A 102,198-nucleotide genomic window follows, 5' to 3' on the forward strand; every position below is an offset into this window, starting at 1 on the left:
CTGCTCAATGGTCCGGTCGATCGTCCATGGGGCCGCCGCACGGCAGCCTTTGCGGATCCGTCGGGCCATGTCTGGGAGGTCGCGGAGGAATTACGCTAAGCTGGTGTCGCCGGGTTCTGAGGTCGCCTCCAGATTTTGCGATCGTGACGCGCCTCGGCAAGCCGTTTCGTCCATGCGATAAATGGATTCGGCGGTCATCGCCACGATGATGACCAATTTCCGTGGTGTTCGGAGCCCTCTTCATGCAATTGGGGACGGGCGCATCGGCATGGACTGGATCAATCGCTATATCGATCAGCCGCTGCTGCATGGCGCGGCGGGCTTGCTGCGGGGCTGGCACATCCGCACGCGGCAACCGCCGGAGCTGCTGGAGCCGACATGGAATCTCGTCGTGCTCTCCTTTCTGTTGATCTTGAGCGGGCAGGTCATGGCCGACAAGCCTTTCGCGCTCAGTATTACCGCGCTGGTCATGCTGGCGCTGCCGTCAGCACGAAAGCTGCTTTCAGCGGTAAAGGCGGGGGGAGGCGGTTACGGCGCACGGGAATACAAGTCGCTGAGAGCGCGCGCCATGGCCAAACGTGAGGCGGAGTGGTCGGTGCGGATCATCGTCCTGTTCGCCTCCGCCTGCCTTCCCTTCATCGCCCGCATCGACGATCCGGTCGGAGCCTATTTCATGCTGGGAGCAAGCATCTGGTTCGTATTGACCGGGCCGCTCAAGGCCTATCTCGATGCGGCCGAACCTCCTGAGCCGAATGAAGGCGACCAGATGTATAACGGCGTCTTGCACTTCGGCTGAATGGAACCGATGCGATGTTGCATGCGCCTGCCGTCAGGCCGGCGGAACCAAATGGGGCGGCCTCCGTTATCTCCGCAGCAACGTAAAAGGAGATTGCGATGCTTTATTACGCTCTGGTGTTTCTCGTTGTGGCCTTGATTGCCGGTGTCCTCGGATTTGGCGGCATCGCAGGGGCTTCAGCTTCCATCGCCCAGGTTCTGTTCTTCATTTTCCTGGTGCTGTTCGTCGTGTCGCTCGTCATGAGACTGATGCGAAAAGTATAGTTCGGACAGATCGAGTATAAGCCCGGCGAAATACATCGCCGGGTTTTTCTTTGCTGGATATCAGGCAAAGCGCCATTACCGGCGGCTAAACTCACTCCGGATAATGCGGTCGATCGAGATCAATGTGCCTTTCTGGCAACCATTCCGGATAAGATCATGAAATAATCGAATGCCGCGAAAAGGTGCCTTCGAAATGTCCCAATAGAGGCTGAACCGTAGGCTTGTTTGTCGCGTGCGCCCTCCCCTGCGCTTTGACATGCGATGCGTAAATGATGCCGGTTCGGGATCGTTTTGCGGTTCCGTCCGTTATCTGTAGCCGAATCAGGTGGCGAGTAGCCGGGTATTTTGCTCCCGTCACGATTTGAGAAGGAGACACTTATGAATAAGACTTTTGCGACCGCATTTGCCGCGGTATCGTTGAGCCTCATCGGCGCGGGGGCGGTCAATGCCGCCGACCCCGTCACCAGGACATATGAAGAGCCGGACCTGCGCAATGGCGTGAAGATCGGCTACCTCACCTGCGATATCGGCGGCGGCACGGGTTACGTGCTCGGTTCCTCCAAAGAGGCCGACTGCATCTTCCAGTCGACCGTCGGCAACGAACTTTCGGATCGTTATACGGGCGAAGTGAGAAAGCTCGGCATCGACCTTGGCTTCACCACGCGCAGCCGGCTGATCTGGGCGGTGTTCGCGCCGACCGCTGGCTATCACCGCGGCTCGCTCGCCGGTCTCTATGTCGGCGCTACCGCTGAAGCGACGCTCGGCGCCGGTGTCGGCGCCAATCTCCTGGTTGGCGGCACCTCCGGCTCGATCCATCTGCAGACGGTCAGCCTGACCGGTCAACTCGGCCTCAACGTTGCGGCCGGTAGCGCCTCGATGACGCTCACGGCAGCGAATTGATATGACCTTTTGGTGGTTCCCTGCCGCGTCGAGGCAGGGGACGCCACCTCGTCTGAGGAGCGATTTCGCGCCCTCGTATGCCCAAGCCGGATCACGACATGATGGATATTCGAATGGCAACGCCCAGCGAGGACGAGATCCTGGTTGGGCACTATCTGAAAATCTGGGACAGCTACGGCACACCACCGGGACACTACAGGCCTGATGCGGCGGCGCAGATCTTGTCTTTCATCAGAAGCGGTCGCGAAGAGCGCCGCTTGGCTTCGTTCCTTGCCATCGTCGACGGGGACATCGCCGGTTCCGCATCCTGCCAACTGCACCAATCGCCGTTTCCGGAGGTCATCCAGCCGGAACAGCGGCTGCACGGTTACATCTGGTCCGTCTATGTTGCCGACGCCTTCCGCCGGCGCGGCATCGCACTGAAGTTGACCAACAAGGCTGTCGACTATCTGAAATCAATCGGCTGTACGACTGCTGTCATTCATGCCTCCGATGCCGGCGAACACGTCTATCTGGCCGCTGGTTTCGAACTGGCGAAGGAAATGCGCCTGAAGTTTTCGGCGGAGTAGCGACCGGCGATCGCCGGAGCCGCCGCCAGCTTTCCACTACGCTTTCGCTCGGCCGGGTGCTATAAAAGTAGCGATCGTCGCCTCGTCATGGCCGGCTTCGCGCAGGAAGCGGCTGGCGAATTCGATGGCAGGGCTTCTGAGGGCCTCGTCCGGTCTAATCAGGTGAAAGGCCACATGGTAATCGAGCGTCCGCTCCGATACAGCGACAACGCGTCCGGTGGCCATCGCGGCATCCGATAGCGGCGGTCGCGCAAGTGCGATCCCAAGGCCCTGGGCGCAGGCATCGATCACCAGATTGTAGTCTTCGAAGCGCCGATCGTGGCCGCGCGGTATATAGTCGACGCCCTCACCGGAGAGCCAGCGCCGCCAGCCTTCAATATTCGAATCGTGCAGGATCGGCAGATCGAGCAGCGACAAGGCATCGGAACGCTGCCCGAGCCGCTCCGCCAGCGCAGGGGCGGCGATCGGAAACGACTTCTCCTGCCAGAGCGGCAGGGCGCGCACGCCGGCCCATGGTCCCTTGCCGCAGCGAATGGCAAGATCCGTGCCTTCGCCGAAATCCGCCAGCCGGTGTTCGAGCGTCAGCTCGACATGCAGCTCGTTTCCTTCGAGCTTCGGCAGGCGTTGAAACAGCCATAGAGAGGCGACAGAGGGCGTCACCGAAAGGCGCACCACCGCCTTGTTGCGGCGAGGCAGCCAGCGTTCGCCGCTATTGCCGAGCAGCGTAAGTGCTTCTTCCGCCCGCGCGAAAAACCGCATGCCTTCCGGCGTCAGGCGCACGCCTCGGGCTTCGCGCGCAAACAGGCGCACGCCCATCCAGCGCTCCAAGCGCGAGACCTGCCGCGACACTGCGCCGTGGGTGATGCCGCTTTCCTCGGCCGCGGCGGAAAATGATCCCAGCCGGGCGGCGCGGGCAAAGGTCTCGAGCGTATCGAGCGGCGGAAGAACTGGCGAGCTGTGAACCATACGCACATTTGATCATCGATTGCGATGCTTTTCAAGCACGCATCGAAGGCCTAATCACTGTCGCAGGAACATATGGAGGCGAAAATGAGCATGGCGGCAAGCGTACCGGTTTCGAGGAAACAGCAAGGCGGGTTCGATTTGGTGGCCTTTGGGGCGATCGTCGTCACCATCCTCTCCTGGGCTTCCTCCTTCGTGGTGATCCGCATCTGTCTCGGACCACTGACGCCGATCGAGTTGGCGACGGCGCGCTATGTGGCAGCCGGCGCCATCGCCCTCGTCTATCTCGTCATCTATCGGCCGATGCCGGAAAAACGCGATTTTTTCCGCCTCTCCGTTGCCGCCGTGCTCTTCATCGCCGCCTATGCGGTTCTGCTGAACACCGGCGAGCAGACCGTAGCGGCAGGACCGGCGAGCTTCATCATCAACACCATGCCCGTCTTCACCGCCCTCATTGCCACATTCGCGCTCGGCGAGCGCTTCGGCCGCTGGGGCTGGGTGGGCACCGCGGTTTCCTTCGGCGGCGTGGCGCTGATTGCGGTCGCCTCCGACGGCGGCTTCAAGCTCGATCCGAATGCCGTCCTCATCCTTGGCGCAGCGCTCTGCTCGGCGATCGCCAGCGTGCTGCAGAAGCCGCTGCTCGGACGGTTGCCGGCGCTTGCCGTCACTGCCTGGATCCTGCTCATCGGTTCCGTGCCACTGTTTCCGGCCGTCCCGGCGACGATTCAGGCGCTGGCCGCCGCACCGGCGGAGGTCAACTGGGGCGTTGCCTATCTCGTTATCTTCCCGACCGCGATCGGCTACCTCACCTGGGCGATCGCCCTGAAGCGGCTGACGGCCGCCCGCGCCTCGAATTTCCTCTATGGCGTTCCGCCGGTCGCTACGCTGATCGGGTTCGTCTGGCTGGGCGAAACGCCGACGGCGCTCGGCGCAATCGGTGGCGTCATGGCAATCCTCGGCGTGCTGTTCGTCAACGTCATGCGGAATCGGTAGCGTCAAATTCGGGCCGTGAAGGCGGCCTGGCAACAGTTAGGCATTGCGCCGCCGTTCGCTTTCTTTAAAACGAAAGTAGATCGAAAGGCGCCCCATGTTCTTGACCGACCGGCAAATTGAAATCGTCGCGATTGCGAAATCGAGCGGCAGGGTTCTGGTCGAGGAGCTCGCCTCCCGCTTTTCGGTGACGCCGCAGACAATCCGCAAGGACCTGAACGATCTCTGCGATGCGCAGGTACTGACACGCATCCATGGCGGCGCAACATTTCCGAGCGGGACGGAGAACGTCAAATACGAGGCGCGCCGCCAGATCGCCGCTTCCGAGAAACAGGCAATCGGCATTGCGGCCGTCGAGCTCATCCCGAGCGGTGCCTCGCTCTTCATCAATATCGGAACGACGACCGAGGCGGTGGGCGAGGCGCTCGCCAACCATCACGAGCTGATGGTGATTACCAACAATATAAATGTTGCCAATAGGTTGCGTCTTTTTCCGGCAATCGAGGTCGTCATTGCCGGCGGCGTCGTGCGCGGTTCGGACGGCGGGATCGTCGGCGAGGCGGCCGTCGATTTCATCCGCCAGTTCAAGGTCGATTACGCTGTGATCGGCGCTTCGGCTATCGACATCGACGGCGCGCTTCTCGATTATGATTTTCGCGAAGTGAAGGTCGCTCAAGCAATCATCGCCAATGCGCGACATGTCATTCTCGTTGCCGATTCGACAAAGTTCGAACGTACCGCACCGGTCAGGATCGGCCAGCTTTCCCAGGTTCATACCTTCATCACCGACCACTGTCCGGTGTCGTCGATCCGCAATCTCTGCCTCGAAAACAATGTGAAACTGATCGAAACGAATGGCCGATCCCGTTAGATGGCGATCTGCGGAAACATTCGTTTGACATTCGGATCTCTTTCGTTTTAACTGATGCTACTTTCGCAATTGCGCAAGTTTTGTGCGATGCGAAATCGACAGTGGGCTCGGAGGGGATATTGGGCCGGGAGATTCACGACATATTCGTCATCGGCGGCGGCATCAACGGCTGCGGCATTGCGCGCGATGCCGTTGGGCGCGGTTATTCCGTCGCGCTGGCGGAGATGAACGATTTTGCCTCGGGCACCTCGTCGGGCGCCACCAAGCTGATCCATGGCGGCCTGCGTTATCTCGAGCATTACGAGTTCCGCCTGGTGCGTGAATCGCTGATGGAGCGCGAGATCCTCTGGGCGATGGCGCCGCACATCATCTGGCCGCTGCGCTTCGTGCTGCCTTACCATAAGGGCGGCATCCGCCCGGCCTGGCTGATCCGGCTCGGCCTCTTCCTCTACGACCATCTCGGCGGCCGCAAGCTGCTGCCGGCGACATCGGTGCTCGACATGCGCCGCGATCCGGCCGGAAAGCCGCTAAAGGCGCTGTTTGCCAAGGCTTTCGAATATTCCGACGGCTGGGTCGACGATGCGCGCATGGTGGTGCTGAACGCCCGCGACGCTGCCGACAAGGGGGCGACCATCCTGCCGCGCACCAAGGTGGTAGCGGCACGGCGCGAGAATGGTCTGTGGCATATCGAAACCACCGATACGGTCACCGGCCGCAATGACAGCCATCAGGCCCGCATGCTGGTGAATGCCGCCGGCCCCTGGGTCGACCATGTCATCCGTTCCGCTTTCGGCCAGAACGAAGCCCACCATGTCCGCCTCGTCCAGGGCAGCCATATCGTCGTCAAGAAGAAGTTCGACGATCCCAGAGCTTATTTCTTCCAGAATCCCGACAATCGCATCATCTTCGCCATCCCCTATGAGAGCGACTTCACCCTGATCGGCACCACCGACCGCGACTACACCGCCGATCCCAAGGATGTCCGGATTTCCGAGGAGGAGACCGTCTATCTCTGCAATGCGGCGTCGGAATATTTCAAGGAGCCGGTCAAGCCGGAAGATATCGTCTGGACCTATTCGGCGGTCAGGCCGCTTTATGACGACGGCGCCTCCAAGGCGCAGGAAGCGACGCGCGATTACGTGCTGAAGCTGGAAGGCGAGGGTGAGGCGGCACCGCTGCTCAACGTCTTCGGCGGCAAGCTCACGACCTATCGCCGGCTTTCCGAACATGCGCTGGAAAAGATCGGCGCTGCGATCGGCGTCAAGGGCGCGCCGTGGACGGCAAAGAGCCACCTGCCGGGCGGCGATTTTCCGGTCAAGGGTTATGAGGCCGAGGTCGCCAAACTGAAACGGCGCTATCCGTTCCTGACCGATCCGCACGCCCGCAGGCTGGTGCGCCGCTATGGCACGAAGGCCGAGGTGCTGCTTGGCGATGCTCGCGGGATCGACGATCTCGGACGGCTGTTCGGCGGCGATCTCTACGAGGCAGAAGTCAAATACCTCGCCGAACATGAATGGGCCCGGCACGGCGAAGACGTGCTGTGGAGGAGAACAAAGGATGGCCTGCGCCTTTCCAAGGAGCAGGCTCAGTCACTGGAGGAGTACATGGCTGCCATACCGGCAATGGCCGGATAAAGGCGGCGTGTGGTCCCCGCTGCGTGGAGGCACGGGAATCGGAATGCTGGAACTGCGAAACGCCGCCAAGATGGTGGGGGCGGACTATCATATCTATCCGACCGATCTGGTTCTCGAGCGCGGCACGCTGAACGTCCTGCTCGGGCCGACGCTGTCTGGCAAGACGTCGCTGATGCGGCTGATGGCCGGCCTTGATCGTCCCACAGGCGGCTCCGTTCATTTCGACGGCGCCGATGTCACCGGCATGCCGGTGCAGAAGCGCAACGTCGCCATGGTCTACCAGCAGTTCATCAATTATCCGGCGCTGACCGTGTATGAGAACATCGCCTCGCCGATGCGCATATCGGGCAAGGATGCCGCGACGATCGACCGTGACGTGCGCAAGGCGGCCGAGCTTCTGAAGCTCACGCCCTATCTCGACCGCACGCCGCTCAATCTGTCCGGCGGCCAGCAGCAGCGCACGGCACTGGCCCGCGCCCTCGTCAAGAATGCCAGCCTGGTGCTGATGGACGAGCCGCTCGCCAATCTCGACTACAAGCTGCGCGAGGAACTGCGGCAGGAATTGCCGCGCATCTTCGCCCAGTCCGGCGCGATCTTCGTCTATGCCACGACGGAACCCTCCGAAGCCTTGTTGCTGGGCGGCAATACGGCGACGCTCAACGAGGGCCGGATCACGCAGTTCGGCCCGACGATCGAGGTCTATCGCAAACCGCTCGATCTGACGACGGCGAAAACCTTTGCCGATCCGCCGCTGAATTTTATTGATCTCATCAAATCGGCAGGCAATTTCCTGCGCGACGGCGCTTTGATTTTTGCCGTGCCGCCGCATCTTCAGAACGTGCCGGACGGGCCGGCAACGATCGCGTTTCACCCGCATCATCTTGCACCAACCCCCCAGACGGCTGATTCGGCGCGGCTGACAGCTCGGACACAGATTTCGGAGATCACGGGGTCGGAAAGTTTCGTGCATCTGCAATTTGCCGACACCCGCTGGGTGATGCTTGCGCACGGCATCCACAATATCGACCCGGACACGGATCTCTCCGTTTTCATCGATACGCGCCACCTGATGGCGTTCGGCGCGGACGGCCGGGCGATCACCACTGCCAGGCAGAGGGGCTAGGAGAAGATCATGGCACGTATCACCCTCGATCATATCAGACATGCCTATGGACCGAACCCGAAGAGCGAGAAGGACTACGCTCTCAAGGAAGTGCACCACGAGTGGAACGATGGCGGCGCCTATGCGCTGCTCGGGCCTTCAGGCTGCGGAAAGACCTCGCTGCTCAATATCATTTCCGGCCTTATTCAGCCGTCCGAAGGGCGAATTCTCTTCGACGGACAGGATGTTACGCACCTGCCGACGCAGCAGCGAAATATTGCGCAGGTATTCCAGTTTCCGGTGATCTACGACACGATGACCGTCTATGACAATCTGGCTTTCCCCTTGCGCAACCGCGGAGTCGCGGAGCCTGATGTTGATCGTCGTGTCCGCGAAATATTGGAGATGATCGATCTTGCAGACTGGGCTAAGCGTCGCGCGCGCGGTTTGACGGCGGACCAAAAGCAGAAGATTTCGCTTGGCCGCGGCCTCGTGCGCTCGGATGTGAACGCGATTCTCTTCGACGAGCCGCTCACCGTTATCGACCCGCATATGAAATGGGTGCTGCGATCGCAGCTGAAGCGGCTGCATAAGCAGTTCGGTTTTACGATGGTCTATGTCACGCATGACCAGACGGAGGCGCTGACCTTCGCCGACAAAGTCGTGGTGATGTACGATGGCGAGATCGTGCAGATCGGCACGCCGGCCGAGCTCTTCGAGCGTCCGAGCCATACCTTCGTCGGCTACTTCATCGGGTCTCCAGGCATGAACTTCATGCCAGCCAAGGTGGAAGGCCGCACGGTTCGGGTCGGCGAGCACGCTCTGACGCTCGACTATGCGCCAAAGACTTCGGCAGCGGCCAAGGTAGAGCTAGGAATCCGGCCCGAGTTTATCCGGGTCGGCCGCGAGGGCATGCCTGTGACCGTCAGCAAGGTGGAAGATATCGGCCGGCAGAAGATCGTCCGCGCGCAGTTTGCCGGCCAGCCGATCGCGATCGTCGTCCCTGAAGACGGGGACATTCCGGCTGATCCCCGGGTGACCTTCGAGCCATCGGGTATCAGTATCTATGCCGACTCTTGGCGCGCCGGACCGGAGGCTTGATCATGGAAAAAACCTGGAACAACAAAGCGTGGTTTCTGGTCCTGCCGGTCCTCGTGCTGGTGGCATTCTCGGCCGTCATTCCCTTGATGACGGTTGTGAACTATTCCGTTCAGGACACTTTCGGAAACAACCAGTTCTTCTGGAACGGAACGGACTGGTTTACCGAAATCCTGCATTCCGACCGTTTCTGGGCCGCCCTGCAGCGAAATCTAATTTTTTCGTTGATCATTCTCGCTCTTGAGATCCCGCTCGGTATCTTCATTGCGCTCAACATGCCGAAATCGGGCATCGGCGTGCCGGTGTGCCTGGTTCTGATGGCGCTACCACTGCTGATCCCGTGGAACGTTGTCGGCACGATCTGGCAGGTGTTCGGCCGCAACGACATTGGTTTGTTCGGCTACTCCCTCAATGCCATCGGCATCGATTACAACTATGTGCAGGATCCGCTCGACGCCTGGGTGACGATCATCATCATGGACGTTTGGCACTGGACGAGCCTAGTCGTCTTGCTCTGCTATGCAGGCCTCGTTTCCATTCCGGATGCTTTCTATCAGGCAGCCAAGATCGACGGTGCGTCTCGTTGGGCCGTATTCCGCTATATCCAGCTGCCAAAGATGAAACGCGTTCTGCTGATCGCCGTGCTGCTGCGTTTCATGGATAGTTTCATGATCTACACCGAACCGTTTGTCGTCACGGGCGGCGGTCCCGGCAACGCGACCACCTTCCTGTCGATCGATCTGGTCAAGACCGCCCTCGGACAGTTTGACCTCGGTCCGGCCGCTGCCATGTCGCTGATCTATTTCCTGATCATCCTGCTGCTTTCGTGGGTGTTCTACACCGTCATGACAAGCCACGACGCGGAGAATTGAAATGAGCGCCTCCAACGAAACGACAGCGAGCCGAAAAATCTCAGCCGTTACCAGTGTCGCAAGCGGTCTCTCCTCCGATGAAGTCAGCCATCTGATGCGCCGGCGCGGCGAGGAATCGCGCTGGTGGTGGCTGGTTCCGACGATCTATATCATCGTGCTCCTGCTGCCGATCTACTGGCTCGTCAATATGAGCTTCAAGACCAATGCGGAAATCGTCAATTCTCTGACGCTTTATCCTCATAACCCGACGATCGCCAATTACGTGACGATCTTCACGGAGAAGGCCTGGTATTCCGGCTACATCAATTCAATCACCTATGTCGTGATCAACATGGTGATCTCGGTGGCAGCCGCGCTGCCGGCGGCCTATGCCTTTTCTCGTTATCGGTTCCTTGGTGACAAGCATCTTTTCTTCTGGTTGCTGACGAACCGGATGGCGCCGCCGGCGGTTTTTGCCCTGCCGTTCTTCCAGCTCTACTCAGCCTTTGGACTGATCGATACGCACATCGCCGTGGCATTGGCGCATTGCCTCTTCAACGTGCCGCTTGCGGTCTGGATCCTTGAAGGCTTCATGTCCGGCGTGCCGAAGGAAATCGACGAAACGGCCTATATCGATGGCTATTCGTTCCCACGATTTTTCCTGAAGATCTTCACGCCGCTGATTGCGAGCGGCATAGGCGTCGCCTGCTTCTTCTGCTTCATGTTCTCTTGGGTCGAGTTGCTGATCGCACGAACGCTGACGACGACCGACGCGAAGCCGATCGCTGCCACCATGACCCGTACCGTCTCCGCATCCGGCATGGATTGGGGCTTGCTCGCCGCCGCGGGTGTTCTGACCTTGATCCCAGGGGCGCTGGTGATCTGGTTTGTGCGCAATTACATCGCCAAGGGCTTCGCCCTGGGGAGGGTTTGATGGGCTTTTCGCTTCCCGATTTTTCATGGATGGCATGGACCTGGCCGACGGCCGCGTTCTTCATCGTTATCGCATTGCTGCTGATCGGCATGGGGGTCTGGGAGTATGCCGTGCCGGGCGGCAACCCGCGGATCGGAATCCTGCGCTTCGAGACGACGCGCGGTGATCGGCTTTTCCTTTCGCTGCTCGGCAGCGCCTTTATCCATCTTGCCTGGCTTGGTCTCGCTGGATCAAGCCTCTGGTGGGCTCTCGCTCTCTCCGTTGTCTACGCCGTCGGCGTATTCCGTTACGTGTGAGGCAAGTTGATGCAGACGGCCGGGTTTTTTCTGGTCGCCTGAGACGTGAAGACTGCAATCGCAAACCCTGGGAGGATATCATGCGAAGGCATTTATTGACGACGACAGCAGCGGTGCTGCTGGCCATGACCGGGTCGGCCTATGCCGGCATGGACGAGGCAAAGACTTTTCTGGACAAAGAGATCGGCGGCGTGTCGACGCTCTCTCGCGCCGACCAGGAAAAGGAAATGCAATGGTTCGTCGATGCGGCGAAGCCTTTCCAGGGTATGGACATCAAGGTTGTTTCGGAAACCTTGACCACTCACAAGTATGAGTCCGAGGTTCTGGCTCCGGCTTTTACTGCGATCACCGGCATCAAGGTCACGCACGACGTCATTCAAGAGGGTGACGTTGTCGAGAAGATCCAGACACAGATGCAGACCGGGCAGAACCTTTATGACGGCTGGGTCAACGACTCCGATTTGATCGGTACCCACTGGCGCTATCAGCAGGTGCGCAACCTGACCGACTGGATGGCCGGCGAAGGCAAGGACGTTACCAACCCCGGCCTCGATATCGACGACTTCATCGGCACCAAGTTCACGACCGCGCCTGACAAGAAGCTCTACCAGCTTCCCGACCAGCAGTTCGCCAACCTCTACTGGTTCCGCTACGACTGGTTCAATGACGAGAAGAACAAGGCCGATTTCAAGGCGAAATACGGCTACGATCTCGGCGTTCCGGTCAACTGGTCGGCCTACGAGGACATTGCCGAATTCTTTACCGGCCGTGACGTGAACGGCAAGAAGGTCTTCGGCCACATGGACTACGGCAAGAAGGACCCGTCGCTCGGCTGGCGCTTCACCGATGCCTGGCTGTCGATGGCCGGCAACGGCGACAAGGGCCTGCCGAACGGTCTTCCGGTCGACGAATGGGGTATCAAGGTCGACGAGAAGTCGCGTCCCGTCGGTTCGTGCACCGCGCGTGGCGGCGATACCAACGGCCCGGCATCGGTCTATTCGATCCAGAAGTATCTCGATTGGTTGAAGGCGTACGCCCCGCCGGAAGCTCAGGGCATGACCTTCTCGGAATCCGGTCCGGTGCCGGCACAGGGGAATGTCGCGCAGCAGATCTTCTGGTACACGGCGTTTACCGCAGACATGGTTAAGCCTGGCCTGCCTGTTATGAATGAGGACGGCACGCCGAAATGGCGCATGGCACCGAGCCCGCATGGCGTTTACTGGAAAGACGGCATGAAGCTTGGTTATCAGGACGTCGGCTCGTGGACGCTGATGAAATCGACCCCGACGGACCGTGCGAAAGCTGCCTGGCTCTATGCACAGTTCGTGACCTCCAAGACGGTCGATGTGAAGAAGAGCCAGCTCGGTCTCACCTTCATCCGCGAATCCACCATTCGCGACAAGAGCTTTACGGAGCGTGCTCCGAAGCTCGGCGGTCTGATCGAGTTCTATCGTTCGCCGGCCCGCGTTCAGTGGTCGCCAACCGGCACCAACGTTCCCGACTATCCGAAGCTGGCTCAGCTTTGGTGGCAGGCTATCGGTGACGCTGCTGCTGGCGCCAAGACACCGCAGGAAGCCATGGATTCTCTTTGCGGCGAGCAGGAGAAGGTCATGGGGCGTATCGAGAAATCGGGCGTCCAGGGCGATATCGGCCCGAAACTGGCCGAAGAGCATGATCTCGCTTATTGGAACGCCGATGCGGTGAAGAAGGGCAACCTTGCGCCGCAGCTGAAGATCGAGAACGAGAAGGAAAAGCCGGTCACGGTCAACTACGACGAACTCGTCAAGAGCTGGCAGTCGAAGTAAGGCGGACCCGGCCGGAAGCCCACACGGGCTTCCGGCCGTCACTTCCTGCCACCGGCAGTAAGCCGGTGGCACCCACAATCTTTCTTTCATGAAACGTCCGCGCCCTGCCGTCCGGCGACAGGGGCCGGTTTCGTGCGAGCCGGAGACCGGACATGAGCGGCTACATTCTTTCGATCGACCAGGGCACGACGTCGTCGCGCGCGATCATCTTCGATGGCGACATGAAGATGGTCGCCTCGGCGCAGCAGGAGATCACCCAATATTATCCGCAGCCCGGATGGGTGGAGCATGATGCCACTGAGATCTGGCAGTCTGTCGTCGACACGGTGCGTAAGGCGATTGCCGATGCCGGTCTCGATGCCACCGACATCACCGCCATCGGCATCACCAACCAGCGGGAGACGGTGGTCGTTTGGGATCGCAAGTCCGGCACACCGCTTCACCGCGCGATCGTCTGGCAGGACAGGCGCACCGCGGAAATGTGCGAGAGCCTGAAGGCGGACGGCTATGAGAAGCTGTTCAGCGCCAAGACCGGGCTGTTGCTCGACCCCTATTTCTCCGGAACCAAGCTGCGCTGGCTGCTCGACAATGTCGATGGCCTGCGTGAGAAGGCGGAGGCGGGCGGCGTCTGCTTCGGCACGATCGACAGCTGGGTGATCTACAATCTGACGGGCGGGCGCGTGCATGCCACCGACGCGACCAATGCGTCGCGAACGCTGCTCTACAATATCGATGATGGTGCGTGGGACGAGGAGCTTCTCGGCATTCTCGGCATTCCCTCTGCGATGCTTCCCGAGGTCAGGGAGTGCGCCGATGATTTCGGCCGCGTCGACAAAGCGCTGTTCGGTGAGGAGCTTCCGATCCTCGGCGTTGCCGGCGATCAGCAGGCGGCGGCGATGGGCAATGCCTGCTTCGAGCCCGGCATGATGAAATCCACTTACGGCACCGGCTGCTTTGCCCTGCTGAACACCGGCAGGGATCGTGTTTCCTCCTCCAACCGGATGCTGACGACGATTGCCTACCGGCTCGACGGCGAGACGACCTATGCGCTCGAAGGCTCGATCTTCATCGCCGGTGCCGCCGTGCAATGGCTGCGCGACGGCCTCGGTATTATCGGCCAGGCGTCGGAGGCGGGGATGCTTGCGGCCAAGGCCGATCCCGGACAACAGGTCTATATCGTTCCGGCTTTCACCGGCCTCGGCGCGCCCTATTGGGATCCGGCCGCGCGCGGCGCGATCTTCGGTCTGACGCGAAACAGCGGGCCGGCGGAATTCGCCCGCGCGGTGCTCGAATCCGTCGCCTACCAGACGCTCGACCTTCTGGTGGCGATGAAGAAGGATTGGGGCGCCAACCAGCTGGAAACGGTGCTGCGGGTCGATGGCGGCATGGCGTCATCGGATTGGACGATGCAGTGCCTAGCCGACATAACGGATGCGCCCGTCGATCGCTCAGCAATACGCGAGACGACGGCGCTCGGCGCGGCATGGCTTGCCGGCTCGAAAGCCGGCATCTGGCGAGGCAGGAAGGATTTCGCGCAAGCCTGGACCTGCGACCGCCGCTTCAGCCCTTCGATGGAGGAGACTGAGCGGCAGTCCAAGATCATCGGCTGGAAGAATGCCGTATCCCGGATGATTTCGGACGCCTCGGCGGGGTAAGCAGCTTCGCCGAGTACGGCGGCAATGGCGGTTTCCCTCATGCGCCGGCGGCGGCTTTTCTGTTGATGAAGCTCAATGCCAGGACGGCGAAGATCAGCGTTCCCGTGCCGACCTGCTGCCAGTAGAAGTTCAGATCGGTCAGCAGCAGCCCGTTGGCAACGATGCTGAGCAGCAGTACGCCGAGAGCGGTTCCGCCGACATTCGGCCGGCCGAGCGGGCTCAGCGTCGTGCCGATGAAGGTTGCGCCGATGGCATTCAGCAGGAAGGCATTGCCGGAGGAGGGGATGTAGGTGGTGACGGTCGCGGTCAGGATCAGGCCGGCGGCGGCCGCGATCAACCCGACCAGGATGAAGGTCGCCGCAATATGCGTGCGCGAGGCGATACCGGAATAGCGCACGACGCCCGGCTGGATGCCGATCGACAGAATGACGCGGCCGAAACGCGTACGGGCAAAAACAACGGTGGCGGCCGCGATGACGATGATGGCAACGGCCAGCGGTACCGGAAAGCCGGCGATCGTGCCGTGGCCGAGAAAACGGAAGGCTTCCGGCACGCCGTTCGGCGGCAGATAGACCGGATTACCGCCATTGGTCAAAAGTTGCTGGATGCTGCGGCCGATGAACAGCGTGCCGAGCGTCGCAAGAAACGGGGAGACGCCGATCCCAGAGATCAGCAGGGCGTTGAAGGCGCCGACCAGCGCGCCGGCGGCGAGACCGGCAAGTGCTGCGAGTGCCACCGGCTGCCCGGCAAGGACGAGCGAAACGAAGGCGAAGCTGGCAAAATCCACCGCCGTTCCCACAGAAAGATCGATACCGCCCGACGCGACGGCGAAGGTCATGGCGATGGAGACGATGGCAAGCAGCGTGAAATTATTGACGAGAATGCTCTGCAGGTTTGCCAGCGTCAGGAATGTCGGCGTGACAGCGGAAAAGATCGCGAACACTGCAATCAGTGCCAGCATCAGCCCGTAGCGCACCAGGCTGCCGGCGATAAGGCGCGGCAAGCGGATGGTGACGGAGGAGGGGGTCTGGAGCGACATGGTCAGGCCTCCTGCCGGCGCAATAGCGTGGTCGCGGAAACGACGATGAGGATGAGCACACCCTGGACGCCGCTGACCAGCGTGCTCGAAATGTTCAGAAGCTGGAAGCCGTTGGTGAGGAAGCCGACCAGAAGAGCCGAAAGCAGTGTGCCGGTGACAGTCGGAACCAGCCGGCGCGAAAAGACCGAGCCGAGCAGGGCCGTCACGACGACGGGCAGCAGCATCTCGCCGGAACCGGTCGTGCTGCCGCTCAGATAGGAAACGGAGAGGATACCGGCAATGCCGCCGGAGAGGCCGCTGGCGATGAAGGCGCCAGCCAGCAGGCGGCGAAGCGGCAGGCCGGCGGCGCGCGCCGCATCCGGAAACTCGCCGACCGCATAAAGGCGCAGGCCGAGCGGCGTGTACTGGACGATCGCCGCTGCAATCGCCGTGAAGCCGAGGAGCACGTAGGCAAGAACAGGAATGCCGAAAGGATCGGAGGCCGAAAGGGCCGAGAGGAAAGGTGTGGATGCCGGCAGGACGGTATTGCCGGTCAGCACCAGTTCCAGGCCGGCAACGACGTTCATGACGGCAAGCGTGGCGAGCAGTGGAACGATGCCGGCAAACACCACGGCAACGGCATTGACCATGCCGATCAGCGCGCCGGTCAGGATCGCCGCTGCGATTGCCGTCGCATCGCCGTAGCCGAGTTGCGTCAGGCTCGCATAGACGGCGGCGCTGAGGCCCATATTGGCCGCGAGCGATAGGTCGATGCCGCCGGTGACGACATTGGAGCCGCCGGCGATCAGCACGACCGTCAGTCCGATGGCAAGCACGCCTGAGATCGCCGATTGGCCGAGCACGTTGCCGATATTGCCGATGTTGAGGAAATAGGGTGCGGTCAGCGAGAAGATGATCAGGATCGCGGCAAATGCGATCAGCGATCCGAAGCGCAATGCCCTAGCCGCAATATTGCCGGTTGGTCGCGGAGGCGGTTCCGCAGAGGAAAAACCGGAAGGGGCGAATTCTACCTCAGCCGACATGGCGCTGTCCCTCGGATGATCCTGTCGATTGAGCCAGCACGGCATCGGCCGTGGTCTCCGGCGATAAGAATTCCCGCACCACATGGCCGCGGAAGAGCACCAGGATGCGATCGGTGATGCCAATGAGTTCGGGCAGATCCGACGACAGCACGATGACGCCGGCGCCACGCTCCGCCAGTTCGCCGATCAGCGTATAGATCTCGACCTTGGAGCCGATATCGACCCCGACCGTCGGCTCGTCGAGGAGATAAATCTCGGAATGACGGCTGAGCCATTTGGCGATCGCCACTTTCTGCTGATTGCCGCCCGAAAGCGTGCGCAGCAACGCATCCCGCCCGTTGGTTTTCACCTGAAGTCGCTTAATCAGCGCATCGACTTCGCTTTGTTCGCGTTTGCGATTGAGAAAGCCGAAACGCGTGAAACGGCTCAAGCTCGAAAGGCTGATATTTTCCGCGACGCTGAGTTCAAGCGCAACGCCGTGGCGTCGCCGATCTTCCGGCACCAGCGCGATCTCGCGCCCAGTCGCCTGCGTCGGATTGGTGAAACGGGCAGTCTTGCCGCCGATCTCGATACGGCCGGACGCCGGGGTCTCAAGCCCGAAGAGAGTGCGGACCAGCTCCTTGGCACCGGAGCCGAGCAGGCCGGTGAGGCCGAGCACCTCGCCGCGGCGAAGCGTGAAACTGATGTCGCTGTATTTCCCCGGCGCCGACAGCTGCTCGACCTTAAGGATTTCCTCGCCCGGCGTCACCTGCGGCTTCGGAAACATCTCCTTGATGTCGCGTTCGACCATCAGCCGCGCAATCGCACCGGCCGACGTCTCCCTGATCGGCAGAGATGCCACGTCGAGCCCATTGCGCAGCACGGTGACGTGGTCGCAGAGCTCTTCGATTTCGTTCAGGTAATGCGAGATATAAATAATGGTGACGCCCTCGTCGCGCAGGCGGCGGATCAACCGGAAGAGGATATCGGCCTCGCGGCGCACCAAGGCGGCGGTCGGCTCGTCGAAGACGAGCACTTTCGGCTGGTTGAGGAGGGCGCGGGTGATTTGCACGATCTGCTTTTCGGCGGTCGACAATTCGCCGATCAACGCGCTGTTCGGCAAGCGGATACCAAAATAGTCGTTGAGAATGTCGGATGCGCGCCGCTGCATCAGCCGCCGGTCCAGGAACGGCGTGCCCGATATCCGCGGTTCACGGCCGAGGAACAGGGCTTCGCCGACGGTGAAGGTCGGCACCAGCAGCCGGTCCTGGTGAATGAAGTGGATGCCGAGCTCTTCGGCAAGATGCGGTGTCAGCCTGTCGAAAGTTTGCCCTTCGATCTCGATCCGGCCGGCATCCGGCTGGTGAAGACCGGCGAGCAGCTTGATCAGCGTCGACTTGCCGGCGCCGTTCTGGCCGACGAGACCGTGGACGGTGCCGCGCTTGACGAGCAGCGACGCACCAGCAAGCGCCTGCGCCCCGCCGAAATGCTTGACGATGCCTTCGAAGCGGACGATGTCGTTGCCTGTCGTCACCGCCTGCTTCAACGAAATGGCCGTCATGTCGATCTCTCCGGGTATATTCCGAGCGATCCGGTCAGGGCCGGATCGCTCGTGTTCCGTGTCAGCCGATGCCGAGTTTCTTGGTGACTTCGCCGACATTGGTCTTGTTGGCGAGCAGGGCCGAAACATAGGTCTCGCGCGGCAGTATCTGGCCGGCGAGCAGCTTGGCGACGTTGCGAATGGCGGTGCGGCCGATTTCCGCCGGCTGCTGCGCGACATCGGCGCCGGCCGGCGAATTCGGATCGGCGATGAGCTGCAATACTTCCGGGCTGCCGTCGACGCCGTAAGTGCGGATCTCGGTCCGTCCGGCAGCCGTCAGCGCCTGGGTCGCGCCGAGCTGCGGAATGTCCCAGGCCGACCAGATTGCCTTGATCGAACCCTTTTCCGGATATTTGTTGAGGATGGCCGTGATCTGCGTGAAGGCGTCCTGCACGGTGTTCGGGATGACGTCGCGCAGTTCCGGCTGGAGGATCTTCACCTTCGGGAAATATTTGACGACATTGACCAGCTGGTCGTAGCGGATCGCGCAGGGGGTCACGCCGTAGAAGCCGTTGAAGACGACGATATTGCCTTCGCCGCCGATATCGGAGACGAGCTGCAGCGCCAGATCCTTGCCGATCCCCCAATTGTCGGAGGTGGTGTTGTTGATCGAGTTGGTCGAGCCGACGTCGACAGTGAGAACGGGAATCCCGGCATCGCGCGCTTTCTTCAGCCACGGATCGATGACGCTGAGCGTGCCGAGGATCTGAACGATCGCATCCGGCTTCTGGGCGATCAGCGTCTGCAATTGTGAAACGAGCTTGCCGTCATTGCGGCCGGCATCGACGGCGATCGGCTCGCCGCCGAGGCGTTTTACCTCTTCGATCTGGGCATTATAGGCCTGCAGGTCGAAGAAGTGATCGGTGCCGGTGGCGCTGATGGCGATGCGCTTGCCTTTCAGCGACAGCTCTTCGGCTGCAAAAACCGGCTTCTGCCCGATGAGCGAAGCACCGGCGACGGCGACCCCGGCCGCTGCGGACAATTTCAGCAGATCTCGTCTTCCGAGACCGTTTTCGGACTTTTCGATGCTCATTACCGCTCTCCAAATTGATGTATATCTATAAATTAGGTAGACTAATAAGAATGGGGAGAAACGAATTTCCAAAAAGACGATCTCCAGTGAAAAAGAGTGAGCGGAGCTCATTCGCTGCATAATTCTTGCGCATGATGCCGCCTGCTCGGCGTGGTGTCGTTCGGCACGGCAGCAGCGGTATAACGCGATTTGATATTGCGCTGTCGGGTTTTATCCCACGACACTGATATCTAGCGCGAAGTTCGGTTTCCACTTGGCGCGCAACTTGCTTCTCCCTGCCAGGGAGAATGAACAATGCCCGATATCGACCCGCAGATTTTCTCAATAAGCCGGCCATCCCTCGGGGGCTACAAGGCCTTCGTCCAACGCGACATGATCGTCGAGACCTATCGCAGCGCCTCGGGGCAAATGGTTTCGAGGGGCTCCCTTCATAGAATTTCGATCAACCGCACGGCGCACGGCAAATACGCCTATCGGCTTGGAAGCGGGGCGTTCCGTAGAGTTGAGAGGCCGCCGTTCACCCTGGGATTTCAACCGGCCGCCACCGTCCTTGAAGTCGATGGCGATGCGGCGGATTATATCTCGATCTTCCAGTCGCCTGCGCTCTACAGCGGCATTGGCGGCTCTCGCTTCGATCCCGAGCATTGGGATAGCGACGCGCTCAGCGCGACGACTGATCCAACAACGCTGCAGGTCGCGCTCTCCCTTGCATTTGCCGCCGAGAAGACCGGGCGCGACGACCCGCTTTTGATGCAGCATCTGGGGATGGCGCTTGCCTGTTGCGTTGTAAAACTGCTGGGCGCCAAACCTGAAGTCAGCGATCGTCCGCTGACATCGGACAATCTCCGGCGTGTGATCGATTACATCGAGAACCTGCTTGGCAAATCCGATCTGAATATCGAGGAACTGGCCGGGGTGGCCCATATGAGCCCCTTTCACTTCAGCCGGGAATTCAAACGGGCGGCCGGCATGGCGCCGCATCGCTTCGTTCTCGAACGCAGGATCGAGCGGGCGCGACTTTACCTCGCCGATGGCAAGGAGACGCTTGCAAACATCGCTTATGCCACAGGCTTTTCCAGCCAGGCGCATTTCTCCAGCGTCTTTCGCCGTCTGATGGGGGCGACACCGAAGGAATACCAGCGTTCGGTCCGTCTTTGAGCCGGTTCTTGCCGATGACAGATCAGCAGCTTTGCGAAAGACAACCGCACGAATTTGAAATCTCTTGAGGCTGCGGTCTGCGAGGCTTTTCCCATCAGGAGGCCGATATGACCGCTTTTGCCCAAACCAATCCCATTACCGACATTTGCTTTTTGGTCGAGGATATCGACAAAGCATCGGCCTTCTATGTCGAGCGGCTTGGGTTCAAGCCGCGCCGCCGGGCTCCCGGCTTTGCCGATTTCAAAGGGGCGGGCGTGACGCTGGCGCTGTGGGAGATCGAGCATATCGCCGAGAATACCGGTGTCTCAAGCCGCCGTGCGCCTCCAGGTGCGCACAAGGTCTGCGCCGCCATCGAGCTCGCCTCGCCAGAGCAGGTCGATGCTGCCTATGCGGAGCTGAAAGCTGCGGGCGTGCTCTTCCACGCGCCGCCGCAGGACTATGTCTGGAACGCGCGATGCGTCTATTTCGCCGATCCTGACGACAATCTCTGGGAAATCTATGCGTGGTCCGCAGGCGGCCCGATCGGTGACATCGGCCCGCAATAGCGAGCGCACCGGCGGTCCTCCAACAATCCAACAAGGGGAAAGACAAGCAAATGAACGGGGATGACAAACAAATCGTGGTCGGCAGGCGTACCGTCCTGAAGGGCGGAGCCTTTGCCCTTGCTGCAGCGACGGCAGGGATCAGCGTCTTCGTGCCGCGTCACTCGAATGCCGCCGCATCCAAGGTCGTCATCAAATACGACTGGTTGATGAGCAACGGACAGATCGGCGATATCGTCGCAGTCAAACAAGGCCTGTTCGAGGCCGAGGGTCTCGACGTCGAGTTTTCCCCTGGCGGTCCCAATTCGGCAACGGTGCCGCCCGTGATCACGGGTGATGCGCAGCTCGGCCAGTTCTCGGATTCGGCACAGCTTCTTCTTGCCCGCGCATCCGGCGTGCCGATCAAGATCTTCGCCTGCGGTTTCCGCATGGCGCCCTTCGCCTTCTATTCGCTGCCCAAGGCGCCGATCCGCACCGTCAAGGACATGGTCGGCAAGCGCATCGGCATCCAGCCGACGGCCCGTTACGTGCTCGATGCCATCCTGTTGAAGAACGATATCGATCCGTCGAGCCTGACCATCACCAATATCGGCTTCGACATGACGCCGCTGATGACAGGCCAGGTCGATGCCGTGACCGGATGGATCACCAACACCCAGGCTCTTTCCATCATCGGCCCCGATCGCATCGATCTGATGATGAAGGACACGGGTCTGCCGTCCTACGCCAACGTCTACTTTGCCACCGACGATGCCGTGACCGGCCATGCCGAGACGCTGGCAAAGGTGCTGCGTGCCGTCGCCAAGGGCTGGGCCTGGACGCATGAACATCCAGAAGAGGCAGTCAAATTGACGGTGGAGGCCTATCCGCAGCTCGATCTTGCCGTGGAGCTGAAGACGGTGCCGCGCATCCTGTCGCTGAGCTTTGACGCGGCGACCGGTAAGGATGGCTGGGGCAGCTTCGATCCGGTCGCTCTTGCCGAGCAGATTTCCGTCTACGACAAGATCGGCCAATTCAAGAGCGGTGCGCCGAAGCTGGAGGATTGCTATACGACTGAAATACTCGACATGACGGCGGGCGACCGTCCGAAGATTGCGTGAGAGCGGATTTGCCTGAAGCAGCGGCCATCGAAACCAAGGATCTGGCTATCGGCTATGCCGGCGCTGTCGAGACGACCCGCATTCTGTCCGGCGTCGACCTCAGCGTCGGCAGGGGCGAATTTCTGACCATTCTCGGTCCTTCCGGCTGCGGCAAGTCGACCTTGCTGCGTGCGGTGGCGGACCTTCTTCCGCCGCTTGACGGGCGGTTGTCGGTGCTCGGCAGGACAGCCTCGGAGGCGCGCCGGCGGCGCGAAGTCGCCTTCGTCTTCCAGGACGCAACGCTGCTGCCCTGGCGGACCGTGAGGGAGAATGTCGCGCTGCCGCTGCAGGTGGGGAAGAAGAGCGTCACGCGATCGGTCGATCCGCGGCCCGACCACTGGATCGAGCTGGTCGGCCTGTCGCATCTGGCCGACCGCTATCCGCATCAATTGTCCGGGGGCCAGCGCCAGCGCGTCGCCATTGCGCGTGCGCTTCAATGCGAGCCGGATATCCTGCTCATGGACGAGCCCTTCGGTGCGCTCGACGAGATCACCCGCGAACGTCTGAACGACGAGCTTCTGGACGTCTGGCGCCGAACCGGCACGACCATCCTGTTCGTGACCCACAGCGTCATCGAGGCGATCTATCTCGGCGAACGTGTGCTGGTCCTCGCGGCCAATCCGGGCCGCGTTCAGGCACTGATCGACCTTGCACCGCTGAAAGACGAGCGCGGCCTCTGTCGGCGCGAGAGCCTCGATGTTCAGGAGACCGCAGCCCATCTGCGCCAATTGCTGCAGCAGGGGAGTTCGGCTGCATGACGCATCGTCCGTTGTCACTCTCCGAGGCGGTCGGCCTTCCCGTTATCGGCGCCCTTTCGCTGCTCCTTGCCTGGCAATGGCTGGTGCCGGCTCTCGGTATTCCCAGTTATATCGTTCCAACGCCGCTGGCGATCCTGCGCACGCTTGGCATCGAATGGCGCTTCCTGCTGTCGAACGCCGCCCCGACATGGGCTGAGGCGGGCCTCGGCTTCCTCCTGGGCAACAGTCTCGCCGTGATCCTGGCGGTTGCCTTTGTCTATAATCCGCGGTTCCAGGCCGCCTATTTTCCCGTTGTCCTGCTCTTCAACACCATCCCCGTGCTGGCGCTTGCGCCGATCATCATCCTCATCTTCGGCCTCGGCATGCTGCCAAAGGTCATCATCGCCGCTCTCATCTGCTTTTTCCCAACCCTCGTGAATACGGCCCGGGGCCTTAATCTGGCGACTGCAAGCGAGCTTGACCTGATGCATGTGCTTTCGGCGAGCGGGTGGGAGACGTTCTGGCGCCTGCGCGCCCCACGATCCGCCCCCTTGCTCTTTGCATCGCTTCGCATTTCGGCAACCACCTGTGTGATTGGCGCGATCGTCGGGGAGTGGATCGGCTCGAACCAGGGGCTGGGCGCTGTCATCATCCAGTCGACCTTCAACTATCAGGCGGAAAGGCTCTTTGCCGCCGTCGTGCTCGCCTCTTTCTCCGGCATCGTCTTTTTTGCCGCTGTCGCCCAGATCGAGCGGATCTTCCGTCGGCTGCAGCCGGCGCGCAACTGAAAGCGTTCAATGCGGGCAGCACATGTGTGCCTTTGGAAAATCTAGAGGTCTCCGGCGCCCGGGGCAATCGCTGCTACCGAAGAGAACCGCAAGCGCTATTGAACATCGGCTCACTTGAGGCTAAATATAACCTCAAGTGAAAAGGATCCATGACCATGATGGGATTTGCTGTCATCGCCGATGTTCTCGGGCTGCCCGCCAGGGAGCCGGCGTCACGCTCGGCCTTCGGCCTGCTCTCCAGCATCGAGGAAGGCCTGCCGGTCAAGGCGCTTGACCGCATGGCGCTGCTGCTGGCGCCTAGCGACGCCCAGTTCAAATACCGCCTCGTTCCGAAGGCCACCTATGAGCGGCGTAAGTCCAAGCATCGGCTCTCTTCCGACGAGGGCATAAAGCTCGCCCGTCTTGCACGCGTCTGGGGCTTGGCGCTCGATGTCTGGCAGAGCGAGGCCGAGGCACGCGATTTCCTGTTTCGCCCGCATGCGATGCTGGAGGACCGGCGGCCGATCGATGTGGTCATCCAGAGCGAGATCGGCGGCGAGTTGGTGCTCGATATCCTTGGAAGCCTGAAATACGGCAGCGCTGCGTGAGCGCACAGCATCTCGACCGTACGCTGACATCCGTCCGCATCGGCGATCCCCAGGGAAACTATCCGATCTTCGACGCCACCGGCTCGACCATCGCGCCGGGACGGTGGAACACATCGGGCAGCCCGATGATCTATACGAGCGAGCACTATTCGACGGCGCTGCTGGAAAAGCTCGTCCATGGCAGCGGGCGGCTGCCGCCCAACCAGCACTATGTCACGATCACCATACCGCATGGGCTAAGTTACGAGGTGTTCTCCGAGCCCGCGCTGCCCGGCTGGGACAGCATGCCGGCTGTTGTCAGCAAGGCCTTCGGCGAACGCTGGTGCCAGGAGAAGCGCAGCGCCATCCTGCTGGTGCCAAGCGTCGTCGCCCGCGTCGACAACAACATATTGATCAACCCGGCCCACCCGGAATTCCCCTCGATCGCGGTCAGCCTTCACCAACCCGTCTTCTGGGATCGCCGTCTGTTCGGCGTCTGACGAGCTCAATTTCCCGCGGATAATGCAGGCCAGCTCCCGGCGGCTGACTTCGCCGCCAGCCAGGCACGACGAGCTTGTCATGCTTCTGCGCTTCCTCCGAATGCTGCAATCGCCCGGAGCCGGCAAGGCCCGAACCTCGCCATCATCATTTACGTTAAAAACTAGGGTAAATTTGGTGCGTAGCTATGACGCACGGCAGTCCAATTGACTTCTAAAACTTGGACATGTAATTGCTAATCTAATTTTGAAAATGCAAGTAGAATATATGTATCATCTGGGCGAAGTTGTAATACGGCGACAGCAAGAAAAGTTGATTAGATCGGTAAGGAAATTTGTTAGTAGAGGGCAGCCATACATTATAATGGATTTTCCATCCACTAAAGATCCCGGTCACCACGCAAGTTGGTTGGGGTTGGTTAATGTATTGTACGGTATAACAGGGCGCCTGCCCGTGCTTGCCGGCAGCTCTCCCGAAAGTATTGACGAAGTAAAATCCACTCCGGGCGACGCTCCAATATTCATTTGCGGGTGGTCAACCTTCGGAGACGGCCGGACCGGCAGAGATGATATTCGCTATCGTCTGGCCTGCAGATATCCGGATCGAACTATAATTCAGATGCCTCAAACCATCGATTTCGCCAATGAGTCACTTAAGGAGTACGCGAAGCGCACGATTGGAAGGCATCGCAAATATTTCTTGATGACGCGCGACGAGCAGAGTTACGAGCTGGCAAAAGCCAACTTCGATTGCGATATCGAGGGTGGCCCGGACACGGCATTCGGCATTGAGCTGCCTAAACCATTCGAAGCCGATCCTCTCAGGGTACTATACGTCATGCAGCCTTCTGGAGAGGACGACGTTGATATCGCCGAAGCGCGAGCGATCGTTGACGGCCCCCTCACCAATTGGACTAACGGTCCGGATGGCTTGTCGCGCATGCGCAAGTCGAGTGTTGTCAAGGCCGCAATGCGGCGTGGCTTCAGCCGCGCCGAAATGGTGGCCCAACATCGCGAGGATGTCGCCGCCCGATATGTCGACTATGGCGTGAAGATGCTGTCCGGCGCGCAGCGGATCATCACCAACCGTCTGCATGGTCATATCCTCTGTCTTTTGCTCAACAAGCCACATGTCGCGGTTGCGAGAAACGGAAGTAAGCTGCACGACATCGTCAGCAGCTGGGCTGGCGACACCCCTCTGGTGGAGAAAGCAACGAATGCCAGTGAGCTTTTAGCGGCAATGTCCCGCCTTCCGTATGAGATGAACGGAACTTGGTACAGGTCAAGTATACCCATGGATCTAAGCCACAGCCTACCTGCTAGAGATCTCGTACCTCATCCCTCGATAGTTTGATTCGCAGTAGGAGCTCAGTTTTGTCGGTTGCACGAGACGATGATATTCTATTCAGCCATGTCAACAAGAACCGATCCGCGGCAGCTGTAACCGGTGCCTTCTGGTCGGCGATGAGTACGCTTATTCCGACGGTCCTCACCTTCGCAGTTTTCGTGGTGACGTCTCGAGTCCTCCAGCCTCAGGATTTCGGTCTCGTCGCGCTGTCATTCAGCATCGTGTCGTTTGCCGGCAGTTTTGGACCGACTGCATTTGGCGAAGCAATCATACAACGATCCGAAATAAGGCGAAGCCATCTGGATACGATATTCCTGTTGTCGCTTGCTTTCTCATTTTTGGTCTACGGAGTCTTGTGTATCGCCGCCTCGCCAATCGCCGCATATGTGGGGCACAAGGAAGTCACGTCCCTTATCTACATCATGGGACTGAAGGTGTTCTTCGACTTCACCGCTATCGTTCCGAACGCGATCGTTAACAGGAAGATGTCATTCCATCTGGTCGCTGTCCGGACTGTTATCGCCACGATCACATCGGGTTGCATTTGCCTTGTTTTGGTTCTCGCAGGCTTCGGCCTGTGGGCGCTTGCGATTGCACAGATCGCGGCCACGGCGGCATCATGCGGCGCTGCTTTCTGGGGTGCAGGGTGGTCGCCCGGACTTCACGTGAAGAGAGAAAGCCTGAAGGACCTCCTGCACTACGGCTTTTTTGCATCCGGCACTCGGTTTTTGCAGACGATGAGCTTGGACAACTTGATCATCGGTGTGCTCCTAAGCCCGTCGGCACTCGGTATTTATAATTTCTCGAAGCGTTTGTTTGATATGATCAACAACGTCATCGCCGGGGGCTTAACATCTGTCACCCACGTCTTGCTGTCCTCATTGCGGTCCGATCCGAAGAAAGTTCGAGAAGCCTTTCTGATGGCAACGTTTGGTTGCGCTCTGGTTTCCTACCCCGTATTCATTGGCCTTGCCGCAGTTGCCGATGATGCGATCACGACCATTTTCGGTGCGCACTGGATCGAGGCCGTCTGGCCGGTCCGGTTCTACTGCGTTATCGGGTTGATGGCTGGGATCGGCTACGTGCAGGCATCCTTGATCAAGAGCCAGGGGGAGATGGATTGGTGGTTTTACTACCAGCTGGCCCGAAATCTCCTGACGCTGGTGACGATCGCAGTGCTTTATCCCTATGGCGTCACAACAGTTGTTTTCGCAATTATGATCGAAGTTCTGCTGTTTTGGCCGATCACCAGCTGGAAGGTGTCGCGACATATAGAGCTGAGTGTCGGAGCCTATCTCAGGCAGTTTCTTCGGCCCAGCCTGGCTTGTGCAGGAATGGTCGCTGTGGTTTTGCTCCTGCATGAAACGCTCATTCATTGGTCGCCTTATCCACGTTTGGCTGTGGAAATCGTTGCAGGCGGAATTGCATATTGCTGCCTGATCTTTGTTCTGTGCAGGTCGCGTCTCAATGTCTTGATCGGCAGCATAAAGCAGGTGCGGCAGCGCAAAACCAATAGGGACGCGCCTGTCGAACCTGTGACACAACAATCGTGATATCGGTGCTCCTCCGCAGCGACCTGCGTTGCGGTCGAGCCGATTGATACTTAAAGCAGTAAGTCGGCACGGCGTCACTTTCCCCACCGCGTCTAAACGCCACTCAGACGCAAGCGAAAGAGGATAATCCATCAGATGACCAGTCTCGACCGCGGTTATTCGCCATCGACGATTGACGACGCTGGCGTCTCGATTCCCGACCGCAGCCGTTACTATTCTCTGGATGCAATGCGTGGGTTTGCCGCTATCTGTGTCGTCGCTACCCATTTCCAGGAACGATATGCTCCATCGGCCTATCTGGCAGTCGATTTTTTCTTCGTTCTCAGCGGGTTCATTATCGCGGAGATTTATGGAAAACGGCTTTCGCGTGGTCTGCCATTCCAGGGGTTTATGACGGCTCGAATCAAGCGTCTCTATCCGCTCTATTTGATCGGAATTTTGGTCGGCCTCGTTCAGATCATATTGTTAACAGGCTGGGGTCTGAGAGATCAAAGTGCCATCGACTTGCTGGTGTCGACCGTGGTCAACGGGGTTTTTCTGCCCAGCCCGATGTATTTCCTGCAGACGAAGCCGATGCAGGGGATGTTTCCAATCAATGGCCCGGCATGGTCGATGTTCTGGGAATTGTTGGTGAATATTGTCTTCGCGCTATGGCTTTTCCGGCTCTCCATCCGCGCCCTTTGCGGAGTTGCGTTGGTTTCGGCTGCGCTTTTGGTTTTTGTGGGTCTTCACTACGGTATGTTGAATATCGGCTGGGAGTGGCCTTCAGCGGTGGGTGGTCTCCCAAGGGTGATGTTTTCATTCACTGCAGGGGTCGTGATCAGCCGTCTATTCGGTGGCATGCCCGCCTGGAGGAAGGGTTGGGCGGCCATCGTGCCGTGCCTTCTTCTGATGATTTGTATTGCCGCGCCGGTTCCTCTCCTGCTGCGGCCTTACTATGATTTGATGTTCGCGACGGCCCTGGCGCCGCTCATCGTGATGCTTGGCCTCTTTCTGGAGATGCCGGCAAAGGCAGAGGCGTGGGCAACGTGGGTCGGGTATATCTCCTACCCCGTCTACATCCTGCACCGAGGTGTGATCGGTGTTTTCAAGCCAGTCGCGGGGTGGATTGGATTGAATGGCCCTCTCGCCTTCTTCGTGCTTCTGAGTGCCGTCGTATGTTTCGCTTATGTAACGGCTCGTCTCCTCGACAGAACCATGGCCATGCAGACTCGGCCAGCTCGATAATGCGCAAACTCCGCCCCACATCAAATGATGGGGGTGCAATGATTGTCGTACCGTCACACCCTCTGCCGCGGCGAGCGGGCCATCAGCCGGGCATAGGCGATGGCCGACAGCATGTTGACGTGGTTGGCCTTGCCGGTGCCGGCGATGTCGAAGGCGGTGCCGTGATCGACCGAGACACGGTCGATCGGCAGGCCGAGCGAGACGTTGACCGCGGTCTCGAAGGCGACGAGCTTGATCGGGATATGGCCCTGGTCGTGATATTGGGCGATGACGAGATCGAAGGAGCCGTTATAGGCGCGGGCAAACACCGTATCGGCCGAGATCGGTCCGACAACGTCGATGCCTTTTGCCTGCGCTTGCTCGACGGCGGGCGCCAGGAATTCCATGTCCTCGGTGCCGAACAGGCCGTTTTCGCCGCAATGCGGATTGAGGCCGGCGACGGCGATGCGCGCCTTGCGGCCGAGCCGCAGGAAGTGCCCGTGGCCGGCTTCGATGGTGGCAAGCACCCGCTCGGTCTTGGCGCGCTCGATCGCGCCCTTCAGCGAAATATGGGTGGAGACGTGGATGGTGTTCAGCCGCTCGGAGGCGAGCAGCATGAAGGAGCTCTTCGAGCCGGTGAGATGGGCGAGCAGCCCGGTGTGGCCGTCATGGTGATGGCCGGCGAGGTTCATCGCTTCCTTGTTGATCGGCGCGGTGACGATGACATCGGCTTCATGAGACATGGCGAGATCGACGGCGCGGGTGATATAGCGCACCGAGGCATCGCCGGCGACGGGGCTGACCTTGCCGATTTCCGGCAGCGCCGCGCCGAGCGCGACTTCGTCGACGGCGATCCTGTCGTCACTGGGTGCATCGGCAGGGCCGAACCGCAGCCCGGCGCCGGTGACGCGGTTGGCGCGCTCCAGCGCTTCGACATTGCCGACGATGACGAAATCGCGGCGCTCTTCCCTTGGAAGGGCTGCCAAGGCCTTGACGATCACTTCGGGGCCGACGCCAGAGGGATCACCGAGCGTCACGGCGACTATCGCATTCCTGTCCATCATCAAAGTCCCTTCTGAAAACCGCGTCGCCTAAAAGGCGGCTGCATAAATCGAGCGAATGTCGGCGCGCGAGAGGTCCCGCGGATTGTTGTCGAGCAGACGGCGGATAGCAAAGGCGTCGTCGGCCATGGCGTCGAGATCGCTTTCCGGCACACCGAGGCCGGACAGTTTCATCTCGATGCCGAGTTCGGCGCAGAAAGCGTAAGCCGCATCGAAAACCGATGCGGTGTTTTCCGAGGTCCCATAACCGAGCGCTTCCATCACCGCCTTCGTTTTTTCGGGGGCAGCCGGCGTGTTGAAGGCGAGCACATGCGGGAAGATCAGCGCATTCGCCGCGCCATGCGCCACGTGCCAGCGCGTGCCGAGGGGATAGGCGAGCGCATGGCCGCCGGCGGTATTGACCGGGCCGAGGCAGAAGCCGCCGTAGAGCGAGGCGAGCGAGAGACCGGCGCGTGCCTCGGCGTCGTTGCCGTCCTTGACGGCGCGGGCGAGATATTTGCCGACGAGGCGCGTTCCCTCGATCGCATAGATGTCGACCATCGGATGGGCCCTGCGGTTGGTGAAGGCCTCGACGCAATGGGCCATCGCGTCGACGCCGGTTGCCGCCGTCGTGCGGGCCGGCACGCTGAAGGTCAGGGCCGGATCGATGACGGCGATATCGGCGAGCATATGCAGGCTTTCCACCGCAAGTTTTGCCATCGTGGCGGGATCGGTCACCAGCGCGCGGATGCCGGCTTCGCTGCCGGTGCCCGATGTCGTCGGCACCTGGGCCAGCCCCACCTTGCGCGGTCCATGCACCTTGTTCGGGCCGACGACCTCGTGCAGCGTCTGCGCGGAGCCGGCAAGCACGGCGGCCAGTTTTGCCAGATCCATGGCGCTGCCGCCGCCGAAGCCGACGACCAGCTCGGCATCGGCGCCGTTTGCCGCCGCCAGGACTTTTTCTAGGTTGGCCGTATCCGGTTCAGGCGTCACCTCGGAAAAAACAGTGATCTCGCCTTTCAGTTCCAGCACGTCGATGCGCGAAGCGTTGAAGGCATCGGAGATGACAAGTGTGCGCCGATAGCCCTTTTCGGCGGCCCATTTGCCGAGCTTTCCCGCCGTGCCGACGCCGAATTCGATCAGATGCGGCCGAATTATCGTGATTGGCGAACCCAAGCTGGCCATGAACCAGTCCTCCCTGCAATATCGTCGCTCTCTTTAATGTAAAGTTGTAAGATCAATGTCAAGCCGGCATTCCAAAGGGCGGAGATTTTTATCGGCCGGTATGTGGTCCGGCCACGCTTCAAGGCAGGTTGCTGCGTGAATATCCATAGAAATATCAGTATCTTATGGAATTTGCCATCGATGACGGCTGCATTTCAGCGCAACGGACAAGCCGCCACCCCGATGACGGCGGACGCATCCGAACCTGTTGTCAACTGCCATCCTGCCGCCGCTCGGCAGCCGTTGTATCTCGCATCCTTTAGCAGCCGATCCTATGCAGGTTTACAATTTTCCGGCTGTCGTTTTGCTCACGGCAGCGATTGCGGGGCGAGGCCGATATATTTGATGGCGCGCCGGTAGTAGGTGTAGGCGATATGGAGCGTGCCGTCGCTGCCCTGGATCGCCGAGGGATAGGAGAATTCGCGGTTCAGCGAATCCTTCGAATTGTTGCTGAGGCAGAAGCCGTCGCCGGTATCGAGATCGACGCGGTGCGGAAAGCTCTTGCCGCCATCCCTCGATATCGCCAGGCTCAGCGGCGCACGCGGAACACCCCAGACCGCCTTGCGGCCGTTATCGGCGACAATGGCGGTCTCTCCCGCGTCGCTGCCCTCGATTTCGTCATAGAGCGACTGGCGCCGCGCATCCGACATGCCGGCATTCGAATGGTTGTAAACCATTGCGATCGCTCCATCATTGAGGATGGTCGCCTGGATCGATGAGTTGTTGTTCGGCAGGTCGGTGGGCGCGGGCGCGCTCCAGGTCTCGCCGCCATCGGATGATCGGCTGGACAGGATATTTTCGGCGAACCGGTTGCGGTAGAAGGCGATCATCTCGTCGCCGCCGAGCGGCAGGATGTTCATGTGCACGGCGCCGATGCTGTCCTCGACATCGTGCATCTGCCAGCTCGCACCGCCGTCACGTGATATCAGCACGGCAGCCGTGTCGGCATCGCCGCTCCAGCGCTGGCCGTTCAGGCCGACACAGCGGAAGATCGGAAGCAGCCAGTCGCCCCTGCCGTTGACGACGATCTGCTGGCGAACGAAGGTGCCGGGGCTGCCGCAGAGGATCCGGACAGGGCCGAAGCTCCGGCCGCCATCATTTGAAATCCGGCATTTGACAATGGAGCCGTCCTGATTGCCCGAGGTTTGAGAGGTATAGAGGAGCCAGATCTTTCCGTCAGGGGCATTGAAAATCAAAGGATTCTGCTCGGATTTCTGCGGATCGTCGCTCATCTTTTCCGGTTCGGACCAGCGCTCGGAGCCGGGCGCCAGCCGCGACATGTAAATCGAGATGTCGCCCATGCCCTCCATCGTGCCGCCGAACCAGACGCAGGTCAGCGTGCCGTCGGACAGAAAGGCAAGATTGGCGGCATGGTTCTGGATGCAGGGCGAGGGCAGATAGGCTTCCGTACGACCCTCGATCGTGGGGTGAGGGGCGGTGGCCCCGGTCATCAGGGCCGGAACGGCTTCCGGAGGCAGGCCGGTAAAACGCATGGCGGATCTCCTCAAGGCAGCTTGGCATAGCTTTCGGTGAGTGCGGCATAATCGGCATCGCCGAGCGGCATCAGCGGCGCACGCGTGCGCCTCCAGGCGGGATTGCCGGTCTTCAGCCCCACCATCGCCTTGATGGTCGGGATCTGGACGTAAGAATTGGATAGCGTGCGGTAGGCGTTGATGCGGGCCTGCGCCGCCTCGACATCGGCGGCGTGCGCCTCGTCATGGACATGGTCGTAGACGGTGCGCAGCGAATTCGCCACGAGATTGGAGGTTGCGGTGATGCAGCCGGCACCGCCAGCCTTCAGCAGCGGCAGTAGCAGCGGATCGGCGCCCGCCAGCACCGAAAAACCGGGATACGCGGCGATGATCGCCTGCATGTTATTGAAATCACCGGCAGATTCCTTGATGCCGACGACCGTTTCCGGGAAGGCCGCAATCAGCCGCCCGATCAGCGGAATGGATAGGGGAACGCCTGAGACCTGTGGAATATGATAGAGGATGACCTGCAAGCGGGTGTCGGCGACCTTTTCCAGCACCTGCGAATAGGCGGCAAAGAGGCCGTCGTCGGAGACGCCCTTGTAATAAAAGGGCGGCAGCATCACCACCTTGGTGACGCCAAGCGACAGCGCGTGCCGGGTGAGTTCGACGGTCTCGGGAATGGCGACGACGCCGGTGCCCGGCAAAAGTCTGTCGGCAGGAATGCCGGCCTTCAGTGCGGCTTCCAGAATGGCGCGGCGCTCAGCGCCGGAGAAGGAGTTGGCCTCGCCCGTCGTGCCGAGCAGCGCCACGCCATGGCATCCCTCGGCCAGCAGCTGCCGGCAATGATCGGTGAAAAGGGCGAAATCCGGCGTATTCTCGGCGGTCAGCGGCGTCGCAGATGCGCTAAAAACGCCTGTAATCCTGTGATGGCTCATTTCGCCCTCCTCGGCGCGTCCTGTCTGGGGATCCGTGTTCGAACCGCCCGGCTGCGCATTCCAGTTGTCATTCGTCTGTCGCGATGGAGTGCAAAGAACTTTTCCATTGCCGATCTTTTGTCAAGAAGACAAAATGCCGTGAAGCCGCCGCGAAAAGTTATCTATCTGTTATAACTTATATATTTTCAGAAGAAAATTTTGTTCGAATTGAAATTGCGATTTTTTGTTGACATATTTACAATAACGAGAGAACGATACGGAACGGATTGTGCTGCGCCTGGCAGGTGCAGGGAGAGCGCTGCCGAATTCACTCTGGGAGGAATGCCATGTCTGATCAATCGGATAAAACCAACATATCACGTCGTAACGCGCTGAAGCTCGGCCTTGCAGCCGGCGTCGGCCTGACCGTATTCGGGATGAATGCCCGCATCGTTATGGCCGATGAAGGCCAGGTCCTGAAGGTCGCAAATCCGGCCTTCGACCAGGACTGGTCACCGCTGCGCGGCGGCGGCAGGACGTTCCGCTGGAATTCGATCTGGTGGGCATCGCCGATGTATTTCGACAGCCAAGGCAATATCAAGCCCTACGTCTTCACCAGCTGGGAATCGGCCGACAACACCGTTTGGACCTTCAAGCTCGACCCGAAGGCCGTCTTTTCCGACGGCAGCAAGATCACCTCGGCGGATGTCAAAGGATCGTGGGAAGTGTCCTCGATGCCCAACACCAAGAACCAGCGCGCCGACCAGGTGCTGAGCAGGGTCAAGGGTTACGCCGAAATCGCCGCCGGCTCCGGCAAGGAGTTGACTGGTGTCGCGACACCCGACGAGGGGACGGTCGTGGTGACGCTTGGTGCCGCAGACCCGATCTTCTTCATGCGCCTGGCAAACCACATCGCGCCGATCACCAAGGCATCTCAGTCGCGCGGCAGCGACGGTGAGGAGATCATCGATTGGTATAAGCCCGACAGCAAGCCGGTCTTTTCCGGCCCATTCAAGCTGACGAGCATCGACATCGACGCCGGCAAACTCTCTTTCGAGCCGAATGAGAACTTCTTCGGACCGAAGCCGAAGCTTGCGCGCATTGATATCACCTCGATCGAGGACAATGTCACGGCAACGTCGCTGATCAAATCGGGTGAGTTCAATGCCCACACAGAACTTGTCACCTCGACCATCATCCAGGATCTTGGTCCGGAATTCTCGGCCGGCCCGCTGATCCCGACCAGTCAGCATTTCTGGTTCAACATCTCCCGCGCGCCGATGGACGATCCGAAGGTCCGCCAGGCGCTGATCATGGCCGTCGATCGAGACGGCCTCTTCAAGGCGTCCTATCCCGATGGGCCGCACAAGAAAGCCGACCAGATCCTCAACTCGGTTCCGGGTGCGGAGAATTCCGGTTTCGAGCCTTATCCCTATGATCCGGCGGCTGCTAAGAAACTGCTTGCGGAATCGACCTACGGCGGTCCGGAGCGCCTGCCGAAGATCCTGTTCGTCGGCATCTCGGCGCCGGCCATTCAGGCCGCCGCCCAGTTCATCGCCGAGCAGTGGCGTCAGAATCTCGGGATCACCGCCGTCGATATGAAGCCGCAGCAGGATTCCTATGCGGGTCCGGATCAGAACTCGGTCCAGATCTTCCGCGATGACGTCGGCACCCGCGTACCGGATGCCGTCTCCTATCTGGCAGGCAGCATCGCCTCGACCTCGTCGAACGCGCAAAACAAGCTCGGCGGATACAAGAACGACAAGGTCGACAGTGCCCTTGCCGAAGCCACGACCAAGGCTGCGGATGATCCGCAGCGTATCACTCTCGCCCAGGAAGCGCAGAAGGCGTTCCGCGAGGATTGGGCCTTCATTCCATGGTATTCTCAGGCGATGTCGCGCTGGGCCACCAAAGAGGTCAAGGGCCTGGAAAAGAACCTTGACTGGCAGGTCGTCGAACCCTGGAACATTTCCATCGGTTGATCGGCGGAAACCGTCCCTGTCGGCAATAAACCGCGCGAAGGCCGCTAGGCCTTCGCGCAAGTTTCAAGAAGAAGAGATGCGATCGCAGCCAAAAGCGGGAACGCATCGAACAACCGGTGGGAGGTGGCCTTGCTGCGCTACGTGCTAACCCGATTTGCCATCTGGATTCCGTCCGTTCTGGTGGTGATGCTGGCCGTTTACGCGCTGGCCTTCTATGGCGCCGGTGATCCGATCAAGCTGATCTTCCTGCGCGCGCCGGGCGATGTCGCCTATAATCCGCAGCGCATCGAAGCCATTCGCGAAAGTGCCGGCCTCAACAAGCCCTTCATCGTCCAGTTCGGCCTTTACATCTGGAACCTGCTGCACGGCCAGTTCGGCAATTCGCTGACATCAGGCCGCTCCGTCTGGGCAATGGTCTCGGCTGCCGCACCCGTCTCCTTCCAGCTTGCCCTCTGTTCCATCATCCTGACCGCCGTCGTTGCGATCCCGCTCGGCATGATCGCCGCGCTCAACCAGAATTCGCGCATCGACTATGCCATTCTGGGCTCCGCACTCTTCCTCTGGGCGATCCCGGCCTATGTCGCCGGTCCACTGCTGATGGTCGGCCTCATCGTGCTGCTGCCGGGTGCGAGCGTGCCCTACGGCTGGGGCGGCATATTCGATGTCCGTATCCTGCTGCCGCTGCTTGTGCTTTCCTTCCAGCCGATCGCGCTGATCGTGCGTCAGACGCGTGCCGCCGTCATCGAGGTCCTGTCGGAGGATTTCGTCCGGACCGCCCGCGCCAAGGGTGTGCCCGAGATCATCGTGGCGCTCCGCCATATCCTGCGGCCGGTGCTGACTCCCGTGGTCACGCAGCTCGGCCTGATCATGATCACCATCGTCAACGGCGCGATCTTCGTCGAACTCGTCTTCGGCCTGCCGGGTCTCGGCCGGTTGACCGTGCAGGCGCTGATCAATTCCGATTATCCCGTCATTCTGGCGATCACACTGATCGGGTCGTTCCTGGTGATGGTGTCGAACCTCCTGGTGGATGTGCTCTATCCGCTGCTCGATCCGCGCGCCAATGATTCAAGAAGGAGCCGCTGACCATGTCCGCCATCCCTCTTTCCACCCTCGAAACCGTTGAAGAACCGGTCAGCCTGTGGCGCGACGCCTGGTATCGGCTGAAGCGCAATCGGCTCGCCATCTTCGGCCTCGTCGTCGTCGTGATCCTCGCCTTCACGGCGATCTTCGGGCCTTACCTCACGCCCTATGATTATCTGAGCCAGGATCTCAACGCCCGCAACGTCCTGCCGTCGATGAGCCACCTCTTCGGAACCGACGATCTCGGCCGCGACGTCTTCAGCCGTGTGGTCTTCGGCACGCGCACCGCTTTCCTCGTCGCCGTCATCGTCACCGTCTTTGCCGTGCTGATCGGTCTCGTGCTCGGTGCCGTCGCCGGTTTCTTCGGCAATCCGTTCGATCGGGCCATCATGTGGCTGACCGACGTGACGATGTCGGTTCCCAACCTGCTGCTCGTCGTCGTCATCAACGCCTCGCTGAAGTCGCCGATCAGCAAATGGATGGAGGCGCGTTACCTCGCGACCCTCAATCCCTTCTACCGCGAAACCATGTGGGTGGATTTCATCCTTGTCTTCGGCTCGATGGCGCTGATCTCCTGGCCGCCTTACGCCCGTCTCGTCCGCGCCCAGGTGCTGTCAATCCGCAGCCGGCCCTATATCACCGCGGCCCAGGCGCTCGGCCTGTCGAACTGGATCATCATCAAGCGTTATGTCATTCCGAATGCGCTGGGGCCGTTGATCGTCTCGGTCAGCGCCGGTCTCGGCACGGCGATGGTGCTGGAAAGCGCTTTCAGTTTCCTTGGCGTCGGGGTCAATCCGCCGACGCCGAGCTGGGGCAACATGATCTCGGACGGCCTGCGTGTCTGGCAGCATTATCCGCATCTTCTCGCCGCTCCGGCGGCCGTGCTTGGCCTTGCCTCGGTTGCCTTCAGCTTCCTTGGCGACGGTCTCAACGACGCGCTCAATCCGCGGGGCAGCAAATGATGGATACGAAAAGCACCAACCGCCTGCTCGATGTCAGGGGCCTCACCGTCGAAATCGATGGCCGCAACGGCCCCGCCGTGGTGGTCGACGGCATCGATCTGCATGTCGACAGAGGCGAGACCCTCGGCGTCGTCGGCGAATCCGGCTGCGGCAAGAGCCTGACGATGCTGAGCCTGATGCGGCTACTGCCAAACAAGATCAAGGTCACCAGGGGATCGGCGACGTTCGACGGCCGCGACCTGCAGACGATGTCGAATAGAGAGCTGCGCAAGGTGCGCGGCGGCGATATCGGCTTCGTCTTCCAGGATCCGATGACCTCGCTCAATCCGGTGATGCGCGTCGGCGACCAGATCTGCGAACCGCTGATCTATCACCGCGGAATGAAAAAGGCGGAGGCCCGCAGACGTGCCGTCGAGCTTCTGCGGCTGGTCGGCATTCCCGGCCCGGAAGAACGGCTGCAGGCCTATCCGCACGAACTTTCCGGCGGCATGCGCCAGCGCGTGATGATCGCAATCGGCCTTGCCTGCAATCCGAAGCTTTTGATTGCCGACGAGCCGACAACGGCGCTCGACGTCACCATTCAGGCCCAGATCGTCGATCTGATGAAGGATCTCAGGGCCAAGCTCGGCATGTCGGTCGTCTGGATCACCCACGACCTGGCGCTGATCGCCGGCCTCGTCGATCGCGTCGCCGTCCTTTATGCCGGCACGGTGGTCGAAGATGCGCCGGTCGACGAGCTCTATGCCCGCCCGAGCCATCCCTATACGCGCGGCCTGCTGTCATCGATCCCGAAGCTCTCGGACCCGCCGGCAAGCCGGCTGAGCTCGATCGGCGGCACGCCGCCGGAGCCCGGCCGCCGGCCGAAGGGATGCCCGTTTGCGCCACGCTGCCCGCTTGCCGAAAACATCTGCCACGAAAAGGTGCCGCAGCTCGAACCGCTGAGCGGCAGCAGCAATCACCGCGCCGCCTGTTTCGTCGTCCAGAGAATGCAGGAAGCCGCATGATGGGTGCTCAACCGCTGCTCAAGATCGAAAACCTGGTTAAGCATTTCCACGTCAAGCTCGGCGCCTTCGGTGAGCGTTCGGCAACGGTCTATGCGCTCGACAATGTCAATCTCGACATCATGGAAGGCGAGACGCTGAGCCTCGTCGGCGAATCCGGCTGCGGCAAGTCGACGACCGGTTTCACCATTCTCAACCTCTACAAGGCGACCAGCGGCAAGGTCGTCTACAAGGGCCAGGATCTGGCGACGCTCGACGAAAAACAGATGCGGCCCTTCCGCCGCGACCTGCAGATCGTCTTCCAGGATCCGTATTCGACACTCAATCCGCGCATGACGGTGGGCGAGGCGATCGGCGAGCCGATCCTCTTCCACAAGCTCTGCACCAAGGCGGAACTGAAGGAGAGGGTGGCGACGCTGCTCACCGATGTCGGCCTGTCCACGCGGTTTGCCCAGCGTTACCCGCACGAGCTGTCCGGCGGCCAGCGCCAGCGCGTCGTCATCGCCCGCGCGCTCGCCTGCCAGCCGAAATTCATCGTCTGCGACGAGGCGATTTCGGCGCTCGACGTGTCGATCCAGGCACAGATCATCAACCTGCTGCTCGATCTGCAGGAAAAATACGGGCTGACCTATCTGTTCATCGCCCATGATCTCGCGGTCGTGCGCCATATCAGCACCCGTGTCGGCGTCATGTATCTCGGGCGGCTCGCCGAACTTGCCACCCGCGAAGAACTCTTCGACAATCCGCTGCACCCCTATACCAGGGCGCTGCTGTCGGCGGTTCCGGAGACCGATCCGGAGCATGAGCGCACTCGCCAGCGCCAGATCCTACAAGGCGACGTGCCGAGCCCGCTGAACCCGCCGTCGGGCTGCCGTTTCCACACGCGTTGCCCGATCGCCATGGATGTATGCAGCAAGCTCATTCCCGCTTGGAAGGAGGCCACGGCCGGCCATCTCGTCGCCTGCCACGCCGTCAATACCGGACAGGTTGCATGACGCTGAAAGCCGCCATCATTGCCGACGATCTGACGGGCGCGCTCGATACCGGCACGCCCTTCGTCGCGGCCGGCCTTTCCGTTGCGGTCGCCGTCGATGTCGAGGCGGCGCAGCAGGCCTTTGCCACCGGCTGCGATGTCGTCGTCGTCAACACTGCCTCGCGCGCGCTCGGCGAGCGTGAGGCCGCCGAAAGGGTCCGGTCAGCGACGAAGGTGTTTCGTGAGGTGAAGCCCGGCGTCATCATGAAGAAGATCGACTCCCGCCTGAAGGGCAATGTCGCGGCGGAAAGCCTGGCGCTCGCGGATGCGCTCGGCCTGAAGAATATTCTTGTGGCGCCTGCCATTCCCGATCAAGAGCGCCTGACTTACCGAGGCTGTGTCGTCGGACGTGGCGTCAACAAACCGCTGCCCATCGCCAAGTTGTTCGAGGGCAGCGCAGACAATGTTGTCGTTGCGGATGCTGAGGACGATACTGATCTCGACCGGATCGTCGAAGGTCATGACTGGCTGAAGACGCTTGCGGTCGGTGCGCGCGGCCTCGGCGCGGCGCTCGCCCGCTGGCTCGGCGAAGCGGGGCGGCCGGTGACGGAATTTGCGGCGACCCAGCGCACGCTGTTTGCCTTTGGCTCGCGCGATCCAATTACGACTGCCCAGATGAACCGGCTCGAAGCCTCGGGCGCCTTGCGTATGGTAGTGGACGCACCGATGGGCGAGATCGAATGCGGCGAGGGCCTGGCACTGCCGGCGCTGCTGCGCTGCAACGGCGATCTGGCGGCCGATGCGGGGCTTGTCGCCAGCCGCTTTGCGACAGGGGTCAAAACGGTGATCGACGACACCAAGCCCGATATGCTGATGGTTGGCGGCGGCGATACGGCGCTTGCCGTTTTTCAAGCGCTTGGTGTCAGGGTGCTGACGCCGAAGGGCGAGATCGAGGCCGGCGTTCCGTGGTTTGACGTCACGGCCGCCGACGGGCGGCATTTTCGGTGCGCCGTCAAGTCGGGGGGCTTCGGCAGACCCGATAGTTTGCTAAAACTGGTTCTTCGGAATCAGGCGGCATAGAACAGGATGATTTTAGGCCGAGCCGGTAATCATCCTGTTCTAAATTCTATAGTTGGAGCATGATGCCGAAAACCGCTCACACTTTTCGGCATCATGCTCTAGTAAGATACCGTCGGGGAGAATGACGTGGTTGAAGTGAATGGCGAATCTTTGAACGCGGAAGCCGGCCCGCCGGGCAAGCCGGAACGCGGCAAGGCCGTCAAACTGGTCGATCGCGTCTTCGACCAATTGCTTGAGCGTATCCGCGGCGGAAACTATCCGCCGGATTCCCGTCTTCCCGGCGAACATGAACTTGCCTCGATGCTGGGTGTTTCCAGGCCCATCGTTCGCGATGCGCTGGCCCGCCTGCGCGATCAGGGCATGGTCTATGCCCGGCAGGGCGCCGGCACCTTCGTCAGCGCGCATGGGTCGCCGACGACGCAGCTTGCCTATTCGCCGGTCAAGACGATCGCCGACATTCAGCGCTGCTACGAATTTCGCCTGACCATTGAGCCGGCCGCCGCCTATTTCGCCGCCAAACGCCGCAACGAGCAGGCGATCCAGAAGATTGCCAGCGCGCTTGCCGATCTGCGCGAGGCGACCAGCCATCAGCTTCATCGCACCGACGCCGATTTCATCTTCCATCGCGCGGTGACCGAGGCTGCTAATAATCACTATTACACGGCCTCGATCGATGCGCTGAAAGCCCATATCGCCGTTGGTATGCATCTCCACGGCCTCTCGCTGCTTGGTCCCCGCCAGGGGCTGGAGCAGGTCTATGAAGAGCATAACGCCATCTACAAGGCGATCGCCGATGGCCGGCCTGACGACGCGCAAAGACTGATGAAGGCGCATCTCGAAGGTTCCCGCGATCGTCTGTTCGAAGGCAGGGCGCTCGACCTGTCCTTCTGAAGCACGTCCGCGGGCAGACAAGCGCACCTTCGCTCAAGCTGCCCGGATCGTCGGGATGCCGGAGACGTCCACCTCCCGTTCGGCGTGCCAAGCATCATAGGCAGCCTGCATTCGTAGCCATATTGCGGGACCATCACCGAACAATTTCCCAAGCCGAGCAGCGACATTGGGCGACACTGGCTTCTTCTCATTCAGAATATCGTAGAGTTGCTGACGCGAGATTCCGAGCAGATTGGAGATTTCCACCTTGGTTTTTCCCGTTGCGGGGATGATGTCCTCAAGCAGTGCTCCAGGATGGGAAGGGCAGCGCGTCGTCGGCCTCGTCGTTTCATATACGGGCATTAAGTCATTCCCCAGTCCGAGCCGCCTCAGTGATATTGCTCGAAATCGACGCGGGCGGCATCGTTGCCGTCGAACTCGAATGTAATGCACCAGGGTCCGTTGACATGAACGGTGTACCGGGTGGGATGATGACCCTTCAGGCCATGGAAGTCGAACCCCGGGAGGTTCATGTCATCAGGCTTTTCGGCCTGTTCCAGGCGGTCGAGCCGGATCAGAATGCGCTTTTGCAGCTTGGCATCGATCTTTGCAGTTTTGCCTGTCTCAAAAAGATCTGCCAGAGCTTTGTTTCTGAACGACTTGATCATGATCGATTTGTAAACTTTTAGCTGACATGTGTCAATATTTAGCTTACAAGCAGAATGATAGGATCACATCGACCTTTTGGTGCCAGAGATCGATTGTCAGCCGGATTTCTGCTTCTTAATGATGCTGATGTTGCCGCTCACTTCGAGGATTGCGAATTTGATCTCCGTCACGCTCTCGATGCCTTCCTGGCTTCGCGCTGCTTGCATGACATCTTCCTTCTGCAGGCGGGCTCCTTTGAGCGCGCGTTCGTCGTAGACGCCATCCGTCACGAGAACGGTTGGAACACCATCGACGATATGCGCCGCGCGAGGCCACCACCTCTTGACGTAGGAAAGGCCGATGTCGGTCGTAAACAGCGTCAGGATCAAGACGACGGCGTTGGTGATCGAGAAGTCATCGCCCAGCATCGCCTGCTGCGTGGTTTCGGAGATAACCAGCACGATGACCAGATCGAACGGCGTCATCTGGGCCAGTGTCCGTCTTCCCGACAAACGGATGATCACGAGCAGCGTGAAATAAATTGCCAGTCCGCGTAATACCGCATCCACCGTGCTGCCCTCATGGAAAGATGAAAGTGGATTGGGCGCGAGTCTCCCCACCCATGCCGACGGTGGCGCGACGAGCGCCGGGGAGCTGTGTCTTCAGCCGGAACACGATCTGCGTCGACCCTGCCGGATCGGCGGGGAAGACATAACCTATCCGTCCCTCACGCGCGAAAGTCGCTTTTTGGGGCGGGTCGATGCCTTGGATCGAGAACGTTTGAAGAAAGGCGGCATCGATCGTGAACACCCTGTCTTCGGATGACGGAATGAATTTCACCGTCATATCCTCGGGCGCATTCCATCGGGAGATCACGGGAAAATCCACGGAGCCATCGGGCAATAGGAGTGTTTGCCGTGAAAATGGACCGCCCCTTCCGAGCAAGCCCAGCAAGCTGGTCGCCAGAAGAAGCGTAAACACCACCCAGGAAATGCGTTGAACGGCCCAGAACCGTTGCTGGAATTCGCTATGATCAATCACGCCTTCCGGCAGTGCGGGCGATTTATGCATTTTTCCCATGCCCGCTCCTTCAGCGTTTCGCGGAGAACTTTGCGCGGAGGCAAAAGTTCCCGATGATGACGGGGCGGGTGCCGTGTACATCGGATGTGCAGCAGTCCAGGCGTCTTCGCCGATCAAGGGAACGAAGCGCACACCGCCGAGATCTTCGTCCTCGAACGCGGTTGCCCCAGTGCGCGTGATGCGTTTCAGCCGCTGTTCTTCACCGCGGCCGACCGGGATGATGAGCCTGCCTCCGAGGCCCAGCTGTTCTTTCAACGCGGTCGGCACCTGGGGGGCGCTCGCAGAAACGATAATGGCATTGAACGGGGCGGCGTCCGGCCAGCCTTTGCTGCCATCGCCCACGCGAACGTCTATGTTGCGGTATCCGAGTTTCTCGAACCGTTCGCTGGCCTGAAGTGCCAGGCTTTCATGTCGCTCGATTGAATAGACCTGCCTTGCTATCCGGCTGATGAGGGCTGAAGCGTAGCCGGAGCCCGTTCCGACCTCGAGCACTTTGTCGCCGGCATCCAGCTTGGCCTTTTCGAGCATCAGGGCCACAATGAATGGTTGCGAGATTGTCTGGCCCTCGCCGATCGACAGCGGTGCATCTTCATAGGCGAATTCCTCGCAGCCGGGAGCGACGAATTTTTCGCGTGGCACCGTGCGCATCGCCGCGGTGACGTTTTGATCGCGAATGCCACGACGCGTAACGTGGTGCTCCACCATGTGATCTCGGATGCGCGTCATATCCATGGATCAGTTCCACTGTCCCGATCGCATCTTGGCAAACTTCCGGGCGGTGCAGAATGTAAAACAAATCGGCGACCGGGGAGTTCCTTGGATCGGCAGGTTTTGGCACGCGGCGAGGCTGTCAAATTCGATGCCCGATACGTTGGGGAACGCTTCTCCGATCCGATTCAAGGGTGCTCAACAGGTCTTTTCTTCCGAGACCCGTCATTGCGGTGCTTTTGCTCGGTCCATGTTGGTAACTTAGTGTGAAGAGCGAAGTTCGACAGGCATGTGCAAATCAGGAAGCCTGGCATGAACATCTTCTTCGAGAGATGGGGGCATCGGCGCCCGAAGCCGTTCTTTAAGGATCAGTGCGAGGAACTGGTTGGCAGCCGACATCGGCGCCATCGTGTGGGGCTCGAGGCCTGAGAAATACCGAATTTTCCTTTCTAAGGGGAAGCTCCCACAGACTCCGTGAGACAGCTCCCTGGTACTTACGACACCGCCTAACTCGGCAAGGCGTCATGCCCGCCGGCGGCTCTTTGAACCAAGCGCGCAACCACCTCGGTGCGGTTCTGCGCCTGCAACTTGCGCATTATATGTTGCAAATGCATCTTCACCGTATGCCCCGACAAATTGAGTTTTCCCGCAATGACCTTGTTTGAGCAGCCGCATTGCAACTCTGCGAGGATATCCGTCTCCCGGGGAGTGAAATCGGCAATCGCCAAGTACTGCGTCCTATCATCCAAGCTTTTTTCGGCCTCATTTCTCGGCGGGCTATGCTCGCTCGAGCCTGCTGTAACAGCGCCCAATAGCTGTGGGAAAAATGTTCCTCCTGCCAGGACGAGACGAAGACCGGCAAGGGCAATGTCAACGGGCAGTGAAGTCGAGAAAAAGCCGCGGATGCCCATCTTGAGCGCCTGACGGGCTATGATGGCGTCATCCGTATCTGAGAGCAAAGTGATCGGAACCTCAGGAAAACGCGCGGCAATTGCCGCGAGATCATCACGCAGGCTGGCGCTCTCGACACCTCTGCCGGCCAGATCCAATGCAATCAAACGCACCTCAGCTCCAAGAGCTCGATCGAGACTCTCGATAGAGATCAAATCTATAAAGTTCCACCCAGCAAATTCACCCTGAAGAAGCTTCACCACGGTCGTGCGCGCCAAGGTAGAGTGCTCAATGATGATCACAGTTGGTGCATTGCGCCCCATACGGCGCTTAGGTCTAGCAATATCGGACACTTGCGTGCTCCCCAGAATTTGCAACGCAACAGTTGTTCATATTATTCCTCTTCTCACTACATGTCATGATAAAAAGCGAGTGTATTATTGATATCAATAGTCTGATCTCTCATGATAATTCTTATAGTCTATAAGATTTCATCGATAGATAACTGGGCTTGCGGAGAACATTGAAGAGCTTGTTCATGAGGGCCTGCTGGTTCGACTTGTCGCTGCAGATTTTCCAGCCTTCGCTGAATTCACGTATGGCAAGCGGGTCAACAAAGCTTTCAAAGGCACTGAAAAGGCAACCGATCTGCCGCAGAACCATTGAGGAAAGAGCCATTGGATATAACAAGCTGGCGATCGGCTCGGCTTTGTTTCCATATCTCAATGCAAAGCGGTCGCAGATCCCGACAGCAAAACGACAAAGGCGAAAAGCAACAAAATTACAAGTTTACCGATTACCCGTTATGATTAGTGAAACTACGCTCTAATGACGCATTAATACCAGTTGCCATCGTTCTCACTCAGGCAACACCGCCCTCCGGCACAGTCAGACGCCGGCCAGAGGCAACGGCGTCTGGCGGCATAAATCGGCGACGATGCGGATGAGGGCAGGGTGGGATGTTCGGTGTCTCGGTCCGTTCCGTGCCATATCGGCCCAAGAGACGAAAGCCGGGCGGAGGACGCGCTTCAACATATGGCTTGAAAAATGACACGAAGCACAGGCTCGTGCAGTTGGACCTTTGCAATGCAAGAGAGTCTGTCCGCTAGCTATGCATGAAGCTCAGAATGTCGTCGACGAGAGCCGAATGGGCGTCGGTGAGGTTGCCCTCTCCGCCGTGGCCGGCGATGCCGGCCAACTGGAGCGCATGCTGGTCGTAGAGAACATGATCGATCTGCTGGGCGTCCGCGGTCCCACCGGCGGGAACGGCAATGTTGATGGGATGGAAATAGCCGAAATTGACGTCGACCATGCTGCCGGTTGACGATCCGACCCCGCCGCCTCCGCCCGCATGGTTGCCGGTGAAAATCGTGTCCGACGACAGGTTGAAGCCACCGCCATTGCCGCCGATGCCTGCGATCTGCACAGTGCCCTGATCGAAAATGACATTGTTTGTCTGATGAGCCTCAGCCGAGCCGCCTGCGGCGCCCACGGCGATGTTGATCGGGGAGAAGATGGCAATACTCACGTCGACCATGCTGCCGACGAAATATCCATCGCCGCCGTGGCCCGCATAAAAGTCGCCGGTCAATGTGAGCGCAGTTCCCGGGCTCATCGACGAACCGTGGCTCGCGACGTTATGGTCTCCGCCCGAACCGCCCATGCCGCCGATTTGGGTCGCGCCCTGCAGGAACAGTGCGTTGTTCGATTGCTCGGCGTGAGCCTCCGCGCCGGGGCCTGCAGCCACGGCGGTATTGACCGGGGCAAACAGCGCGACTTCGGTGCTGACGAGCCCGCCATAGAAGAGGCCATTGCCCCCGGTGCCGGCATGATTGCCGCCATCGCCGCTGCCGATTGCAACATTGCCGCTTCCACCATTCCCGCCTATCCCCGCCATTTCGGTGGGATGCTGATTGATGAGCGCGTCGTTTCCCTGGAAGGCGTCGGCACCCGAATGAGGTCCCGCAATGGCGGCATTGGACGGCGTGAAGACGGCCAGTGCGTTGCTGCTGATCACGCCTTCGCTGATCCCGTCACCACCGCTGCCGGCGGAATTATGGCTCGGACCGGAAGCGACATCCAATGGAAGCCAAGTCGGCACCAGCGCCAGATGTCCCGCGGCCACGTTGGAGGCGAGGTGTTGATCGGTGCCCGTCTTGGGCAGGTCTTCCGATAAGGGACGAGTTTCCGCCATTACGGTCTCCATTCGCGGGCGACTGCACGTCCACCGAGCACGCGGCGCTATGCAGCCTGAGTTGTTCAGGCATTGTGCATCTGAACGTGGGAAAAGCAGAGCCTGCAATTCGTCTACATCCTGTCGGCTAGTTCTGTAGCCATTTGGCTGTCATGGCCGCAACGCCTGTTGTGCGAATTAGCGACGCTAAATCCGCCTTTGGATCAAAGGCCCTGGCGTCGCTTCGACGAGGTCGCAGACAGGATCGTGACTATGCCACCCTGCACCAAATCGCTAAGTGCTAATCCAAATAACGCTCCGCTACATCCAAGTATACACCCGAATGAATGTCGCCGAATATCTAGATAGGCCACAGATTAAATCGCAGGCAATATTCGCCTGCGGTTGTATTGGCTGTGGTGACATGCTGGGACGCACACCGCAGGGGGACGCCGTAAAACGAACACGGATGAAACCAAGTAAAGGAGTGACATCAATGCCTATTCCACAGATATCCGACACGATTCACCTCAACAACCCGGATGCGGGCGATGCGAATGCCGGCAACGGCGGTGATGGCCACAACAATGGGAACATCAACTACAATCCGGTTGCGTATGTAGACCCCGTGCAAACGGTCTACGGGGCAGAGACCCATCTGCACAACGGCGATCACGTTTGGCAGAAGGCAGGTTGGGACGCCGGCAGTGGCGGAGACGGTGGCTTTGCTCAGGCCAAGAACGGCTTCCTGGCGGCGGTCACGAACAGCGGCGACGGCGGCGCGGGGGGCGATTCCCACTCCAACGGCAGCCAAGGAAACACGAGCGGCCACGACACGGCTTCGGTAGCTGCGGCTACGACCGCGACACAATATACGCAGCTCGTGGCCGATCAGCATGCCACCATCCTCGCAGGCGTCGGCGGCAACGGCGGCAACGGAAACAACGCTCTGGGCGGCGATATCTCGTCGGCTTTGGTTCACTCGGATCCCGAAACGACGACGGTGAACAATTCTCTCGATCACTTCATAAACGCCTTCGGCCATATCGACGTCGACCATCTCGGCTCATGAACTCTGACTCTGAGGGTCGCCGGTTTCGGCTGGCGACCCTCCTGAATTGCTGAATCAGCACGCAGCCTCTTCTTGTCAGAATCAAGTGCAGCGAGATCTGATAATGACAACGATTTCGATAAAGCCATTGCGCTCGCAGACACAGCTCGTTGTCGCGCTCCGAGCCTGTGCCGGAGCCTTCGGCTTGGTCTTCCTCTATAGCTGCGGCTATAATCTCTTTCTTCTCGCGCCGTCCATCTATCTCCTGCAGATCTATGACAGGGTCCTGTCGAGCAGAAGCGCCGACACGCTCCTGATGCTGACGATGATCATCGCCATCGCCGTCCTGGTCGGGTCCATGCTGGATATCGTGCGCAGGGCCGCTCTTTCGCGCATCGGCAGCTGGCTGGACCACAGGCTACGCCCCATGGTGCTCACCGCATCATTCGAATATGCCACGCGCGCCGATACGGGATCCGCCACGGAGTGCTACAGGGACCTGGCCGCATTACGCCAGTTTCTCGATTCACCGGCCAGCTCGCTTTTTTTTGACGTTCCCTGGGCGCCGGTATTCCTGCTCCTGCTGTTTCTCGTTCATCCGCTGCTCGGGACCATCGGCCTTTTGAGCGCAGTTGCACTTCTGCTGTTTGCGTTCCTGACGGAACTGGCGACGCGTGAGCCGCTTGCTCATGCCAATCTTGCCCTTTCGATGAGCTATCTCAGATTTGCGACCGCCCTCAAAAACCTCGAGGTCATCAGGGCCATGGGTATGCAGGATGGCGCGGCGCAGATCGTCTATCGCGATGCGGAAATGGCAAGAAGGGCGCAGGACATCGCGATGCATCGCACGGAGATCATTATTGGTTTCTCCAAATCGGTCCGCACGCTCGCGCAGATCCTCATGATGGGATCGGCGACATGGCTGGTGCTCATAAACAGCGGCAGTCCCGGGATCATCTTCGTTGCCAGCCTGCTGCTGGGGCGCGGGCTTGCACCCATCGAGGGCGCGATAGGCGCATGGCGCTCCTTTACCTTCGCGCGCAATGCCTTCCGTCGCTTGAACAGAATGCTGATAACAGTTGCTTCGGATCGCGACGGCCGAATGGTGCCGATGCCGGAGCCCAATGGCCTCATTCTAGATAATGTCAGCTATACCGTGCCTTTCGCCAATCGGCCGATATTGACAGGCATCACCTTGCGCCTCGCCCCAGGCGATTGCGTAGCGCTCATCGGTCCGTCGGGATCGGGAAAATCGACGCTCGGTCGCGTCATAGCAGGCGTTGTGCAGGCAACGAGCGGAAGCGCTCTTCTTGGTGGGGTGGATATCTCGGCTCTGCGCCTCTGCGGGGGCACCCGCCACGTCGGATACCTGCCGCAGGACATCGAACTTTTCGGCGGAGCCATCAAGGATGTGATCGGTCGGCTGGATGGTGGAGATCCCGGCAAGGCGATCGACGCCGCGAAGCTGGTTGGATTGCACGACGCGATCATGCGGCTACCCCAGGGCTATGAGACCGATATCGGTGAAGGTGGAAACCTGCTCCTTCGAGCCCAGCGCCAACAGCTGGGACTGGCACGGGCGGCCTATGGAAATCCATCTCTTATCGTTCTCGACGATCCGAATTCGAGCCTGGATTATGACGGCGAACGCATGCTGTTCAGGGCAATCGAGCGCATGAAATCCATGCGGATGACTGTCGTCATCATAACGCACCGGATGGGGATCCTGCCTGTTACCAACAAGATTGCCATCATCCGCGACGGGACAGTGGCTGCCTTCGGTGACAGTGAGCGGATTTATGAAACCTATCTTCAGCCGCCGGCTCGAACAGGAACATAGGGAAGGACGTTGCCGTGACCGTTGTTCAATTGAACCCAACTCCGGCGAGAATTTCCGATTCGTCAGGGGGGCAGCGCTTGCCTCAACGAACGACGGCGACATCAAGGCAACAGACGGTCTATTGGCCGGTGATCGAGGCGAAACAGCGCGGACCCGCCCCCCCTTCGCCCATGCCGGGACTCAGAGGCGTTGTCTGGACGGGCAACCTGTTGATCCTGGTCTTCATCGTCGGATTGGGGATCTGGTCGGTTCTGGCGCCGCTGAAAAGCGCTGCGATCGCATCGGGCATCATCGAACCGGAAACCAGCCGCAAGACCATTCAGCATCTGGAAGGCGGGATTGTGCGACGGATCCTCGTCAAAAACGGCGATGCTGTCATGGCCGGGCAAATCGTCATCGAGCTCGACGATACGAAGTCTCGCTCGGAGCGCGACAGCATTCAAGGGCAACTTTGGGAGGCCGAAGGAAGCCGCGCCCGCCTTGCTGCGGAGCAGACGGGCGGCGACCATGTCGCCTATCCCGGCAATCTCAGGGCAGCAATGGGCAAATACCCCTTGGTCGGCGCGATTCTGATCGGGCAACAGAAAATCTTCGAAGCCCGTCGCCAGGTCATGCAGGCGGAAATTCAGATCGCCAATGAAAAAATCGCGCAGGTGCGGCAGGAAATCGTCGGACTTGGCGCGCAGAAGGCGGCGCTGGCCGACAGAGCCGCGATCTCGCGGCAGGAACTGGATCAGGTTACGGCCCTCACCGCCAAAGGACTGGAAACAAGGAGCAGGCTTCTCAACCTCCAGCGGGAAAAGGCAGACCTTGATGGCCAGCAGGGTGAAGTAGACGCACAGATCTCCCGCGCCTACCAGGTGATCAGCGGGTCACAGGCCGATCTCGCAAAGCTCGAGAGCGACCGGTTGAGCGAAGTCGCCCAAGGCATGCGCGAGACGGAAAGCCGGATCATGCAACTGCGCGAGCGCTTGCGGGCGATCGACGACCAGCTTTCAAGGACCTATATCCGCGCTCCCGACGATGGAACGATCATGAATCTGCGCATCCACACGTCAGGCGGGGTGATCGGCGCGGGTGAGCCGCTCGTCGATCTCTTGCCACGCACCGATCGCCTTATCGTATCTGCCCATGTCAGGCCGGAAGACATCAATCTCGTCCGTGCGGGGCTTGAGGCGCAGGTTCACCTCCTTCCATACAATCAGCGGCGCGTGCCCCTCCTGAAGGGTCGGGTCGAGTATGTATCAGCGGACCGTCTCATCGATGCGCAGAGCGGTCAGCCCTATTTTGCCGCGACGATCCGCGTCACGGACGAGCGGTTGGCGAAAATGCGCGATGTCGAACTGGTCGCGGGCATGCCCGCACAGACGCTGATCGAAACGGGCAAAAGCAGCGTGGCGCTCTATGCTGTCAGACCACTTCTCGACAGTTTCAACAGAGCATTTCGTGAGGACTGAAGCGGTGATGGGCAAGAGGAAATTCGACGACGAGCAGATTACGATCATTCTGAAGGAGCACCAAGCCGGAGTGACGGTGGCGGATGTTTGCCACAAGCACGGCATCAGCGAGCCGACCTTCTATCGGTGGCAATCCCTGCAGTTTGGAAATGTCGGTCTTGAGGCCAAAAGGGTGCGAGCGCTGGAGGAAGAGAACCAGAAACTCAAGAAGCTTCTGGCCGAAGCCATGCTCTCGGCGGCAACGTTGAGCGAGATGCTGGCGAAGACATCGAAAGGGCGCAACTAAACATTGGGTTAGCGCAGCGCCGTATTTTGGACGAGGGAGCCTCTCCAAGCGGGCAAAGGGGTACGGCGTCAGCCGCCCGCCGTGGATGCGGTCCATCCGGCGCCGCCGTCGCGGCTGTTTTTCGTCCATCATCGCATCATAGCCGATCCGCGCGACCGGCATCGTCATTTTTTGACTGGTCGATGGCAGTGCCTGTGAAATCGGCCCGCTTGAAGAATTCGGTTTCCGTCGCCCCGGGCGCGAGGCGGCTAACGGTCACGCCGGAATCCTTCCTGCGGGAAGGGGATTTTTGGGATGGTCGAAAATGACGGCTGTCGCGAGATATATAATGTACCCTGGCGTACCCTTGTCTGGCGTAATGCAGGTTATGGAACATTCTGATCATTTGAATATTTCAACAACAGCCAGCCTATCTGGCGCGAAATTTCGGGCTGTCGCTGCTCGTCAGCTGCGAGGCGGAAACCGTGACGTTTCGGCCCCGGCTCTTCGCTTCGAGCAAGCCCACATCGGCGCGCATCAAGAGTGTCGTCACCTGACTTGCCTCCAAGGAAGAAGCAATGCCGATCGAGACCGAGACGGAGCCGAGAATCCGGCCGCGATAGGATAATGGCGTCGTGCGAATGTTGGTTCTCAGCGTTTCGGCTAGCTGGAAGCCTGCCTCCTCGGTCGAGCCGGGCAACAGCACGGTGAACTCCTCGCCGCCGAAACGATAGACGGTTCCGGCATCGCCGATTGTGTCGACCGCGATCTGGGCAACGTATCGCATCACCTCATCGCCGGCGTCATGGCCGAATTCATCGTTGAAACGCTTGAAGTGATCGATGTCGACCATCAGGCAGACAAGCGGTTCCCGGGGTTGATCCCTAATATGCCGGTTGAAGGCTTCATCCAGCGAGCGGCGGTTGAAAAGTCCCGTCAGAGGATCGCGAACGGCGAGATTCGTCAATCTGTCGCGAAGCTGAAGATTGGCCACCGCAAGGCCGATATTTTCGGCGATGAGTTCGAGATAAAGCCGCGCGGTTTCGGCTACCGTTTCCTGCTCCGGCTGATCCTCGAAATACAGGAGGCCGATTGTCTCGCCCTGGGCGATAAGCGGTACGCAGAGACACGGTGTCTGACTTTCATCGAGATGCTGGCAAGGAATATCGCTGTGATCGCGATTGCTGACATGCGGGCGGCCTCGGCGGAGCCCCCAGCAGGCGCTCGACGGAAAGCTGGTTTGGGAAGCATGCGGCTCGTGCCAGCTGCCAACGCTCATCAGGGCCGTGCGGCTGTCGTTCATGACATAGAGATGCCCCGCGAGGCCGGGGAAAATCCGGGGTGCAAACAGCGACACCGCCTCCGCCAGCTCATGCTGCGTCTGGCAGGCCTGCAGGCGATGCATCATCTGCAGAATGAGATCCTTGGTTTGCTGATCGCGCAATCGCTCCGCATCGAGCCTGTCCCGTTCGCGCCCGTTATTGCGGAAGATATGGATGGCGTCATTCATTTCGCTGATTTCGTCGCGTCGGCGGTCGAGTGGAACCTCCACCTCGTAATCCTGTTTGGCCAATCGGCTGACAATGCCGCTCATCCGCATCAGCGGTAGGGCGACACGGCGCCTCAAGACGAAATACAGAACTCCGAGGAACAGGGCTGCCGTCAAGCCGAGCATCGTCTTGGCGACCGTTCCCCACAGGTCGGCACGTGACTGCGCCTGGCTCAAGGCTGTGCCGGTTCTGGCCGCCGTCAATTCCCGAAAACGGGTCACGGTCTCGATCACTGCGGTCTGACTGCGTTCGTGTTCCGGACCGAAAAGCATTTGCCGGGCGCCGGCCTGATCGCCGTTCTGATAGGACGATATGGCGGCTTCCTCGATTTTATCGAGACTTTCCGCGTCACGCGCGATCTCCTCAAGTGCTGCCGTTTCCGCCGGGGATACATTGAGCGCGTGAATATTCTTGATGGCTGTTTCGCGGTGCAGTTCTTCTGCTTCCTGGACATGGAAAGCATTGAGATGACGTTCCTCGCCGCGCATCACATAGAGGCGCGCCTCATCCGTCCGCTCTTCGGATCCGAGAGCCAGTTCCTCGCCGAGCGCATCGAGTGTCAAATGCTCTTGAACGGCGATGCGTTCCTGTTTGGCGCTATTGGCCGAAAGAATGAAGGCAGTGCCCGACAGCACCGTCAGCAAAACCGTGACCCCATAGGCCCAGTTGGTGATTGCGCTTATTCGCATGGATGTAAATTAGTATATTCGCATTTACAGATAATTAACGGCGAGCAATATCGACGTTCCACGTGAATTTGCCTGCTGCTTGCACGATGCTGCGCTGGATATTGGTCTAGCAGGCAATCTCTGTGAGATGTAGTCTCGAACTCCCCGCCGGGCAGTTCAGCCGCAGGCTTCATGATATTCGAAACGAGCGAGAGCCATATTCTCATGACCACTCACCGCTTCATTCCGACGATCTTTCACAATGTCATCGGCGCTCTTCCGCCGGCCCTGCACATCGCCGACGGCGACACCGTGGTCACCGAGACGCTCGACGCCGTCGGGTATGACAAGGACGGCGTCAAGCAGACATCCGGCCCCAATCCGATGAACGGCCCGATCTTCGTGGAAGGGGCCGAGCCCGGAGATGCGCTGAAGGTCGAGATCATCAATATGATCCCGACTAGGGATACGGGGTTCACCGGCAGCGTCGTCGCCGCCAATGTCGTCGATCCCGAGGCGGTTCGCGACCTGCCGCCGCGCGATATCGCGATCTGGGCGATCGACCGCGAGGCCTTGACCGTCCGGCTTTCAGAGCCGGTCGTGGGCCTTGAGAATTTCGTCCTGCCGCTTGCCCCGATGATCGGCTGTTTCGGCGTGGCGCCCAGCCTCGGCCAGGCGATATCGACCGCGACCAGCGGCGAATATGGCGGCAACATGGACTATCGGCTGTTCGGCCCGGGCACCACGGTCCGCTTGCCGGTATCGGCCCCCGGCGCTCTGTTCTTTCTGGGCGACTGCCATGCCGTGCAAGGGGATGGCGAGATCGTCGGGACCGGCATTGAGACCACCTTCGAAGTCACGGTGCGGCTGACGGTGGAGAAGAAGGCCGGCCTGGTCTGGCCGCGCGGGGAAACCGCCGAAGACATCTTCACCATCGGCAATGCCCGGCCCCTCGATCAGGCGCTCCAGCATGCGACCAGCGAAATGTTGACCTGGCTGGCGTCGGATTATGGCCTGGACAGGACGGCGGCCAGCCATCTGCTTGGCCAGGTGGTGCGTTACGACGTCGGCAACGTCTTCGATCCGGCCTTTACGATGGCATGCCGTGTCGCCAAGAAATGGCTGGTTCGCCGATAGGCGATCGTCAGCGTGTCGTTCTCAGTCGTGCCGTGACAGGAACGTGGAAACGGTCGCCAGGCAAAGCTGCTTTTCCTCGACATGCGGCATGTGGCTGGAATTTTCGAACAGCACCCATTCGCAGCCGGGAACACGTTCGAGGTAGGGCCTGACCACCAAAGGCGTCGCCTCGTCGTATTTTCCCGAAATCAACAGCGTCGGGGCTTCGATGCGGTCGAGCCTGTTTTCGATCGTCCAGTCCTTCATCGTGCCGATGACGTGAAATTCGGTCGGGCCGTTCATGTTGCGGTAGACGGTGTTGTCCTCGTCCATGATCGCGAAGGTGCGGGCCACTTCAGGCGGCCACGGCACCACCCGGCAGACATGGCGGTCATAGAAGACGCGCGAGGCGGCGATATAGTCCGGATCGGTGAGACTTCCCGCCAGCTCATGTTTCAGCAATGTGTCCTGTACCTCTTTCGGCAGTTCCTGCCTCAGCCGGTTTGCCTCCGAAACCCAGGTGTGCATGTTGGCCGGCGAGTTGGCGATGACAAGCGCCTTCAGGCCTTGCGGCCGGCTCACCGCGTGTTCGGCGCCGAGCATGCCGCCCCAGGACTGGCCGAGAAAGGCATAACGATGCTGAATGCCGAGATGGGCAAGCAGCGCGTCCAGCTCTTCGAGAAACAGCCCAACCGTCCAGAAATCCGGGCCCTTTTCCGGAAGCCGGGTGGAATTGCCGTTGCCGAGCTGATCGTAGTGGATCACCGGGCGGCCGTCGAGGGCGGCGATATCCTTGAAAGAATCGACATAATCATGCGTGCAGCCCGGCCCGCCATGAGCAACGACGAGCGGCAGCTTGTCACTTTCCAGCGAACCGGTGACACGATACCAGGTGCGATAGTCGCGAAAGGGCAAATAGGCTTCGTTGGTCACGATTTCGGCCACTAGCGTCTCCATCTCTTGGCATGTCGAAAACCAATAACGCGGCGGCAGCAACGAAGGCAGCTATCACAAGTTATAGGGTGACCCATTATCGGCCGGGCGGTCCTCGAGCAGGCGGTAATGGGTAGCGCGCACGACGGCCTGGGTGCGGTTGCGCGCACCGAGTTTCTTTGAAGCGGCGTTCAGATGCATGACGACGGTCGGCACCGAGCGGCCGATGATACGGGAGATTTCCTTGGCAGAATAACCTTCCGCGGAATGGCGCAGGCACTCGCGTTCCCGGTCCGTCAGGCGGACCGTGCCGACGCTGCGCGCCTTCTTGTCGAAAAGTGAATAAGCCGTCTCGTGGAAGACGTGGGCCAGCAGATTGAAGTCGGCGATATAGCGCAATGCATGCCGTTGGAAATCGCTGTTGCGGCCGAAGCGGATGCCGGTGACCGTCGCATAGTCGCCGCCCGGCATATGGACCGGCACAGTGACGCCGGTCGACATGTCGCGTTCGTTCAGATAGCGCGCCACCGGCGCGGTGTCGTCGCTCATGAAGCGCTTGATCAGCGTGTCGGCATCGGTGTCGTAGTTCCAGAAGAACGGCGCCGTGCTGCGCAGCGCCACCTGCTGGACCGGATCGATGCGGAAATAGCCGCGGTCGAACCAATAGTCGTGCATGTCGTCGGAAATGTTTCTGAGCTTCAGCAGCGACGGTAGCATGATCGCGCCGTCGAGATCGTAGGGCACCGGCGTATAATCGTAAATCAGCGCCTCGAAGCCGATCTGCTTCATCGCCTCAAAGGCCTGGTCGATCCGGCCGTCCAGCGTTTCATGCGCTGTGAACTGCCGTCTGATCGTTCCGATGTCGTCAAGCATGGGCTGCTCCGGTTTCGGCGTGGTGTCCTACCCTATCACTTCTTATAGCTGGCACGGAACGCGATTTACGATAAAAAATTAACCACGCCCAAATATTGAGCAAGTGAAACCTTCTGCCGGAGCGATCAATGTGGCGTGAAATGCAGCCAGACGAGCGATTCGAGATCGATGTCGATGGCTATCGCGTGGTTGCCTACAGCTTCGGAGCCGGCAGCGAGACGGTTTTCTGCCTGAACGGCGGACCGGGCCTGCCTTGCGATTACCTGCGCGAGGCGCATTCCTGTCTCGTCGACAAGGGATATCGCGTCATCGCTTTCGACCAGCTCGGAACCGGCGCCTCCGACCGGCCGGACGACCTCTCGCTCTGGACGATCGGCCGTTATGTCGAGGAGACGGAAACGGTGCGCAAGGCGCTGGGTCTCGGCAAAGTCCACGTGCTCGGCCATTCCTGGGGCGGGTGGCTGGCGATCGAATATGCGCTGACCTATGCTCAGAACCTGAAAACACTGATTCTCGAGGATACCGTCGCCGACATGCCGCATCTGATTTCGGAGCTGGAACGGCTGCGCGCAGCGCTCGGTCCCGAAACCGTGTCGATGATGCAGAAGCACGAGGCGCAAGGCACCTACGATCACCCGGAATATCTCGCCGCCGTCACCATCCTCAACTACCGCCATGTCTGTCGTCTGCCGGAATGGCCGGCGCCGGTGCGCCGCTCGCTCGACGACTGGAACATGGCGCCTTACGCGACGATGCAGGGCCCGAACGAGTTTCTTTACATCGGCAACCTGAAGGACTGGAACCGCATCCCGGATCTGCCGCGGCTGACGCTGCCCGTGCTGATTACCACGGGAGAGCATGACGAGCTGACGCCGGCCTGTGCGCTGAGGATGAAGCTTGCGCTGCCGAATGCCGAGCTCAAGGTATTTGCCAATGCCAGCCATATGCCGTTCTATGAGAACCCGCAGGACTATTATCCGGCGCTTCTCGATTTTCTCGACCGGCACAAGGCAGCCTGATGCAAGCAAAAGCGGCTCAAATCGGACGAAGACAGAGGGGCGGCCGCCGTCATGCATCGCTATAAATTCGTTCTGACGCGACCGCTGCAGTTCCTGCCCGTCATCTTCGGTATCAGCGTCATCACTTTCATTCTGGTCCGGCTGATCCCCGGCGATCCGGCGCGCAACATCCTCGGGACGCGGGCGACGCCGGCAGCCCTTGCCAGCATCCGCGCCCAGTACGGCCTCGATCAGCCGATGTGGCTGCAATATGTCTATTTCCTCAAGAACCTCGCCAATGGCGAGATGGGCAAGTCGATCCTCTACAAGATCGACGTGCTGAAGCTGATCGTCACCCGTATCGAGCCGACGCTTACGCTGGTCATCTCCAGCGTCATGCTGTCGGTGCTGATCGCAGTGCCGATGGCGGCGATCGCCGCACGCAATGCCGGCCGGGCGCCGGACCATGCGGTGCGCATCGTCTCGACCTTCGGCATCGGCTTTCCGCCCTTCTGGCTGGGGCTGATGCTGATCATCCTGTTCAGCGTCGATCTCGGCGTGCTGCCGGTTTCGGGCTACGGCGCGACGATCGGCGATAAGCTGTCGCATCTGGTGCTGCCGAGCCTGACGGTCGCGCTGTCGCTCTCGACCGTGCTGACGCGCAGCCTGCGGGCGGCGATGATCGAGCAGCTGAAATCGGATGTCGCGACGGCGGCTCGCGCCCGCGGCATGCCGGAAAGTATCGTCTTTTGGCGGCATGTGTTGCCGAATTCGCTGGTGCCGACCATCAACCTGCTCGCCGTCAACATCGGCTGGCTGATCGGCGGCACGGTGGTGGTCGAGAGCGTCTTTGCGCTGCCCGGCATGGGACAATTGCTCGTCAGGGCGATCTTTTCGCGCGATTACATGGTGGTGCAGGGTGTCGCCATGGTCTTTGCCTGCGCCACCGTGCTCATCAACTTCATCGCCGACATCGTCACCGTCGCCGTCGATCCGAGGGTGAAGCTGTGAGCGTCGAGATTGCCCCCGCATCTCTCGGCTGGCGCCGGTTCTTCGGCCGGCGGCTGATGCTTGCCGTCGGTGCCGGCTTGCTGCTGTTCTTCGTCCTGCTGGCGATCGGCGCGCCCATGATCGCGCCCTACGATCCGATCATGCAGAATGCCGAGGTGCGGCTGCAGGCGCCTTCGCTATTGCATCCCTTCGGCACCGACAATTTCGGCCGCGATATCCTCTCCCGCGTCATCTGGGGGGCACGCCTCGACCTACAGATGGCCCTGATCGGCGTCATCTTTCCCTTCCTGATCGGCACGATCGTGGGCACGATCGCCGGCTTCTTCGGCGGGATCGTCGATGCGTTGTTCATGCGCCTCGTCGATATCATCCTCGCCTTCCCCTTCCTGGTGCTGATGCTGTCGATCATCGCGATCCTCGGCCCGGGCCTCGGCAGCTTCTATATCGCCATGGCGCTGGTCGGCTGGGTTTCCTATGCGCGGCTGATCCGGGCGCAGATGCTGGTGCTGAAAAGCAGCGACTATGCCGTTGCCGCCGTCAGCCTCGGCTTCAGCCGCCGACGCATCATGTTTCGCCACCTGCTGCCGAACGCAATCGCCGGTTCGATCGTCTTTTCGATGTCTGATGCGACGCTGGTGCTGCTCAGCGGCGCTGCCGTCAGCTATCTCGGTCTCGGCGTCCAGCCGCCGATCGCCGAATGGGGCGTCATGGTCGCGGAAGGACAGAGCTTCATCACCACGGCCTGGTGGATCACGCTGTTTCCCGGCCTTTCCATCGTCTGCCTCGCCTTCGGCTTCAGCATGCTGGGCGATGCGCTCGGCGAATTGCTCGGGGTGCACGAATGAGCGGCTCCGTGCTCTCCGTCCGTGATCTCACAGTCAGGGCGCATGTCGATTCCGGCCCGCGCACGCTGCTCGACGCGGTGTCGCTCGATCTCGGCAAGGGCGAGATCCTCGGTCTCGTCGGCGAGAGCGGCTCGGGCAAGAGCCTGTTCTGCCGCTCGCTGGTGCGCCTGCTGCCCTCCTCGCTGCTGAAGATCGAAAGCGGGAGCGTGCTGCTCGAAGGGCGCGATCTCATGCGGATCGACGACGGCGAGATGCTGAAAGTGCGCGGCGGCGAGATCGGCATGATCTTCCAGAACCCGACCAGCCATCTCGACCCGGTGATGCGGATCGGCGACCAGATCGCCGAGGGCATTCGCTATCATCAGGGCCGCGGCGCCCGCGAGGCTCGCGCCGCGGCGACGGACATCCTGGCCCAGGTCGGCTTTCCCGATCCCGCCCGCCAGTACGACAGCTATCCGCACGAATTTTCCGGCGGCATGCGGCAGCGGGCGATGATCGGCGTGGCGCTGTCCTGCAATCCGAAGATCCTAATCGCCGACGAGCCGACCACGGCGCTCGACGTGACCATCCAGGCTCAGATCCTGCGGCTGTTGATCGACATTCGCGACCGGCGCGGCCTGTCGATCATTCTGATCACCCACGATCTCGGCATCGTCGCCCAGACCTGCGACCGCATCGCCGTGCTGCGCGGCGGCAAGCTGATCGAAGAGGGGCCGAAGCGGACGATCCTGGCGCGGCCGCAGCATCCCTATACGATCAATCTGATCGACAGCCACCCTTCCCTGCCGGGCGAGACATCAGTGCCGCTGCCCGCAATTGCCGAGGCCGGGCAGCCGGCGAGACCATTGCTCGAAATCGACGATCTCCACGTGCGCTTCAGGGCCGGCGGCGCCCTGCTCAAGGGCGGTGCCAAGACGGTCAGCGCCGTTGCCGGCGTCAGCCTGCAGATCATGCCGGGCGAGACGGTCGGCATCGTCGGCGAATCCGGCAGCGGCAAGAGCACGCTTGCCCGCGCCGTGCTCGGTCTCACGCCGCTTTCCTCAGGTCACGTCACCTTCGACGGTGTCGATTTGGCGCTGCAGAGAAGCGCCGGCCTGGCAAAGCTCAGGCGCGAGACGGCAATGGTGTTCCAGGACCCCTACAATGCGCTCAATCCGCGGCTGACGATCGGGCAGATGCTGGCCGAGGTGCTGAAGGTGCAGGGCAAGGTCGCCAAGGCCGATATTCCGGCCCGGATCGGCGAACTACTCGACCTCGTCGGCCTCGAACGCGAATTCGTTGGCCGCAAACCGCGCAGCATGAGCGGCGGCCAGTGCCAGCGCGCCGGCATCGCCCGTGCGCTCGCCGTCGATCCGAAGATGATCATCGCCGACGAATGCGTGGCCGCCCTCGACGTCACCATCCAGGCGCAGATCATCGAGCTCTTCCGCGAGCTCACGGCGAAGATGAACCTCACGCTGATCTTCATCGCCCATGACCTCGCAATCGTGCGCAATCTCTGCGAACGCGTGGTCGTGATGTATCGCGGCGAGATCGTCGAGGAAGGTCGCTCGGAGGAGGTCTTTGCGCGGCCGAAGCATCCTTATACGGCGGCGCTGATCGCCGCCATTCCCGACATCGATCCTGATAAGCCGCTGCAAGGCGCGGGTGGCAAGGACGATCCGCAATCGATACCGATCCAGTCCATCAAACGCATGCCATAACAACGAAGGGAACGAATTCATGACAAACAGGTGGAAATCAATCGGGCTCGCAGCCCTGCTCGCCGGCCTGACGCTCAGCGCAAGCTATGCCGAGGCCGCCGGTGTGCTCACCATCGGCCGCCGTGAGGATTCGACGACATTCGATCCGATCAAGACGGCGCAGAACATCGACAACTGGGTATTCTCCAACGTCTACGACGTGCTGATCCGCGTCGACAAGACAGGCACGAAACTGGAGCCGGGCCTTGCCGAAAGCTGGACCACTTCGGATGACGGACTGACCTACACCTTGAAGATCCGTGACACGAAATTCTCCGACGGTTCGCCGCTGACGGCGGAGGATGCCGCCTACAGCCTGTTGCGCATCCGGGACGACCCTGCCTCGCTCTGGAGCGATTCCTACAAGGTGATCGACACGGCGGTGGCGACCGACGCGCACACGCTGACGATCAAGCTCAAGAACCAGTCGGCGCCGTTCCTTTCGACGCTGGCGCTGCCCAATGCCTCGGTTATCTCCAAGAAGGGCATGGAAACGCTGGGCGCCGATGCCTATGGGGAGAAGCCGATCGCATCCGGCGCCTTCGTGATCGACGAATGGCGGCGCGGCGACCGCGTTATTCTCAAGAAGAACCCGAACTTCTGGCAGGCCGACCGCGTCAAGCTCGATGGGGTCGAGTGGATCTCGGTGCCCGACGACAACACCCGCATGCTGAACGTCCAGGCGGGCGAGCTGGATGCGGCGCTCTTCGTGCCCTTCTCCCGCGTCGAGGAGCTGAAGAAGGATCCGAACCTCAATGTCGATATCGATGCCTCGACCCGCGAGGATCATCTGCTGATCAACCACGCGCATGGCGCGCTCGGCAAGAAGGAAGTCCGCCAGGCGCTGGACCTTGCGATCGACAAGACGGCGATCGTCGATACCGTCACCTTCGGCCAGGGCACGGTCGCCAATTCCTACATTCCGAAGGGCGCGCTCTATTATTATGCCGACAATCTGCAGCGGCCTTATGATCCAGCGAAGGCGAAAGAGTTGCTGGCGGCTGCCGGCGCTTCCGACCTGACGCTGAACTATCTGGTGCGCGCCGGCGACGAAGTCGACGAACAGACGGCCGTGCTGGTTCAGCAGCAGCTGCAGAAGGCCGGCATCACCGCCAATCTGCAGAAGGTCGATCCGAGCCAGGAATGGGACATGATCGTTGCCGGCGACTACGACGTCTCGGTCAACTACTGGACCAACGACATTCTCGATCCGGACCAGAAGACCACCTTCGTCCTCGGCCACGATTCCAACAACAACTACTCGACCAATTACAAGAGCGAGGCAGTGAAGGAACTGGTCGCCAAGGCGCGTCTCGAGCTCGACCCGAAGAAGCGCGAACAGATGTATGTCGATCTGCAGAAGATGGCCAAGGACGACGTCAACTGGATCGACCTCTATTACAGCCCCTATATCAACGTCTCACGCAAGAATATCGAGAACTTCTACCAGAACCCGCTCGGCCGCTTCTTCCTGGAAGATACGGTCAAGAACTGAGTTCGGGCAGCATGCAAATGCTCCGCCGCCCTCACGGCGGTGGAGCCTCATTCATTGCCGCGGCAAGTGACTGATACAGCCTACTTACTCGGCGGCGGCCGCGAGCTTGTCCTGCGTCCTGGTGTCGAAGTCGCTGGCGTCGTGGCGCTCGTGCAACTGGCTCGAGGGCTCGCCGGAGAGGCGGTTGACCATCCGGCCGCGTTGCACGGCCGGCCTGTTGTGAATGGCGTCGGCCCAGCGCAGCACGTTCTTATAGTCCACGACCTGCAGAAACTCGGCCGCGCCGTAGGTCCAGCCCTTCACCAATCCGCCATACCAGGGCCAGACGGCAATATCGGCGATCGTATAGTCGCTGCCTGCCAGATACTCGCTTTCGGCAAGGCGACGATCGAGCACGTCGAGCTGACGCTTCACCTCCATGGCGAAGCGGTCGATCGCATATTCGATCTTGACGGGCGCATAGGCGTAGAAATGGCCGAAGCCGCCGCCGAGATAGGGGGCGCTTCCCATCTGCCAGAACAGCCAGGACAGGCATTCGGCGCGGTCGGCCGGCTCAGTCGGCAGGAAGGCGCCGAACTTCTCGGCGAGATAGGTCAGGATGGCGCCGGATTCGAAAACGCGGATCGGCTTCGGACCGCTGCGGTCCATCAGCGCCGGGATCTTGGAGTTGGGATTGACCGCGACGAAGCCGCTGCCGAACTGGTCGCCATCGCCGATCCTGATCAGCCAGGCGTCGTATTCGGCACCGCTATGGCCGAGCGCCAGCAGCTCCTCGAGCATGATCGTGACCTTCTGGCCGTTCGGGGTGCCGAGCGAATAGAGCTGCAGCGGATGGCGGCCGATCGGAAGCTCCTTGTCATGCGTCGGTCCCGCGATCGGGCGGTTGATGCTGGCGAACTGGCCGCCATTCGCCTTGTTCCAGGTCCAGACCTTCGGGGGTGTATAATCGGGAGAACCGCTCATCTTTCAAACTCCTGGGATTGGTCAGACAGAGTGCGGCGCAGGTTGGGGTTGCCGCATTTTTCCTGACATAGCAGAGGCGATGAGGTTTTGTCACAGGTGTCGGCGCGGTTTCACGCAATCGTCAGAACCTTGGCAAAGCTGAAGAAAACGGTCGCTTCAGGTATCCGCCATGGGAAGACGCCTGCCTGTCGCCGCTGAAAACAGATGTTCGCCGGCGGCGCGCAAGGTGAAGCGGATCGTGTCGCCCGGCTTGACCGCAATGCGCTGACGCCATGATAGTTCCCTCCCATCAGTTATCGTCGTCTCAGGCCGCGCCCTCGCCCTCATGATTGACCGCCGTCCTGGTGCCGGAGGAGAACATGATCAGGGCGAAGAGCGGTTCGGTGCCGAGCGCACGCGCCCAGTGCCTGATATTGCGGGGTATTCGGATCGCGTCGCCAGCTTCGAGCCGGTAAAGCGCGTCGCCGAGCTTGTGCTCGCAATGGCCGGAAACGACGTAGAGGATTTCCTCGCAATCCGGATGCGAATGCAGCTGGTTGCGCTCGCCGGGATTGATACGGCAGGTGCCGAAGGTCATCTCGGCGCCGGGCGTGCCGTCGCCGGTGATCTTCCAGTTGAGTTCGCCCCAGGAGGTCGGCATGAATTCGCCGCCGGCTTTCCTGAAAATGATATCGGTATCGGTCAAGGCTGTCCCTCCCCTGTCAGAGATTGGTGGTGACGCCGGCATCCGCGCGTCTGTAAAATTCGAAGAGCTTCATGATCTCGAGGGCGATTTCGAGCGTGCCCCTTGATATCGGCGTGCCGGAGAGGATCGCATCCGTCAGATGCAGGATTTCGGGCACATAACCGAGATAAAACAGGTTGTTGTTGTAGAGCTGGCCGAGCGAATGCTCCGGCTCGTAGAACAGCGCCGCATTCTCGTCCGGCTGGATGAAGCTTGCGGCGCGGCCATAGGACGGCAGGTCGGCCTTGCGGAAGTAAGTCAGCCGGCTGCCGTTTTCGACGATGGCATTGGCGCCTTCGCCGATAATCTCGACCCGCTCGAAGATGCTGCCGCCGGACTGGCCGGCAGCAAGGTGCAGCGTGCCGATCGCCCCGGAGCGGAAGCGCAGGCTGGTAATGGTCGCGCCCGTCAACGCTTCCCACTCATAACCAGCGCGTTCGATCTCGCCCCCGAGGAAGTTGAGGATCGCGCCCGGATGATAGATATGGTCGAGGAAGCTCTGCATCTTGACGAGATTGGCGCGGTCTTCGGGGCTCGGCAGGCTCTGGGGATAGCGGACATTGATCGAGGTCAGCCGGCCGAAACCGGGCGAGCCGATCAGATCCTTGAGCTTCTCGATTGTGGGGAAGAAGGTCTTCTTGAGGCCGGTCATCACCATGCGGCCGGCCGCCGCACTGGCCGCCTGCAGCCTTTCGATGTCCGCAAGGCTTGCCGCCGTCGGCTTCTCCATCCAGACGTGAGCGCCCGCCGCCAGCGCGTCGAGCGCCAGATCGGTTGCCTGCACCCGGCCGTCAGGATGATAGGCGGTGACGAGAAAGACCAGGTCCGGCTTTTCCCGCGCGAGCATTTCGTGGTGATCGTTATAGGCTTTTCCGGCGCCGAAAAGTTTGGCGAATTTCTCGGCGCGGCCGAGATCGAGATCGCAGATGCCGGCAAGCTCGACCGGCGCGTAACGCAGCGCCGGATAGACATTGCGATAGGCATGGCCGCCGGCGCCGATGAAGCAGGCCTTTATGCGGTGGTCGAATTCGAAATTGTAGCGGATTTCCCGCTGGACATGATGCGACATGGTCAGCCCTTGATTGCTCCCTGCGTCAGCCCCTCGGTGAAGCGGCGCTGCATCAGGATGAAGAGAAGAATGATCGGCAGGAATGAAATGACGGTTCCCGAAAAGACCAGGCGGTAATCGGAAGCATAGGTGCTGGCGAAACGGACGAGCCCGAGCGGCAGCGTCTGTACCTCGGGACTGATCAGCACGATCAGCGGCAGGAAGAAATCATTCCAGGTGGAGAGCGCGCTGATGATGACGAGCGCCTGCACCGCCGGCGTGGAGATCGGCAAGAAGACCTTGGTGAGGATCTGGAAATGCGAGGCACCGTCGATCTTGGCGGCCTCGATCAGATCATCAGGCACGCCGATGAAGAAGCTCCGCATCAGGAATATGCCGAAGGGAATGCCGTTGCTCACCTGCACCAGGACGATGCCAGCAAGCGTGTTGACGAGGTTCAGGCCGAAAAGCACCTGGTAGAGCGGGATGACGATTGCCTGGACCGGCACGGTGAGGCCGAGGATGAAGGCGTAGAACAGCCATTCCCGGCCGGGAAAACGGATCTTGGCAAGGGCATAGCCGGCAGGTGCACAGGTGATCAGCGACAGGACGACGACGCCGATGAGATTGATGAGGCTGTTGCCGACGAGTTCGCCGAACCCGCCGATCTGCCATGCATCCAGATAGTTCCGCCACATCAGGTCGGCAGGCCAGGTAAAGGGATCGGCCTGGCCAATCTCGGCCTCGGTCTTGAAACTCGAGACCACCAGCCAGACGAAGGGGGCGAGGATCAGGATCAGCGCCGGGGTCAGGGCCAGTGCCATCGGCCATTCGCGACTACGGACGCTCATTGCGAAAGCCTCGCGCGCCAGCGGTTGAAGACGATAGTGATGGTGATCGCAAGCAGGCTGAGCAGGATGCAGAGCACCGCCGCAAGCCCGTGATCTTGGGACTGGAAGGCAAGCCGGTAGATGTAGGTAGTGATCAACTCGCTCTGGTAGAACGGCCCGCCATTGGTCATGACGAAGACCGTGGCGAAACCCTTCAGCCCGTTGATCATCGCCAGCGAGACGACGAAGGTCGTTACCTCGCGAAGCCCCGGCAGCGTCACGTAGATCAGTTTCTGGAAGGCGTTGGCGCCGTCCACTTCCGCCGCGTCGTAGAGCGAGCGGTCGATGTTCTGCAGGCCGGCGATGAACAGCAGCATGTAAAGGCCGAAGCCCTGCCACGAGCTTGCGACATTGACGGAAAAGAGCACCAAAGCTGGGTCGGAAAGCCAGCCTTGCGTGAAGGCGTCGAGCCCGACCCGCGTCAGGGCCGTATTCAGCAGGCCGAAAAAGGGATCGTAGATATTCGCCCAGATGACGCCGACCACCGCCAGCGACACCAGATGCGGCAGGAAGAAGGCGGTGCGGAAGAAGACCTGGGTGATCCGCAGCCTGCTGACGGCAAGCGCCAGCAGCAGGCCGAGCCCGCCTGCCATCACCACATGATAGGCCAGCCAGAGGAAGGTATGAACGAGGCTCTTCCAGACGATCGGATCGTGTGCAGCTTTGGCATAGTTGTCGAAGCCGACGAAACTGGCGGAGGTATTGAAGCCCGCGGAGCTGTTGAAGCTCAACCAGAAGGTGGCGGCGATCGGCAGCAGGGTGAAGACGGCATAAAGAACGAGCGCCGGCGCCATCAGCCACAATGCGGTGCGGGCATCGCCATCGGATGAGCCGTCAGTTGAGACGGCCCTGGCCGTCCGGCGTTCGGACATACGGGTTGATATGCCGCCCGTATGTCCCGCCACGGCAGGCGCATCCCTGAGAGGAGCCACGACCTTGCTTCCGGGCGTTTGGCGAATGACCACTATCTCGCCTCTGCCATCTTCGCCTGGATCTGCTTCATGCCATCCTCGCCGCCGACCTGGCCGGAGATCAGGCCCTGGATGACCTGGAAGTAGGTGTCAAGCACGGTGCCGGGCAGATAGACGCTCGGATTGTAGCCGACGCCGCCGGCGGCAGCCGCGAAGATATCCTTCAGCACGGGTGTCGGCGGCTCGACGCCGGGGATGTCGCGTGGATAGATCATCGTGCTTGCCGGGTCCTGCGCGCGCTTCTTCATAACCGCATCCGACAGCATGAAGTCGATCCATTTCATCGCGAGTTCCGGCTGCCTGGAGTTGACCGGCACCAGCCAGCTCCAGCCGATACCGCCGGTCGGTATCGCCGCACCCTTGATGTCGGAAGGCATGGGCGCGTAACCGGCGTTGGCAAGGTCATAGCCGGCCTTGCGGGCATTAGCGGTGAACCATGGGCCGGCAACGAACATCGCCGCGCGCTTGTTGAACCAGAGGCGGGAGGCGCCATCGAGATCGAGGCCGGCCATTTCCTTCTTGATGTAGCCCGCCTCGACCAGCCTCTGCAGCCGGATGGCGCCGGCGGCGACCGAAGGATCGTCCCAGGCAATCTCGCGGCGCAGCGCCTTGCCCATCACCTCCTTGCCGCTCGCCGATTGCAGCAGGTTACCGAAGAGGTGGCCGGCGCTGCCGGTGGTGCGCGGACCGATGGCGATCGGCTGCAGACCGGTCTCACCGATCGATTTCATCAGTGCTTCGAACTCGGTCCAGGTCGCCGGGATCTTCCAGCCGGCCTTTTCGAAAATATCCTTGTGATACCAGATGCCGAGCGCATCGAGGCCATCGGGAACCTCGTAGATCTCGCCGCCGAACTGGCCCTTCAGCTCCGTGTAGAGCCAGGGGTAGATCTCGTCCTTCCAGCCGCGCTTTTCATATTGCTCGGTGAGCGGCATGACCTGCTTGGCATTCCTGACGACGCTGATGCGGCCGATGCCGGAGTTGGTGAGGATGACATCCGGGCCGGCATCCGACTGGATGGCCGCCTGCACCGCACCGTTGCTGATCGTCCCGGTCGGCGGCATGAATTCGACGGTCACGCCAGGATTGGCCTTTTCGAAATCGGCCTTGATGCCGTTCCACAGCTGCGCGACCAGCGGCTCGGTGATCTGTTCCGGACCCCACATTTTCAGGGTTTCGGCATGCGCCAGTGAACTTGCAGCGATCATCGCCACTAGTGCCGTGCTGCGGGCAAGAAATTTCAGCATTGCTCCCTCCTCTTGGGGCCGCTCCACGGCCACGTTTTTCGATTGTTGAAAAGGAGACCTCCCTCTCCTCCATTCCACCTGGCGTTCCATTCGGTTAACGCGGCGGATTCCCCTTCTGAAACCGCGCCATGATGGCCTGCTGGACATCGCTGATATGCGCGTGCATCAGCGCCTTTGCGCGCGGGATATCGCGCGCCCTGAAAGCCTGCAGGATCTGATCGCGTTCTTCTGCTGCCCTTTCGGCCAGATCGCGGCTCTCATTGGCGATCGAGCGGCAGATCTGGATCTGCAGCGCGAGCCGCGCCAGCGTTTCAATCAGCGGCGCGCTTCCCGAAAGCTCGGCGATGGTCTCGTGAAACTCCTTGTCGCGAATGCCGTAGGTTTCCATATCGCCGCGGCGCAGCGCCGCCACAGCCTCATCGAGGATGCGCTCGAAGCCGGCGATATGCCGGTCGCTCATCTGCGGAACGGCGAGTTCGACGGCGAAGCATTCGAGCGTCTTGCGCAGCTCGTAGAGATCGTCGATCTCCTTCGGCGTGAAGCTGCGCACGAAGAAGCCGCGATAAGGCTTGATCTCGATCAGCCCTTCCTTGGCAAGCGTGCCGATCGCCTCGCGGAATGGCGTGCGGCTGACCTGCAGGCGTTCCGTCAATTCCTTTTCGTCGATCGAGACGCCGCTCGGCAGCTCGCCGGAGACGATCAGGCGAACGATTTCCTCGTAAATCCGCTCGCGAAGGGTGAGGTGGCGCGGTGCGTTCATGGTCTCCATTTCCGGTCTGGCATTCGTGACTTAAGTATGCAATATACGAAAGAATATACAATATGGAAAATACAAAGCGGGGAATTTTGTTGGAAGTCAGCGGGAGCTGGATCAAAAAAGGGGAGGAAAACCAATGGCAAAGGTCTATATTGTCGGCACCTGCGACACCAAGGGCGCTGAACTGAACTACGCCCGGGAGGTGGTTCTTTCGGCCGGAGCCGAGGCCGTGCTGGTCGATGTCGGCACGTTTGGCGAGGGTACCGGCGCCGATATCCCGGCGTGCGACGTCGCCGCACTTCATCCGGATGGTGCCGCGGCCGTGCTCGGGCAGGTCGACCGGGGCACTGCGGTTTCGGCCATGGCCAAGGCACTGACGGGCTTCTTGAAATCACGCAACGATATCGGCGCCGTCCTTGGCCTCGGCGGCACCGGCAATACTGCGCTGGTCACCGAGGCGATGCGGACACTTCCAATCGGCCTGCCGAAACTGATGGTCTCGACGGTCGCCTCGGGCAATGTGGCACCCTATGTCGGCCCGAATGATCTGACCATGATGTATTCGGTCGTCGATATCGCCGGCTTGAACGCGATCTCGCGCAAGGTAATCGGCAATGCGGCAAATGCCGCGGCCGGCATGGCCCGCAACCCCATCCGCGCCTCCAGCGATGACCGGCCGGGTATCGGCGTGACCATGTTCGGCGTTACCACCGCTTGCGTCACCCAGCTCCGCGAAATGCTCGGCAAGACGCATGAAATCTACGTCTTCCATGCGACGGGCGTCGGTGGCCAATCGATGGAGAAGCTTGCCGATTCAGGCCTGCTGCAGGGCGTGATCGATGTGACGACGACCGAGGTTCCCGATCTCCTTGTCGGCGGCGTCTTTCCGGCGACCGAGGATCGCTTCGGCGCCATCATCCGCACCGGCCTTCCCTATGTCGGCTCGGTCGGCGCCGTCGATATGGTGAATTTCGGCGCGCGGGACACCGTGCCGGCGCCGTTCCGCGACCGCAGGCTTCACGTCCACAACGCACAGGTGACCCTGATGCGCACCACCCCGGAGGAAAACCGCAGGATCGGCGCTTTCATCGTCGAGCGGCTCAACCGGATGCAGGGTCCGGTCCGCTTCCTGTTGCCGCTTCAGGGCGTATCGGCCATCGACGCTGCCGGTCAGCCATTCCATGATCCCGAAGCTGACGAGGCGCTGTTCTCAACCATCCGCGCCGGCTGGAACGACGCGCCGAACAGGCGTCTTATCGAGATGGACGCCCACATTAACAGTCCGGAATTTGCCGCGGCACTCGTTGCCGGCTTCCAAGACATCCATGCCTGAGGAGAGAGTTTTGACCCGCATCGATAGAAACGACATTCTGAGCAAGCTTCGCCGCAAGATCGCCGAGGGCCGGCCGATCATCGGCGGCGGTGCCGGCACCGGCCTTTCCGCCAAGAGCGAGGAATCAGGCGGCATCGATCTGATCGTGATCTATAATTCCGGCCGCTACCGCATGGCCGGGCGCGGTTCGCTTGCCGGCCTGCTGGCCTATGGCAATGCCAACGAGATCGTCAAGGAGATGGGCCGCGAAGTCCTGCCGGTCGTGCGCCACACGCCGGTGCTTGCCGGCGTCAACGGTACCGATCCTTTCATGCTGCCCGATCACTTCCTCGACGAACTGAAGGCTATGGGGTTTGCCGGCATCCAGAACTTCCCGACAGTCGGCTTGATCGACGGCACCTTCCGCGCCAATCTCGAAGAGACGGGCATGGGTTTCGATCTGGAAATCGACATCATCGCTCGCGCCAACGCCAAGGACATGTTGACGACCCCTTACGTCTTCAGCGCTGAGGACGCGATTGCCATGACCAAGGCCGGCGCAGATATCGTCGTCTGCCATCTCGGCTTGACGACGGGCGGCGCGATCGGTGCCGAAACGGCGCTGACACGCGACGGATGCGTGGAGAAGATCAACGCATGGTCGGATGCCGCACGGTCCGTGCGCGACGACGTCATCGTGCTCTGCCATGGCGGGCCGATCGCCATGCCCGCGGATGCCGCCTATGTGCTCGCCCGCTGCAAGGACTGCAACGGCTTCTATGGCGCAAGTTCGATGGAGCGCTTGCCGACCGAGGTCGCGATCAGGGTGCAGGTCGAGGACTTCGCGAAGATATAGGCGCCGCTTGGGCCGGCCGCGGCCAGCCGCTGGGGTCTCTGACGTGGGTGCCGGCAGCTGCGAAGGCTATGGCATGACCAGTCGCAATATTCGGCATGTGAACCTCGATGATTGACGACATCCCGTGAAAGCTATTGCCGATGGCATGCCGTCAACTGCGACGATCCGCCCCGAGGCTCTCCGGAAGAGATGGCCGCTCCCGCACGCCGGCGTTGCGAAGTCACGGTATTTCTGCTTGATATCGGTCAAAGCGGGGACGGTCGACGGCGGGTACAATCGGTACGCGCCTTCGCATTCGGGGATATGGAATTCAATGTATCGGACGATCATCTGCGGCATCGGCATGGGTTCCAGGGAAACGGCGAGCCGACTTCTGCGCCGGGCTGCTGCGCTGGTGGACGAAGGCGGAAGCATCGTCGTCATGCACGTCATCGAGAATATCCCCCGCCGTCACCTGACGGAGCTTCCCGAGGAATTCGAAACGACCGCCATCCTCGATGCCGAAAAGAAACTTGCATCGCTCTGCAAGGAGATGGGGATTCCGGCGACGATCGAGGTTCGTATCGGCGTTGCCGCCTCCGTGCTCGTCTCCGTCGCAAGGGAGAAATCGGCCGATCTCATCCTGCTTTCATCCCATGTGACGGATATCACCGACTACGTCTTCTCCTCGATCGTCGACAAGGTCGTGCGTCACGCCGGGTGCTCGGTTCTCATCGATCGGCGACCCGACCCCGCGCATGAAGGCTCGGCGCCTCAAGTGGAAGACGCGGCGTTGTTCTAGTTCCGCTGCGGATTGAGGAGGTCGAGCACCGCGACCGGCCTCCCCTCCCCGGCGGCGGCCGACAACCTATATCATCCCCAAGCCAACCAGCAGTATTCGCTGCCTGACCGGAGATATGCATGAGCCAGGATCCATATGAGCTTCTGGGCGTAAAGCGGGATGCGACGCAAAAGGATATTCAAAGCGCGTTCCGCAAGCTCGCCAAGAAACTTCACCCCGACCTCAACCCCGGCGACAAAAAGGCCGAGGAACGGTTCAAGGAAATTTCAACCGCCTACGAGATCTTGAGCGACGAGGAAAAACGCGGACGCTTCGATCGCGGCGAGATCGATATAACAGGCGCCGAGCGGGCGCAGCGCAATTATTACCGCGACTATGCCTCGAAGAGCGGCCCTGGCGATCCCTATCACAACAGCGCCGGCTTTGCCGATTTCGGCGATGCCGACGATATCTTTGCAAACTTTTTTTCGCGCCGGGCGGGAGGCGGCCAGACCCGTGGTCGTGGCCAGGACCGCCAGTTCTCCATGGAGGTCGATTTTCTCGAGGCGGTCAACGGCACCAAAACCGAGATCAAGCTGCCGAATGGTCCGGCGCTCGACGTGCAGATCCCGCCGGGGACGCGCGACGGCCAGACTTTACGGCTGCGCGGCAAGGGCGAGCCGGGCATCGGAGGCGGGCCGACGGGTGATGCCCTGATCGCAATCCGTGTGGCCCCGCACCGCTTCTTCACGCGAGACGGCGACGATATCCGCCTGGAACTGCCGATCTCCCTCAGCGAGGCCGTGCTCGGCGGCAAGGTTCGTGTGCCGACGCCGTCCGGACCAGTCAATTTGACGCTGCCGCCTCATTCGAACAGCGGCAAGGTCCTGCGTCTCAAGGGCAAAGGTGTTGCAAAACGCGGCGGCGAACACGGCGACGTCTACATTTCGCTGAAGATTGTACTGCCCGACGCCCCGGATGAACGGCTGACGGCCTTCATGAAGGAATGGGCAACGGCAAACTCCTACGATCCGAGAAAGTACATGGAGGCTTGATCATGGATGATCTCGAATTCCGTCTTTACTTGAAAATCGACATCGTCCAGCTCGACCTCTGGATCGAACAGGGTTGGCTGATCCCCGAGACGTCAGGCGGCCAACGGCAATTTCGCGACGCCGATGTCGCCCGTGCCCGGCTGATCCTGGACCTCATGGGAAACATGGGCGTCAACGAAGCCGGCGTCGATATCGTCATGGAGTTGGTGGACGAGTTGCACGGCCTGCGGGGAACGATGGGCAAGTTGATGACCGCCATCGGCAGGCAGGAGCAGGATGTTCAGCGCCGGCTGTTCGAGAGCCTCGAAGACATCAGCCGGCATTAGTCCAAACGATCGGCCGCATGCCTTCGGATATTCGCCTCAGGCGGTGAACCAGTAACGGACGATGTGGAAGAACAGTGGTGCGGCGAAGGTGATGGAATCCAGGCGGTCGAGCACGCCGCCATGTCCCTCGATCACATAGCCCCAATCCTTGGCGTTGAGATCGCGTTTGATCGCCGAGAGCACGAAGCCGCCGAAGAAGCCCGCGACGACGATGACCGTGCTGATGGCCGCCGCCTGCAGCGGCGAGAACGGCGTAAGGCGATAGAGCAGCGTTCCCACGAGGATGGCCGAGGCGCCGCCGCCGAACAGGCCTTCGAGTGTTTTCGAAGGGCTGATGTTCGGCGAGAAGCGGTGTTTTCCCAGGAGCTTGCCCCAGACATACTGGAAGACGTCGCTGAGCTGCACGACGATGACCAGATAGACGAGAAGAAGTGCCGAGGGCGTGCCGGTCTGCAGCATGAGCAGCGCTGGGGCGTGGCTGATCGAATAGACCGTCAGCATCAATCCCCATTGAACCCTGGCGGTGCGCGCCAGGAATTCGTTGACATCGCCCGTCAGGGTCGCCACCGCCGGCAGGATCAGGAAGGCATAGACGGGGATGAAGATCGAAAAGAGGCCGTACCACGCCGTTCCGAGCAACAGGTAATGAAGCGGCAGGACCACGAAGAAGGATAGGAACAGTGCCAGATGATCGCCGCGCCGCGATGGCGTCAGCGTCCAGAACTCGCGAAGCGCCATGAACGACAGGAATGCGAACAGGATGATCGTCGCCGTATCGCCGAGCAGGAGCGCGCCGCCGAATACCGCGACCATGATCCACCAGGAGCGGATACGGGCGTTGAGGTTGTGCACGGTGGCGACGGAGCCGGGCTCGGTGGCGCGCCGCTGAAGGATGAAGCCGATGGCTGAGGCGACGGCCAGCAGGCCGAGGATCGCGGCAAGCACGATGGAGAAAAGACTGGTCATACGACAGGCCCTCTGTCGGCGAGCTCGATGACCGCCGCACGGGCGCGGGCCAAGAACGCGCCCTTTTCCTCGCCAGGTTCGACGCGCAGCGGCTTGCCGAACCGCGCCGTGCAGGTGATCGGGACGATGAGCCAGCTTCCCTTCGGCAGGATGCGCTGGAGGTTGTCGAGATGGATCGGCACGAGATCGACGTCGGGGAAACGACAGGCAAGACGATAGATGCCGCTGCGGAACGGGGCGATCTCATCGTTGGCGCTTCTCGTCCCTTCCGGGAAGATCAGGACCGAGCGCCCTTCCTCGAGCAGGCGCTCGACCGGCGCCAGCGGATTGCTGTCGGGCAGAGGTTTGCGGTCTATCAGGACGGCGCGCAGGCCTTTTTCGGCGATGAAACGGCGCAAGGCGCTCGTTCCCCAATAGTCGCGCGCCGCAACCGGATGGGTCAGCCGCCGCACCGGCCATGGCAGGGCGGCCATGACGGCAACGGTATCGACATGGCTGTTGTGATTGGCGAAATAGATGCGCCGGCGGGGGTCGGGCGCACAGCCCCGCCACTCGCTTCGGGCGCCGACCAGGATGCGGACGATGAGCACGAGAAGGCGACGGATGAGCGCGATCATAATCTCTCCAGCGAGCGGGCAAGTCTTATCGTGCGCGTGGTGCAGGTGACGAGGCTGCCGGCCGCGATGATGGCGGAGGCGAGCAGCAGAGACCAACGGCTGGCCGATATCAGCGTCTCCAAGCTCTGGGCGAGGAGGCCCGCGGTCAGTACCGCCATGCGGCGCTGTTTAGCCATGATGCCGCTGAAGTCTTGGGGAAGGCCTACCGCTCCTCCGAAGACCCTGATATAGGCGGTGAGTGCTGCAAGCAGCGCAGACAGCCAGCCGAGCCAAGCAAAGCCGCAGGCATAGCCGACCGCGACAAGAAGCAGGCTGTCGGCGATCCGATCGGGAAATTCATTATAGAGCGGCCCGCTCTTGGTTTTCTTGCCGCCTTCGATCGCGACCATCCCGTCCAGCAGATTGCAGACGAGCCGCAGCTGCACCGAGATCGCCGCTGAGATCATGGCGATCGGATGTGCTGTGGACAGGATCAGCGACGCGCCGATGGCGGCGAAGACGACCGACAGCATCGAAATGGTGTTCGGCGTTACGCCGGTGCGCGCCAGCCATGCGCTGGTGCCGATCGCCCAGGACGAAGACCGGCTCGCGATCGGTCGCCGCGAGGCGTTCTGTTCTTCCCCCATTTTCATTTTCCCCAACCCTTGTCCTCCTTGCATAGCCTGCCAATGTCGTCGCGCCAAGCCGTAACGCCCTGTATATTCGGCCCGGGATCTCTCGCGCTGACGCGGAAAGAGCGCTTTTTGAAATCGAGCCTCGACCGCGGCAGAAAGCGGTGGCGTAGCGCTCCATGCCGCGTCCTTTCATCCAAGCCGCGACGCTATACGAATTTGGAAAAATCGGCTGAAGAAGACGGGGCGCAATGGACTGCGCAGCCTGATTTTTAAGCCCATTCGCTGCTTGACACATTTTTAGGCGCTACTATGATTTTTGAACCAAATGGTAAAAAAGGGGAGCAATCGATGACCAAAGACATGCTGATTTCACGCCGGGCAGTGATCGCGTCCGGCATTGCGCTTGGGGTCAGCGGTTTCGCCCCGCTGGCAAGGGCGGCTGCGCCGCTGAAGGTTGCCGGCATTCATGCGTCGCCGGTTGAAAATGCCTGGAACTCCTGTCTGCACAAGGCGTTGCAGGACGCCGCCAAGGAAGGCGTGATCGAATATGTCTTCTCCGAAGGCGTCTCCGGCACCGACTATCCGCGCGCCATGCGCGAATATGCCGAACAGGGCAACAAGCTGATCATTGGCGAGGCCTATGCGGTGGAAAAGGAAGCCCGGCAGGTCGCGGCCGACTATCCCGAGACCGCTTTCGTGCTCGGTTCGAGCGGCGAGCAGGCCGGTGACAATTTCGGCGTCTTCGGCACCTGGAACCATGACGGCGCCTATCTCGCCGGCATGCTGGCGGGCAAGATGACCAAGTCGAACGTCGTCGGTTCGGTCGGCGCCATTCCGATCCCCGAGGTCAACATGCTGATCAACGCATTCGCGGCCGGCGTCAAGGCGGTCAATCCCGATGCAAAGCACCTCGTCTCGTTCATCGGTACCTTCTTCGATCCGCCGAAGGCCCGCGAAGCCGGTCTTGCCCAGATCGACGCCGGCGCCGACATCCTGTTCGGCGAGCGCATCGGTACTGCCGATGCCGCCAAGGAACGCGGCATCAAGTCGGTCGGCTCGCTGATCGACTATACGCCGCGTTATCCCGACACGGTGTTTGCCAACGCCATGTGGTACTTCCGCCCGATCCTGGACGCTGCGATCGCCGATGTCGCGGCCGGAAAGCCGGTCGGCAGGAACTACACGTCCTACGGCCTGATGAAGGAAGGCGGCAGCGATATCGTCTTCGTGAAGGGCGTGGCGCCTGCCGAGGCGGAGGCTGCGATGGAGGCCAAGCGGGCGGAGATCAAGGCCGGCACCTTCGAAGTTCCGAAGATGATGGACGAGCCGAAGTAATCCGGCTCATGCAAGGTGATGCGACGGATCTGGCGGCAGCGATCAGGCATGGCAGCCTGAGCGCTGCAGAGGCGATGCAGGCTTCTCTTGCCGCAGCTCAGCGGCAGGAGCCGCTCGGCGCGATCGCCTATCTCGACGCCGCGATGGGTCTCGCCTCGGCGAATGACAGCGACCGGGAACGGCAGAGCGTGCACGATCGTTTTGCCGCCAGGCCCTTTGCCGGTGTGCCGACCTTGGCGAAGGATCTTGGCGGCCCCTTCGCTGGGCTGCCGGTGACGGCCGGTTCCCGCCTCTTCGAAAGAAAGGGCGGTGAAGCGGATTCCGATCTCGCTAGCCGTTTCCGCGACGCCGGCTTTTGTCTGTTCGGCCTGACGACGAGCCCGGAATTCGGCCTGTCGCTTGCGAGCGAACCGATGATCGGGCCTGTCTGCCGCAACCCGCTCGATCCGGCACGGACCGCGGGCGGCTCCTCCGGCGGTGCGGCGGCAGCGGTTGCCGCCGGGATCGTCGCCATTGCGCATGCCACCGACGCCGGCGGCTCGATCCGTGTGCCCGCTGCCTGCTGCGGCCTCGTCGGAATGAAGCCGACGCGCGGCGCCATCCCGGGCGGGCCATCCTTCGGCAACCACCTCGCCGGCATCGCCAGCGAACTCGCCGTCTGCCGTTCGGTGCGGGATACCGCGCTGATTTTCGACAGGCTGAGCGGCAAATCGCGAGGACCTTTTCCGGACCCCTCCCCTGTTGATGGCGACAATGGCCGTTTGCGGATCGGCCTATTAACCGATACCGGAGCGGCCTATCCGACGAAGGGTGATCGGCTCGCAACCGTCGAGGCCGCGGCTCGTGCCCTCCAGAGCGACGGGCACGTTATCGTTCCGCTGAGCTGGGCCGAGTTCGAATGGAGCGTCACTTCAAGCGGCCGCGCCTTCGCCGATATCGTCTCCGTCAACCTTGCGGCGCTCATCGAGGCTGCGATTCTTGATGAAAGCAGGGCCGAGCCTCTGACACAGGCCTTCGCGGCGCGCGGACGGGCGCTTCCGGCCACATCGCTCTGGAACACGCTGAACGATGCCGTCCTGGTGAGCCATAAGCTCTGGACACTGTTCGACAGGATCGACTGCATTCTGATGCCGATGCTGTCTTCCGCACCTCTTGCGATCGGCTCCTTTCCATCAGATCATGCCGACACGGATCTGCATCTCGAGCGGATGACGGCATTTGCGCCGCTTGCCTGCCTCGCCAATATTTCGGGTTTTCCTGCTTTGACGCTGCCTTTCGGACAGGATGAGCACGCCATGCCGCTGCCGGTGCAGATCATGGCGCCGATGGGTCACGAGCCGCGTCTGCTGTCGCTTGCCGCACGCCTGGAGGCAGAGGGGCGATGGCAGCACCGTTTTCCCGTTGCAGGACTGCCGTCATGACCGGGCCGGTGCTGGATATCATCGGCGTCAGCAAGCGTTTCGGCGCCAATCTCGCCAACGATGATATCTCCATGACGCTTGCCAAGGGCGAGGTCGTCGCCCTGCTCGGCGAGAACGGTGCGGGCAAGACCACGCTGATGAGCATCCTTTTCGGCCATTACATGCCGGATGCTGGCCGAATTCTGATCGAGGGCACGGAGGTGCCGCAGGGCAAGCCCCGTGCCGCGATCCGCGCCGGCGTCGGCATGGTGCATCAGCATTTCTCGCTGGCACCCAATCTGACCGTTCTCGAAAATGTCATGACCGGCACGGAAAGACTGTGGTCCTGGCGCTCGGGAACATCCGCGGCACGCAGGAAGCTGCTGGCAATCTCCGAGCGCTTCGGCCTCAAGGTCGATCCGGATGCCCGCCTCGGCGACCTGTCGGTCGGCGAGCAGCAGCGTGTCGAGATCCTCAAGGCGCTCTATAACGATGCCCGCATCCTGATCCTCGACGAGCCGACGGCGGTGCTGACCAATATCGAGGCCGAACGGCTGTTCACGACGCTAAGGGAAATGGCCCGCCAGGGCCTGTCGCTGATCTTCATCTCGCACAAGCTCGACGAGGTCATGGCGACTGCCGACCGCATCGTCGTCTTACGCGGCGGCAAGATGGTCGCCGAACGCAAGGCGTCGGAAACCAGCAAGGCGGAACTCGCCGAACTGATGGTCGGCCGCCGCGTGACGCGGCCCGTGCGCGAGCCATCGACACCGGGTGCGGTTGCCCTCGAAGCAGTCGGTGTGACGGTGCGCATCGGCGGCATCGATCGGCTGAAGTCGGTCAGCTTCCGGCTGCATCAGGGCGAGATACTCGGCATCATCGGTGTTTCCGGCAATGGCCAGGCGGCGTTGGCGCATCTCCTCTCCGGCACGCTGTCGCGCAGCGGCGGGGACCTTCTGCTGTTCGGGGAAGCCATCGGCAATCTTGGCGTCACCGATGTCGTCGAAGCCGGCATTGGCCGCATTCCCGAAGACCGCAACGAGGAGGGCGTGATCGGCGAAATGGCGATCTGGGAAAACGCCGTGCTGGAGCGGATCACCTCACCAGCCTTTTCGCGCCGCGGCCTCGTCAACCGCAAGGCGGGCATGGCCTTCGCGAGCGAAATTATCGACGGATTCGATGTTCGCGGCGGCGGCCCTGCCATTCGCACCCGGCTGCTTTCCGGCGGCAATATGCAGAAGCTCATTCTCGGACGCAACCTGCATCGGCGGTCACATATCCTGATCGCCGCGCAGCCCGCACGCGGCCTCGATGAAGGGGCAGTGGCGGCCGTGCACGCCCGCCTGCTCGAAGCCCGCCGGCAAGGTACTGCCGTGCTGCTGATCTCGGAAGACCTCGACGAGGTGATCGCACTCGCCGATCGCATACAGGCAATCGTCGGTGGCCGCCTGTCACCGCCCGTCGAGGCGGGAGCCGCCGATGCCCGCAGGCTGGGGCTGATGATGGCTGGTGAATGGCAAGAGACCCTCGAGGCCGGCAATGCGATTTGAGCGCCGCGAGCACCGTCCGCTTTACCTGCTGATCGTCACGCCCGTTATCGCGGTCGTCGCGGCGCTGGCGCTGGCGGGTATCCTGATCGCTATCGCCGGCGCGCCTGTTCTCGATGCGTATTGGCGCATCCTGACCGGAGCCTTCGGCTCGCGCCTCTCGGCGACCGAAACGCTGACGCGGGCAACGCCGCTGATGCTGACGGGACTTGCCGCCGCCGTCGCCTTCCGGGCACGGCTCTGGAATATCGGCGCCGAGGGCCAGTTCTATCTCGGCGCCATCGCCGTTGCGGCGGCGAGCTCGAAACTGCTGGGCAATCTTCCAGCCCCCATTCTCATTCCGTTGCTGCTCTTGGTCGGCGCCATTGCCGGCATGGTGCTGATCCTGATCCCGCTCTGGCTCAGGCTGCGCTTCTCCGTCGATGAGGTCGTCACCAGCCTGCTCCTGAACTTCATCGCCGTGCTTTTCGTCTCGATGCTGATCGATGGTGTCCTCAAGGATCCGCTCGCCTTCGGCTGGCCGCAGTCGCAATCCGTCAGCGATCATGCCATGCTGCCGAAGCTGATCGCCCGCTCGCGCCTGCATATTGGCTTTGCGATTGCTATCGGGCTGGCCGTCATCGTCCATTTCGTCCAGTCCCGCACCGTGTTCGGCATGCAGTCGCGCGCTGCAGGCCTCAATCCCGCCGGTGCAGTCTTTGCCGGCGTCCCGCTCGGCAGAACGTTGGTGAAGGTCGCCTGTCTCTCTGGCGGGCTTGCAGGGTTGGCGGGAGCGATCGAGGTCATGGGCGTCAAGGGTTATGTGACGACCGATCTGTCGCCGGGCTTCGGCTATGCCGGTATTGTTGTCGCCATGCTCGCCAACCTCAATCCACTCGGCGTCGTCTTCGCCGCCATTTTCACGGCCACGATGTTCGTGGGCGCGGATGGCATGAGCCGCGGCCTCGGCATCCCGACCTATATCGCCGATGTCACGGTGGCGCTGTCGTTGCTGACGATGCTGATCGCCTTGTTCTTTACCCAATACAGGATCCGGCGATGATGCAGCTGTTCGACATCATCGCTTCATCAGGGCTCTGGGCGGCAATCCTGCGGATCGCCACGCCGCTGATTTTCGGCACGCTCGGTGCATTGCTGTGCGAACGGGCGGGTGTGCTCAATCTCGGCATCGAAGGCATCATGACCTTCGGCGCGATGATCGGCTGGCTTTCGGTCTATCACGGCGCCGATCTCTGGACCGGCCTGCTGATCGCGGCGCTGGCAGGCGGCGTCTTCGGTCTGCTGCATGCAGGCCTGACGGTGACGCTCGGCCTCTCCCAGCATGTCTCCGGTCTCGGCGTGACGCTGTTTGCTTCCAGCTTCAGCTATTATGTCTTCCGGCTGATCGTGCCGCTTGCCAATACCCCACCCACCATCGTGCCATTCCAGCCGATCGCCATTCCGGGTCTCTCGACGCTGCCTTTCATCGGGCCAGCCTTCTTCACCCAGACGGCGCCGACCTATCTCGCAATCATTATCGCCCTGCTGATGGCCTACATCATCTTCCGCACACCCGTCGGCCTTGCGATCCGCATGACCGGCGAAAATCCGCATGCGGCGGAAGCCCAGGGCGTCAATCCGATGAAGGTGCGCTACGGCGCGGTGATTGCTGGAAGCGCGCTGATGGGAATGGGCGGCGCTTTCCTGACATTGTCGGCCTTCAACAGCTTCTTCCCGACCATGGTGCAGGGACGCGGCTGGATCTGCATTGCGCTCGTCGTCTTCGCCTCCTGGCGGCCGGGCCGCGCGCTTTTCGGCGCTCTGCTCTTCGCCTTCTTCGATGCCTTCCAGCTTCGGCTGCAAACCGCGCTGAGCGGGCTCGTGCCCTATCAGCTCTTCCTGATGACGCCCTATATCCTTTCCATTGCCGCCCTTGCCGTCATGGCTCGCCGCGCCCGCGTGCCGCAGGCGCTGATGCAGCCCTATCGCCGCGGCGAACGCTGAACCACTTCTGTCCAATGAGGCTCCGATGTTCGATCTGATCGTCAGAAATGCAAATCTCCCCGATGGCCGAAAGGGTATCGATATCGGTATCCAGGGCGGCAAGATCATCACTATCGAGCGCAATCTCCAGGCGCAGGCGCAAGAACAGATCGACGCGTCAGGCCGGCTGGTCAGCCCGCCCTTCGTCGATCCGCATTTCCACATGGACGCCACGCTGTCGCTCGGCCTGCCGCGCATGAACGTATCCGGCACGCTGCTCGAGGGCATCGCGCTCTGGGGAGAGTTGCGCCCGATCGTGACGAAGGAGGAACTGGTCGATCGTGCGCTGCGTTATTGCGATCTGGCGGTCACACAGGGCCTGCTCTTCATCCGCAGCCATGTCGATACCAGTGATCCCAGGCTGGTGACCGTCGAGGCGATGATCGAGGTTCGCGAGAAGGTCGCCCCCTATATCGATCTGCAGCTGGTCGCCTTTCCCCAGGATGGTTATTACCGTTCGCCGGGCGCAATCGACGCGCTCAACCGCGCTCTCGACATGGGCGTCGATATCGTCGGCGGCATTCCGCATTTCGAACGGACGATGGGTGAAGGGACGGCGTCGGTCGAGGCGCTCTGCCGCATCGCCGCCGATCGCGGCCTGCCGGTCGATATACATTGCGACGAAACCGACGATCCGATGTCGCGCCATATCGAGACGCTGGCGGCGGAAACCATCCGCTTTGGCTTGCAGGGGCGCGTCGCCGGCTCGCATCTGACCTCGATGCATTCGATGGACAATTATTATGTCTCCAAGCTCATTCCGCTGATGGCGGAGGCCGAGATCAACGTCATTCCCAATCCGCTGATCAACATCATGCTGCAGGGCCGGCACGACACCTATCCGAAACGCCGCGGCATGACCCGCGTTAGGGAATTGATGGATGCCGGGCTCAATGTTTCCTTTGGGCACGACTGCGTCATGGATCCCTGGTATTCGATGGGATCGGGCGACATGCTGGAGGTCGGCCATATGGCGATTCATGTCGCGCAGATGGCCGGCATCGACGACAAGAAGAAGATCTTTGACGCGCTGACCGTCAATTCGGCGAAGACGATGGGGCTTGCGGGTTACGGCCTGGAAAAGGGATGCAGCGCCGACCTCGTCATCCTCCAGGCCAGCGACACGCTGGAAGCGCTGCGGCTGAAGCCGAACCGGCTGGCGGTGATCCGCCGCGGCAAGGTCATCGCCCGCTCGGCCCCGCGCATCGGTGAGCTTTTCCTGGACGGGCGCCCGGCACGGATCGACGGCGGCCTGGATTACGCACCTCGTTATTGAAAAGCGGCGGAAAGAAGATGGCTGGAAGCCGCGTCCTCCTCAATCCGCCTGGCCTGGAGCCTATTTCTTCGAGGCCTCATAGAGCGCCTTGGTTTCGGCGTTCATCGGGTAGAGGCCGGGCAACGGCGTGCCTTCATCGATCCTGGTCATGATCCAGGCTTCCATGCGCTCCTGTTCCGGCGCTTCATCAAGCACCACCTCGAGCAGATCGGCCGGAATCAGCACTGCGCCGTCCTGGTCGACGACGATGATGTCGTCAGGGAAAACAGCCACGCCGCCGCAGCCGATTGGTTGCTGCCAGGCGACGAAGGTGAGGCCGGCGACCGAAGGGGGTGCTGCGACGCCGCGGCACCAGACCGGCAGGTTGGTGTCGAGCACGCCGGCAAGGTCGCGGATGACGCCGTCGGTGACGAGGGCTGCAACGCCTCTCTTCTGCATGCGGGCACAGAGGATATCGCCGAAGATGCCGGCATCGGTGACACCCATCGCATCGACGACGGCGACACAGCCCTCCGGCATCGCCTCGATCGCGGCGCGGGTCGAGATCGGCGAGGCCCAGGATGCCGGCGTCGCCAGATCCTCGCGGGCCGGCACGAAGCGCAGGGTGAAAGCCGGGCCGACGATGCGCGGCTGGCCAGGCTTCAGGGGAACGGCGCCGCGGATCCAGACGTTCCGCAGGCCCTTCTTCAGAAGAACGGTCGTCAGGGTCGCCGTCGAGACGGTCTTGAGGGTTGCTATCGCTTCAGCGCTGAGGGCCATCGGTATTCGGTTCCAATTCGGTTTTCTGTCAGATGCTCTGGATCATGCCGCCATCGACGCGGATCACCGATCCGGTGAGATAGGAGGCAGGCTCGCTTGCCAGGAAGGTGACAACATTGCCATATTCTTCCGGCCGGCCATAGCGGCCGAGCGGAATGCTGCCGGTGCTTTCGGTGACGACGTCATCGATGGAGCGGTTTTCGCGTTTGGCCTTCTGCTCATCGAGGAAGGTGATGCGGCCGGTGGCGATCCGTCCCGGCAGGACGATGTTGACGGTGATGCCATCGCGCCCGACCTCGCGCGCCAGCGTTTTCGACCAGCCGACCAATGACAGGCGCAGCGCGTTGGAGATGCCGAGATTGGGGATCGGCGCGACCACGCCCGACGAGGTCGAGGTGACGATGCGCCCCCATTTGCGCGCCCGCATCTGAGGCAGCACGCGATCGGTAATGGCGATGACGGAGAGCACCATGCTCTGGAAATATTGGCTCCAGACCGTCGGCTCCTGGCCGGAGACGGTGGTCGGCGGTGGGCCGCCGGTATTGTTGACGAGGATATCGATCGGTCCGAACTGACGTTCGATTGCAGCGACATGCGCATCGATCGTACCGAGATCGGAAAGATCCCATTGCAGTGCCAGCGCCTTGCCGCCTTCGGATTCGATCGCAGCCGCGGTCTTCTCAGCGGCGGCGAGATCGATATCTGCCGCGGCCATTCTGGCGCCTTCGCGCGCAAGCTTGACGGCAATCGCGCTGCCCAATCCACCGCCGGCGCCAAGCACCAGGGCCGTCTTGTCCTTCAGGCCGAAATCCATTCCATCCGTCTCCTCAATGATCGGCCATCTTTCGGAGCAACGGACTATAAATAAAATATGGTTTCTGCTTCGTTCAAGAGATAGAAAAACTATCGATGGACACACGTTTTCTCGAAACCTTCATTGTCGTTGCCGAGCGGCGCTCGCTGGCAGAGGCCGCGCAGCGGCTGAACCTTACGCCTGCAGCCGTTGCCCAGCGCATCCGCGCATTGGAGGCCGAGCTCGGGGTGCGGCTGCTGGTGCGTTCCGGCCGCGTCATGCGGCCGACGGAGGCGGGTTTTGCCATTCTCGACCGCTGCAGGGATCTGGTGCGCGATACACGCGACCTGAAGGCGATGGCCGGCACCGCGACGATTTCGGGCGAGATGCGGATCGGTGCGATCAATACGGCGCTGACCGGTCTCGTTCCCGACATTCTCCACCGTCTCGCCCAGGATTACCCGTTGATCGAGATATTCCTCAAGCCGGGCGCGTCGATGGACCTCTATGCCGAGGTTTTGAGCGGCGCGCTGGACGCAGCCTTCATTATCGAGCCGCGATTTCCGATGCAGAAGACGCTGACCTTCAACAAGCTGCGCCAGGAACCCCTGGTGCTGATCGCTCCGCGGGACTGTGAGGGGGCGGATCCGCTCGAACTGTTGAAGACCCTGCCCTTCATCCGCTACGACCGTAACCAGTGGGGTGGTCACATCGCCGATGAATATTTGCGCGAGATCGGCATCCATCCGGTCGAGCGTTATGAGCTCGACGCGCTGGAGGCGATCGCGGTGATGGTAGACCGCGGTCTCGGAATCTCGATCGTGCCGGATTGGGCGCCGCCCTGGCCAGCTGGCCTTGATATCCTCAAGCTGCCCCTGCCTCGCTCGTCCGCCGTTCGCACCGTCGGCATCGTCGTGACGCGATCCTCGCCACGGGCAAACCTCGTCGCCGCGCTTCTGGAAACCAGCCGCGCGGCGATGGCAGCCTGATCAATTTCAGGCGATCTTCTGACGGACCGGCAGTTTCCAGCCGGGCCGGACAAAGTGGCAGGTATAGCCGTTCGGAATCCGCTCCAGATAATCCTGGTGCTCGGGTTCCGCCTCCCAGAAATCGCTGACCGGTACGACTTCGGTGACGACCTTGCCGGGCCACAGGCCCGATGCGTCGACATCGGCGATCGTGTCTTTGGCGACGCGCTCCTGCTCAGGGGTGACGTAGAAGATCGCCGAGCGGTAGCTCAAGCCAACGTCGTTGCCCTGGCGGTTGCGCGTGCTCGGGTCGTGGATCTGGAAGAAGAATTCGAGGATTTCCCGATAGCTGATCCTTGCGGGGTCGAAGATGATCTCGATCGCCTCGGCATGGGATCCGTGGTTGCGGTAGGTGGCATTCGGCACATCGCCGCCGGTATAGCCGACGCGGGTCGAAATCACGCCCTTGTATCGGCGGATGAGGTCCTGCATGCCCCAGAAGCAACCACCGGCGAGGACTGCACGTTCTTCGGTCATTGGATATCTCCTTTTCCGCAAGAGATAGTGACTCCTGCCGCCGATTTCCACACCGTGCAAGGAGCACAGCTGTGCAATTTCCCTCAGATACGCCCGATCTGTCATGTCGATGTTACGCGCCGGCGCTAGCAAAGGCCTCAGACAATCCTGCGGAGGCTGAGCCTCGACACTGATGGAGACGGGTTATGAATAGACGCGAATTTCTGATCACATCATCAGCTGCAGCCGGTCTGCTGGCGCTTCCGCGTTTCGCATCGGCAGCGGCCGGCACGATCGATCTCTACAGCGGTTCGGATGCCAATATCGTCGACCTCTGGAACAACATCATCCGTCCGTCCTTCGAAAAGGCGCATCCGGGCGTCGCGTTGAAGGTGACCGATGCCGGCGACAATAACGGCTTGCGCGCCATCGCCGACCGTGCGCTTGCCGCGCTGAAGACGAAGACCGATCCGCAGGCCGATCTGTTCGAGGTGTTCGATCCGCGCCTGCCGTCCGGCGGCATCGATGCCGGCCTCTGGGTGAAGTTCTCCGCCGAAAACATCGAGGGCTACGACCATATCAACCCGCTTGCCTTCGATACCCCCTACTCGCTTCCCTATCGCGGTTCGCAGGTGCTTCTCGCCTACGACACGACCAAGCTCGATCCGAAGGATGCGCCGAAGAGCTGGGAGCAGCTCACCATATGGATCAAGGCCAATCCCGGCCAGTTCATCTACAACCGTCCTGACAAGGGCGGTTCGGGCGGAAACTTCGTCCGCCGTGCGATCCATGAGGCCAATGGCCGCGATCCGAAGAAGTTCAAGATCGACAATTTCACCGCCGACTTCGCCACTGAGACGCTGACGCCGGCCTGGAAGATCCTCAACGACCTCGCCCCGGCGCTTTACGACAAGGGCGCCTATACGGCCGGCAACACCCAGTCGATCCAGCTGCTCGCCCAGGGCGTCGTCACCATGGTGCCGGTCTGGTCGGACCAGGTGCTGCAGGCAATCTCCCAAGGTGTGCTGCCTGATACGACCGGCCTCGTGCAGCTTACCGATCTCGCCCTTTGCGGCGGCTTCTCCAGCATCACCGTCTTCTCCAACGGCGCCAACAAGGATGCGGCGCTGAAGCTGGCCGCATTCATGCTGACGAAGGAAATGCAGGAAGCGATCATCACCGAGATCGGCGGCTTCCCCGCCATCTCGTGGGATCACATCTCCGACGATCTTCGCAAGAAATATGCCGACGTCATTCCCTCAACCATCCCGACCTTCCCGGGTGGCGATTGGGAAAAGGCGATCGGTGATGGCTGGTACCGCAACGTTGCTCCTGGTATCAGCCGCACCTGATGTCCACTGACACTGCGCCGGCGGTTCTGCGCCGTCACCGGTCCATGAGAAGGGGGAGCTCTACCGGGCTCCTCCTCGTTGCTCTGCCGGTCTTCCTGGTTGCATGGCTAGTCGTCTTTCCGATCTTTTCGGCGGTCGTCGGCACAATCTTTGTTCGAGGCCCTGACGGAGCGACGGAATTCTCGCTTGCCTCCTACCGCTTCTTCTTCTCCGACGGCTACAGCCTCGGCAATCTGTGGCTGACGCTTTGGACGACCGCCGTCTGCGGTATCCTGCTTCTGGCGATCGGCCTTCCGATCGCGCTTTACCTTCGGTTCTCGCAGGGGCGTCTTGCGGCTTACGTGCAGGGCCTGGCGATCTTTCCGATGTTCGTGCCATCGATCATCCTCGCTTATGCGTTGATCAGGACGATCGGCCCGAACGGCACCGTCGACCTGTTGCTGAATTCCGTCGGCCTGCCCAAGCTGCGCACGCCCTATCTGACGCCGTGGGGACCGGTCATCGGTCTCGTCTGGGACAATCTTCCGCTGACGGTGCTGATGCTGACCGCCGGGCTTTCCTCTATTTCGAACAGTGCGATCGAAGCCGCCCGCGATGTCGGCGCAAAGCCGCTTCGGGTCTTCGTCTCGATCATCCTGCCGCGCATGGGGAACTCGCTGCTGGTGACGGCTTCCTTTGCGGTGCTTGGCATCTTCTCCGCCTTCACCCTGCCCTATGTGCTCGGCTCGGCATCGCCAGAAATGATGGGGCCGTTCATGCAGCGCACCTTCGCCGATATGAACGACCCGCTGAACGCCATGACCCAGGCCGTCATCACATTCGGCTTCTGCCTGATCTTCGGCATCCTCTACATTAGGTCGATCGCCCGCAACCGCGAGGCGCAGCCATGAATGCCGGCAGATCGAGCTTCGGCCTGCGCTTCGACTGGATCGGCCTGCTCTTCGCGTGCCTGCTGACGCTGTTCATCGCGCTGCCGCTGATCGTCGTCGGCACATGGGCCTTCACCGAAGTCTGGCGTTACCCCTCGGTGATCCCGCAGCAGTTCGGCCTGCGTTTCTGGGGCCAGACGCTGGCGCGTTCGGATGTCTGGGACGCTCTCTTCCTCAGCCTGCGGCTGACGACGACGGTCACCATTCTTTCCGCCGTCATCTGCCTTCCCGCCGCCTATGCCTTCGCGCGCATGCGTTTTCCCGGCAGGAACATCCTGTTTCTCTCGTTTCTGGCATCGCATGCCTTTCCGAAATTCGGCCTGCTCGTCGCCATTGCCGGCATCTTCCTACAGCTCGGCCTGATCAGCACCTTCTGGGGCGTCGTGCTGATCCAGCTTGTCGGCACGCTGATGCTGATGATCTGGATTCCGGTCGCAGCCTTCCAGAATGTCGACCGGCGCATGGAAGAGGCAGCACGCGATGCCGGTGCAACGCCGCTGCGCGTCTTCTGGTCGATCACGCTGCCGCAGGCCGCACCGACGATATCGGCCGCGCTGCTTTTGACCTTCGTCGGCACCTTCTACGAGACCGAAGGCGCCTGGCTGATCGGCGCGCCTCAGGTCCGCACCATGCCGGTGCTGATGATCAGTTTCATCAACAACCAGATCGTCGTGCAATACGGCGCCGTGCTCTCCGTCATGCTGTGGGTGCCGTCCTTCATCGCGCTGATGTTTGCACGCCGCGTGATCGGTACCGGCGCCTTTGCGAGAGGCTTCGGCGCGTGAAGCTTTGCTACACCAGAGATGGTGAGCATGATGTCGTCCGAAAACCGCTCACACTTTTCGGCATCATGCTCTAGTTCAGGGAAGGGTTTGAGAATGGCACATCTGGCGATCGAGGGCGTTTCGAAGCTGTTTGGGACCACCTTTGCCGTTCGCGACTTCTCGCTCGAAGTTGGCGACGGCGAGCTCGTATGCCTGCTCGGCCCATCCGGTTCCGGCAAATCGACGCTTCTCAGGATGATCGGCGGCTTCGAGCGCCCGAGCGGCGGAACCATCCGCATCGACGCTAGGGATGTGACGACGCTGCCGCCCGAGCGGCGTCCGACCGGCATGGTGTTCCAGAGCCATGCGCTCTGGACGCACATGGACGTCTTCAACAATATCGCCTTTGGCCTGAAGCTCCGCCGGCTGCCGAAAGCGGAAATCCGTGAGCGTGTCGAGGCTGCACTGGCGCTTGTCGGTCTTGCCGATTACTCCAGGCGGATGACGACGCAACTGTCAGGCGGCCAGCAGCAGCGTGTCGCCCTTGCCCGCTCGCTGGTGCTCGAGCCGAAGATCCTGCTGCTCGACGAGCCCTTCGCCAGCCTCGACCAGCATCTGCGTGAAAGGCTGCGGGAGGAGGTGCGCGATATCCAGCAGCGCCTCGGCATTACCACGCTCTTCGTCACCCATGGCCAGGACGAGGCCTTAGCGCTCGCCGACCGCATCGTCGTCATGCGCGACGGACGCACCGAACAGATCGCGCCGCCAAGCACCATCTACCGGCAGCCGCAGACGGCCTTCGTCGCCGGTTTCATCGGCTCGATGAATTTTGTCCAGAGCCGCGTTAGAAACGGTGTCTGCGAGCATCCGCTTTTCTCGCTTGCAATCCCCGTCGAGGACGGACCGGTGACGCTGGCCGCCCGCCCGGAAGCGCTGACGATCCGTCCCTCGGATCGGGCGGATGCCGCGACAGTCCATCGCGCCGTCGATTTCGGCACCCACAAGATGGTCGATGTCGATCTTGCCGACGGCGGCCGCCTGAAGGCGATGGTGGCGCCGGACGATCGCATCCGGGCCGGGATGAGGGTTGAGCCGAGTTTCGCCAGCTTTTTCGTCTTCCGCGACAACGAACTCGTCCATCAGTCGATGCCGGCAAAGAACGATACCGAGGTCGAGCTGTTGCCAGTCTAGGCAGCCGGGTTCTATCGGGCGCGCCGGTTCACGCCTTGCTCTGGAAGCCTTCCAGCAGCCAGGGATGCAGCGCCTTGCTGGCGGCCAGGATATCGCCCCGGCCGTCGACGTCGGCCCCGGAAAAACGGCTGACGATGCCGCCCGCCTCTTCGACCAGCAGCGCCGAGGCGCCGAAATCATGGATCGAAAGCCCGTCCTCGAAGAACCCGTCCAGCCGGCCGCAGGCGACATAGGCGATCGACAGGGCCGCCGAGCCGAGGCGGCGCACACCCGCCGTATTTGCCATCAAGCGTTTGACGGCTTCGAAATAGGTCTCTTCCGCAACCGCCTTGACCTGGCCGGGGATCGGCAGGCCGGCGCCGACAAGCACATTCTCGATGTCGCCGACATTGGCGCAGTGGATGCGTTCGCCGTTGAGATAAGCGCCGCTGCCGATTTCGGCGCTGAAGAGCTCATCCAGCATGGCGTCATAGACGACGCCGGCAACGAGCCTGCCGCTTTCGACGATCGAGATCGTCATGCCGAAATGCGGGAGGCCCCAGGCGTAGTTGGTGGTGCCATCGATCGGGTCGATGTAGATGATCGGCGTTTCCGGTGCGGCCGTGCGGTTGCTGACGGCTTCTTCGCCTTGGATGGCATAGTCCGGGAAGGCCTTCGTCATCTCGTCGACGATGATCCGCTCGACGGCGACATCGATTTCGGTCTGATAATCGCGCGGCGCCTTGGCGAACATTTCTGCCGACGTTCGTCGCCGCAGCGAGCCGCGGGCGGTTTCGCCCGCCTTCAATACCGTTTCGGCAAGCACGACGAGGCGGGACGAGGCGGTCGGGGAAAGACGCGCGGAAATCGGGGAGGATGCCATGAAGAAAATCCGGATGCTGCTGATGGACGGAACGAATCGTGCGGAGCCAATCCCCTTCGCAGAGGCCGATGATGGTTTTATGAACCTGCCTGCGGCCCCTGTCCGATGATCTATATCAAGCGGTCGGTCGAGGCGTCAAAGAGATGGATCTGGTCCGGATCGACCGACACGCCGATCGTGTCTCCCGCCTTGACCCTGTCACGGCGCGTCTCGACGATCGTCAGTTCCGGCTGGGTCTCGGCGACGATGAAGGTCGAGGAACCGGTGGATTCGACGAAGGCAATCGGCACATCGAAACTGCCATGCCCGGGCTCGACGACGCCGACATGCTCCGGCCGGATGCCGGCGACGAGCTTGCGGCCCGGCTCGATGGTGCGTGATATAGCCAGCTTTTGCTTCACCGCGCCAAAATCTAGGATTAGGCTCCTGCCGTCTTCAGCAACAATCGCGGGAATGAAATTCATCGCCGGCGAACCGATGAAACCGGCAACGAAGCGGTTTGCCGGCCGATCGTAGAGGTCGAGCGGCGCGCCCTGCTGTTCGATAATGCCGTCGCGCATCACCACCACATGGTCGGCCATCGTCATCGCTTCGACCTGGTCGTGGGTGACGTAGACGAAGGTGGCGTGCAGCCGGTCGTGCAGCGCCCGGATTTCCTTGCGCATCGAGACACGCAGCGCGGCATCAAGGTTGGAAAGCGGCTCGTCGAACAGGAAGGCCTGGGGGTTGCGGATAATGGCGCGGCCCATGGCGACGCGCTGCCGTTGGCCCCCGGAAAGCTGGCGCGGATAACGGTCGAGCAGCCGGGAAAGACCGGTGATGGCAGCGACTTCCTCGGCTTTCTGTTTTGCCTCAGCCTTGGGGACGCGGTGCATCTTCAGCGAATAGGTCAGGTTCTGTTCCACCGTCATATGCGGATAGAGGGCGTAACTCTGAAAAACCATGGCGATATCGCGTGCCCGCGGCGGCACGTCGTTCATCACCTTGCCGGCAATCTTCAGCGTGCCGCCGGTAATTTTTTCCAGCCCGGCAAGCGAACGGAGCAATGTGGACTTGCCGCATCCGGACGGACCGACCAGCGCCACGAACGTGCCCTTCGGAATTGAAAGGTTAACGTTCTTAAGCGCGTGAAAGGCGCCGTAGTGCTTCTCGACGCCCGAGAGTTCGATTTGGATGTCCTGGCTCATACCGAAAACCTTGCTGGTCCCCAACCGGGACCGATGAGATGCTCAAGGGTGAAAAACGTCGTCACTTGACTGCTCCAGCGGCGATGCCGCGCGTTAGCGTACGCTGGAAGATCAAGAAGAAGATCACGGTCGGTATTATACCGAGGAAAGCGGCCGAGGCCTGCAGCACCGGGTCCGACATGTTCTGACCGCGGGTTAGGCCCATGGCGACCGAGACCGTCTGGTTGTTGTTGGACACCAGCATGACGAGCGGGATCAAGAATTCGTTCCAAGTCCAGATGAAAAAGAAGGTTCCCAGGACCATGAGCGTCGGCCTCAGCATAGGGACGACGACGAACCACAGCGTTTTCCAGTGGGTCGAGCCATCCATCTCCGCCGCTTCGAGGATTTCCTTGGGAAAGGTACTCAGCACGGTCGAGAGCAGGTAAGTCCCGAAAGCGCTTTGCAGGACCGCGAAAATGATGATCACGGAAAGCTGCGTATCGTAGAGGCCGCTCGCTTTCGCCATGTAGTAAAGCGGGTAAATGATGGACTCCTGCGGCACCATGATGCCGAGAAGAAAGACCACCAAAATCACGCGCGAACCCGGCACCTTGCCGACCCCAATCGCATAGGCGTTGAACAGGCTTATCAGGACCCCCAACACCGACACGGCGAGACTGATCACCACGCTGTTGAGGAGCTTGCGGCTGAAATCAGACGCCGTCCAGAATTTCTCGATCGCCGTGAGATCGATCGACCGAGGAATCGAAAGCGGTCCGCCGGCTGCGTATTCGGCGCTCGCCTTGACGGCGTTGAGCAGAGCAAGGAAAAACGGAAAGAGCGTAAAGGCGAGGAGCAGAATAAGGATGGCCAGCACCACCCACCGCATGGGATCGCGTCGCGCGCGATCGGCTGGCGCCGTCGCCTTTGCCTTGGTCTTACCATCGCTGAGAACTGAGTAAGCCATGATCTACTCCTTCGACTCCTGCCGGCTCTGGAAGCGTAGGAAAATCACAGCCAAAGCGATCGTCAGAGTCGTTTGCACGACTGCGATGGCTGCGGCATAGCCGACGCGTTGTGTTGTGAAGAAGTGGTAGTAAGTCAGATAGGATGGCACCAGGGTGGAATTGTCGGGGCCGCCGGCGGTGATGACAAAGATTGGCGCAAAGACTTTAAGCGCTGCGATCAGCGTGGTCAGCACAACGACGAAAATCTCCGGCGCCAGAAGCGGAATGGTGAGTGTCACCAGCCGGCTCCACCAGTTTGCCCCGTCGAGTTCGGCAGCCTCGTAGAGAGAAGGGTCGATGCGCGAAAGGCCGGCCATGAAAACCACCAGACAATAGCCGACCTGTATCCAGACAATGACGAGCGAGACGGCAGCAAGCGCGTATGTCGCATCGCCGATCCAGTTCTGGGCGAGATTATCAAGGCCGATGGCCTTTAGCGTGATGTTGATGACGCCGACGGGATTGAGAATCCAGCCCCAGAGCACGCCCGCGACCGTTACGGGCAGAATCTGCGGTAAGTAAAAACCGGCCCTGAAGAAGCTCGAAACCCATTCCCCGAATTGGTCCCTGACGTAGTCGAACAGCAGAGCGGCCAGCACCAGGCCGATGCACACCGGTATCACGGTCATCGAGACGATGAACAGCAGCGTGTGATACATCGATCCCCAGAATTGATCGTCCGTCAGCAGGCGATGATAGTTCTGCAGGCCGACCGGTCGCGGCGTGCCAACGCCTTTCCAGGCCGTGAAGCTCAGCCCGATATTAGCGAGCTGCGGTATGAGCACGATCAGAATAAAGCCGATCGCCCCCGGGATGAGGTAGAGGCTATAGCTTCGTGAACCGTCGCTCGATCGCTGGCTGGATATGGCCATATCATTCTTCCTTCAGCCTCCCAGAATGGGCTGCGCCAGAGGCGCAGCCCAGCGTTCAAGGTCGCGTTACTGATTTTCCTGCGCGTCGTCGTAAACCTGCTTGATCTGTTCGACGAACTGCTCCGCAGTCAGACTGCCCTGGAAGAGACCGGTGTCTTTCTGATTGAGCACGTCGTAGTAGCCGGGGACCGGCCAGTCAGGATAGAAACCGAGGCCGCTTTTGTCAGAGATCTGCTTGAAAACCGCTGCGGCGTTCTTGCCGATGGGATTGGTGATGGCGGAAAGATCAGCGGCGATCGGCACGCCGCCGGCATTGCCGAGTTCAGCTTGGTACTTCGGCGACAAGGTCAGGCTGATCCACTCGGCGGCGAGATCGGGATTCTTGCTAGCCTTGGGAACGACCCAGAGATTGCCTGTCGAGCCGACCGAATATTTCGGCGTCGGAATGACGAACTGACCCCACTTGAAGTCCTTGATGGTCGAGGCAAAGGTGCCGAGATTCCACGTGCCCGAGACGTACATCGGTGCCTTGCCGGAGGTAAAGAGCAGAGCTGCGTCCGGGTCCTTCATGCCCGTGGAGTCCTTGTTGATGTAGCCCTTGCCGACCCAGTCGACCAATGTCTGCGCCGCATAGAGGTAGGGCGCGCCATCGAGGGGGGCCTTCAAACCCTGATAATTCTGGACCCAGGCGTCATCGGCCTTGGTGTAGGCGAGAGAGGCAAGCAAGTGCTGGCCACTGGTGTCGATGGCGCCGAGCGCGAGAGGCGTGAGACCCTTCTGCTTGAAGGCTTCCAAGGCAGCGACCCACTCTTCGAGCGTCGTCGGCGGCTTGAGGCCTGCCTTTTCGAACATGTCAATATTGTAGAAGCACGAAACATATTCGCCGAAGACCGAGACGCCCCAAACAGGGCCGGAGCCATAGATGCCCTTTTCGTCATAACGGCTTAGGACAAAATCGCCTTCGTTAAGGATCTTGTCCCAGCCTTCCTTCTTCACATAGGCATCCAGATTGGTCAGCAATCCCTGGCTTGCAACCAAGCCGGCGGTCGCATTGCCCTTGTTGTACTCGAGCACGTCGGGGGCCTCATCGGAATTGAGGATCATGCCGCCTGAGGCCTGCAACTGCTGAAAGGTCTTCTGCTCGAAGCTGACGGTGATGTCCGGATGTTTCGCCTTGAACTCCTCGAGCGCTTTCTTCCAGACAATGCCTTGAGCCGTGGTCGGCTCCTCGAACCACCAGATCTTGAAGGTCTTCTGTTCGGCATGGCCGATCGATGTCATCAGCATCGCCGTGCCGAGTGCTAGCGCAAGTCTTGCAATTCTTTTCATGCTTTCCTCCCAAAAAAGCGGCTGCGCCGCGAAAAGACCAAGTTAGTCAGTCATGGCGCTCCGCCGGGCCTCCCAGCCCGGCTGCGCCCCACCTTGGCGGTCGATCAGGGATCAACAATGAAATCGCCGCCCCGGCATTTCTTCAGATAGTTGAGCCCGTGAATCTGGCCAGTCATTTCGAGCGCGTCGCGATAGACCGGGTCGTGCCAGCCTTCGATGTCGATCGAGCCGGACCAGCCGGCAAGGCGCAGCTCAGAAATGATGTCGGTCCAGTTGCTGTCGCCGAAGCCCGGCGTGCGCATGAAGACGAACTTCTCCTTGCCGAAGATGCCGTGTTCCTTGATGACCTCCCAACGGATTGTCGCGTCCTTGCCGTGGACGTGGAAGAACTTGTGCGCCCATTTGCGGATCTGCGGCAAAGGGTCGATCAGATAGACCATCTGATGGCACGGTTCCCATTCCAGCCCGATATTGTCATCCGGCGTCTCATTGAAGATCAGCTCCCAGGCATCGGGATTGTGGGCGATGTTCCAGTCGCCGCTTGCCCAATTGCCGTCCATGGCGCAATTCTCGAAGGCGATCTTGACGCCCTTGTCGGCGGCGCGCTTGGCGAGTTCGCTCCAGATCTGCTTATAGCGAGGCAGGCTGTCGGTCAGCGGCTTGCCGCGGATTCGGCCGGTGAAGCCGGCAACGCAGGTGGCTCCGAAATGATGGGCATTGTCGATGCAGTGCTTCCAGCCCTGCAACGTCTCGAGGTCGATTGCGGTCTCTTCCAGCGGATTGCCGAACATGCCGAGCGTCGAGATGGTGATGTCGCGGTCGCCGATCGCATCGAGGCAGCGCTTCCCGAGTTCGGCAAGGTCTTGGCCCTTGGTCGTTTGCCAGAAGAAAGGCTCGAAGCTTTCGAAGCCCATGTCGGCGATCTCGCCGATGCGCGCGGCGGCATCGCCCTTGTTGCCGCTGACCATGGTGCCGATACGAATGGATTTTGCAGGGTTGCTCACGTCACGTCATCCTATGCTGAAATTTCGACGCGCCTGCCCGTCTTGGCGCTTTCGATTGCGCTGAAGACCATGGCAAGGCTTCTGATATTGTCGGAATTGACCGTCTCGGGCCGTTTGCCGGTGCCGATCGCCGCGATGAAGTCGGCGATGACGCTGGCGTGGCCATGGGTTTCCTCGTCGTGTTCCGGACCGGGAACGTTTACGGCAGCAGAGCCGTGCAAAAGGCCGGGCTCTTCGCCGGCAACAGTCGCCTTGAAACTCTCTTCGCCGTCCCAGGTGAGCATTCCCTTCGAGCCGACGAGGCGCCACTGGCTTTCCCAGCTTGTCCGCTCGCCTTCCGCGCACCAGGAGCCGCGGTAGGTGAAGACAATGTCGTCGGAAAATTCGAAGATGGCATTAGCCGAGGCGCCGTGCCGGTACCAGGAACCCTTCGGATTGCGCTCGACGCAATAGACGGCGAGCGGCTTCTTAGCCGCGACGTAGCGCGCCGCATCGAAGGTGTGGATCGCCATGTCGAGCAACAGGACATTGTCCATCTCTTCGCGGAAGCCGCCGAAATGCGGGGCGAGGAAGAAGTCGCAATGGATGCCGGTGAGTTCGCCGATCGCCCCGCTTTCGACGAAGCGGCGCAGGCGCCTGACGCCCGATATGAAGCGGCGGTTTTGGATGACGGCGTGGATGCGGCCGGTCTCGGCGGCAAGATCGACCAGCGCCGCACCCTCGGCAAGCGAAGCGGCCATAGGCTTTTCGCTGAGCACATGGCAGCCGGCCTTGAGTGCCGTCGAAACGACGTCGTAGCGGGCCGCCGGAATGACGATGTCGAAGACCAGATCGGCCTTGGTGGCGGCGATGACGTCAGACAGGTCCGAACCGATGACGGCGTCCTCGAGGCCGAACTCCGCGGCAAGCGTTTCCGCCGTCTTCCGGTTCAGGTCGACGAGGCCGACAATGGTGATGGCATCGGCAAGGAGAGGGTTGGAAGCGATGGCGCGCAACCAACCTTTGGACATAGCTCCGCACCCGCACAGAATGGCACTGAATTTCACGATTTCCTCCGAGGGAATGGCGCCAACTCCTAGTGACACGTATTCCGTAAACGTTTACGACTGTAGGCGAAAAAATTTTGCGATGTCAAGAGAGGCCAGCGGGAAAGTGCGAACCGGGGGAAAATCGTCGGCAATGAAGGGGATTCGCCAGCTTGCCGATCACCTGGATATTTCGATCGGCACGGTCTCCCGTGCACTAAACGGCAAGCCCGATGTCAATGAGGAAACTCGCCGGCGCGTGCTGGCGGCGGCCGAGGAGCTCGGCTATGTCGCCAACCAGTCTGGGCGGAGCCTGCGGCAGGGAGAGACGAAGGTCATCGGGTTGATGATCGCATCCAGCAAGGAGACGGTCGAGAATGCCGACAACTTCTTCCTCGGCGTCACCAGCGGCCTGCAGAGCGTCTTTGCCCGCCACAAGCTCGATCTCATCATGCTCCCCTGCCCGAACGACGAGGACCCGCACGAATATCTGAAGCGCATGGTGGCGCGGCGGATCGTCGACGCGATGATCATCTCGGAAACGCAGCGCATCGATCGGCGCATCGATTTGCTGTCGCGGGCCAAGATCCCCTTCATTACGCTCGGCCGCAGCCTTTCGGCGAGCAACGCCACATGGATCGACCTCGATTTCGAAGGCGTTGCCAAGCGGGCCGTCGAGCGGCTGATCGCACGCGGCCATCGCCGGATCGCGATCACTGTGCCGTCGAGCGAGATTAATCTCGGCTACATCTTCGTCGAAGGATATCGCCACGCACTTGAACAGCACGGTATTCCCTTCGATCCGTCGCTCGTCATCCGCGTCAAATCGAGCGAACAGGGCGGCTATCAAGCGGCGCATGAATTGCTGCTGCTTGAGGAGCGGCCGACGGCTGTCATTCTGATCTATGAGTTGATGGCGATCGGCCTCTATCGCCGTCTGATGGAATCGGGCGTCATGCCCGGACGGGACCTTGCGGTGATCGGCTTCCGCGATGCCCCGCGCTCACGATTCCTGCAGCCGTCGCTGACTTGCTTTCGCATGTCGCTCCACGATCTCGGCGTGAAACTCGGCAGGATGCTTCTCGCCAATATGCCGGCCTATGCCGAATTCTACTCAGGGGACGGCCGCAACACGATCTGGCCTCTCGAGCTGGTGCCGGGCGAAAGCGACGTGTTTCAGGTCGCAGTCAAAGCTTGAACTCTAGCCCATTGCGGCCGGAAGACTGAAGCTGACCTGCCCTCTCCCGCGTCTTCACCCGAATTGTCTTTCCCCTCAATGGCGCTCAGGTAAACAAGCTTTCGACCTCGGCGCGCAAAACAGGCAGATCGTTTCTCGATAGTCTATTAAATTGATAGATTATATAAATAGTTCGGAATTGGCCGAACGCCTGATATGATCGAGGAACAGAAATATGTCGAAACGAACATCGCGCTGGTTCGCTCTCGTCGCGGCCGCATGCTCCCTGACCATCGGCTCTTCGGCAATCGCCGCCGATACTGCATCCGCCGTGAACACCCTCCCAACGGAGATTCCGGCCGGTACGGTGCTCCGCATCGGCGATCCCGAGACCCAGACCGCGTTGAAGCTTTCCGGCCTGATCGACAAGCTGCCCTTCAAGGTCGAATGGGCCAATATCAGCGGCGGTCCTCTGACGATCGAGGCGTTCCGCGCCAATGCGCTTGATGTCGGCGCCGTCGCCGACATACCGCCGATCCATGCCACCTGGACGGGGCTCGATGTCCGCATCGTCGCCGCACAGCTACGCAAAGATCCCATCCAGCATCCGATCTACCAGCTCGGCATCGCGCCCGGCGTCGACGTGAGATCGATCGGCGATCTCAAGGGTAAGCGCATCGCCTTCAGCCCCGGCCAGGCGCAAGGCGCGCTCGTCCTTCGCGTCCTGCAGGCGGCGGGTCTCGCAAAGACCGATGTGACGCTCGTCGAAATCCCGAGCAAGGGCGATACCTATCCGGTCGCGCTTGCCAATCACCAGGTCGATGTCGCGCCGATTTCAGGTGTTCTGATCAAGCATTATCTGCGCCAATACGGCGCCGATGGCGCCACCACCATACCGCACGGTCTGCGCGACGACCCTTCCGATCTCTATGCCCCGAAGTCCGTGCTCGACGATCCGGCCAAGGCGGCGGCGCTTGGCGCCTATGTGCACTACTGGGCGCTGGCTTCCAAATGGGTCGAGGATCACCCGCAGGAATGGATCAAGGGCTATTACGTCGCGACACAGGGCCTTAACGCCGAAGACGGCCAGTATCTGGTCGATGCTGAGGGATTGATCGACATTCCCACGCGCTGGGACGAGGTGATCGTGCGCCAGCAGGCAACCATCGATCTGCTGTCGAAGGAACTCAACAAGCCTGCCTTCAAGGCCGAGGGTCTATTCGACCGGCGTTTCGAGACGATCGCCGGCCGCGCGCTCGACGCCTCCTGATCCAGTCGCGACCATTAAAACCGGAGGGATAAGCCCATGAGCATCGTTTCCAGCCATGCCGGCGATCTGGCATTTTCGCCGGCAGCGACAAAAGCCCCGCCGGTGCGGCGGCGGCGTCTCGCCCGCGGCCGCGCCGTCCCGCTCGGACGTCTTCTCGGCCCTGCCCTGCTCGTCGTCGTCTGGTCGTTCGGCAGCGTTCTAGGCCTGATCGACCCGCGCACCTTGCCGGCACCCTGGAGCGTGATCGGCACGGCCTTCGAACTCGTGCTCGACGGGCGGCTGCAAACCAACCTCGCAACCTCGGCGATCCGCGTCGCCCAGGGCCTCGTCATCGGCACGGTGATCGGCACACTGCTTGCCCTGATTTCCGGTCTGTCGCGCATCGGAGAAGCCGTCATAGACGGTCCGGTCCAGATCAAGCAGGCGGTGCCGACACTCGCGCTCATTCCTCTTCTGATGCTGTGGTTCGGCATCGGCGAGACCATGAAGGTGGTGGTGATCGTGCTTGCCGTCGCCGTCCCGATCTACATCCAGACGCATGACAGCCTGCGCAGCATCGACAATCGCTATGTCGAACTGGCCCGCACCTTGCGCATGGGTTACCCAGAATTCATCCGCCAGGTGATCCTGCCGGGCGCGCTGCCGGGCTTCTTCGTCGGGCTCCGCTTCGCCACCGCGCATGCCTGGCTTGCCCTCGTCGTCGTCGAGCAGATCAATGCGACCAGCGGTATCGGCTACATGATCGATCTGGCTCGCTCCTATGGCCAGATCGACATCATCCTGGTTGGCATCGTTCTCTATGCCGTGCTCGGCCTCATCTCCGACGGCGTCGTCCGTTTCCTGCAACAGAGGGCTCTCTCATGGCGACGCACGCTGGCGGACTGAATGCCGCTCCCGCGGTGGAAATCAGGAACCTTGTCCGGAGCTTCGGCTCCCGGGCAGTCCTCAACAATCTGAGCCTCGATATCAGGAAGGGCGAGTTCGTCGCTCTTCTCGGCCGCAGCGGTTCGGGCAAGAGCACGCTGCTCAGAGCCCTTGCCGATCTTGACGACACCGTCGCCGGCTCGGGCAGGCTTGAAGCGCCGGAAAAGACCTCTGTCGTCTTTCAGGACGCGCGCCTGCTGCCCTGGAAAAATGTTCTGGCGAATGTCGTCCTCGGCCTCGAAGCCGAGGATGCCGGCGCCCGTGCGAGGGCCGCTCTTGCCGAAGTCGGATTGAACGGACGCGAAAAAGCCTGGCCGATGGAACTCTCGGGCGGTGAACAGCAGCGCGTGGCGCTCGCCCGCTCGCTGGTGCGCGATCCGGAGCTACTGCTTGCAGACGAACCCTTCGGCGCGCTGGACGCGCTGACACGCCTGCGCATGCACGACCTGCTGCGCCAGCTCTGCGCCCGGCACCGGCCGGCCGTCCTGCTCGTCACGCATGACGTCGACGAGGCGATCGCACTTGCCGACCGCGTTCTCGTGCTCGACGGCGGCGAGATCGTTGCCGATATCGCCGTCGATATTCCGGCACCCCGCGACCATGGCGACCGACGCTTCGGCGAGATCAGAAACGAACTGCTCGGCCATCTCGGCGTCGGCGCGCACGCGCCCCTGCCGGCCTGACCCGGGCGACCCTGCTCCTCAATCAAGGATGATCAT

At 61.0% G+C, this 102,198-nt stretch carries 99 protein-coding genes and 2 pseudogenes (1 of these 101 cut by a window edge); 62 read left to right on the top strand and 39 right to left on the bottom strand.

From position 1 onward, the window contains the following. The 5 genes from QMO82_RS01810 to QMO82_RS01830 all read left to right on the top strand — a co-directional run. A protein-coding gene (locus QMO82_RS01810; RefSeq protein ID WP_183610134.1) for a VOC family protein crosses the window boundary here: on the top strand, window positions 1-99 show its end. It extends 294 nt beyond the left edge of the window; only the last 99 of its 393 coding nucleotides appear in the window; its start codon lies off the left edge, out of view; the stop codon is at window positions 97-99. Window positions 100-205: 106 nt separating this feature from the next. Next, window positions 206-796, top strand: coding sequence for a hypothetical protein (locus QMO82_RS01815; protein ID WP_183610233.1), 591 nt, complete (start codon window positions 206-208; stop codon window positions 794-796). 98 nt (window positions 797-894) lie between these two features. Then, window positions 895-1,059 (top strand): DUF1328 domain-containing protein, encoded by a 165-nt coding sequence (locus QMO82_RS01820; RefSeq protein WP_003549551.1) that lies wholly within the window; start codon window positions 895-897, stop codon window positions 1,057-1,059. Between the two features lie 378 nt (window positions 1,060-1,437). Beyond that, a complete protein-coding gene (locus tag QMO82_RS01825; protein ID WP_183610133.1) occupies window positions 1,438-1,959 on the top strand; it encodes a DUF992 domain-containing protein in 522 nt (173 codons plus the stop codon). 77 nt (window positions 1,960-2,036) lie between these two features. Then, window positions 2,037-2,528: a GNAT family N-acetyltransferase gene (locus tag QMO82_RS01830; protein ID WP_183610132.1), complete on the top strand. Its 492-nt coding sequence runs from the start codon at window positions 2,037-2,039 to the stop codon at window positions 2,526-2,528. Between the two features lie 36 nt (window positions 2,529-2,564). Here QMO82_RS01830 and QMO82_RS01835 read toward each other — a convergent pair whose 3' ends face one another. Continuing rightward, on the bottom strand, window positions 2,565-3,494 hold the full coding sequence (locus tag QMO82_RS01835; RefSeq protein ID WP_183610232.1) for a LysR family transcriptional regulator: 930 nt from the start codon (window positions 3,492-3,494) through the stop codon (window positions 2,565-2,567). Between the two features lie 72 nt (window positions 3,495-3,566). On the opposite strand from QMO82_RS01835, the gene QMO82_RS01840 reads away from it, so the two are divergent. The 10 genes from QMO82_RS01840 to glpK all read left to right on the top strand — a co-directional run bounded on the left by QMO82_RS01840 (window position 3,567) and on the right by glpK (window position 14,727). Next, window positions 3,567-4,484, top strand: a complete 918-nt coding sequence (locus QMO82_RS01840) for a DMT family transporter (protein ID WP_183610131.1) — start codon at window positions 3,567-3,569, stop codon at window positions 4,482-4,484. A gap of 94 nt (window positions 4,485-4,578) precedes the next feature. Beyond that, complete coding sequence (locus tag QMO82_RS01845) at window positions 4,579-5,352, top strand: DeoR/GlpR family DNA-binding transcription regulator (protein WP_105010251.1); 774 nt, start codon at window positions 4,579-4,581, stop codon at window positions 5,350-5,352. Between the two features lie 119 nt (window positions 5,353-5,471). Beyond that, on the top strand, window positions 5,472-6,986 hold the full coding sequence (gene glpD / locus QMO82_RS01850) for a glycerol-3-phosphate dehydrogenase (protein ID WP_183610130.1): 1,515 nt from the start codon (window positions 5,472-5,474) through the stop codon (window positions 6,984-6,986). A 43-nt stretch (window positions 6,987-7,029) separates the two neighbouring features. Continuing rightward, window positions 7,030-8,109 (top strand): ABC transporter ATP-binding protein, encoded by a 1,080-nt coding sequence (locus QMO82_RS01855; RefSeq protein ID WP_183610129.1) that lies wholly within the window; start codon window positions 7,030-7,032, stop codon window positions 8,107-8,109. A gap of 9 nt (window positions 8,110-8,118) precedes the next feature. Further along, a complete protein-coding gene (locus tag QMO82_RS01860; protein ID WP_183610128.1) occupies window positions 8,119-9,189 on the top strand; it encodes an ABC transporter ATP-binding protein in 1,071 nt (356 codons plus the stop codon). 2 nt (window positions 9,190-9,191) lie between these two features. Next, window positions 9,192-10,058 (top strand): carbohydrate ABC transporter permease, encoded by an 867-nt coding sequence (locus QMO82_RS01865; protein WP_003552206.1) that lies wholly within the window; start codon window positions 9,192-9,194, stop codon window positions 10,056-10,058. Window position 10,059: 1 nt separating this feature from the next. Then, complete coding sequence (locus QMO82_RS01870) at window positions 10,060-10,971, top strand: carbohydrate ABC transporter permease (protein WP_183610127.1); 912 nt, start codon at window positions 10,060-10,062, stop codon at window positions 10,969-10,971. Continuing rightward, window positions 10,971-11,267 carry a DUF2160 domain-containing protein gene (locus QMO82_RS01875; RefSeq protein WP_018246653.1) on the top strand — a complete coding sequence of 99 codons (297 nt, stop codon included), beginning with the start codon at window positions 10,971-10,973 and terminating at the stop codon, window positions 11,265-11,267. Before QMO82_RS01870 ends, QMO82_RS01875 begins: the two co-directional genes overlap by 1 nt. 80 nt (window positions 11,268-11,347) lie before the next feature. Next, complete coding sequence (locus tag QMO82_RS01880; RefSeq protein WP_183610126.1) at window positions 11,348-13,072, top strand: ABC transporter substrate-binding protein; 1,725 nt, start codon at window positions 11,348-11,350, stop codon at window positions 13,070-13,072. Window positions 13,073-13,224: 152 nt separating this feature from the next. After that, complete coding sequence (gene glpK / locus QMO82_RS01885; RefSeq protein WP_183610125.1) at window positions 13,225-14,727, top strand: glycerol kinase GlpK; 1,503 nt, start codon at window positions 13,225-13,227, stop codon at window positions 14,725-14,727. Between the two features lie 37 nt (window positions 14,728-14,764). Here the strand turns inward: glpK and QMO82_RS01890 are convergent, their stop codons facing one another. The 4 genes from QMO82_RS01890 to QMO82_RS01905 form a co-directional block, all read right to left on the bottom strand. Then, on the bottom strand, window positions 14,765-15,766 hold the full coding sequence (locus tag QMO82_RS01890; RefSeq protein WP_183610124.1) for an ABC transporter permease: 1,002 nt from the start codon (window positions 15,764-15,766) through the stop codon (window positions 14,765-14,767). A 2-nt stretch (window positions 15,767-15,768) separates the two neighbouring features. Beyond that, complete coding sequence (locus QMO82_RS01895) at window positions 15,769-16,788, bottom strand: ABC transporter permease (RefSeq protein ID WP_183610123.1); 1,020 nt, start codon at window positions 16,786-16,788, stop codon at window positions 15,769-15,771. After that, window positions 16,778-18,328, bottom strand: a complete 1,551-nt coding sequence (locus QMO82_RS01900; RefSeq protein WP_183610122.1) for a sugar ABC transporter ATP-binding protein — start codon at window positions 18,326-18,328, stop codon at window positions 16,778-16,780. Before QMO82_RS01900 ends, QMO82_RS01895 begins: the two co-directional genes overlap by 11 nt. Window positions 18,329-18,389: 61 nt before the next feature. Continuing rightward, window positions 18,390-19,400, bottom strand: a complete 1,011-nt coding sequence (locus QMO82_RS01905) for a sugar ABC transporter substrate-binding protein (RefSeq protein WP_183610121.1) — start codon at window positions 19,398-19,400, stop codon at window positions 18,390-18,392. Between the two features lie 294 nt (window positions 19,401-19,694). Between QMO82_RS01905 and QMO82_RS01910 the strand changes: the two genes are divergently transcribed. From QMO82_RS01910 to QMO82_RS01955, 10 genes are all read left to right on the top strand, one after another. Continuing rightward, on the top strand, window positions 19,695-20,558 hold the full coding sequence (locus QMO82_RS01910) for an AraC family transcriptional regulator (RefSeq protein WP_183610120.1): 864 nt from the start codon (window positions 19,695-19,697) through the stop codon (window positions 20,556-20,558). A gap of 107 nt (window positions 20,559-20,665) precedes the next feature. Next, on the top strand, window positions 20,666-21,103 hold the full coding sequence (locus QMO82_RS01915; protein WP_183610119.1) for a VOC family protein: 438 nt from the start codon (window positions 20,666-20,668) through the stop codon (window positions 21,101-21,103). 50 nt (window positions 21,104-21,153) lie between these two features. Beyond that, the gene (locus tag QMO82_RS01920; protein ID WP_183610118.1) at window positions 21,154-22,200 is read left to right on the top strand and encodes an ABC transporter substrate-binding protein; all 1,047 of its coding nucleotides are present in this window, start codon (window positions 21,154-21,156) and stop codon (window positions 22,198-22,200) included. 8 nt (window positions 22,201-22,208) lie between these two features. Then, window positions 22,209-22,997, top strand: coding sequence for an ABC transporter ATP-binding protein (locus QMO82_RS01925; RefSeq protein ID WP_183610117.1), 789 nt, complete (start codon window positions 22,209-22,211; stop codon window positions 22,995-22,997). After that, on the top strand, window positions 22,994-23,764 hold the full coding sequence (locus QMO82_RS01930; protein ID WP_183610116.1) for an ABC transporter permease: 771 nt from the start codon (window positions 22,994-22,996) through the stop codon (window positions 23,762-23,764). The genes QMO82_RS01925 and QMO82_RS01930 overlap by 4 nt, the downstream gene beginning before the upstream one ends. 155 nt (window positions 23,765-23,919) lie before the next feature. After that, window positions 23,920-24,351: an antitoxin Xre-like helix-turn-helix domain-containing protein gene (locus QMO82_RS01935; protein WP_183610115.1), complete on the top strand. Its 432-nt coding sequence runs from the start codon at window positions 23,920-23,922 to the stop codon at window positions 24,349-24,351. Further along, on the top strand, window positions 24,348-24,830 hold the full coding sequence (locus QMO82_RS01940) for an RES family NAD+ phosphorylase (protein ID WP_183610114.1): 483 nt from the start codon (window positions 24,348-24,350) through the stop codon (window positions 24,828-24,830). The genes QMO82_RS01935 and QMO82_RS01940 overlap by 4 nt, the downstream gene beginning before the upstream one ends. Window positions 24,831-25,095: 265 nt before the next feature. Next, entirely contained in the window at window positions 25,096-26,181 is a 1,086-nt protein-coding gene (locus QMO82_RS01945; RefSeq protein WP_183610113.1) for a polysaccharide pyruvyl transferase family protein, read from the top strand. Window positions 26,182-26,201: 20 nt separating this feature from the next. Next, window positions 26,202-27,728: a lipopolysaccharide biosynthesis protein gene (locus QMO82_RS01950; RefSeq protein WP_183610112.1), complete on the top strand. Its 1,527-nt coding sequence runs from the start codon at window positions 26,202-26,204 to the stop codon at window positions 27,726-27,728. A 135-nt stretch (window positions 27,729-27,863) separates the two neighbouring features. Further along, on the top strand, window positions 27,864-28,955 hold the full coding sequence (locus QMO82_RS01955; protein ID WP_183610111.1) for an acyltransferase: 1,092 nt from the start codon (window positions 27,864-27,866) through the stop codon (window positions 28,953-28,955). Between the two features lie 53 nt (window positions 28,956-29,008). Here QMO82_RS01955 and pdxA read toward each other — a convergent pair whose 3' ends face one another. The 4 genes from pdxA to QMO82_RS01975 all read right to left on the bottom strand — a co-directional run bounded on the left by pdxA (window position 29,009) and on the right by QMO82_RS01975 (window position 33,608). Continuing rightward, a complete protein-coding gene (gene pdxA, locus QMO82_RS01960; protein ID WP_183610231.1) occupies window positions 29,009-29,995 on the bottom strand; it encodes a 4-hydroxythreonine-4-phosphate dehydrogenase PdxA in 987 nt (328 codons plus the stop codon). A gap of 30 nt (window positions 29,996-30,025) precedes the next feature. After that, window positions 30,026-31,159, bottom strand: a complete 1,134-nt coding sequence (locus QMO82_RS01965; protein ID WP_183610110.1) for an iron-containing alcohol dehydrogenase — start codon at window positions 31,157-31,159, stop codon at window positions 30,026-30,028. Between the two features lie 347 nt (window positions 31,160-31,506). Then, complete coding sequence (locus QMO82_RS01970; RefSeq protein WP_183610109.1) at window positions 31,507-32,691, bottom strand: exo-alpha-sialidase; 1,185 nt, start codon at window positions 32,689-32,691, stop codon at window positions 31,507-31,509. Window positions 32,692-32,702: 11 nt separating this feature from the next. Next, complete coding sequence (locus QMO82_RS01975; protein ID WP_183610108.1) at window positions 32,703-33,608, bottom strand: dihydrodipicolinate synthase family protein; 906 nt, start codon at window positions 33,606-33,608, stop codon at window positions 32,703-32,705. 326 nt (window positions 33,609-33,934) lie between these two features. Here QMO82_RS01975 and QMO82_RS01980 point away from each other — a divergent pair, with 326 nt between their 5' ends. The 7 genes from QMO82_RS01980 (at window position 33,935) to QMO82_RS02010 (ending at window position 41,559) form a co-directional block, all read left to right on the top strand. Next, complete coding sequence (locus QMO82_RS01980) at window positions 33,935-35,569, top strand: ABC transporter substrate-binding protein (RefSeq protein WP_183610107.1); 1,635 nt, start codon at window positions 33,935-33,937, stop codon at window positions 35,567-35,569. A gap of 129 nt (window positions 35,570-35,698) precedes the next feature. After that, complete coding sequence (locus QMO82_RS01985; protein ID WP_029875013.1) at window positions 35,699-36,655, top strand: ABC transporter permease; 957 nt, start codon at window positions 35,699-35,701, stop codon at window positions 36,653-36,655. A gap of 2 nt (window positions 36,656-36,657) precedes the next feature. Then, a complete protein-coding gene (locus QMO82_RS01990) occupies window positions 36,658-37,614 on the top strand; it encodes an ABC transporter permease (RefSeq protein WP_183610106.1) in 957 nt (318 codons plus the stop codon). Continuing rightward, the gene (locus QMO82_RS01995; RefSeq protein WP_183610105.1) at window positions 37,611-38,618 is read left to right on the top strand and encodes an ABC transporter ATP-binding protein; all 1,008 of its coding nucleotides are present in this window, start codon (window positions 37,611-37,613) and stop codon (window positions 38,616-38,618) included. Before QMO82_RS01990 ends, QMO82_RS01995 begins: the two co-directional genes overlap by 4 nt. After that, window positions 38,618-39,610 carry an ABC transporter ATP-binding protein gene (locus tag QMO82_RS02000; RefSeq protein WP_277546021.1) on the top strand — a complete coding sequence of 331 codons (993 nt, stop codon included), beginning with the start codon at window positions 38,618-38,620 and terminating at the stop codon, window positions 39,608-39,610. Before QMO82_RS01995 ends, QMO82_RS02000 begins: the two co-directional genes overlap by 1 nt. Continuing rightward, on the top strand, window positions 39,607-40,668 hold the full coding sequence (locus tag QMO82_RS02005; protein ID WP_183610103.1) for a four-carbon acid sugar kinase family protein: 1,062 nt from the start codon (window positions 39,607-39,609) through the stop codon (window positions 40,666-40,668). Before QMO82_RS02000 ends, QMO82_RS02005 begins: the two co-directional genes overlap by 4 nt. 126 nt (window positions 40,669-40,794) lie before the next feature. Continuing rightward, the gene (locus tag QMO82_RS02010) at window positions 40,795-41,559 is read left to right on the top strand and encodes a FadR/GntR family transcriptional regulator (protein ID WP_097618512.1); all 765 of its coding nucleotides are present in this window, start codon (window positions 40,795-40,797) and stop codon (window positions 41,557-41,559) included. A 33-nt stretch (window positions 41,560-41,592) separates the two neighbouring features. On the opposite strand, the gene QMO82_RS02015 is transcribed toward QMO82_RS02010, so the two are convergent. The 6 genes from QMO82_RS02015 to QMO82_RS02040 form a co-directional block, all read right to left on the bottom strand. Beyond that, window positions 41,593-41,901 (bottom strand): HigA family addiction module antitoxin, encoded by a 309-nt coding sequence (locus tag QMO82_RS02015; protein WP_183610102.1) that lies wholly within the window; start codon window positions 41,899-41,901, stop codon window positions 41,593-41,595. Between the two features lie 26 nt (window positions 41,902-41,927). Next, window positions 41,928-42,206 carry a type II toxin-antitoxin system RelE/ParE family toxin gene (locus tag QMO82_RS02020; RefSeq protein ID WP_183610101.1) on the bottom strand — a complete coding sequence of 93 codons (279 nt, stop codon included), beginning with the start codon at window positions 42,204-42,206 and terminating at the stop codon, window positions 41,928-41,930. Between the two features lie 96 nt (window positions 42,207-42,302). Then, window positions 42,303-42,755 (bottom strand): DUF421 domain-containing protein, encoded by a 453-nt coding sequence (locus QMO82_RS02025; RefSeq protein ID WP_183610100.1) that lies wholly within the window; start codon window positions 42,753-42,755, stop codon window positions 42,303-42,305. Window positions 42,756-42,765: 10 nt separating this feature from the next. Further along, window positions 42,766-43,998 (bottom strand): protein-L-isoaspartate(D-aspartate) O-methyltransferase, encoded by a 1,233-nt coding sequence (locus tag QMO82_RS02030; RefSeq protein WP_183610099.1) that lies wholly within the window; start codon window positions 43,996-43,998, stop codon window positions 42,766-42,768. A 482-nt stretch (window positions 43,999-44,480) separates the two neighbouring features. Further along, the gene (locus QMO82_RS02035; RefSeq protein ID WP_183610098.1) at window positions 44,481-45,242 is read right to left on the bottom strand and encodes a response regulator transcription factor; all 762 of its coding nucleotides are present in this window, start codon (window positions 45,240-45,242) and stop codon (window positions 44,481-44,483) included. Between the two features lie 728 nt (window positions 45,243-45,970). Beyond that, entirely contained in the window at window positions 45,971-47,059 is a 1,089-nt protein-coding gene (locus tag QMO82_RS02040; protein ID WP_183610097.1) for a hypothetical protein, read from the bottom strand. A gap of 475 nt (window positions 47,060-47,534) precedes the next feature. Here QMO82_RS02040 and QMO82_RS02045 point away from each other — a divergent pair, with 475 nt between their 5' ends. The 4 genes and pseudogenes from QMO82_RS02045 to QMO82_RS02060 form a co-directional block, all read left to right on the top strand. Further along, entirely contained in the window at window positions 47,535-48,110 is a 576-nt protein-coding gene (locus QMO82_RS02045; RefSeq protein ID WP_183610096.1) for a PE-PGRS family protein, read from the top strand. 103 nt (window positions 48,111-48,213) lie between these two features. Next, window positions 48,214-49,929: a type I secretion system permease/ATPase gene (locus QMO82_RS02050; RefSeq protein WP_183610095.1), complete on the top strand. Its 1,716-nt coding sequence runs from the start codon at window positions 48,214-48,216 to the stop codon at window positions 49,927-49,929. 14 nt (window positions 49,930-49,943) lie between these two features. Further along, window positions 49,944-51,386, top strand: coding sequence for an HlyD family type I secretion periplasmic adaptor subunit (locus QMO82_RS02055; RefSeq protein ID WP_183610094.1), 1,443 nt, complete (start codon window positions 49,944-49,946; stop codon window positions 51,384-51,386). A gap of 7 nt (window positions 51,387-51,393) precedes the next feature. Then, a pseudogene (locus QMO82_RS02060) lies at window positions 51,394-51,651 on the top strand (transposase); the annotation flags it as partial. A 144-nt stretch (window positions 51,652-51,795) separates the two neighbouring features. Here the strand turns inward: QMO82_RS02060 and QMO82_RS02065 are convergent. Further along, a pseudogene (locus QMO82_RS02065) lies at window positions 51,796-51,943 on the bottom strand (oxidoreductase); the annotation flags it as partial. 138 nt (window positions 51,944-52,081) lie between these two features. Then, window positions 52,082-53,890, bottom strand: coding sequence for a diguanylate cyclase (locus QMO82_RS02070; protein WP_183610092.1), 1,809 nt, complete (start codon window positions 53,888-53,890; stop codon window positions 52,082-52,084). Window positions 53,891-54,094: 204 nt separating this feature from the next. On the opposite strand from QMO82_RS02070, the gene QMO82_RS02075 reads away from it, so the two are divergent. Next, window positions 54,095-55,006, top strand: coding sequence for an acetamidase/formamidase family protein (locus tag QMO82_RS02075; RefSeq protein WP_183610230.1), 912 nt, complete (start codon window positions 54,095-54,097; stop codon window positions 55,004-55,006). A gap of 21 nt (window positions 55,007-55,027) precedes the next feature. On the opposite strand, the gene QMO82_RS02080 is transcribed toward QMO82_RS02075, so the two are convergent. Next, window positions 55,028-55,930, bottom strand: coding sequence for a proline iminopeptidase-family hydrolase (locus tag QMO82_RS02080; RefSeq protein WP_183610091.1), 903 nt, complete (start codon window positions 55,928-55,930; stop codon window positions 55,028-55,030). Window positions 55,931-55,993: 63 nt separating this feature from the next. After that, on the bottom strand, window positions 55,994-56,791 hold the full coding sequence (locus tag QMO82_RS02085; RefSeq protein ID WP_183610090.1) for a LuxR family transcriptional regulator: 798 nt from the start codon (window positions 56,789-56,791) through the stop codon (window positions 55,994-55,996). A gap of 128 nt (window positions 56,792-56,919) precedes the next feature. Between QMO82_RS02085 and QMO82_RS02090 the strand changes: the two genes are divergently transcribed. From QMO82_RS02090 to QMO82_RS02110, 5 genes are read left to right on the top strand one after another with little or no spacing between them, the layout of a single operon-like run. Further along, on the top strand, window positions 56,920-57,810 hold the full coding sequence (locus QMO82_RS02090) for a proline iminopeptidase-family hydrolase (RefSeq protein WP_183610089.1): 891 nt from the start codon (window positions 56,920-56,922) through the stop codon (window positions 57,808-57,810). A gap of 51 nt (window positions 57,811-57,861) precedes the next feature. After that, window positions 57,862-58,800, top strand: coding sequence for an ABC transporter permease (locus QMO82_RS02095; protein WP_183610088.1), 939 nt, complete (start codon window positions 57,862-57,864; stop codon window positions 58,798-58,800). Continuing rightward, a complete protein-coding gene (locus QMO82_RS02100) occupies window positions 58,797-59,645 on the top strand; it encodes an ABC transporter permease (protein WP_183610087.1) in 849 nt (282 codons plus the stop codon). The genes QMO82_RS02095 and QMO82_RS02100 overlap by 4 nt, the downstream gene beginning before the upstream one ends. Further along, complete coding sequence (locus tag QMO82_RS02105; RefSeq protein ID WP_183610086.1) at window positions 59,642-61,348, top strand: ABC transporter ATP-binding protein; 1,707 nt, start codon at window positions 59,642-59,644, stop codon at window positions 61,346-61,348. The genes QMO82_RS02100 and QMO82_RS02105 overlap by 4 nt, the downstream gene beginning before the upstream one ends. Before the next feature lie 19 nt (window positions 61,349-61,367). After that, window positions 61,368-62,882 carry an ABC transporter substrate-binding protein gene (locus QMO82_RS02110; RefSeq protein ID WP_183610085.1) on the top strand — a complete coding sequence of 505 codons (1,515 nt, stop codon included), beginning with the start codon at window positions 61,368-61,370 and terminating at the stop codon, window positions 62,880-62,882. 84 nt (window positions 62,883-62,966) lie between these two features. On the opposite strand, the gene yghU is transcribed toward QMO82_RS02110, so the two are convergent. The 7 genes from yghU to QMO82_RS02145 form a co-directional block, all read right to left on the bottom strand. Then, window positions 62,967-63,845: a glutathione-dependent disulfide-bond oxidoreductase gene (gene yghU / locus QMO82_RS02115; RefSeq protein WP_183610084.1), complete on the bottom strand. Its 879-nt coding sequence runs from the start codon at window positions 63,843-63,845 to the stop codon at window positions 62,967-62,969. A gap of 304 nt (window positions 63,846-64,149) precedes the next feature. Beyond that, entirely contained in the window at window positions 64,150-64,530 is a 381-nt protein-coding gene (locus QMO82_RS02120; protein WP_183610083.1) for a cupin domain-containing protein, read from the bottom strand. Between the two features lie 16 nt (window positions 64,531-64,546). Then, window positions 64,547-65,638 (bottom strand): Gfo/Idh/MocA family protein, encoded by a 1,092-nt coding sequence (locus QMO82_RS02125; RefSeq protein WP_183610082.1) that lies wholly within the window; start codon window positions 65,636-65,638, stop codon window positions 64,547-64,549. Between the two features lie 2 nt (window positions 65,639-65,640). After that, a complete protein-coding gene (locus QMO82_RS02130) occupies window positions 65,641-66,468 on the bottom strand; it encodes a carbohydrate ABC transporter permease (protein ID WP_183610081.1) in 828 nt (275 codons plus the stop codon). Continuing rightward, entirely contained in the window at window positions 66,465-67,472 is a 1,008-nt protein-coding gene (locus tag QMO82_RS02135; protein WP_272784514.1) for a carbohydrate ABC transporter permease, read from the bottom strand. Before QMO82_RS02135 ends, QMO82_RS02130 begins: the two co-directional genes overlap by 4 nt. Continuing rightward, window positions 67,472-68,725, bottom strand: coding sequence for an ABC transporter substrate-binding protein (locus QMO82_RS02140; protein ID WP_183610080.1), 1,254 nt, complete (start codon window positions 68,723-68,725; stop codon window positions 67,472-67,474). The genes QMO82_RS02135 and QMO82_RS02140 overlap by 1 nt, the downstream gene beginning before the upstream one ends. Window positions 68,726-68,819: 94 nt before the next feature. Then, window positions 68,820-69,485 (bottom strand): GntR family transcriptional regulator, encoded by a 666-nt coding sequence (locus QMO82_RS02145; protein WP_183610079.1) that lies wholly within the window; start codon window positions 69,483-69,485, stop codon window positions 68,820-68,822. Window positions 69,486-69,618: 133 nt separating this feature from the next. On the opposite strand from QMO82_RS02145, the gene QMO82_RS02150 reads away from it, so the two are divergent. From QMO82_RS02150 to QMO82_RS02170, 5 genes are all read left to right on the top strand, one after another. After that, a complete protein-coding gene (locus tag QMO82_RS02150; RefSeq protein ID WP_183610078.1) occupies window positions 69,619-70,815 on the top strand; it encodes a Tm-1-like ATP-binding domain-containing protein in 1,197 nt (398 codons plus the stop codon). Next, window positions 70,808-71,650: a phosphoenolpyruvate hydrolase family protein gene (locus QMO82_RS02155; protein WP_183610077.1), complete on the top strand. Its 843-nt coding sequence runs from the start codon at window positions 70,808-70,810 to the stop codon at window positions 71,648-71,650. Before QMO82_RS02150 ends, QMO82_RS02155 begins: the two co-directional genes overlap by 8 nt. Window positions 71,651-71,963: 313 nt before the next feature. Beyond that, on the top strand, window positions 71,964-72,431 hold the full coding sequence (locus QMO82_RS02160) for a universal stress protein (RefSeq protein WP_183610076.1): 468 nt from the start codon (window positions 71,964-71,966) through the stop codon (window positions 72,429-72,431). 119 nt (window positions 72,432-72,550) lie between these two features. Next, on the top strand, window positions 72,551-73,465 hold the full coding sequence (locus tag QMO82_RS02165) for a DnaJ C-terminal domain-containing protein (protein WP_183610075.1): 915 nt from the start codon (window positions 72,551-72,553) through the stop codon (window positions 73,463-73,465). A gap of 2 nt (window positions 73,466-73,467) precedes the next feature. After that, window positions 73,468-73,791: a chaperone modulator CbpM gene (locus QMO82_RS02170; RefSeq protein ID WP_183610074.1), complete on the top strand. Its 324-nt coding sequence runs from the start codon at window positions 73,468-73,470 to the stop codon at window positions 73,789-73,791. Between the two features lie 36 nt (window positions 73,792-73,827). On the opposite strand, the gene QMO82_RS02175 is transcribed toward QMO82_RS02170, so the two are convergent. From QMO82_RS02175 to QMO82_RS02185, 3 genes are read right to left on the bottom strand one after another with little or no spacing between them, the layout of a single operon-like run. Continuing rightward, window positions 73,828-74,757: a phosphatidate cytidylyltransferase gene (locus QMO82_RS02175; RefSeq protein ID WP_183610073.1), complete on the bottom strand. Its 930-nt coding sequence runs from the start codon at window positions 74,755-74,757 to the stop codon at window positions 73,828-73,830. Further along, entirely contained in the window at window positions 74,754-75,374 is a 621-nt protein-coding gene (locus tag QMO82_RS02180; protein ID WP_183610072.1) for a 1-acyl-sn-glycerol-3-phosphate acyltransferase, read from the bottom strand. The genes QMO82_RS02175 and QMO82_RS02180 overlap by 4 nt, the downstream gene beginning before the upstream one ends. Continuing rightward, window positions 75,371-76,000, bottom strand: a complete 630-nt coding sequence (locus QMO82_RS02185; RefSeq protein ID WP_183610071.1) for a CDP-alcohol phosphatidyltransferase family protein — start codon at window positions 75,998-76,000, stop codon at window positions 75,371-75,373. Before QMO82_RS02185 ends, QMO82_RS02180 begins: the two co-directional genes overlap by 4 nt. Window positions 76,001-76,336: 336 nt before the next feature. Here QMO82_RS02185 and QMO82_RS02190 point away from each other — a divergent pair, with 336 nt between their 5' ends. From QMO82_RS02190 to QMO82_RS02215, 6 genes are read left to right on the top strand one after another with little or no spacing between them, the layout of a single operon-like run. Then, on the top strand, window positions 76,337-77,323 hold the full coding sequence (locus tag QMO82_RS02190; RefSeq protein WP_183610070.1) for a BMP family protein: 987 nt from the start codon (window positions 76,337-76,339) through the stop codon (window positions 77,321-77,323). A gap of 8 nt (window positions 77,324-77,331) precedes the next feature. Then, on the top strand, window positions 77,332-78,744 hold the full coding sequence (locus tag QMO82_RS02195; RefSeq protein WP_183610069.1) for an amidase: 1,413 nt from the start codon (window positions 77,332-77,334) through the stop codon (window positions 78,742-78,744). Beyond that, window positions 78,741-80,273 (top strand): ABC transporter ATP-binding protein, encoded by a 1,533-nt coding sequence (locus QMO82_RS02200; protein WP_183610068.1) that lies wholly within the window; start codon window positions 78,741-78,743, stop codon window positions 80,271-80,273. The genes QMO82_RS02195 and QMO82_RS02200 overlap by 4 nt, the downstream gene beginning before the upstream one ends. After that, window positions 80,263-81,312 (top strand): ABC transporter permease, encoded by a 1,050-nt coding sequence (locus tag QMO82_RS02205; RefSeq protein ID WP_183610067.1) that lies wholly within the window; start codon window positions 80,263-80,265, stop codon window positions 81,310-81,312. The genes QMO82_RS02200 and QMO82_RS02205 overlap by 11 nt, the downstream gene beginning before the upstream one ends. Beyond that, window positions 81,309-82,253 carry an ABC transporter permease gene (locus QMO82_RS02210; RefSeq protein ID WP_183610066.1) on the top strand — a complete coding sequence of 315 codons (945 nt, stop codon included), beginning with the start codon at window positions 81,309-81,311 and terminating at the stop codon, window positions 82,251-82,253. The genes QMO82_RS02205 and QMO82_RS02210 overlap by 4 nt, the downstream gene beginning before the upstream one ends. A gap of 25 nt (window positions 82,254-82,278) precedes the next feature. Beyond that, window positions 82,279-83,568, top strand: coding sequence for an amidohydrolase family protein (locus QMO82_RS02215; RefSeq protein WP_183610065.1), 1,290 nt, complete (start codon window positions 82,279-82,281; stop codon window positions 83,566-83,568). A 60-nt stretch (window positions 83,569-83,628) separates the two neighbouring features. Here QMO82_RS02215 and QMO82_RS02220 read toward each other — a convergent pair whose 3' ends face one another. Together QMO82_RS02220 and QMO82_RS02225 are read right to left on the bottom strand one after the other, a co-directional pair. After that, window positions 83,629-84,327 (bottom strand): ribonuclease activity regulator RraA, encoded by a 699-nt coding sequence (locus QMO82_RS02220; RefSeq protein ID WP_183610064.1) that lies wholly within the window; start codon window positions 84,325-84,327, stop codon window positions 83,629-83,631. Window positions 84,328-84,355: 28 nt separating this feature from the next. After that, window positions 84,356-85,141, bottom strand: a complete 786-nt coding sequence (locus QMO82_RS02225; protein ID WP_183610063.1) for an SDR family oxidoreductase — start codon at window positions 85,139-85,141, stop codon at window positions 84,356-84,358. Window positions 85,142-85,236: 95 nt separating this feature from the next. Between QMO82_RS02225 and QMO82_RS02230 the strand changes: the two genes are divergently transcribed. Beyond that, window positions 85,237-86,109, top strand: coding sequence for a LysR family transcriptional regulator (locus tag QMO82_RS02230; RefSeq protein WP_183610062.1), 873 nt, complete (start codon window positions 85,237-85,239; stop codon window positions 86,107-86,109). A gap of 6 nt (window positions 86,110-86,115) precedes the next feature. Here QMO82_RS02230 and msrA read toward each other — a convergent pair whose 3' ends face one another. Then, complete coding sequence (msrA, locus tag QMO82_RS02235; RefSeq protein WP_183610061.1) at window positions 86,116-86,625, bottom strand: peptide-methionine (S)-S-oxide reductase MsrA; 510 nt, start codon at window positions 86,623-86,625, stop codon at window positions 86,116-86,118. Window positions 86,626-86,810: 185 nt separating this feature from the next. Between msrA and QMO82_RS02240 the strand changes: the two genes are divergently transcribed. The 4 genes from QMO82_RS02240 to QMO82_RS02255 all read left to right on the top strand — a co-directional run bounded on the left by QMO82_RS02240 (window position 86,811) and on the right by QMO82_RS02255 (window position 90,840). After that, complete coding sequence (locus tag QMO82_RS02240; RefSeq protein ID WP_183610060.1) at window positions 86,811-87,956, top strand: extracellular solute-binding protein; 1,146 nt, start codon at window positions 86,811-86,813, stop codon at window positions 87,954-87,956. Beyond that, on the top strand, window positions 87,956-88,846 hold the full coding sequence (locus tag QMO82_RS02245; RefSeq protein WP_183610059.1) for an ABC transporter permease: 891 nt from the start codon (window positions 87,956-87,958) through the stop codon (window positions 88,844-88,846). The genes QMO82_RS02240 and QMO82_RS02245 overlap by 1 nt, the downstream gene beginning before the upstream one ends. Beyond that, window positions 88,843-89,670: an ABC transporter permease gene (locus QMO82_RS02250; RefSeq protein ID WP_183610058.1), complete on the top strand. Its 828-nt coding sequence runs from the start codon at window positions 88,843-88,845 to the stop codon at window positions 89,668-89,670. Before QMO82_RS02245 ends, QMO82_RS02250 begins: the two co-directional genes overlap by 4 nt. A 93-nt stretch (window positions 89,671-89,763) precedes the next feature. Continuing rightward, on the top strand, window positions 89,764-90,840 hold the full coding sequence (locus QMO82_RS02255) for an ABC transporter ATP-binding protein (RefSeq protein WP_183610057.1): 1,077 nt from the start codon (window positions 89,764-89,766) through the stop codon (window positions 90,838-90,840). Window positions 90,841-90,868: 28 nt separating this feature from the next. On the opposite strand, the gene QMO82_RS02260 is transcribed toward QMO82_RS02255, so the two are convergent. The 7 genes from QMO82_RS02260 to QMO82_RS02290 all read right to left on the bottom strand — a co-directional run bounded on the left by QMO82_RS02260 (window position 90,869) and on the right by QMO82_RS02290 (window position 98,129). Further along, window positions 90,869-91,702, bottom strand: coding sequence for an inositol monophosphatase family protein (locus tag QMO82_RS02260; RefSeq protein WP_183610056.1), 834 nt, complete (start codon window positions 91,700-91,702; stop codon window positions 90,869-90,871). Window positions 91,703-91,812: 110 nt separating this feature from the next. Continuing rightward, on the bottom strand, window positions 91,813-92,889 hold the full coding sequence (locus QMO82_RS02265) for an ABC transporter ATP-binding protein (protein WP_183610055.1): 1,077 nt from the start codon (window positions 92,887-92,889) through the stop codon (window positions 91,813-91,815). Between the two features lie 61 nt (window positions 92,890-92,950). Then, window positions 92,951-93,838, bottom strand: a complete 888-nt coding sequence (locus QMO82_RS02270; protein WP_183610054.1) for a carbohydrate ABC transporter permease — start codon at window positions 93,836-93,838, stop codon at window positions 92,951-92,953. Window positions 93,839-93,841: 3 nt separating this feature from the next. Next, window positions 93,842-94,750 carry a carbohydrate ABC transporter permease gene (locus QMO82_RS02275; RefSeq protein WP_183610663.1) on the bottom strand — a complete coding sequence of 303 codons (909 nt, stop codon included), beginning with the start codon at window positions 94,748-94,750 and terminating at the stop codon, window positions 93,842-93,844. Window positions 94,751-94,816: 66 nt separating this feature from the next. Next, window positions 94,817-96,079, bottom strand: coding sequence for an ABC transporter substrate-binding protein (locus QMO82_RS02280; RefSeq protein ID WP_183610227.1), 1,263 nt, complete (start codon window positions 96,077-96,079; stop codon window positions 94,817-94,819). A gap of 104 nt (window positions 96,080-96,183) precedes the next feature. Next, the gene (locus tag QMO82_RS02285) at window positions 96,184-97,083 is read right to left on the bottom strand and encodes a sugar phosphate isomerase/epimerase (RefSeq protein WP_183610226.1); all 900 of its coding nucleotides are present in this window, start codon (window positions 97,081-97,083) and stop codon (window positions 96,184-96,186) included. A gap of 11 nt (window positions 97,084-97,094) precedes the next feature. Further along, on the bottom strand, window positions 97,095-98,129 hold the full coding sequence (locus tag QMO82_RS02290; protein WP_183610225.1) for a Gfo/Idh/MocA family protein: 1,035 nt from the start codon (window positions 98,127-98,129) through the stop codon (window positions 97,095-97,097). Between the two features lie 133 nt (window positions 98,130-98,262). Here QMO82_RS02290 and QMO82_RS02295 point away from each other — a divergent pair, with 133 nt between their 5' ends. The 4 genes from QMO82_RS02295 to QMO82_RS02310 all read left to right on the top strand — a co-directional run bounded on the left by QMO82_RS02295 (window position 98,263) and on the right by QMO82_RS02310 (window position 102,162). Then, window positions 98,263-99,306, top strand: coding sequence for a substrate-binding domain-containing protein (locus QMO82_RS02295; protein WP_183610224.1), 1,044 nt, complete (start codon window positions 98,263-98,265; stop codon window positions 99,304-99,306). 214 nt (window positions 99,307-99,520) lie between these two features. Next, window positions 99,521-100,555: an ABC transporter substrate-binding protein gene (locus QMO82_RS02300; RefSeq protein ID WP_183610223.1), complete on the top strand. Its 1,035-nt coding sequence runs from the start codon at window positions 99,521-99,523 to the stop codon at window positions 100,553-100,555. A 36-nt stretch (window positions 100,556-100,591) separates the two neighbouring features. Beyond that, window positions 100,592-101,440: an ABC transporter permease gene (locus QMO82_RS02305; protein WP_183610222.1), complete on the top strand. Its 849-nt coding sequence runs from the start codon at window positions 100,592-100,594 to the stop codon at window positions 101,438-101,440. Beyond that, complete coding sequence (locus QMO82_RS02310) at window positions 101,416-102,162, top strand: ABC transporter ATP-binding protein (protein WP_183610221.1); 747 nt, start codon at window positions 101,416-101,418, stop codon at window positions 102,160-102,162. The genes QMO82_RS02305 and QMO82_RS02310 overlap by 25 nt, the downstream gene beginning before the upstream one ends. The last annotated feature ends 36 nt before the right edge of the window (window positions 102,163-102,198 follow it).

Origin of the sequence: Rhizobium sp. BT04 (assembly GCF_030053135.1) — a bacterium.
Lineage (GTDB): Bacteria > Pseudomonadota > Alphaproteobacteria > Rhizobiales > Rhizobiaceae > Rhizobium > Rhizobium binxianense.

Excerpts from the sequence above, each read along its gene's own strand:
- QMO82_RS01815 (WP_183610233.1), top strand. The coding sequence starts at position 206 with ATGATGACCAATTTCCGTGGTGTTCGGAGCCCTCTTCATGCAATTGGG.
- QMO82_RS01820 (WP_003549551.1), top strand. The coding sequence starts at position 895 with ATGCTTTATTACGCTCTGGTGTTTCTCGTTGTGGCCTTGATTGCCGGT.
- QMO82_RS01825 (WP_183610133.1), top strand. The coding sequence starts at position 1,438 with ATGAATAAGACTTTTGCGACCGCATTTGCCGCGGTATCGTTGAGCCTC.
- QMO82_RS01830 (WP_183610132.1), top strand. The coding sequence starts at position 2,037 with ATGCCCAAGCCGGATCACGACATGATGGATATTCGAATGGCAACGCCC.
- QMO82_RS01835 (WP_183610232.1), bottom strand. The coding sequence starts at position 3,494 with ATGGTTCACAGCTCGCCAGTTCTTCCGCCGCTCGATACGCTCGAGACC.
- QMO82_RS01840 (WP_183610131.1), top strand. The coding sequence starts at position 3,567 with ATGGAGGCGAAAATGAGCATGGCGGCAAGCGTACCGGTTTCGAGGAAA.
- QMO82_RS01845 (WP_105010251.1), top strand. The coding sequence starts at position 4,579 with ATGTTCTTGACCGACCGGCAAATTGAAATCGTCGCGATTGCGAAATCG.
- QMO82_RS01855 (WP_183610129.1), top strand. The coding sequence starts at position 7,030 with ATGCTGGAACTGCGAAACGCCGCCAAGATGGTGGGGGCGGACTATCAT.
- QMO82_RS01860 (WP_183610128.1), top strand. The coding sequence starts at position 8,119 with ATGGCACGTATCACCCTCGATCATATCAGACATGCCTATGGACCGAAC.
- QMO82_RS01865 (WP_003552206.1), top strand. The coding sequence starts at position 9,192 with ATGGAAAAAACCTGGAACAACAAAGCGTGGTTTCTGGTCCTGCCGGTC.
- QMO82_RS01870 (WP_183610127.1), top strand. The coding sequence starts at position 10,060 with ATGAGCGCCTCCAACGAAACGACAGCGAGCCGAAAAATCTCAGCCGTT.
- QMO82_RS01875 (WP_018246653.1), top strand. The coding sequence starts at position 10,971 with ATGGGCTTTTCGCTTCCCGATTTTTCATGGATGGCATGGACCTGGCCG.
- QMO82_RS01880 (WP_183610126.1), top strand. The coding sequence starts at position 11,348 with ATGCGAAGGCATTTATTGACGACGACAGCAGCGGTGCTGCTGGCCATG.
- glpK (WP_183610125.1), top strand. The coding sequence starts at position 13,225 with ATGAGCGGCTACATTCTTTCGATCGACCAGGGCACGACGTCGTCGCGC.
- QMO82_RS01890 (WP_183610124.1), bottom strand. The coding sequence starts at position 15,766 with ATGTCGCTCCAGACCCCCTCCTCCGTCACCATCCGCTTGCCGCGCCTT.
- QMO82_RS01895 (WP_183610123.1), bottom strand. The coding sequence starts at position 16,788 with ATGTCGGCTGAGGTAGAATTCGCCCCTTCCGGTTTTTCCTCTGCGGAA.
- QMO82_RS01900 (WP_183610122.1), bottom strand. The coding sequence starts at position 18,328 with ATGACGGCCATTTCGTTGAAGCAGGCGGTGACGACAGGCAACGACATC.
- QMO82_RS01905 (WP_183610121.1), bottom strand. The coding sequence starts at position 19,400 with ATGAGCATCGAAAAGTCCGAAAACGGTCTCGGAAGACGAGATCTGCTG.
- QMO82_RS01910 (WP_183610120.1), top strand. The coding sequence starts at position 19,695 with ATGCCCGATATCGACCCGCAGATTTTCTCAATAAGCCGGCCATCCCTC.
- QMO82_RS01915 (WP_183610119.1), top strand. The coding sequence starts at position 20,666 with ATGACCGCTTTTGCCCAAACCAATCCCATTACCGACATTTGCTTTTTG.
- QMO82_RS01920 (WP_183610118.1), top strand. The coding sequence starts at position 21,154 with ATGAACGGGGATGACAAACAAATCGTGGTCGGCAGGCGTACCGTCCTG.
- QMO82_RS01930 (WP_183610116.1), top strand. The coding sequence starts at position 22,994 with ATGACGCATCGTCCGTTGTCACTCTCCGAGGCGGTCGGCCTTCCCGTT.
- QMO82_RS01935 (WP_183610115.1), top strand. The coding sequence starts at position 23,920 with ATGATGGGATTTGCTGTCATCGCCGATGTTCTCGGGCTGCCCGCCAGG.
- QMO82_RS01945 (WP_183610113.1), top strand. The coding sequence starts at position 25,096 with ATGTATCATCTGGGCGAAGTTGTAATACGGCGACAGCAAGAAAAGTTG.
- QMO82_RS01955 (WP_183610111.1), top strand. The coding sequence starts at position 27,864 with ATGACCAGTCTCGACCGCGGTTATTCGCCATCGACGATTGACGACGCT.
- pdxA (WP_183610231.1), bottom strand. The coding sequence starts at position 29,995 with ATGGACAGGAATGCGATAGTCGCCGTGACGCTCGGTGATCCCTCTGGC.
- QMO82_RS01965 (WP_183610110.1), bottom strand. The coding sequence starts at position 31,159 with ATGGCCAGCTTGGGTTCGCCAATCACGATAATTCGGCCGCATCTGATC.
- QMO82_RS01970 (WP_183610109.1), bottom strand. The coding sequence starts at position 32,691 with ATGCGTTTTACCGGCCTGCCTCCGGAAGCCGTTCCGGCCCTGATGACC.
- QMO82_RS01975 (WP_183610108.1), bottom strand. The coding sequence starts at position 33,608 with ATGAGCCATCACAGGATTACAGGCGTTTTTAGCGCATCTGCGACGCCG.
- QMO82_RS01980 (WP_183610107.1), top strand. The coding sequence starts at position 33,935 with ATGTCTGATCAATCGGATAAAACCAACATATCACGTCGTAACGCGCTG.
- QMO82_RS01990 (WP_183610106.1), top strand. The coding sequence starts at position 36,658 with ATGTCCGCCATCCCTCTTTCCACCCTCGAAACCGTTGAAGAACCGGTC.
- QMO82_RS01995 (WP_183610105.1), top strand. The coding sequence starts at position 37,611 with ATGATGGATACGAAAAGCACCAACCGCCTGCTCGATGTCAGGGGCCTC.
- QMO82_RS02000 (WP_277546021.1), top strand. The coding sequence starts at position 38,618 with ATGGGTGCTCAACCGCTGCTCAAGATCGAAAACCTGGTTAAGCATTTC.
- QMO82_RS02005 (WP_183610103.1), top strand. The coding sequence starts at position 39,607 with ATGACGCTGAAAGCCGCCATCATTGCCGACGATCTGACGGGCGCGCTC.
- QMO82_RS02015 (WP_183610102.1), bottom strand. The coding sequence starts at position 41,901 with ATGCCCGTATATGAAACGACGAGGCCGACGACGCGCTGCCCTTCCCAT.
- QMO82_RS02020 (WP_183610101.1), bottom strand. The coding sequence starts at position 42,206 with ATGATCAAGTCGTTCAGAAACAAAGCTCTGGCAGATCTTTTTGAGACA.
- QMO82_RS02030 (WP_183610099.1), bottom strand. The coding sequence starts at position 43,998 with ATGGATATGACGCGCATCCGAGATCACATGGTGGAGCACCACGTTACG.
- QMO82_RS02040 (WP_183610097.1), bottom strand. The coding sequence starts at position 47,059 with ATGGCGGAAACTCGTCCCTTATCGGAAGACCTGCCCAAGACGGGCACC.
- QMO82_RS02045 (WP_183610096.1), top strand. The coding sequence starts at position 47,535 with ATGCCTATTCCACAGATATCCGACACGATTCACCTCAACAACCCGGAT.
- QMO82_RS02050 (WP_183610095.1), top strand. The coding sequence starts at position 48,214 with ATGACAACGATTTCGATAAAGCCATTGCGCTCGCAGACACAGCTCGTT.
- QMO82_RS02070 (WP_183610092.1), bottom strand. The coding sequence starts at position 53,890 with ATGCGAATAAGCGCAATCACCAACTGGGCCTATGGGGTCACGGTTTTG.
- QMO82_RS02075 (WP_183610230.1), top strand. The coding sequence starts at position 54,095 with ATGACCACTCACCGCTTCATTCCGACGATCTTTCACAATGTCATCGGC.
- QMO82_RS02085 (WP_183610090.1), bottom strand. The coding sequence starts at position 56,791 with ATGCTTGACGACATCGGAACGATCAGACGGCAGTTCACAGCGCATGAA.
- QMO82_RS02090 (WP_183610089.1), top strand. The coding sequence starts at position 56,920 with ATGTGGCGTGAAATGCAGCCAGACGAGCGATTCGAGATCGATGTCGAT.
- QMO82_RS02095 (WP_183610088.1), top strand. The coding sequence starts at position 57,862 with ATGCATCGCTATAAATTCGTTCTGACGCGACCGCTGCAGTTCCTGCCC.
- QMO82_RS02105 (WP_183610086.1), top strand. The coding sequence starts at position 59,642 with ATGAGCGGCTCCGTGCTCTCCGTCCGTGATCTCACAGTCAGGGCGCAT.
- QMO82_RS02110 (WP_183610085.1), top strand. The coding sequence starts at position 61,368 with ATGACAAACAGGTGGAAATCAATCGGGCTCGCAGCCCTGCTCGCCGGC.
- yghU (WP_183610084.1), bottom strand. The coding sequence starts at position 63,845 with ATGAGCGGTTCTCCCGATTATACACCCCCGAAGGTCTGGACCTGGAAC.
- QMO82_RS02125 (WP_183610082.1), bottom strand. The coding sequence starts at position 65,638 with ATGTCGCATCATGTCCAGCGGGAAATCCGCTACAATTTCGAATTCGAC.
- QMO82_RS02130 (WP_183610081.1), bottom strand. The coding sequence starts at position 66,468 with ATGAGCGTCCGTAGTCGCGAATGGCCGATGGCACTGGCCCTGACCCCG.
- QMO82_RS02140 (WP_183610080.1), bottom strand. The coding sequence starts at position 68,725 with ATGCTGAAATTTCTTGCCCGCAGCACGGCACTAGTGGCGATGATCGCT.
- QMO82_RS02145 (WP_183610079.1), bottom strand. The coding sequence starts at position 69,485 with ATGAACGCACCGCGCCACCTCACCCTTCGCGAGCGGATTTACGAGGAA.
- QMO82_RS02150 (WP_183610078.1), top strand. The coding sequence starts at position 69,619 with ATGGCAAAGGTCTATATTGTCGGCACCTGCGACACCAAGGGCGCTGAA.
- QMO82_RS02155 (WP_183610077.1), top strand. The coding sequence starts at position 70,808 with ATGCCTGAGGAGAGAGTTTTGACCCGCATCGATAGAAACGACATTCTG.
- QMO82_RS02160 (WP_183610076.1), top strand. The coding sequence starts at position 71,964 with ATGTATCGGACGATCATCTGCGGCATCGGCATGGGTTCCAGGGAAACG.
- QMO82_RS02165 (WP_183610075.1), top strand. The coding sequence starts at position 72,551 with ATGAGCCAGGATCCATATGAGCTTCTGGGCGTAAAGCGGGATGCGACG.
- QMO82_RS02170 (WP_183610074.1), top strand. The coding sequence starts at position 73,468 with ATGGATGATCTCGAATTCCGTCTTTACTTGAAAATCGACATCGTCCAG.
- QMO82_RS02175 (WP_183610073.1), bottom strand. The coding sequence starts at position 74,757 with ATGACCAGTCTTTTCTCCATCGTGCTTGCCGCGATCCTCGGCCTGCTG.
- QMO82_RS02180 (WP_183610072.1), bottom strand. The coding sequence starts at position 75,374 with ATGATCGCGCTCATCCGTCGCCTTCTCGTGCTCATCGTCCGCATCCTG.
- QMO82_RS02185 (WP_183610071.1), bottom strand. The coding sequence starts at position 76,000 with ATGGGGGAAGAACAGAACGCCTCGCGGCGACCGATCGCGAGCCGGTCT.
- QMO82_RS02190 (WP_183610070.1), top strand. The coding sequence starts at position 76,337 with ATGACCAAAGACATGCTGATTTCACGCCGGGCAGTGATCGCGTCCGGC.
- QMO82_RS02195 (WP_183610069.1), top strand. The coding sequence starts at position 77,332 with ATGCAAGGTGATGCGACGGATCTGGCGGCAGCGATCAGGCATGGCAGC.
- QMO82_RS02200 (WP_183610068.1), top strand. The coding sequence starts at position 78,741 with ATGACCGGGCCGGTGCTGGATATCATCGGCGTCAGCAAGCGTTTCGGC.
- QMO82_RS02205 (WP_183610067.1), top strand. The coding sequence starts at position 80,263 with ATGCGATTTGAGCGCCGCGAGCACCGTCCGCTTTACCTGCTGATCGTC.
- QMO82_RS02210 (WP_183610066.1), top strand. The coding sequence starts at position 81,309 with ATGATGCAGCTGTTCGACATCATCGCTTCATCAGGGCTCTGGGCGGCA.
- QMO82_RS02215 (WP_183610065.1), top strand. The coding sequence starts at position 82,279 with ATGTTCGATCTGATCGTCAGAAATGCAAATCTCCCCGATGGCCGAAAG.
- QMO82_RS02220 (WP_183610064.1), bottom strand. The coding sequence starts at position 84,327 with ATGGCCCTCAGCGCTGAAGCGATAGCAACCCTCAAGACCGTCTCGACG.
- QMO82_RS02225 (WP_183610063.1), bottom strand. The coding sequence starts at position 85,141 with ATGGATTTCGGCCTGAAGGACAAGACGGCCCTGGTGCTTGGCGCCGGC.
- QMO82_RS02230 (WP_183610062.1), top strand. The coding sequence starts at position 85,237 with ATGGACACACGTTTTCTCGAAACCTTCATTGTCGTTGCCGAGCGGCGC.
- msrA (WP_183610061.1), bottom strand. The coding sequence starts at position 86,625 with ATGACCGAAGAACGTGCAGTCCTCGCCGGTGGTTGCTTCTGGGGCATG.
- QMO82_RS02240 (WP_183610060.1), top strand. The coding sequence starts at position 86,811 with ATGAATAGACGCGAATTTCTGATCACATCATCAGCTGCAGCCGGTCTG.
- QMO82_RS02245 (WP_183610059.1), top strand. The coding sequence starts at position 87,956 with ATGTCCACTGACACTGCGCCGGCGGTTCTGCGCCGTCACCGGTCCATG.
- QMO82_RS02250 (WP_183610058.1), top strand. The coding sequence starts at position 88,843 with ATGAATGCCGGCAGATCGAGCTTCGGCCTGCGCTTCGACTGGATCGGC.
- QMO82_RS02255 (WP_183610057.1), top strand. The coding sequence starts at position 89,764 with ATGGCACATCTGGCGATCGAGGGCGTTTCGAAGCTGTTTGGGACCACC.
- QMO82_RS02260 (WP_183610056.1), bottom strand. The coding sequence starts at position 91,702 with ATGGCATCCTCCCCGATTTCCGCGCGTCTTTCCCCGACCGCCTCGTCC.
- QMO82_RS02265 (WP_183610055.1), bottom strand. The coding sequence starts at position 92,889 with ATGAGCCAGGACATCCAAATCGAACTCTCGGGCGTCGAGAAGCACTAC.
- QMO82_RS02270 (WP_183610054.1), bottom strand. The coding sequence starts at position 93,838 with ATGGCTTACTCAGTTCTCAGCGATGGTAAGACCAAGGCAAAGGCGACG.
- QMO82_RS02275 (WP_183610663.1), bottom strand. The coding sequence starts at position 94,750 with ATGGCCATATCCAGCCAGCGATCGAGCGACGGTTCACGAAGCTATAGC.
- QMO82_RS02280 (WP_183610227.1), bottom strand. The coding sequence starts at position 96,079 with ATGAAAAGAATTGCAAGACTTGCGCTAGCACTCGGCACGGCGATGCTG.
- QMO82_RS02295 (WP_183610224.1), top strand. The coding sequence starts at position 98,263 with ATGAAGGGGATTCGCCAGCTTGCCGATCACCTGGATATTTCGATCGGC.
- QMO82_RS02300 (WP_183610223.1), top strand. The coding sequence starts at position 99,521 with ATGTCGAAACGAACATCGCGCTGGTTCGCTCTCGTCGCGGCCGCATGC.
- QMO82_RS02305 (WP_183610222.1), top strand. The coding sequence starts at position 100,592 with ATGAGCATCGTTTCCAGCCATGCCGGCGATCTGGCATTTTCGCCGGCA.
- QMO82_RS02310 (WP_183610221.1), top strand. The coding sequence starts at position 101,416 with ATGGCGACGCACGCTGGCGGACTGAATGCCGCTCCCGCGGTGGAAATC.